This is a genomic window from Streptomyces sp. MP131-18 (assembly GCF_001984575.1).
GTDB lineage: Bacteria > Actinomycetota > Actinomycetes > Streptomycetales > Streptomycetaceae > Streptomyces > Streptomyces johnsoniae.
The window spans coordinates 6,390,094-6,485,814 of sequence record NZ_LZNS01000001.1; the positions used below are offsets into that span (position 1 = coordinate 6,390,094).

At 73.2% G+C, this 95,721-nt stretch carries 90 protein-coding genes, 1 pseudogene and 1 riboswitch; of the genes and pseudogenes, 62 read left to right on the forward strand and 29 right to left on the reverse strand.

Going from position 1 to position 95,721, the window contains the following annotated elements; all coding sequences use genetic code 11:
- The first annotated feature begins 175 nt into the window (after positions 1-175).
- Complete coding sequence (gene trpD / locus STBA_RS28480) at positions 176-1,240, forward strand: anthranilate phosphoribosyltransferase (protein WP_077061928.1); 1,065 nt, start codon at positions 176-178, stop codon at positions 1,238-1,240.
- Between the two features lie 40 nt (positions 1,241-1,280).
- On the opposite strand, the gene STBA_RS28485 is transcribed toward trpD, so the two are convergent.
- A complete protein-coding gene (locus STBA_RS28485) occupies positions 1,281-1,562 on the reverse strand; it encodes an Lrp/AsnC ligand binding domain-containing protein (RefSeq protein ID WP_077061929.1) in 282 nt (93 codons plus the stop codon).
- Between the two features lie 128 nt (positions 1,563-1,690).
- Between STBA_RS28485 and STBA_RS28490 the strand changes: the two genes are divergently transcribed.
- The 4 genes from STBA_RS28490 to STBA_RS28505 all read left to right on the forward strand — a co-directional run bounded on the left by STBA_RS28490 (position 1,691) and on the right by STBA_RS28505 (position 6,869).
- On the forward strand, positions 1,691-3,049 hold the full coding sequence (locus tag STBA_RS28490) for an NYN domain-containing protein (RefSeq protein WP_077061930.1): 1,359 nt from the start codon (positions 1,691-1,693) through the stop codon (positions 3,047-3,049).
- 321 nt (positions 3,050-3,370) lie between these two features.
- Positions 3,371-4,429: an NlpC/P60 family protein gene (locus STBA_RS28495; RefSeq protein ID WP_077061931.1), complete on the forward strand. Its 1,059-nt coding sequence runs from the start codon at positions 3,371-3,373 to the stop codon at positions 4,427-4,429.
- A 229-nt stretch (positions 4,430-4,658) separates the two neighbouring features.
- Complete coding sequence (locus tag STBA_RS28500) at positions 4,659-5,690, forward strand: C40 family peptidase (RefSeq protein ID WP_253195072.1); 1,032 nt, start codon at positions 4,659-4,661, stop codon at positions 5,688-5,690.
- 24 nt (positions 5,691-5,714) lie between these two features.
- Positions 5,715-6,869 (forward strand): glycosyltransferase family 4 protein, encoded by a 1,155-nt coding sequence (locus STBA_RS28505; protein WP_077061933.1) that lies wholly within the window; start codon positions 5,715-5,717, stop codon positions 6,867-6,869.
- Positions 6,870-6,900: 31 nt separating this feature from the next.
- Here STBA_RS28505 and STBA_RS28510 read toward each other — a convergent pair whose 3' ends face one another.
- On the reverse strand, positions 6,901-8,709 hold the full coding sequence (locus tag STBA_RS28510) for an AMP-dependent synthetase/ligase (protein WP_077061934.1): 1,809 nt from the start codon (positions 8,707-8,709) through the stop codon (positions 6,901-6,903).
- 149 nt (positions 8,710-8,858) lie between these two features.
- Here STBA_RS28510 and STBA_RS28515 point away from each other — a divergent pair, with 149 nt between their 5' ends.
- The 5 genes from STBA_RS28515 to STBA_RS28535 all read left to right on the forward strand — a co-directional run bounded on the left by STBA_RS28515 (position 8,859) and on the right by STBA_RS28535 (position 13,063).
- Positions 8,859-9,320, forward strand: coding sequence for an SRPBCC family protein (locus tag STBA_RS28515; RefSeq protein WP_077061935.1), 462 nt, complete (start codon positions 8,859-8,861; stop codon positions 9,318-9,320).
- A gap of 4 nt (positions 9,321-9,324) precedes the next feature.
- Positions 9,325-10,551 (forward strand): ArsA-related P-loop ATPase, encoded by a 1,227-nt coding sequence (locus STBA_RS28520; RefSeq protein ID WP_077061936.1) that lies wholly within the window; start codon positions 9,325-9,327, stop codon positions 10,549-10,551.
- A gap of 35 nt (positions 10,552-10,586) precedes the next feature.
- Entirely contained in the window at positions 10,587-11,129 is a 543-nt protein-coding gene (locus tag STBA_RS28525; RefSeq protein ID WP_079252217.1) for a DUF5304 family protein, read from the forward strand.
- 250 nt (positions 11,130-11,379) lie between these two features.
- Entirely contained in the window at positions 11,380-12,321 is a 942-nt protein-coding gene (locus tag STBA_RS28530; RefSeq protein ID WP_077061937.1) for an ROK family glucokinase, read from the forward strand.
- Positions 12,245-13,063 carry an endonuclease/exonuclease/phosphatase family protein gene (locus STBA_RS28535; protein WP_107485130.1) on the forward strand — a complete coding sequence of 273 codons (819 nt, stop codon included), beginning with the start codon at positions 12,245-12,247 and terminating at the stop codon, positions 13,061-13,063. Before STBA_RS28530 ends, STBA_RS28535 begins: the two co-directional genes overlap by 77 nt.
- Before the next feature lie 49 nt (positions 13,064-13,112).
- Here the strand turns inward: STBA_RS28535 and STBA_RS28540 are convergent, their stop codons facing one another.
- Positions 13,113-13,688 (reverse strand): hypothetical protein, encoded by a 576-nt coding sequence (locus STBA_RS28540; RefSeq protein ID WP_077061938.1) that lies wholly within the window; start codon positions 13,686-13,688, stop codon positions 13,113-13,115.
- Complete coding sequence (locus tag STBA_RS28545) at positions 13,675-14,445, reverse strand: alpha/beta fold hydrolase (RefSeq protein WP_077061939.1); 771 nt, start codon at positions 14,443-14,445, stop codon at positions 13,675-13,677. The genes STBA_RS28540 and STBA_RS28545 overlap by 14 nt, the downstream gene beginning before the upstream one ends.
- A 121-nt stretch (positions 14,446-14,566) precedes the next feature.
- Here STBA_RS28545 and STBA_RS28550 point away from each other — a divergent pair, with 121 nt between their 5' ends.
- Genes STBA_RS28550 through STBA_RS28560 form a run of 3 tightly spaced genes read left to right on the forward strand, consistent with a single transcriptional unit; the run spans position 14,567 to position 17,178 of the window.
- Positions 14,567-15,325 carry a lysophospholipid acyltransferase family protein gene (locus STBA_RS28550; protein ID WP_077061940.1) on the forward strand — a complete coding sequence of 253 codons (759 nt, stop codon included), beginning with the start codon at positions 14,567-14,569 and terminating at the stop codon, positions 15,323-15,325.
- Positions 15,326-15,364: 39 nt separating this feature from the next.
- Positions 15,365-16,522, forward strand: coding sequence for a DUF5931 domain-containing protein (locus tag STBA_RS28555; RefSeq protein WP_077061941.1), 1,158 nt, complete (start codon positions 15,365-15,367; stop codon positions 16,520-16,522).
- The gene (locus STBA_RS28560; protein ID WP_077061942.1) at positions 16,519-17,178 is read left to right on the forward strand and encodes a response regulator transcription factor; all 660 of its coding nucleotides are present in this window, start codon (positions 16,519-16,521) and stop codon (positions 17,176-17,178) included. The genes STBA_RS28555 and STBA_RS28560 overlap by 4 nt, the downstream gene beginning before the upstream one ends.
- A gap of 187 nt (positions 17,179-17,365) precedes the next feature.
- Here STBA_RS28560 and STBA_RS28565 read toward each other — a convergent pair whose 3' ends face one another.
- Both STBA_RS28565 and STBA_RS39565 read right to left on the reverse strand, forming a co-directional pair.
- Positions 17,366-19,312 carry a chorismate-binding protein gene (locus STBA_RS28565; RefSeq protein ID WP_077061943.1) on the reverse strand — a complete coding sequence of 649 codons (1,947 nt, stop codon included), beginning with the start codon at positions 19,310-19,312 and terminating at the stop codon, positions 17,366-17,368.
- A gap of 110 nt (positions 19,313-19,422) precedes the next feature.
- The gene (locus STBA_RS39565; protein WP_107485278.1) at positions 19,423-19,479 is read right to left on the reverse strand and encodes a trp operon leader peptide; all 57 of its coding nucleotides are present in this window, start codon (positions 19,477-19,479) and stop codon (positions 19,423-19,425) included.
- A gap of 87 nt (positions 19,480-19,566) precedes the next feature.
- Between STBA_RS39565 and STBA_RS28570 the strand changes: the two genes are divergently transcribed.
- On the forward strand, positions 19,567-20,916 hold the full coding sequence (locus STBA_RS28570) for a class II 3-deoxy-7-phosphoheptulonate synthase (RefSeq protein WP_077061944.1): 1,350 nt from the start codon (positions 19,567-19,569) through the stop codon (positions 20,914-20,916).
- Between the two features lie 111 nt (positions 20,917-21,027).
- Positions 21,028-21,288, forward strand: a complete 261-nt coding sequence (locus tag STBA_RS28575) for a (2Fe-2S)-binding protein (RefSeq protein ID WP_077063675.1) — start codon at positions 21,028-21,030, stop codon at positions 21,286-21,288.
- Between the two features lie 13 nt (positions 21,289-21,301).
- Here the strand turns inward: STBA_RS28575 and bfr are convergent, their stop codons facing one another.
- Complete coding sequence (bfr, locus tag STBA_RS28580) at positions 21,302-21,784, reverse strand: bacterioferritin (protein ID WP_077061945.1); 483 nt, start codon at positions 21,782-21,784, stop codon at positions 21,302-21,304.
- A 215-nt stretch (positions 21,785-21,999) separates the two neighbouring features.
- On the opposite strand from bfr, the gene STBA_RS28585 reads away from it, so the two are divergent.
- The gene (locus STBA_RS28585; protein WP_077061946.1) at positions 22,000-22,638 is read left to right on the forward strand and encodes a sulfite oxidase-like oxidoreductase; all 639 of its coding nucleotides are present in this window, start codon (positions 22,000-22,002) and stop codon (positions 22,636-22,638) included.
- A 19-nt stretch (positions 22,639-22,657) separates the two neighbouring features.
- On the opposite strand, the gene STBA_RS28590 is transcribed toward STBA_RS28585, so the two are convergent.
- The 7 genes from STBA_RS28590 to thiO all read right to left on the reverse strand — a co-directional run bounded on the left by STBA_RS28590 (position 22,658) and on the right by thiO (position 29,898).
- Positions 22,658-23,122: a DUF4396 domain-containing protein gene (locus tag STBA_RS28590; RefSeq protein ID WP_079252218.1), complete on the reverse strand. Its 465-nt coding sequence runs from the start codon at positions 23,120-23,122 to the stop codon at positions 22,658-22,660.
- 60 nt (positions 23,123-23,182) lie between these two features.
- Positions 23,183-23,989 carry a transglycosylase SLT domain-containing protein gene (locus STBA_RS28595; RefSeq protein WP_253195293.1) on the reverse strand — a complete coding sequence of 269 codons (807 nt, stop codon included), beginning with the start codon at positions 23,987-23,989 and terminating at the stop codon, positions 23,183-23,185.
- A gap of 288 nt (positions 23,990-24,277) precedes the next feature.
- Positions 24,278-26,245, reverse strand: coding sequence for a Stk1 family PASTA domain-containing Ser/Thr kinase (gene pknB / locus STBA_RS28600; RefSeq protein ID WP_077061949.1), 1,968 nt, complete (start codon positions 26,243-26,245; stop codon positions 24,278-24,280).
- Positions 26,246-26,335: 90 nt separating this feature from the next.
- Positions 26,336-27,538 carry a DUF4190 domain-containing protein gene (locus STBA_RS28605; RefSeq protein WP_143659583.1) on the reverse strand — a complete coding sequence of 401 codons (1,203 nt, stop codon included), beginning with the start codon at positions 27,536-27,538 and terminating at the stop codon, positions 26,336-26,338.
- A gap of 90 nt (positions 27,539-27,628) precedes the next feature.
- Positions 27,629-28,462, reverse strand: a complete 834-nt coding sequence (locus STBA_RS28610) for a thiazole synthase (RefSeq protein ID WP_077061951.1) — start codon at positions 28,460-28,462, stop codon at positions 27,629-27,631.
- A 3-nt stretch (positions 28,463-28,465) separates the two neighbouring features.
- Positions 28,466-28,678 (reverse strand): sulfur carrier protein ThiS, encoded by a 213-nt coding sequence (gene thiS / locus STBA_RS28615; protein ID WP_077061952.1) that lies wholly within the window; start codon positions 28,676-28,678, stop codon positions 28,466-28,468.
- Entirely contained in the window at positions 28,675-29,898 is a 1,224-nt protein-coding gene (gene thiO, locus STBA_RS28620) for a glycine oxidase ThiO (RefSeq protein ID WP_077061953.1), read from the reverse strand. The genes thiS and thiO overlap by 4 nt, the downstream gene beginning before the upstream one ends.
- A riboswitch (TPP riboswitch) is annotated at positions 29,891-30,003 on the reverse strand. (Overlaps the previous gene by 8 nt.)
- 276 nt (positions 30,004-30,279) lie before the next feature.
- On the opposite strand from thiO, the gene STBA_RS28625 reads away from it, so the two are divergent.
- The 3 genes and pseudogenes from STBA_RS28625 to STBA_RS28635 form a co-directional block, all read left to right on the forward strand.
- The gene (locus STBA_RS28625; RefSeq protein ID WP_107485279.1) at positions 30,280-31,131 is read left to right on the forward strand and encodes a DUF1996 domain-containing protein; all 852 of its coding nucleotides are present in this window, start codon (positions 30,280-30,282) and stop codon (positions 31,129-31,131) included.
- A gap of 65 nt (positions 31,132-31,196) precedes the next feature.
- Positions 31,197-31,829 (forward strand): DUF305 domain-containing protein, encoded by a 633-nt coding sequence (locus tag STBA_RS28630; RefSeq protein WP_077061955.1) that lies wholly within the window; start codon positions 31,197-31,199, stop codon positions 31,827-31,829.
- A 184-nt stretch (positions 31,830-32,013) separates the two neighbouring features.
- Positions 32,014-33,228 (forward strand): annotated as a pseudogene (locus tag STBA_RS28635) (family 16 glycosylhydrolase); the annotation flags it as partial.
- Between the two features lie 69 nt (positions 33,229-33,297).
- Here STBA_RS28635 and STBA_RS28640 read toward each other — a convergent pair.
- The gene (locus STBA_RS28640) at positions 33,298-34,350 is read right to left on the reverse strand and encodes a LacI family DNA-binding transcriptional regulator (protein ID WP_077061957.1); all 1,053 of its coding nucleotides are present in this window, start codon (positions 34,348-34,350) and stop codon (positions 33,298-33,300) included.
- A gap of 31 nt (positions 34,351-34,381) precedes the next feature.
- Between STBA_RS28640 and STBA_RS28645 the strand changes: the two genes are divergently transcribed.
- The 5 genes from STBA_RS28645 to STBA_RS38070 are packed head-to-tail and all read left to right on the forward strand — an operon-like array spanning position 34,382 to position 38,587.
- Positions 34,382-35,593, forward strand: coding sequence for an FAD-dependent oxidoreductase (locus tag STBA_RS28645; protein ID WP_077061958.1), 1,212 nt, complete (start codon positions 34,382-34,384; stop codon positions 35,591-35,593).
- 32 nt (positions 35,594-35,625) lie between these two features.
- Positions 35,626-35,991, forward strand: a complete 366-nt coding sequence (locus STBA_RS28650; RefSeq protein WP_077061959.1) for an Rv2175c family DNA-binding protein — start codon at positions 35,626-35,628, stop codon at positions 35,989-35,991.
- Positions 35,992-36,039: 48 nt separating this feature from the next.
- Positions 36,040-36,687, forward strand: coding sequence for a thiamine phosphate synthase (thiE, locus tag STBA_RS28655; protein ID WP_077061960.1), 648 nt, complete (start codon positions 36,040-36,042; stop codon positions 36,685-36,687).
- Positions 36,688-36,717: 30 nt separating this feature from the next.
- Entirely contained in the window at positions 36,718-37,644 is a 927-nt protein-coding gene (gene metF / locus STBA_RS28660; protein WP_077061961.1) for a methylenetetrahydrofolate reductase [NAD(P)H], read from the forward strand.
- A gap of 28 nt (positions 37,645-37,672) precedes the next feature.
- On the forward strand, positions 37,673-38,587 hold the full coding sequence (locus STBA_RS38070) for a hypothetical protein (protein WP_077061962.1): 915 nt from the start codon (positions 37,673-37,675) through the stop codon (positions 38,585-38,587).
- 67 nt (positions 38,588-38,654) lie between these two features.
- Here the strand turns inward: STBA_RS38070 and STBA_RS28670 are convergent, their stop codons facing one another.
- A complete protein-coding gene (locus STBA_RS28670; RefSeq protein WP_077061963.1) occupies positions 38,655-40,061 on the reverse strand; it encodes an NAD(P)/FAD-dependent oxidoreductase in 1,407 nt (468 codons plus the stop codon).
- A 196-nt stretch (positions 40,062-40,257) separates the two neighbouring features.
- Complete coding sequence (locus STBA_RS28675) at positions 40,258-40,881, reverse strand: TetR/AcrR family transcriptional regulator (RefSeq protein WP_077061964.1); 624 nt, start codon at positions 40,879-40,881, stop codon at positions 40,258-40,260.
- A gap of 250 nt (positions 40,882-41,131) precedes the next feature.
- Between STBA_RS28675 and STBA_RS28680 the strand changes: the two genes are divergently transcribed.
- The 3 genes from STBA_RS28680 to STBA_RS28690 all read left to right on the forward strand — a co-directional run bounded on the left by STBA_RS28680 (position 41,132) and on the right by STBA_RS28690 (position 43,052).
- Positions 41,132-41,602: an SAV_6107 family HEPN domain-containing protein gene (locus tag STBA_RS28680; protein ID WP_077061965.1), complete on the forward strand. Its 471-nt coding sequence runs from the start codon at positions 41,132-41,134 to the stop codon at positions 41,600-41,602.
- A 43-nt stretch (positions 41,603-41,645) separates the two neighbouring features.
- Positions 41,646-42,443, forward strand: coding sequence for a methyltransferase (locus tag STBA_RS28685; protein WP_077061966.1), 798 nt, complete (start codon positions 41,646-41,648; stop codon positions 42,441-42,443).
- A gap of 204 nt (positions 42,444-42,647) precedes the next feature.
- Entirely contained in the window at positions 42,648-43,052 is a 405-nt protein-coding gene (locus STBA_RS28690) for a DUF3040 domain-containing protein (RefSeq protein ID WP_077061967.1), read from the forward strand.
- A 127-nt stretch (positions 43,053-43,179) separates the two neighbouring features.
- Here the strand turns inward: STBA_RS28690 and STBA_RS28695 are convergent, their stop codons facing one another.
- From STBA_RS28695 to STBA_RS28710, 4 genes are all read right to left on the reverse strand, one after another.
- Positions 43,180-45,546 carry a DUF3488 and transglutaminase-like domain-containing protein gene (locus STBA_RS28695; protein ID WP_077063676.1) on the reverse strand — a complete coding sequence of 789 codons (2,367 nt, stop codon included), beginning with the start codon at positions 45,544-45,546 and terminating at the stop codon, positions 43,180-43,182.
- Positions 45,547-45,593: 47 nt separating this feature from the next.
- Positions 45,594-46,892, reverse strand: coding sequence for a DUF58 domain-containing protein (locus STBA_RS28700; protein WP_077061968.1), 1,299 nt, complete (start codon positions 46,890-46,892; stop codon positions 45,594-45,596).
- Positions 46,892-47,884, reverse strand: a complete 993-nt coding sequence (locus tag STBA_RS28705; RefSeq protein ID WP_077061969.1) for a MoxR family ATPase — start codon at positions 47,882-47,884, stop codon at positions 46,892-46,894. Before STBA_RS28705 ends, STBA_RS28700 begins: the two co-directional genes overlap by 1 nt.
- Positions 47,885-48,014: 130 nt before the next feature.
- On the reverse strand, positions 48,015-48,530 hold the full coding sequence (locus STBA_RS28710) for a carbonic anhydrase (protein ID WP_077061970.1): 516 nt from the start codon (positions 48,528-48,530) through the stop codon (positions 48,015-48,017).
- A gap of 220 nt (positions 48,531-48,750) precedes the next feature.
- On the opposite strand from STBA_RS28710, the gene rsmH reads away from it, so the two are divergent.
- The 16 genes from rsmH to STBA_RS28790 all read left to right on the forward strand — a co-directional run bounded on the left by rsmH (position 48,751) and on the right by STBA_RS28790 (position 66,738).
- Complete coding sequence (gene rsmH, locus STBA_RS28715; RefSeq protein WP_077061971.1) at positions 48,751-49,728, forward strand: 16S rRNA (cytosine(1402)-N(4))-methyltransferase RsmH; 978 nt, start codon at positions 48,751-48,753, stop codon at positions 49,726-49,728.
- Complete coding sequence (locus STBA_RS38435) at positions 49,725-50,402, forward strand: septum formation initiator family protein (RefSeq protein ID WP_077061972.1); 678 nt, start codon at positions 49,725-49,727, stop codon at positions 50,400-50,402. Before rsmH ends, STBA_RS38435 begins: the two co-directional genes overlap by 4 nt.
- The gene (locus tag STBA_RS28725) at positions 50,399-52,270 is read left to right on the forward strand and encodes a penicillin-binding protein 2 (RefSeq protein WP_077061973.1); all 1,872 of its coding nucleotides are present in this window, start codon (positions 50,399-50,401) and stop codon (positions 52,268-52,270) included. The genes STBA_RS38435 and STBA_RS28725 overlap by 4 nt, the downstream gene beginning before the upstream one ends.
- Positions 52,271-52,385: 115 nt before the next feature.
- Entirely contained in the window at positions 52,386-54,026 is a 1,641-nt protein-coding gene (locus STBA_RS28730) for a UDP-N-acetylmuramoyl-L-alanyl-D-glutamate--2,6-diaminopimelate ligase (RefSeq protein WP_253195074.1), read from the forward strand.
- Positions 54,023-55,459, forward strand: coding sequence for a UDP-N-acetylmuramoyl-tripeptide--D-alanyl-D-alanine ligase (gene murF, locus STBA_RS28735; protein ID WP_077061974.1), 1,437 nt, complete (start codon positions 54,023-54,025; stop codon positions 55,457-55,459). Before STBA_RS28730 ends, murF begins: the two co-directional genes overlap by 4 nt.
- Positions 55,456-56,520, forward strand: a complete 1,065-nt coding sequence (gene mraY, locus STBA_RS28740) for a phospho-N-acetylmuramoyl-pentapeptide-transferase (protein ID WP_077061975.1) — start codon at positions 55,456-55,458, stop codon at positions 56,518-56,520. Before murF ends, mraY begins: the two co-directional genes overlap by 4 nt.
- Positions 56,517-57,941, forward strand: coding sequence for a UDP-N-acetylmuramoyl-L-alanine--D-glutamate ligase (murD, locus tag STBA_RS28745; protein WP_077061976.1), 1,425 nt, complete (start codon positions 56,517-56,519; stop codon positions 57,939-57,941). Before mraY ends, murD begins: the two co-directional genes overlap by 4 nt.
- 38 nt (positions 57,942-57,979) lie before the next feature.
- Positions 57,980-59,356, forward strand: coding sequence for a putative lipid II flippase FtsW (ftsW, locus tag STBA_RS28750; protein ID WP_077061977.1), 1,377 nt, complete (start codon positions 57,980-57,982; stop codon positions 59,354-59,356).
- A gap of 6 nt (positions 59,357-59,362) precedes the next feature.
- Positions 59,363-60,454, forward strand: coding sequence for an undecaprenyldiphospho-muramoylpentapeptide beta-N-acetylglucosaminyltransferase (gene murG, locus STBA_RS28755; protein ID WP_077061978.1), 1,092 nt, complete (start codon positions 59,363-59,365; stop codon positions 60,452-60,454).
- Between the two features lie 25 nt (positions 60,455-60,479).
- Positions 60,480-61,301 carry an FtsQ-type POTRA domain-containing protein gene (locus STBA_RS28760; protein ID WP_077061979.1) on the forward strand — a complete coding sequence of 274 codons (822 nt, stop codon included), beginning with the start codon at positions 60,480-60,482 and terminating at the stop codon, positions 61,299-61,301.
- A 284-nt stretch (positions 61,302-61,585) separates the two neighbouring features.
- On the forward strand, positions 61,586-62,836 hold the full coding sequence (gene ftsZ / locus STBA_RS28765) for a cell division protein FtsZ (protein ID WP_077061980.1): 1,251 nt from the start codon (positions 61,586-61,588) through the stop codon (positions 62,834-62,836).
- Positions 62,833-63,567, forward strand: a complete 735-nt coding sequence (gene pgeF / locus STBA_RS28770; protein WP_077061981.1) for a peptidoglycan editing factor PgeF — start codon at positions 62,833-62,835, stop codon at positions 63,565-63,567. The genes ftsZ and pgeF overlap by 4 nt, the downstream gene beginning before the upstream one ends.
- On the forward strand, positions 63,564-64,313 hold the full coding sequence (locus tag STBA_RS28775) for a YggS family pyridoxal phosphate-dependent enzyme (RefSeq protein WP_077061982.1): 750 nt from the start codon (positions 63,564-63,566) through the stop codon (positions 64,311-64,313). The genes pgeF and STBA_RS28775 overlap by 4 nt, the downstream gene beginning before the upstream one ends.
- Positions 64,314-64,437: 124 nt before the next feature.
- Positions 64,438-65,061, forward strand: coding sequence for a cell division protein SepF (gene sepF / locus STBA_RS28780; RefSeq protein WP_077061983.1), 624 nt, complete (start codon positions 64,438-64,440; stop codon positions 65,059-65,061).
- 74 nt (positions 65,062-65,135) lie between these two features.
- Entirely contained in the window at positions 65,136-65,420 is a 285-nt protein-coding gene (locus tag STBA_RS28785; RefSeq protein ID WP_077061984.1) for a YggT family protein, read from the forward strand.
- A 49-nt stretch (positions 65,421-65,469) separates the two neighbouring features.
- On the forward strand, positions 65,470-66,738 hold the full coding sequence (locus tag STBA_RS28790; protein WP_077061985.1) for a DivIVA domain-containing protein: 1,269 nt from the start codon (positions 65,470-65,472) through the stop codon (positions 66,736-66,738).
- A 114-nt stretch (positions 66,739-66,852) separates the two neighbouring features.
- On the opposite strand, the gene ileS is transcribed toward STBA_RS28790, so the two are convergent.
- On the reverse strand, positions 66,853-69,993 hold the full coding sequence (ileS, locus tag STBA_RS28795; protein WP_077061986.1) for an isoleucine--tRNA ligase: 3,141 nt from the start codon (positions 69,991-69,993) through the stop codon (positions 66,853-66,855).
- Between the two features lie 280 nt (positions 69,994-70,273).
- On the opposite strand from ileS, the gene STBA_RS28800 reads away from it, so the two are divergent.
- From STBA_RS28800 to STBA_RS28810, 3 genes are read left to right on the forward strand one after another with little or no spacing between them, the layout of a single operon-like run.
- Complete coding sequence (locus STBA_RS28800; RefSeq protein ID WP_253195076.1) at positions 70,274-70,972, forward strand: TraR/DksA C4-type zinc finger protein; 699 nt, start codon at positions 70,274-70,276, stop codon at positions 70,970-70,972.
- Positions 70,973-71,014: 42 nt separating this feature from the next.
- Positions 71,015-71,623 (forward strand): signal peptidase II, encoded by a 609-nt coding sequence (gene lspA, locus STBA_RS28805; protein WP_077061987.1) that lies wholly within the window; start codon positions 71,015-71,017, stop codon positions 71,621-71,623.
- Positions 71,624-71,647: 24 nt separating this feature from the next.
- Positions 71,648-72,589 (forward strand): RluA family pseudouridine synthase, encoded by a 942-nt coding sequence (locus STBA_RS28810; protein WP_077061988.1) that lies wholly within the window; start codon positions 71,648-71,650, stop codon positions 72,587-72,589.
- Positions 72,590-72,600: 11 nt separating this feature from the next.
- On the opposite strand, the gene STBA_RS28815 is transcribed toward STBA_RS28810, so the two are convergent.
- Complete coding sequence (locus STBA_RS28815) at positions 72,601-73,662, reverse strand: mechanosensitive ion channel domain-containing protein (RefSeq protein ID WP_077061989.1); 1,062 nt, start codon at positions 73,660-73,662, stop codon at positions 72,601-72,603.
- Between the two features lie 141 nt (positions 73,663-73,803).
- On the opposite strand from STBA_RS28815, the gene STBA_RS28820 reads away from it, so the two are divergent.
- A complete protein-coding gene (locus STBA_RS28820; protein WP_077061990.1) occupies positions 73,804-74,373 on the forward strand; it encodes a dienelactone hydrolase family protein in 570 nt (189 codons plus the stop codon).
- Between the two features lie 35 nt (positions 74,374-74,408).
- Here the strand turns inward: STBA_RS28820 and STBA_RS28825 are convergent, their stop codons facing one another.
- The 3 genes from STBA_RS28825 to STBA_RS28835 form a co-directional block, all read right to left on the reverse strand.
- Positions 74,409-75,896 (reverse strand): serine/threonine-protein kinase, encoded by a 1,488-nt coding sequence (locus STBA_RS28825; protein WP_107485131.1) that lies wholly within the window; start codon positions 75,894-75,896, stop codon positions 74,409-74,411.
- 107 nt (positions 75,897-76,003) lie between these two features.
- Positions 76,004-76,840, reverse strand: coding sequence for a thioredoxin domain-containing protein (locus STBA_RS28830; RefSeq protein ID WP_077061991.1), 837 nt, complete (start codon positions 76,838-76,840; stop codon positions 76,004-76,006).
- 82 nt (positions 76,841-76,922) lie between these two features.
- Positions 76,923-77,600 (reverse strand): hypothetical protein, encoded by a 678-nt coding sequence (locus STBA_RS28835; RefSeq protein WP_077061992.1) that lies wholly within the window; start codon positions 77,598-77,600, stop codon positions 76,923-76,925.
- Between the two features lie 259 nt (positions 77,601-77,859).
- On the opposite strand from STBA_RS28835, the gene dnaE reads away from it, so the two are divergent.
- Positions 77,860-81,399, forward strand: a complete 3,540-nt coding sequence (gene dnaE, locus STBA_RS28840; RefSeq protein ID WP_077061993.1) for a DNA polymerase III subunit alpha — start codon at positions 77,860-77,862, stop codon at positions 81,397-81,399.
- Positions 81,400-81,501: 102 nt separating this feature from the next.
- Positions 81,502-81,747 (forward strand): hypothetical protein, encoded by a 246-nt coding sequence (locus STBA_RS28845; RefSeq protein WP_077061994.1) that lies wholly within the window; start codon positions 81,502-81,504, stop codon positions 81,745-81,747.
- An 81-nt stretch (positions 81,748-81,828) separates the two neighbouring features.
- On the opposite strand, the gene STBA_RS39345 is transcribed toward STBA_RS28845, so the two are convergent.
- Positions 81,829-81,954, reverse strand: coding sequence for a hypothetical protein (locus tag STBA_RS39345; RefSeq protein WP_290443929.1), 126 nt, complete (start codon positions 81,952-81,954; stop codon positions 81,829-81,831).
- Between the two features lie 200 nt (positions 81,955-82,154).
- On the opposite strand from STBA_RS39345, the gene STBA_RS28850 reads away from it, so the two are divergent.
- The 4 genes from STBA_RS28850 to STBA_RS28865 all read left to right on the forward strand — a co-directional run bounded on the left by STBA_RS28850 (position 82,155) and on the right by STBA_RS28865 (position 86,101).
- Positions 82,155-83,372, forward strand: coding sequence for an NYN domain-containing protein (locus STBA_RS28850; protein WP_077061995.1), 1,218 nt, complete (start codon positions 82,155-82,157; stop codon positions 83,370-83,372).
- A gap of 179 nt (positions 83,373-83,551) precedes the next feature.
- The gene (locus tag STBA_RS28855) at positions 83,552-84,526 is read left to right on the forward strand and encodes an ABC transporter ATP-binding protein (RefSeq protein WP_077063678.1); all 975 of its coding nucleotides are present in this window, start codon (positions 83,552-83,554) and stop codon (positions 84,524-84,526) included.
- A complete protein-coding gene (locus STBA_RS28860) occupies positions 84,523-85,308 on the forward strand; it encodes an ABC transporter permease (protein ID WP_077061996.1) in 786 nt (261 codons plus the stop codon). The genes STBA_RS28855 and STBA_RS28860 overlap by 4 nt, the downstream gene beginning before the upstream one ends.
- Positions 85,309-85,387: 79 nt before the next feature.
- A complete protein-coding gene (locus STBA_RS28865; RefSeq protein WP_077061997.1) occupies positions 85,388-86,101 on the forward strand; it encodes an ABC transporter permease in 714 nt (237 codons plus the stop codon).
- An 88-nt stretch (positions 86,102-86,189) separates the two neighbouring features.
- Here STBA_RS28865 and ybaK read toward each other — a convergent pair whose 3' ends face one another.
- Positions 86,190-86,687 carry a Cys-tRNA(Pro) deacylase gene (gene ybaK, locus STBA_RS28870; protein WP_077061998.1) on the reverse strand — a complete coding sequence of 166 codons (498 nt, stop codon included), beginning with the start codon at positions 86,685-86,687 and terminating at the stop codon, positions 86,190-86,192.
- 15 nt (positions 86,688-86,702) lie between these two features.
- Positions 86,703-87,470, reverse strand: coding sequence for an LON peptidase substrate-binding domain-containing protein (locus tag STBA_RS28875; RefSeq protein ID WP_077061999.1), 768 nt, complete (start codon positions 87,468-87,470; stop codon positions 86,703-86,705).
- A 91-nt stretch (positions 87,471-87,561) separates the two neighbouring features.
- On the opposite strand from STBA_RS28875, the gene hisD reads away from it, so the two are divergent.
- The 9 genes from hisD to STBA_RS38440 all read left to right on the forward strand — a co-directional run bounded on the left by hisD (position 87,562) and on the right by STBA_RS38440 (position 95,680).
- The gene (gene hisD / locus STBA_RS28880) at positions 87,562-88,899 is read left to right on the forward strand and encodes a histidinol dehydrogenase (protein ID WP_077062000.1); all 1,338 of its coding nucleotides are present in this window, start codon (positions 87,562-87,564) and stop codon (positions 88,897-88,899) included.
- A complete protein-coding gene (locus STBA_RS28885; RefSeq protein WP_077062001.1) occupies positions 88,896-90,014 on the forward strand; it encodes a histidinol-phosphate transaminase in 1,119 nt (372 codons plus the stop codon). Before hisD ends, STBA_RS28885 begins: the two co-directional genes overlap by 4 nt.
- Positions 90,011-90,601, forward strand: a complete 591-nt coding sequence (gene hisB, locus STBA_RS28890; RefSeq protein WP_077062002.1) for an imidazoleglycerol-phosphate dehydratase HisB — start codon at positions 90,011-90,013, stop codon at positions 90,599-90,601. Before STBA_RS28885 ends, hisB begins: the two co-directional genes overlap by 4 nt.
- Positions 90,602-90,614: 13 nt before the next feature.
- A complete protein-coding gene (locus STBA_RS38080; protein WP_171987811.1) occupies positions 90,615-90,773 on the forward strand; it encodes a hypothetical protein in 159 nt (52 codons plus the stop codon).
- A gap of 2 nt (positions 90,774-90,775) precedes the next feature.
- Positions 90,776-91,414, forward strand: a complete 639-nt coding sequence (gene hisH / locus STBA_RS28895; protein WP_077062003.1) for an imidazole glycerol phosphate synthase subunit HisH — start codon at positions 90,776-90,778, stop codon at positions 91,412-91,414.
- Entirely contained in the window at positions 91,414-92,133 is a 720-nt protein-coding gene (gene priA, locus STBA_RS28900) for a bifunctional 1-(5-phosphoribosyl)-5-((5-phosphoribosylamino)methylideneamino)imidazole-4-carboxamide isomerase/phosphoribosylanthranilate isomerase PriA (RefSeq protein ID WP_077062004.1), read from the forward strand. The genes hisH and priA overlap by 1 nt, the downstream gene beginning before the upstream one ends.
- Positions 92,130-92,519 (forward strand): Rid family hydrolase, encoded by a 390-nt coding sequence (locus STBA_RS28905; protein WP_077062005.1) that lies wholly within the window; start codon positions 92,130-92,132, stop codon positions 92,517-92,519. The genes priA and STBA_RS28905 overlap by 4 nt, the downstream gene beginning before the upstream one ends.
- Positions 92,516-93,307, forward strand: a complete 792-nt coding sequence (gene hisF, locus STBA_RS28910) for an imidazole glycerol phosphate synthase subunit HisF (RefSeq protein WP_077062006.1) — start codon at positions 92,516-92,518, stop codon at positions 93,305-93,307. The genes STBA_RS28905 and hisF overlap by 4 nt, the downstream gene beginning before the upstream one ends.
- Before the next feature lie 366 nt (positions 93,308-93,673).
- The gene (locus STBA_RS38440) at positions 93,674-95,680 is read left to right on the forward strand and encodes a right-handed parallel beta-helix repeat-containing protein (protein ID WP_216355984.1); all 2,007 of its coding nucleotides are present in this window, start codon (positions 93,674-93,676) and stop codon (positions 95,678-95,680) included.
- Positions 95,681-95,721: the final 41 nt, after the last annotated feature.

Consider the following 95,721-nt stretch of genomic DNA (forward strand, 5'->3'; position numbering starts at 1 on the left):
CCCCTTCGCGCGCCCTCCCGCGCCACCGTCCGCGCCTGTCGCGGGCGTCCGCAGTGCGGGCATGCTGTCCGGGGCGCGTTCCTTCGCCGCTAGGGTGTGTCCGCATGCTTCCCGGCCGACCGGCACGGCCTTGCGCCCTGCCCGACCACCAGCCGACTCGCCAGGAGTGATTCCCATGAGCGTCGTGACCCCCGCCGGAGGCTCCCCCGCGGCGGCTCGCACCTGGCCCGACGTGCTGAGCACGCTGATCGCCGGACGGGACCTCACCACGGACGAGGCAGCCTGGGCCATGGACCGCATCATGAGCGGCGAGGCCACCGACGTGCAGATCGCCGGCTTCGCGGTGGCCCTGCGGGCCAAGGGTGAGACGGTGGACGAGGTTTCCGGCCTGGTGCGGACCATGTACGAGCACGCCAACCTCATCGAGGTCCCAGGACCCACGGTCGACATCGTCGGCACCGGCGGCGACCGGGCCAGAACGGTCAACATCTCGACGATGTCCGCGATCGTCGTCGCCGGCACGGGGGCCACGGTCGTCAAGCACGGCAACCGCGCGGCCTCGAGCGCGAGCGGCGCCTCCGACGTGCTGGGCGAGCTGGGCGTCAGCCTGGACCTGACGCCGCAGCGGGTCGCCGAGGTCGCCGTGGAGGCCGGCATCACCTTCTGTTTCGCGGTGAAGTTCCACCCGGCGCTGCGCCACGTCGCGTCGGCCAGGAGGGAGCTGGGCGTCCCCACCCCGTTCAACTTCCTGGGCCCGCTGACCAACCCGGCCCGCGTCGCCGCCCAGGCGACCGGCGTCGCGGACGCCCGGATGGCTCCCATCATGGCGGGCGTCCTGGCCGAACGGGGCGCCTCCGCACTGATCTTCCGCGGCGACGACGGTCTCGACGAGCTGACCATCACCGCCACGTCGACGGTGTGGACCGTCCGGGACGGCAAGGTGCGCGAGCAGTCCTTCGACCCGCGGGACGTCGGGCTCTCCCTGGCGCCGGTGGAGGCGCTGCGCGGCGCCGACGCCGCCTACAACGCGGAGGTCGCCCGCCGCCTTCTCGACGGCGAGGCCGGTCCCGTCCGCGACGCCGTCCTGCTCAACTCGGCGGCGGCGCTGGTCGCCCTCGACCAGCAGGACGCGCCGCTGCCCGACCAGCTCGCGGCGGGCATGGCGCGCGCGGCGGAGTCCATCGACTCGGGCGCTGCCCGCGACGCGCTGGAGCGGTGGGTCACCGCCACCCACCGGTAGGTGCCGCGGCCCGGCCCCCGCCGTCCGCGGGGGCCGCGGGTCAGGAGTCCAGGCCGATGGCGAACGCGGCCTCCAGATCGTGCCGCGAGTAGGTACGGAACGCGACGTGCGTTTCGGTCGACTCCACGCCCGGCACCTTGCTGATACGGCCGGGAATGACTTCCGCGAGGTCGTCGTGGTCGCGTACCCGGACCATGGCGATAAGGTCGTGCGGGCCGGTCACCGAGTAGACCTCGCTGACCCCTTCCATCGCCGCGATCTGCTCCGCGACCTCCGGGACGCGGTCCACACTGGTCTTGATGAGCACGATCGAAGTGATCACGGCTGGGCCTTTCCCTGTGCGGCGGACGCGGTACGCAGGGCTCACCTTAGCCCGGCACGTGGGCCGCGACGGCTACCAGGCCGTAGGGTGACAGTCGATAACGGCAGGGGCGACGGACGGTGTGTGCGGTGGTGGAACCCACGGACGGTGAGGAGGCGGCGGGGCGGCCGGAGCCGGCCGAGACCCTCGACCGCCCCCTGCCAGATCGGGTCCGTCACCGGGTCATCGTGCTCGCCGGGGACACGTTCTCCGGGCTGACCATGAGCGAATTGCCCGCCGCGCTCCGGCAGTACGCGCGGTTCACCCCCTCCCGACGGGTGAAATTCGGCGGCAGTGCCATGGCCGCGGCCCTGGAGAGCGACACCGTCTTCCGGCAGCGCGTGGCGGCGCGGCTGCGCACCGCGGAGCCGGTGCTCGCCGAGGCCGTCGAACGCGGCGCCCCGCCGCCCGCGGCCGACCCCGTCGACGTGGCCGCCGCCGCGTTCGTGCTGCGGCCCCAGGGCTGGGCCAAGCTGGTCGCCGCCGCCGGCGAGGAGGCGCAGCGCGCGCAGGCCGAGCGGGAGGAGCGCGAACGGGAGCGGGAGCTGACGCGGCTGCACGAGGAGCTGGCGCAGGCGCGTTCCGCCGCCCGCGCCGAGGGCGAACGGCTGCGCGCCGAGCTGGACGCGGCCCGCAAGGAGACCGACGCGGTGCACCGCAAACTGCGCAGCGCCCTCGCCGACGTGCGGCGCGGCGAGGCCGCGCTTCGCAAGCTGCGGGCCGAGTTCGAGGAGGAGCGGGCCGAGGCGGCGGGGGCGCGGGCGTCCGTGGAGGCCGACGCGCGGCGGCTGCGCGCGCGGCTCGCGGAGGCGGAGGCGGCGCTGGAGACGAGCCGCAGGTCGGTGCGGGAGGGCCGCGGCATCGAGGACATGCGGCTGCGCCTGCTGCTGGACACGGTGCTGGACGCCGCCCAGGGAATTCGGCGTGAACTCGCCTTGCCGCCCACCGAACTGAAACCCGCGCAGACCGTTGACGCGGTGGAGCCCGGCGGGATGACGCCGCAGGACATCGCGCAGCGGGCCCTCGCGGAGGACGACCCGGCCCTGCTCGACCAACTCCTGGCGCTGCCCCAGGCCCACCTGGTCGTGGACGGCTACAACGTGACGAAGACCGGCTATCCCACGATGCCGCTGGAGAAGCAGCGGCTGCGCCTGATGCGCGGTCTCGCGGTGCTCGCGGCACAGACCGGCGCGGAGATGACCTGCGTCTTCGACGGGGCCGAGCTGGCCGCCCCGGTGCTGCTGACGCCGCCGCGGGGTGTGCGGGTGCTGTTCAGCAAGCCGCGGCAGACCGCGGACGAGCTGATCCGGCGGCTGGTGCGCGCGGAACCGCCGGGCCGGCCCGTGGTGGTGGTCTCCGCGGACCGCGAGGTAGCCGACGGAGTCGCCAGGGCAGGCGCCCGCCCCGTCGCCTCCGCGCTGCTGCTGCGGCGGCTCTCCCGCACGTAGGGCGGTTGGCCCGCCCTTGGCGCTGCTTGTCCCTTCTCAGGTCTTTGCCGCTCCTTCGTTCCATGTCGTGCCGGTTGCGACGGTCTCGTCCGCCACCGTGCGTGTGCCGTCGCTCGCCGCTCGTGTGAGGTAAGTAAAAAATGCCCGCGGGGATTTGAAGGAACGAATACGACCTCGCTAGGGTCGGGCCTCGAACCTCCGCGCGGTAGACCATCCATCCGGGATGTCCGCGGGGGAACCGCCGAATCCGTGGCAGTTGCGCGGAGCCGGGGCCACGCCCCCACTCCCGGCAGGCGGCTGAGGAAGAAGGAGCTCGCCCCAGTGGCGTCCCACCGTCGTCCCAAGCAGCCGAGCCGGGCCCGTGTCACCATCTTCGGCGCGACCGCGGCCGCCGCCACCGTCGCCATTTCGACGCAGACGGCCCAGGCCGACCCCGCGCAGTCCATCGAAGAGGTTCAGGAAGAGGTCGACCGGCTGTACCAGGAGGCGGAAGCCGCCACCGAGGAGTACAACGGCGCCAAGGAGCGGGAGGAAGAGCTCCAGTCCGAGGTCGAGGACCTCCAGGACTCCACCGCCCGCGGCCAGGAGGAGCTGAACGAGCTGCGCGGCACGCTCGGTTCCGTCGCCTCGGCCCAGTACCGCAACGGCGGCCTCGACCCGTCGGTGCAGCTGTTCCTGTCCTCCGACCCCGATGCCTACCTCGACCAGGCGTCGACGCTCGACCAGGTCAGCGGCAAGCAGGCGGAGACGCTCCGCCTCATCGAGGACCGGCAGCGCACCCTCGACCAGCAGCGCCAGGAGGCCACCGACCGGCTGGCCGAGCTGGAGGACCTGCGCGTCGAGCTGGGCGACCAGAAGGAGACGATCCAGGGCAAGCTCAGCGAAGCCCAGTCACTCCTCAACCAGCTGACCGACGAAGAGCGGCAGCGCATCGCCGACGAGGAGGCCGCGGCAGCGGCCGCGGCGGCGGACCGGGCCAGCCGCGACGGCGAATCCCGCGGCGATCTCGGCGGTTCCGGGGGGACCGGCACCTCTTACGGCCACGCCGCGCTCGACGCCGCGGCCGGCAAGATCGGCGCCCCCTACGTGTGGGGGGCCACGGGCCCCAGTTCCTTCGACTGCTCCGGCCTGACCTCCTGGGCGTTCAGCCAGGCCGGCGTCTCCCTGCCGCGCACCTCCCAGGCGCAGGCCGGCATGGGCCCCGCGCTGGGCATGAGCGAACTCGCCCCCGGCGACCTGGTGTTCTTCTACAGCGACCTGCACCACGTGGGCATCTACGCCGGGAACGGCCAGATCATCCACGCCCCGCGGCCCGGTTCGAGCGTCGAGTACCTGTCGATCAACGCGATGCCGTTCCAGTACGGCGTGCGCGTCGGCTGACGCGGCGCGCCCCGCCTGGTCCATCCAGGTGATTCCGGGGTTCAAGTGCGCCGTCGCGCCCCCTGCATGACCTGCGGTTGCGTCTCCTGACGGGGGCCGCGCGGGCGGTGGTCATCCGTCAACTCCCACTGCCGCGCGGCTACATTCTGCTCCGCTCAGGTCCCCACCGAAGGGAGCGCGGCCCGCAGTGGTTTCCCATCGACTCAACCGCCATGCCTGTTCGAGACGGGTGGCACGGGCAACCGTGCTGTCCGCGGCCGCCACCGCGGCGGCCGTCATCAGCGCCGTCCCCGTGCTCGCCGAGCCCGGCGCGCCGCCCGCGGACAGCGCGGGCGCGGCCCGCGAGGTGGACCGCCTGTTCGCCGACGCGGAGCGCGCCGTCGAGGCGTACAACGGAACGGCGGAGCGGGTCGAGACGCTGCGTACCTCGTTCGAGCGCCAGCAGGACCGTGTCTCCCGCGGCCAGGAGGCCGTCAACGACGCGCGGCGCGCTCTCGGTTCCGCCGCCGCGGCCGAGTACCGGGCCGGCGGGTTCGAGCCGACGCTGGTGCTGATGCTCTCCGGCAGCCCTGAGACCTACCTCGACCACGCCGCCGTCCTGGACCGGCTCGGCGACCGGCGGGTCGCCGGGCTGCGCGAGCTGCTCGCCGCGCAGCGGGTGCTGGACCAGCACCGGCAGGAGGCGGAGGAACAGCTCTCGGAACTCACCGAGGAACAGGCGAGCCTGGCCCGCCACAAGCGCGCCGTGCAGTCCCGGCTCGCCACCGCGCGGCGCCAGTACGAGCGCCTGAGCGACCAGGAACGCCACGACAGGGAGCGCGCCGACCGCGCCGCGGAGCGCGCGGCCCCGCCGACGGCGGAGCACGGCAAGCGCGCGCGTGCGGGCGCGCTTCCGCGCGCCGGCGCCCCCGTGTCCGGGCGCGCGGCCGCGGCGGTGGCCGCCGCCCGTGGGGCCGTCGGCCTGCCGTACGGCTGGGGGCAGGCGGGCCCCGACGCGTTCGACTGCTCCGGGCTGATCCAGTGGGCGTGGGCCCGCGCCGGGGTGGCCCTGCCGCGCACCTCCCAGGCCCAGGCCGGCGCCGGCCGCCGGGTCGCGCTGTCCGACGCGCAGCCGGGCGACATCGTCGTCTACCGCGAGGACGCGAGCCACGTCGCGATGTACGTGGGCGGCGGGCAAATGGTGCACGCCCCCTACCCCGGCGCGCAGGTCAGGTACGAGGCGGTGGACGTCATGCCGGTCTCCTCGGTCGTCCGCCCCTGAACGGGCTCGGTATCGTCTCGTCTGATGCGTAAGACGTTGATCGTGACGAACGACTTCCCGCCGCGGCCCGGGGGGATTCAGGCGTTCCTGCACAGCATGGCGCTGCGGCTCGACCCGCAGCAGCTGGTGGTCTATGCCTCCACCTGGGGGCGCGGCGGTGAAGAGGCCAGGGCCGTCGCCGAGTTCGACGCCGAGCAGCCGTTCCCCGTGGTGCGCGACCACGCCACCATGCTGCTGCCGACCCGGCGGGCCACCCGCCGCGCCACCGCGCTGCTGCGCGCGCACGGCTGCACCGCGGTGTGGTTCGGGGCTGCGGCGCCGCTCGGCATGATGGCGCCCGCCCTGCGGGCCGCGGGCGCGGAGCGGCTGGTGGCCACCACCCATGGCCACGAGGCGGGCTGGGCACAACTGCCGGGTGCCCGCACGCTGCTGCGCCGGATCGGCGCCTCCACCGACACCCTGACCTACCTCGGCGAGTACACGCGCAGCCGCATCGCGGGCGCGGTCTCCGCGGACGCCGCCGCGCGGATGGTGCAACTGCCGCCGGGCGTCGACGAGAAGACGTTCCACCCCGGCTCCGGCGGCGACGCCGTGCGCGCCCGGCTCGGCCTCACCGACCGGCCGGTCGTGGTCTGCGTGTCCCGACTGGTGCCGCGCAAGGGCCAGGACACCCTGATCCGTGCCCTGCCGCGCATCCTCGCCGCGCAGCCGGAGACGGTGCTGCTGATCGTCGGCGGCGGCCCGTACCGCGCGGACCTGGAGAAGCTGGCGGCGCGGCTCGGCGTGACGGCGTCGGTCCTGTTCACCGGGGCGGTGCCCTGGGAGGAGCTGCCCGCCCACTTCGGGGCGGGCGACGTGTTCGCCATGCCGTGCCGCACCCGGCGCGGCGGACTGGACGTCGAAGGGCTCGGCATCGTCTACCTGGAAGCGTCCGCGACCGGACTGCCGGTCGTCGCGGGGGACTCGGGCGGTGCCCCCGACGCCGTGCTGGACGGCGAGACCGGGTGGGTCGTGCGCGGCGGCGGCGACGCCGCGCCCGCGGAGACCGCGGAGCGTGTGCTCACCCTCCTGGGCGACGCCGAACTGCGCCGCCGCATGGGCGAGCGGGGCCGCGCCTGGATCGAGGAACGCTGGCGCTGGGACCTGCTGGTCGACCGGCTCAGGGACCTGCTCGCCTGACCGCGGGCCCCGCTCCTTTGAAGACGGACCCCTAACCGCGGGTGTACAGGGCGTCGATGTCGGCGGCGAAGTCCCGGGCCACGACGTGCCGCTTCAGCTTCAGCGAGGGCGTCAGGTGGCCCGACTCCTCGGTGAACTGGCCGGGCAGCACCTGGAACGCGCGGACCGACTCGGCGCGCGAGACCGCCGCGTTGCCCTGGTCGACCGCCTCCTGAACGGCAGCGAGCAGGCCGGGATGGGCCAGCAGCTCGGCGCGGGGCAGCTCGTCCAGGCCCTGCTCGGCCGCCCACCGCGGCAGGAACGCGTCGTCCAGCGTGATCAGCGCGGCGACGAACGGGCGGCCCTCGCCGACCACGATGCACTCGGCGACCAGCTCGTGCGCCCGCACCCGGTCCTCGATCACGGCGGGCGCCACGTTCTTCCCGCCGGCCGTCACCAGGATCTCCTTCTTCCGCCCGGTGATGGTCAGATAACCGTCTTCGTCCAGGGAGCCCAGGTCCCCGGTGCGGAACCAGCCGTCCGCCATCGCCTCGGCGGCGGCGCCCTCGGCGTTCCAGTACCGCGTGAACAGGTGCTCGCCGCGCACCAGTACCTCGCCGTCCCCTTCGATGCGCACGGCGGAGCCGGGCAGCGGGCGGCCGACGGTGCCGATCCGCGGCGCGTCCCACGGGTTGAACGCGGTCGGCGCGCAGGTCTCGGTCAGCCCGTACCCCTCCAGGACCGTGAAGCCGATGCCGCGGTAGAAGTGCCCCAGCCGCTCGCCCAGCGCCGCGCCGCCGGAGATCGCGTGCGTCGCGCGCCCGCCGAGCGCCGCGCGCAGCCGCCGGTACACGAGCCGGTCGAACAGCCGGTGCCGCAGGCGCAGCCCCAGCGGCGGGCCGGACGCCGTGTCCTGCGCCCTGCTGTGGGCGATGGCCACCTCGGCGGCCCGGTCGAAGATCCGGCCCTTGCCGCCCTCGCGGGCCTTGGCCCGCGCCGAGTTGTACACCTTCTCGAAGACCCGCGGCACGCCAAGGACGATCGTGGGCCGGAACGAGGCCAGGTCGTCGGTCAGGGCGCTGACGTCCCCGACGTGGCCGAGCCTGATCGGGGCGAGCGCCGAGGCCACCTGGACCATGCGCGCGAAGACGTGGGCCAGCGGCAGGAAGAGCAGCACCGAACTCTCGCCGGTGCGGAACAGCGGCCCGAGCGCGGCCACCACGTTCCCGCAGTCCGCGAGGAACGCCCGGTGGGTCAGCACGCAGCCCTTCGGCCGTCCCGTGGTGCCCGAGGTGTAGATCACGGTGGCCGGGGAATCCGGGGTCAGGGTCGCCGTCGCGGCGTCCAGCTCCCCGTCGGTGACGTCCGCGCCGGCCGTGGTCAGCCGGCCGACCGCGCCTTCGCCCCCGGCGGGCTCGATGCACCACAGGTGGGCCAGCTCCGGCAGTTCGCCGCGCACCGCCTCCACGGTGTTCCGGTGCTCCGCGGTCTCCACGACGACGGCGACCGCGCCGGAGTCCTTGAGGTTCCACGCGACCTGTTCCGGCGAGCTGGTCTCGTACACCGGGACGGTGACCGCGCCCACCGACCAGATCGCGAAGTCGAACAGGGACCACTCGTATCGGGTACGCGACATCAGGCCGACCCGCTCGCCCGGGGCGATCCCGGCCCGGAGCAGACCCTTGGCGACCGCCCGCACCTCGGCGAGGAACCGGGTCGCGGTCACGTCCGCCCAGCCGCCGTCCGTCCTGCGGGAGTACACCGCGACGTCCGGGTGCCGCCCGGCGTTCGCCGTGAGCAGCCCGGGAAGATGACCGTCCGCGGGCACCTCATACCGGGCCGGAAGGCTGAACTCCTGCACCGCTGCTCCTCATCTGTCACGTTCTCCGTCACGTTCCACGGCCCTTCGGGCAGCCTACTGCCCGGCTCCCGTGGCGGTGCGGCGGCCTTCTCGCGGTAGCCTTCCCACGGACGGACGCCAGTGGGAGATCAGCGCGAGGAGCCACGGCCATGGCCGAACACACCAGGTCGAGCATCACCATCGAAGCCACCCCGGCCGATGTCATGGCGGTGATCGCCGACTTCGGCCGCTACCCGGAGTGGACGGGCGAGGTGAAGGAGGCCGAGGTGCTCGGCACCGACACCGAGGGCAGGGCCGAGCAGGTCAGGCTGCTCCTCGACGCCGGCGCGATCAAGGACGAGCACACGCTGGCCTACACCTGGCAGGGGCAGCAGGAGGTGAGCTGGTCCCTGGTGAAGTCCCGCATGCTGCGCGCCCTCGACGGCTCCTACCGGCTGGTGCCGGCCCCCGACGGCCGGCACACCGAGGTCACCTATCAGCTGACCGTCGACGTCAAGATCCCGATGCTGGGCACCATCAAGCGCAAGGCCGAGAAGGTCATCATCGACCGCGCCCTGGACGGACTGAAGAAGCGCGTCGAGAGCATCCCGGGCGACGGCGTCCGGGCCTGACCCGGTGAGCGGCCCGCGGACCCTGTTCGTCACCGGCCCCGGCGGGGACGGCGCCACCACGGTCGCCGCCGCCACCGCGCTGGCCGCGGCCCGCGCCGGAACGGACACCCTGCTGCTCAGCCCTGCACCCGAAGACCGCCTCGCCGCACTGCTCGGCACCGCGCCACCGCCCCGGGGAGGGCCGGACGGGCCGGCGCGCGTCGCGCCTGGGCTGACCGCCGCCCGCATCGACCGGGCCGCCGCGTTCCGCGCGGGAGTGCTGGCCGCGCAGCGGCGCGTCAGGCCTGCGCTCGACCTGGTGGGCGCGGCCGTGCTCGACGACGACGAGCTGACCGAGCTGCCGGGCTCGGGCGAGGCCGCGGTCCTGGGCGCGCTGCACGCCGCGCACACCGCCGCTGACCCGCCGCGGCTGATCGTTCTCGACCTGCCAGGTGCCGTCGACGCCGTGCGGCTGCTCGCGCTGCCCGGTCAGCTGCGCCGTTACCTGCGCCGCCTGCTGCCGCAGGAACGGCGCACCGCCCGCGCCCTGCACCCCCTGCTGGCGCAGCTGGCCGGGGTGCCGCTGCCGGCCGCCGCCCTGCTCGGCGCCGCGGAGGGCTGGGACGCGGGGCTCGCCGCCCTTGAGGCGCTGATTGCGGGGCCGGACACCGCGGCCCGCCTGGTCCTCGACCCGACGGAACGCTCCGCCGCCGAACTGCGCGCCGCACGGGCCGGTCTCGCGCTGCACGGCATCGCGGTGGAGTCGGTCGTCGCCAACCGGCTGGTGCCCGCCGCGCCCGCGGACGCGTGGGCGGCGCGGCTCGCGGCGCGGCAGGAGTCGGTGCTCACCGCGTTCGTCCGTGCCGCCCGGCTGCCCGAGCCGCACCGCCTGCCGCACCTGGGCGCCGAGCCGGGCCCAGCCGGCCTCGCGGCGCTGCCGCTGCCGCCGCCGGGTCCGCCGCTGCGGGCCGAGCCGCGGCTCACCGACCGGCGGGACGCGGACGGGCTGCTGGTGTGGCGGCTGCCGCTGCCCGGCGCGGACCGCGGAGGGCTCGGTCTGGTCCGCCGGGGTGATGAACTGATCGTCACCGTGGGCCCGTTCCGCCGCGCCCTGCCGCTGCCCGCGGTCCTGCGCCGGTGCACCGTCGCGGGCGCGGCGCTGGCGGACGACGGCGCGCTGGCCGTCCGTTTCGCGCCTGATCCGGGCCGTTGGCCGGACGCGGGCTCCGACGGTTCCGGCGGCCCGGGGTAGTCTCGAAGGGCAGGCTCATGTCCGAGGAGGCCGCGATGAGCAACACCGGCGAGCACCCCGCAGAAGACGCCGCGGGGCCCGAGCGCCCCCGGGTGCCGGGGAGTTCCGGGTCCGCGGGACCCGAGCCGGACCCGGACGCCTGGGCCGCCGCCTGCGAGGAGGACCTCGCCGCGGAGCGCGACCGGCGCCGCAGGGAGTACGGCGAGCCGACCGGCGACGCAGCGGACGAGCTGCGCAAGCTCGCCGACGCGGTCGCCGAGCGCCTCGGCCACCTCGGCGCGGCACTCGGCAGCGGGCTCGGCCCGGCCGCGGGCCTCGCCGCGGGACCGCTCGCGGAGCGGGCCAGGGCCGCCTTCGAGCCGGTGATCGAGCGTAACGCGGAAGTGATCCAGCACCTCGCCGGTGCGGGCCAGGAGCTGCTCGCCGCCTACCGCGCCGCGGTGCTCGGCCAGGAGCAGCGCTGGTCGCGCCCGCAGGAGACGGCCGATCCCCCCGACCGCCCGGCGAAGCGGGAGAACGGTGAGAATCCGGACGACCCCGAAGCTCCGCCCGGATCGCAGCGCATCGACCTGGACTGAAGCGGGGGAGTGACGTACGCCTCCCTCCGGTACCGTGGTCAGCGGCGGGGATCGATCCACTACCTGACATCACTTGAGGGACCAGTCACTCCACCCCCCTTCGGCGCGAGGGGGTTTTCACCCGGCCGCCGTGGCGACCACGGCGGTTCGGCCCTGTCCTGTGCCCGGGAGGTGCACGGACCGGGGGCCACGGCGCGGCCCTGCCGCGCGCGGGCGGATCGGGGTGCGCGGTCCATGCGAAGGAGATCTGATGGGACTGACCATCGGCGTCGATATCGGCGGCACGAAGATCGCGGCCGGCGTGGTCGACGAAGACGGCACCATCCTCGACACGTGTCAGGTGGCGACCCCACCCTCTCCCGAAGGCGTCGTCGAGGCCATCGCCGATGCCATCAAGACCGTGGGCAAGGGCACCTCGGCCGAGGCCGTCGGCATCGGCGCGGCCGGTTACGTCGACGACAAGCGGGCCACCGTCCTCTTCGCGCCGAACATCGCCTGGCGGCACGAGACGCTGAAGGACAAGATCGAGCAGCGCGTCAGCCTGTCCGTCGTCGTGGAGAACGACGCCAACGCCGCGGCCTGGGGCGAGTACCGCTTCGGCGCCGGCACCGGGCACGACGACGTCGTGTGCATCACGCTCGGCACCGGCCTGGGCGGCGGCATCATCATCGGCGGGCGGCTGCACCGCGGCAGGTTCGGCGTGGCCGGCGAGTTCGGGCACCTGCGCGTCGTTCCCGACGGCCTGCTGTGCGGCTGCGGCAGCCAGGGCTGCTGGGAGCAGTACGCCTCGGGCCGGGCCCTGGTGCGGTACGCAAGGCAGCGGGCCACGGCCACCCCGGAGGCCGCCGAGGCGCTGCTCGCCGAGGGCGACGGCACTCCCGAGGGCATCGAGGGCCGGCACGTCAGCGCCGCCGCCCGGCAGGGCGACCCGGTCGCCATCGACTCCTTCCGCGAGCTGGCCCGCTGGGCCGGGGCCGGGCTGGCCGACCTGGCCTCCCTGTTCGACCCCTCCGCGTTCATCGTCGGCGGCGGCGTCTCGGACGAGGGGGACCTCGTGCTCGACCCGATCCGCAAGTCGTTCCGCCGCTGGCTCGTCGGCAGCAGGTACCGGCCGCATGCCCAGGTACTTGCCGCGCAGCTGGGCGGCCGGGCGGGTCTGGTGGGTGCGGCCGACCTCGCCCGCCAGGGTTAGCGGGGGCCGGGCGGCGGTGCCGGCGGAGCTGCGGCTGCTCAGCTACAACGTCCGTTCCCTGCGCGACGACCGGGCGGCGCTCGGCCGCGTGATCCGCGGCTGCGCCCCCGACGTGGTGTGCGTCCAGGAGGCCCCCCGCTTCTTCGGCTGGCGCGCGAGCGCCGCGCGCCTCGCGCGGGAGACGGGCCTGCTGTACGTGACGGGCGGGGCGCCGTCCTGCGGCACGATGATCCTGGCCGCGCCGCGCCTCTCCGTCGCGTACGCGGAGGACGTCACGTGGCCGCGCACGCCGGGACTGCACCGCCGTGGCCTGGCCACCGCGGTGCTGCGCCTGGCCACCGGCGCGCGCCTGACGGTGGTCAGCTGCCACCTGAGCCTGGACCCGGCCGAACGGTACCGGCAGGGCGGGCTGCTGCTGGGACGGCTGGCCGAGCTCCGCGCGCGGGGCGGCCAGGCGGCGGTGGTGGCGGGGGATCTGAACGACCTGCCGGGCGGGCGCACGTTCCGGCTGCTCGCCGGGGCGCTCACGGACGCGTGGCGGCAGGCGCCCGAGGGCGGCGGGGACACGTTCCCCTCGGCGGGCCGGGACCGCCGCATCGACGCCGTGCTGTGCACGCCCGCCGTGGAGGTCCTCGGCTGCGGCGTGCCGCGGCGGCTGCCGGGGGTAGGCCCCGGCGACCTGGCCGCCGCGACGGACCACCTGCCGCTCCTCGCCAGGCTCCGCCTGCCCGGCATGCCCTGAACGGCTCCCCCCGAGCGACGCCGGAACCGGCGCCGCTCGCGGGGCCGGTCTACACGACCGCGCCGTTGCCCGGGTCCGTCCAGTCGTCGTCGTGGCCGTCGCGCATGCGGGAGACCAGCGTGGCGAAGCCGCCGAGGAACCCGCCGATGCCCAGGGTGACGACCCACCAGCTCATCTCGCGCTGGAGCAGCATCGTTCCGATGAGCAGCAACGGGCCGCCGAGCACGGCGAGCCAGGCCAGCTTGGTGGAGAGGTCGGTCTCCGGCAGCGGCGGCGGCTCCGGTGGCACGAAGTGGTCATCCTCCTCGTCCTCCGCCGCGTCCCAGTCCCGTGGGCCGGCGGCGGGCACCTCCACGGGCCCTTCCACGGGCCCCTCGGTGGTCCCCTCGGCCGTCCCTTCAGCCGTCCCCTCCGCCACCGGCTCGGCCGGTGGCTCGGCGACGTGAACGCGGTCGGTGCCGTCCCCGGCGTCGAACCGGTCGCTCTCCACCGGGGGTGAGGCCAGTGGCCAGACGCCCGGCGGGTCCTTGGGCTCCTCGCCGTAGCCGGCGACGATCTCGGCCCACGCGGCTTCCTCGTCGATCGGGTCGCGGCCGTCGCCGCGCTCCTGGTCACGTTCCGTCACGGGCAGTCTTCCTTGTCGCGAGCCTGCTGATGAAGGCGTCCGTCTCTTGAAAGATACGCTCCGCGTCGCGGTCGAGGGTGGCCACATGAAAGCTGAATTCGAGCACATGCTCGGTGACGTCCGTGGAGGAGACGGCGGCCCGCACCACGGCCGAGTCGCCGACCGGCACGACGTGGTCGACCCGGCTGCGCAGCAGCAGCAACGGCTGTGTGACCTGCGGCAGTTCCTCCCTGACGCGGGAGAACAGGGACCGCACCGAGTGGGCCGCGTGCAGCGGCACCCGGTCGTACCCGGTCTCCAGGACCCCCTCCTTCGCGATGTCCGAGATCAGCCCCCTGGTGCTGGGCACCAGGTGCCGCAGCACCGGCAGCGCGTAGCCCTGGAGCCGCGGAAATGTGACCGCGGGATTGACCACCACGACGCCGCTGACGGCCGGACCGCGGCGGGCGGCGAGGCGCAGCGCCAGCGCGCCGCCCATCGACAGGCCGCACACGAAGACGTGCTCGCACCGTTCCGTCAGCTGCCGCAGCTCGCGGTCGACGGCCGCGTACCAGTCCTGCCAGCCGGTGCGTTGGAGATCCTGCCAGCGGGTGCCGTGGCCCGGCAGCAGCGGAAGGGACACGGTCAGCCCCCGGGCCGCCAGGTGCTCCGCCCACGGCCGCAGGGACTGCGGGGAGCCGGTGAACCCGTGACACAGCAGCACGCCTGTTGCCGAGCCGTCGTGCGTGAAGGGCTCGGCCCCGGGAAGAAGCAGCATCGGCTCGACTCCGTTCCTCTTCTCGGAAACGGCTGCCACCCTACGCGGGCGCTTCTGGGTGCGCCATGCGCGGCCGTTGCCCAGTAGGGTCGGGCCAGACAAAGACAGGAAGGCGGCCGGGGTGCTGTACGGGGCGATGAAGGTGTCCGTGGGGGCGGGGCTGAAACTGGCCTTCCGGCCCTGGGTGGAGGGCAAGGAGCACGTGCCCGCCGAAGGGCCCGCCATTCTGGCGAGCAACCACCTGTCGTTTTCCGACTCGTTCTTCCTGCCGGCCGTGCTCGACCGCAAGGTCACGTTCATCGCGAAGGCCGAGTACTTCACCTCACCCGGGATCAAGGGCCGGCTGACCGCCGCGTTCTTCAGGGGGGTCGGCCAGCTTCCCGTGGACCGTTCGGGTGCCAGAGGGGCCGGCGAGGCGGCCATAAGCAGCGGGATCGCGGTGCTGGAGCGCGGCGAGCTGTTCGGGATCTACCCGGAGGGCACGCGTTCGCCGGACGGGCGTCTCTACCGCGGCAGGCCGGGCGGCCTGGCCCGGGTCGCGCTGGCCACCGGGGCGCCGGTGCTGCCGGTCGCGATGATCGACACGGAGAAGATCCAGCCGCCGGGGAAGGTCGTGCCGAAACTCATGCGCCCCGGCATCAGGATCGGCGAGCCGCTGGACTTCTCGCGGTACCAGGGGATGGAGGGCGACCGCTTCATCCTGCGGTCGCTCACCGACGAGGTGATGTACGCCATCATGAAGCTCTCCGGCCAGGAGTACGTCGACGTCTACGCCACCGCCGCCAAGCGGCAGTTGGCCGAGGAGAAGCAGCAGGACAAGGCGCAGGAGAAGCAGGACAAGGCCAAGGACAAGGCCCAGGACAAGGCCGGGGACGACTGACCGCGGGCGGGCCCGTGGCACGGGGAACGGGGGAGGCACATGGCCGGGGAACCGGCGTCGATAACCGTGGAACAGCCGATGTGGCGGGCCCTGTCCGCGTACCGGCTGCTGGCCGCGGGCTACGCCTGGGTCCTGTTCCTGCTCGCGTACGGGGACTACGCCCGGCCGTGGGTGGGCGTCGGCTACCTGGGCGTGCTGATGCTGTGGACGGCCGTGACGTTCCGCGCCGTCTCCTCGGCCGAACGCTGCCGGCCCGCCTTCCTCGCGGCCGACGTGGTGCTCGGGGTGACGGGCATTCTGCTGAGCCCGGCCGCCGACCCGCCCGACGTGGTGGGGCCGACTCTCCCCTCGATCTGGGTCGCCGGCTCCGTGCTCGCCGTGTCGCTGAAGGGCGGCTGGCGCCTCGGCCTGGCCGCCGCCGTGGTGGTCGGGGCCGCCAACCTCGTCGAGGACGGCGAGCTCTCCGGCGTCACCCTCCAGAACGCGGTGCTGGTGTGCGTCGCGGCCATCACCATCGGCTACGTCGTGGAGGTCGCCAGGGCCAGCGAGCGGACCCTCGCGAAAGCGGTGCGCATCGAGGCCGCCACCAGGGAACGGGAGCGGCTGGCCCGCGACATCCACGACAGCGTGCTCCAGGTGCTGGCGATGGTGCAGCGGCGCGGCACGGCCATCGGCGGCGAGGCCGCGGAGCTGGGCCGGCTCGCGGGCGAGCAGGAACGGGCGCTGCGGGCGCTGGTCAGCGCCGACCCCACGCCGGCCGGCGGCCCGGCCGAGGCGGATCTGCGGATGCTGCTGACGGGCGCGGCCGGTTCGGGCGAGCGCGTCACCTACGCGGGCCCCGGCGAGCCGGTGCTGCTGCCCGCACCGGCCGCGAGCGAGCTGGCCGCGGCGGTCGCCGCGGCGCTGGACAACGTGCGCAGGCACGCGGGCGGCGCGGCGAGCGCGTGGATCCTGCTGGAGGACGAGCCGGACGAGGTGCTGGTGACGGTGCGCGACGACGGCCGGGGCATCCCCGAGGGGCGGCTGGCCGCCGCGGAGGCGGAGGGCCGCCTCGGCGCGGCCCTCTCGATCCGCGGGCGCCTGCGGGACCTGGGCGGCAGCGCGGAGTGGGTGTCCCTGCCGGGGCAGGGCACCGAGGTCGAACTGCGGCTGCCGAAAACCGGCGGCGGATACGGCGGAAAGGACAACGGGGCATGAGCGAACGGCCGTTGACCGTGATGGTCGTCGACGACCACCCGATGTGGCGGGACGCGGTGGCCCGCGACCTCGGCGAGGCGGGCTGCGAAGTGGTGGCCACCGCGGGCGACGGTCCGCAGGCGGTGCGCAGGGCGCGGGCCGTCCGGCCGGACGTGCTGGTCCTGGACCTGAACCTGCCGGGTCTGCCGGGCGCCGAGGTGTGCCGCCAGCTGGCCGGGAACATCCACGTGCTCGTGCTCTCGGCGAGCGGCGAGCAGGAGGACGTGCTGGAGGCGGTGAAGGCGGGCGCCACCGGCTACCTGGTGAAGTCGGCGAGCGCGGCCGAGCTGGTCGACGCGGTCCGGCGGACGGCCGTCGGGGACGCGGTGTTCACACCGGGGCTCGCGGGTCTGGTGCTCGGCGAGTTCCGGCGGCTGGCCACCGCGTCCGCCCCCGACGCGGGTGGTGCCGCGGACGTGCCGCGCCTCACCGAGCGCGAGACGGAGGTGCTGCGGCTGGTGGCGAAGGGACTGACGTACCGCCAGATCGCGGACCGGCTCGTGATCTCGCACCGCACGGTGCAGAACCACGTACAGAACACGCTGGGCAAGCTCCAGCTCCACAACCGCGCCGAACTGGTGCGCTACGCCATCGAAAGCGGCCTCGACGCCGGCTGAACCCGCCTCCCGGCACGGCCTCGGCGCCGGGCCGCCGGGCCCGGGTGGTCGGTACCGTGCTCGGGCGCTCGCGGTTGCCGGGGCTGGGGCGGTCACCGGGGTGGGGCACGGCCCCGACGCCGGCTGAACCCGCGTGGGGCCGGATCGCCCGCACGCGGGCGGGCGGGCGATCCGGTGGGGGCTCGGGCTACGTTCCGGCGGGTGTCTGTGGTGCGGAGGGCACCGGGCGCAGCAGACGGGCGACGATCGCGGGGCCGTTCAGCGTGAGCACCGACTCCGGGTGGAACTGCACGCTCGCGAAGCCGGGCCCGCGCAGCGCGTGCACCTCGCCCGTTCTCCCGTCGCGGCCGACCGCGACTCCGCGCCGCGCCAGCCGCGTGGCCGCGGCGTCGTCGCAGCGCGCCGCGTAGGAGTTGTAGAAGCCGACGGTCTCCTCGCGCCCGAAGAGGTCGATCCGCTCCTGTGCGCCCTGGTGCGGCCGGTCCTTGCGCACCACCGGCAGGCCGAGTTCGGCGGCGATCAGCTCGTGCCCCAGGCACAGGCCGGCCACCGGGTGCGGATGGCCGCCGAGCAGCGCGGCCGTCAGCCCGCGCAGCAGCCGCATCTTCGGATCGCCCGCGTCGTTCGGGTCGCCGGGCCCCGGGCCGAGCACGACCGGGCCCGGGTGGCGCAGCGCCAGGTCGTGCGCGCCCGGCGCGTCGAAGCGCACCACGTCGACCCGGGCGCCGGTGGAGCGCAGCAGGTGGGCGAGCATCGACGTGAACGTGTCCTCGCCGTCGATCACCAGCACGTCGTCGGCATTCCCGCCGTCCGCGCCGTCCCCGCCGCCCGCGGGCGGCTCCTGCATCCGCAGCCAGAACGGCGCGAGCCCGGCCCGCCGCCCGGCGAGCGCGGCCCGCACCCGCGGGGAGGCGCCCGGCCGCGGGCCGCGCGCCGCGGGCGGCGGGGCGGCCGGTCGCACGCCGAGGGCGGCCAGCACGCCGGCCGCCTTGGCGTGCGTCTCGGCGACCTCGTCCGCCGGGTCCGAGCCGCGGACCAGCGTCGCGCCGACGGGGACGCGCAGGGTGCCGTGGGAGGCGTCGATGTCCGCGGTGCGGATGAGGATGGGGGAGTCGAGGGTCTGCCCGCCCGACGCGTCGCGTCCGAGCAGCGCCAGCGCGCCCGCGTAGTAGCCGCGCCCGCCGCGTTCGTGGCGGCGGATGACGCGGCAGGCGTTCTCCACCGGGCTGCCGGTGACGGTGGCCGCGAACATCGTTTCGCGCAGCACCTCCCGCACGTCGAGCGAGGTGCGGCCGCGCAGTTCGAACTCGGTGTGCGCCAGGTGGGCCATCTCGCGCAGCCGCGGGCCGACGACGTGACCGCCGCGGTCGCCGACGGTGCACATCATCTTCAGTTCCTCGTCGACGACCATGGACAGTTCCTCCCGCTCCTTGCGGTCGTCGAGGAACGCGAGGAGCCCGTCGAGGTCGGGGCCGCCGGGCGGGTAGCGGTAGGTGCCGGAGATCGGGTTCATCACGACCGTGCCGCCGGTCATCCGCACGTGGACCTCGGGGCTCGCGCCCACCAGCACGCGCCGCCCGGTGTGGACGACGAACGTCCAGTACGCCCCGCGTTCGGCGAGCAGCAGCCGACGGAAGAGCGCCAGCGCGTCGCGCGCGCCGAAGCCGTCGATCCGGCCGGTGAAGGTGCGCCGGATGACGAAGTTGGCCCCCTGGCCCGCGCCGATCTCCTCGGTCAGGACGTCGGCGACGGTACGCGCGTACGCGGCGTCGGAGACGTCGAAGCCGCCCTCGCGGACGGTGACGGGGTGTGCGGGCAGCGCGGCGAGCGCGTCGTCCAGCGGGAGGCGGGCGGTGTGCTCGGGCAGCAGCACGGCGAGCGGCGTGCCGTCGTCGGTGGCCTCGAAGCCGCGTTCGGCGATCTGCCGGAACGGGACGAGCGCCAGCGCGCCCCCCTCGGGCACCGGGAGGTCCGCGAGCCGGGCGGCTTCGGTCACCGGCCCGGTCATGACCTCGACCACACTGTCGTCGTGGCCGGGCGTGCGGCGGCGCAGCAGGGCGAATGGGGTGTTCCCCGCGACGAGCGAGGAGAGCAGGGCCCCGGCGGCTGCCGGTGCTGTCGTGAAATCTGTCACGGGAACGGGTCCCCTTCAGGGAATCGGGGAGGGGCGGCCCGTACACGCGCCGAAGGCCGCCCCTCGGGCGGCCTTCGCGTCGGACGATGCGAGTTGTGGGGAACGCGCAGTCAGGTGGCCGCCGGATGAGCGGGCCACCACCAGGTGCGGCTGGCATGCGCGAACATGCGGGCACTATACGCGAAGCCTGGACCAGCGTCTCACTCCGTGATCAGGGGCGGAATGCGGTGGACCCGACCCCGTAATCTGGAACGGTGACCGTGAACGCTGACAGCAGCACCTCCATCGCCACCTCATGGCGGGACCTGCCCGCGGCGCAGCAGCCCGATTACCCGGATCTCGAAGCTCTGCGCGCTGTGACCACGGATCTGGAAACCTATCCGCCACTCGTCTTCGCCGGCGAGTGCGACCAGTTGCGTGCCCAGGTGGGCGCGGTGGCCAGGGGCGAGGCGTTCCTGCTCCAGGGCGGGGACTGCGCCGAGGCGTTCGACCAGGTCGGTGCCGACCAGATCCGCGCCAAGCTGAAGACACTGCTCCAGATGAGCGCGGTGCTCACCTACGCCGCGGCGGTGCCCGTGGTCAAGGTGGGGCGGATCGCGGGGCAGTACTCCAAGCCGCGGTCGAAGCCGACGGAGACCAGGGACGGCGTGACGCTGCCCACCTACCGCGGCGATTCGGTCAACGGCGCGGAGTTCACGGCCGAGGCACGGATGCCCGACCCGGAGCGGCTGCGGAAGATGTACCACGCGAGCGCCTCCACGCTGAACCTGGTGCGTGGCTTCACCACCGGCGGTTACGCGGACCTGCGGCAGGTGCACGCGTGGAACCAGGACTTCGTGCGCACCTCGGCCTCGGGGCAGCGGTACGAGGCGCTGGCGCGGGAGATCGACAACGCGCTGAACTTCATGAAGGCGTGCGGCGCCGACCCGGCCGAGTTCCACTCGGTGGAGTTCTACGCCTCGCACGAGGCGCTGCTGCTCGACTACGAGGCGGCGCTGACGCGCACGGACTCCCGCAGCGGGAAGCTGTACGACGTCTCGGGCCACATGGTGTGGATCGGCGAGCGGACCCGGCAGCTGGACGGCGCGCACATCGCGTTCGCCGCCGGTATCCGCAATCCGATCGGCGTCAAGCTCGGTCCGACGACGACGCCCGAGGAGGCGCTGGCCCTCATCGAGCGGCTGGACCCGGAGCGCGAGCCGGGGCGGCTGACGTTCATCACGCGGATGGGCGCGGACAAGATCCGTGACCGGCTGCCGACGCTGGTGGAGAAGGTCACCGCGTCGGGCGCCCAGGTGGCCTGGGTGTGCGACCCGATGCACGGCAACACCTTCGAGGCGGCCTCCGGGCACAAGACCCGGCGGTTCGACGACGTGCTGGACGAGGTCAAGGGCTTCTTCGAGGTGCACAAGGGCCTGGGCACGCACCCGGGCGGCATCCACGTGGAGCTGACCGGCGACGACGTGACGGAGTGCGTCGGCGGCGGCGACGAGATCTTCGTCGACGATCTGCACCAGCGGTACGAGACGGCCTGCGACCCCAGGCTGAACCGGAGCCAGTCGCTTGACCTGGCGTTCCTGGTGGCGGAGATGTACCGGGCCTGACCCGGCAGTGGTGCCCCGGGGTGGCCCGAGCCACATCCCGGGGCACTGTTGCGTCGTCACGGTGGGCGGGTAAGGTGAGCCTTACCTCAGTAAGCCACCGGAGGGGTGACCGTGTTCGTCTGCTCGTGCTTCGGCATCACGGAGCAGCAGGTGCGTGACCACGCCGCGGCCGGTGCGTGCACCCCGCGGCAGATCGCCTCCGCCTCCAAGGCCGGAACGGATTGCGGCTCGTGCGTGCGGCGCATCCAGGGCCTGCTGGGCCGCGGTGGATGCCCGCGCCGGGAGACCGTCGCCACGACGGTGCCGGCGGCGCCCGCGGTGTCCGCCGTATCCGCGGTGCCGTCCGCGGGGGTGGCGGCCCCGCTGCCGTGACCTCCGGCGGCTCTCAGGCGCTGCTCGGCTGCTCGATCTGCTGCGCGATGTAGAGCGCCTCGCCCAGCTTGTCGATCAGCTCAAGCTGCGTGTCGAGGTAGTCGATGTGGTGCTCCTCGTCCTTGAGGATCGACTCGAAGATCTTCGCCGAGGTGATGTCGCTCTTGGCGCGCATCACCTCCACACCGCGGCGCAGCCGGTCGATCGCCTCGACCTCGATCTGCCGGTCCGCCTGGAACATCTCGGTGACCGTCTGCCCGACCCGCACGTGGAACAGCCGCTGGTAGTTCGGCAGCCCTTCGAGGAAGAGGATGCGGTCGGTCAGCACCTCGGCGTGCCGCATCTCGTCGAACGACTCGGCGCGGGTGTAGGCGGCGAGCCTGGTCCAGCCGAAGTTCTCCTGCATCTTGGCGTGCAGGAAGTACTGGTTGATGGCGGTCAGCTCGGCGGTCAGCTGCTCGTTGAGGAACTCGATGACCTCGGGGTCGCCCTGCATGACGGCGCGCTCCTTCTGTCGGCTTCTGTCGGCTTCTGTCGGCTGCGTGGATCGTCATTCGTTGCTGCTGCCCGCGCATCGTGGCACCGCCGCGGCGATCCGTCCAGTAAGCGAAGGCTTACCGAATTTGCCGGATTCTCCGCCGTTTTCCGAGGTCACAGGGGTGCCGGGGTGGCGGTGCAAGCGCCGGGAGCGGGTCTGTCACCATGGAGGGCATGGGTCAGCCGGACAGCCGCGGGGGACAGGCGCCGCAGCACGGCGCGGACCGGCTCCCGCCGGGGCAGCGGCCCCAGCGCGGGTGGCCCGTGACGCACTACGGCCCGGTGCCGCGTTTCCGGCCCGAGCGCTGGGAGTTCCGTGTCTTCGGCGCGACGGCCGACGGCGGCAAGCGCTGCTGGACGCACGAGGAGTTCTCGGCGCTGCCGTACGAGACGGTGGTGGCCGACCTGCACTGCGTCACGAAGTTCAGCATGCAGGACGCCGAATGGGGCGGCGTGTCGGCGGGCACGTTCCTCGCCCTCGCTCCGCCCGCGCCCGAGGTGACGCATGTGATGGTGTGGGCCGAGTACGGCTACAGCGCCAATCTGCGGCTCGCGGACTTCGCGACCCCGCGCACGGTCTTCGCCACCCACCGCGACGGCGAGCTGCTGACGGCGGAGCACGGCTTTCCGGTGCGCCTGATGGTGCCGCACCTGTACGCGTGGAAGGGCCCCAAGTGGGTCCGCGGCGTCGAGTACATGACGGCCGACCGGCGCGGCTTCTGGGAGGAGCGCGGGTACCACAACATCGGCGACCCCTGGCGGGAGCAGCGCTACTCCTACCAGGAGGAGCCGGGCGACGGCCCGGAGCTGTAGGCCGCTTCCCGCGTACTCCTCAGTGCAGCCGGTGGACCACGGCGTGGCCCCGGCCGCGTGCGATGAGGATGCGGTTGACCGGCGTGGTGACGAGGAACGCCACCGCGAACGCCGCCGCCAGCGTCCACCAGAACAGCCCCTCGGACAGATGCGCCTCCATCGCGCCCGGGGTGAGCGCGATCACGCCGTTGTCGACCAGCTCCATCACGGTGATGGAGACCGTGTCCGCGGCGAGGGCCGTCCTGACCGCGGTGCGCAGCGGCAGCCCCGCGTGCAGCACGGCGTACAGGGTGAAGCTGTAGCCGAAGAGGAACGCCAGCACGATCGCGAGCAGCATGGTCGGAGCGGTATGCCAGGTCAGGGCGGTGCCGATGACCATGCCGAGCACCTCGCCCACCGCGCAGCCGGTCAGGCAGTGCAGGGTGGCGCGCGCGGCGGTGCCCCAGGAGGCGGCCCCGGCCGGGTGCCGACGGTGCTCCCGCATGGTGATGCCCCTTCAGGTGCGGGCGTGGCCGCCTTCGAGGATTGCGGAAGCGATGGTACGTCAGTAGGGGCCGTTGACGTTGTCGATCGAGCCGTAACGGTCGGCCGCATAGTTGGCCGCCGCGGTCAGATTTGCCACCGGATCGTAGAGGTCGTACGGCGTGCCCTCGACGTGATACGCGTCGAACGTCGGCTGGATCACCTGCAACAGCCCTATGGAAGGCGTGCCGTTGATGGCATTGATGTCCCAGAGATTGATGGCATTGGGGTCACCGCTCGATTCGCGCATGATATTGCGGTGCAGTCCCTCGTAAGTGCCGGGAATTCCGTTCGCCGCCATGATGTCGAGCGCCTCGCGAATCCAGCCGTCGAGGTCGTCGGTGTAGACGGGCTCGGGGGCGGGTTCGGGCTCGGGCTCGGGCGCCGGGGCCTCGGCGGCGGGCTCGGCGGCCGGGGCCGCGGCCTCCTGCCGCTCGGCGGCGCGGCTCGCGGCCTCCTCCGCGGCGCGTTCCTCCGCGGCCAGGCGTTCGGCCTCGGCGCGCTCCGCGCGCTCGGCGGCCTGCTGCTCCGCCACCTCGGCGGCGCCTTCGGCCACGGCCTGCTGCCCGGCCACGGCTTGGGCGAGTACGGAGTCGGCGACCGGGTCGAGATCGGCGCGCGGTGCCTCCCGCGCCTGTTCCACGGGGGCGGGCCCGGCGGGCCGGCCCTGCCCCGGAACGTCGGCGGACTTCACGTCCCAGCCAGCGGTGCCGGCGGCGGACACCGGCTCGGAGTCGGCGGTGGGGACGACGGTGAGGGCGAGCGCGGCCGCCCCCGCGGTCGCGAGCGCGGCGGTGGCGGTCTTCCGCAATCGGGTCGTGCGGAGCATGGGGATGCGGCGATGAGCGGGCATTTCAGGGGACCTCGTGTTCCTCGCGGATTGCGAGGGCCCTTCGTAGCAGCACCCAAAAAGTCGGCGCAATCACCACGGGTACTAAGCCGGATAGTGCGCGGGAAGGCCGGGAACAGGCCCGGAACAAGCCGGGAAAAAGAAATGAGCCCGGTCAGCGGCTCACTACGAATGCACTACGTACTTTCGTATGTGACGCACGCCCTATGACCGGGCTCACACTTTTCCTGTGCTGTCGAGATGTTTCGCTCAGGCAAAGAAGCGGGCTCAGCGGACCCAGATCGTGATCGTCGAGCCGCGCGGCGCACTGTCCCCGCTGTGCACGGACTGGTTGAACACCGTGCCGGTGAAGAAGACGCGGTTCACGTCCACTTCGAAGCCCTCGTCCTCCAGCGTCTCGCGGGCCTCGCCCTCGCTCATGCCCCGCACGTCCGGCACCTCGATCATCTCAGGACCCTTGGAGATGGTCAGCTGTACCGTGTCGCCCTCGCCGGTGCTCTCCCCGGCCGTGGGCGACTGCTCGGCGACCGTGCCGGACTCCTCCTCGGAGAAGACGCGCTCCTCCTCGACATCCACCTCGAAGCCCTGCGAGGTCAACTCCTCGATGGCCGAGCCCTCCGGCAGGCCGGTCACGTCCGGCACGAAGACCTCCCGGCCCTTGCTGACCGCGAGGCCGACCGCCGAATCGGGCCTGCGCTGCTCGCCCGCCGCCGGGTCCGTCTCGATCACGGAGCCGCGCGGGACCTCCTCGGAGTAGCGCCACGTCTCCTCGCCGGGCGTGAGACCCGCGTCCCGCAGCTCCGCCTGGGCCTCCTCCAGCGGCAGCCCGCGCACGTTGGGCACCTCGGCGACCGCGGGACCCGTCGAGACGGTGATGGTGACCGTCGAGTTCTTCCGCACGCGCTCGCCGCGTTCCGGGTCGGTCCGCAGCACGAGGCCGCGTTCCACCGACTCCGAGGTGTCCTCCTCGACATCCACCTTCAGGCCCGCGTCCCGCAGCACCTCGGTGGCCTCCGCCTGCTCCAGGCCGTACACCCCCGGGGTGTGCATGAACTGGCCCGAGTTGATGTACCAGACGCCCAGGCCGCCGGCCAGCACCACGAGCACCGCGGCGATCAGCGCGAGCACCCGCCGGCTCGGCAGCCGCCGCCCGCCGGGCGCGGCACCCGGCGGGTGGGGCGGCGGCGGCAGCGGCACGTCGATGCGGGAGGTGGCGTCGGCGCCGTCCGGACCGGCCGCCGGCACACCGGCCGGCCGCGGCACCACCCGGGTCCTGTCGTCGGGTCCGACCGCTCCGCTCTCCTCCGCCGCGGCCTGCGCGGCTGCCCGCGCGGCCCCGGCCGCCCGGGCCTCGACGGCCGCGGGCGGCTCGGCGTCCAGTTGCTCGTCGGTCAGCGCGGCGCGCGCCGCCCGCACCAGCGAGAGCACCCCGGCGGCATCCGCGGGCCGCTCTCCCGGTTCGCGGGCCGCCACCCCGGCCACCAGCCGGTCCAGCGCCGCGGGCAGCCCCGGCACCGCCTTCGACGGCGGGGGAACGTCCTCGTTCACACGCGCGTACAGCAGCCGCGCCGCGGAGTCCCCGGCGTGGGGCCGCGCGCCGGTCAGCATCTCGTACAGCAGCACGCCGCAGGCGAAGACGTCGGTGCGGGCGTCGACCGTGCCGCCCTCGATCTGCTCGGGGGCCAGGTAGGAGACCGTTCCCAGCAGCGAGCCCGTCGTGGCGGAGGTCTGGTTGTCCACGCCGCGCACCAGGCCGAAGTCGGCGATCTTCACCCGGCCGTCGTCACCTATGAGCACGTTCTCCGGCTTGATGTCGCGGTGCACCAGGCCGCCGCGGTGGGCGGCGGCGAGGCCGGCGAGCATCGGTTCCAGGATGTCCAGCACCGCGCGCGGGCGCAGCGCCCCCCGGTCGCGCAGTACGTCGCGCAGCGTGCAGCCCGCGACGTACTCCATCGCGAGATAGACGTACGACCGGTCCGTGCCCTGGTCGAGGACCCCCACGACGTTCGGGTGGTCCAGCCGTGCCACCGACTTGGCCTCGCGGATGAACCGCTCGACGAACGCCGCGTCCTCGGCCAGCGAAGGGTGCATCACCTTGAGTGCGAGCACTCGGTCGAGGCGGGTGTCCACGCCGCGGTAGACCGTTGCCATGCCGCCCACGGCGATTCGCTCCTCGACGCGGTAACGACCGTCGAGAACGGAACCGAGCAGCGGATCATGAAGGGTGCTGTCCACGGCGATCGAGTCTACGAGCTGAAACGGAGCGCCCGTCCGCCGACGGCCGTCCCGCAGCAGGACTGAAGCCGAACGGTGACGGAAGGTCCGTCAGCCGCCGACCGGCAGGCCCAGGATTCCGCGGATCTCGATTTCGCTGTCGATTCCCATGGCGTCGTAGCCGGCCTCGACGTGCCGGGCGAACGCGCTCTCGTCCCCGGCCCCCGCCGCGTCGTTCCAGTGCGCCAGGCTGGTCAGCCTGGCCTCGGCCAGCTCGGCGACCAGCGGCTCGATCTCCCGCGGCCAGCTCTCCGCGGTCAGCGTGCCGGCCTCCTGTCCGACCGAGTCCGCCATCCGGCCGGCCCACTCCCGGCGGGCGTCGAGGCCCTCCTCGGGCAGCGGCTCGCCCCAGATCGCCACTTCGAGCGGCGTCGTGACCTCCAGGTACCTGAGCTGGTCGGCGTCCATCGCGGCCGCGTCGCCGCGCAGCGTCCCGGTCAGCGCACCGCCGCCCGACTGCCCGAAGAAGCAGACGATCTCGCGGTCGCCCAGCTGCCAGGTCGCGGCGCCCGGATAGTAGTAGTACAGCTGCACGTCGAGCGGCAGCGCCCAGGAGTCCAGCACGTAGCCCTGGACGTGCGCGCCGCACTCGCGGTTGGCCACCGCGAACAGTTCGTCGTCGCCGGGGAAGGCACCGTGGCCCTCGACCTGGACGGCGGCGAACGCCTCCGCCTCGTGCGGCCCTTCGCACGGCAGCCGGGTGACGGTCAGCTCCTCGGCGCCCTCATCGAACGTGCCGAGCCCGGCGCCGGAGTCGAAGCAGTCGCCCACCGCGATGTCGAAGACGCTGAGGTCCGTGCCCTCGCGGCCCTGGCCGTCCTCCTGCTCGCCGCCCGGCGCCCGGACGTCGCCTGGCTGCGCGTGGGCGGACGCGTCGCCGCCGCGCCCCGCGTCGTGGTCCTCGCTGGTCACCACGGCCGGGATGACGACGGCGAGCGTGAGGATCGCCGTCGAGGCGATGGCCACCGCCGCCACGGCGAGCCCCTTGCCGCGCTCGGCCCTGCGGTCAAGACCGGCCAGCGCGAGGATGCCGAGCACGAGCCCGGCCGGGAAGAACACCACCGCGGCGATCAGCGAGCCGACCGCGAGCCCGCTGTAGCGCAGCTCCGGCGGCGGGGCCGGCGCCGGAGGCACCGGCGCCAGCGCGCCCGCGACCGGGACCGGCCCTGGCATCGGCGGGGGCGCCGCGGGCATCGGTGGCAGCTGCGGCGCGGGTGGCGGGGCCCCGCCGTGCGGCGGCTGCGGTGTGGTCACGGTCCCCCCAGGAGCTGGTGCCGGTCGGCTGCGTCGTTCCCGTCATTCCCCGTTGCGGCGCCGCCCCCCGAGCGACAGCGGGATCGTATATCAGTGCGAGAACGCGGGCCGTTCGGGATCGAACGCCGCGAGCCCCGCCACCGGCGAGGACGCCTCCGCGAAGTGCCGCCGCGGAATCCGGCCCGCGAGCCGCGCCAGCCGGCCCGCTGCCACCGCGTGCCGCATCGCGTGCGCCATCCGCACCGGTTGGCGCGCCCTGGTCACCGCGGAGGCGAGCATCACCCCGGCGCAGCCCAGCTCCATCGCCAGCGCGGCATCGGACGCCGTGCCCGCCCCCGCGTCCAGGATGACCGGCACCCCGGCCCGCTCGGTGATCAGCTCGAAGTTGTGCGGGTTGCGGATGCCGAGGCCGGAGCCGATGGGGGAGCCGAGTGGCATCACCGCGGCGCAGCCCGCGTCCTCAAGACGCCGGGCCAGCACCGGATCGTCGTTCGTGTACGGCAGGACCGTGAAGCCGTCGTCGACGAGAATCTCGGCCGCGTCCAGCGTGGCCACCGGGTCGGGCAGCAGCGTCCGCTCGTCCGCGATCACCTCCAGCTTCACCAGGTCGGTCCCCAGCGCCTCCCGCGCCAGCCGCGCCGTCAGCACCGCCTCGCCCGCGGTGTAACAGCCCGCCGTGTTCGGCAGCGGCCGGATGCCCAGCTCGTCGAGCACCGAGAGCACCGAGCCCTGCACCGCCGGGTCGAGCCGGCGCATCGCGACCGTCGTCAGCTCCGTGCCCGAGGCGGCCAGCGCGTCGTTCAGCACCGTCAGGCTCGGCGCCCCGCCGGTGCCCATGATCAGCCGCGACGTCAGCCGCAGCCCGCCGAGCACCAGCGCGTCGTCGTCAAGGGCCCCGGAGGACCCGTCGGTTGTTCCGGACATGGGTCAGCCTCCCTGAACGGCGGTCAGTACCTCGACGCGGTCGCCCTCGGCCAGCGTGGTGCCGGACCACCGGCTGCGCGGAATCACCGTTTCGTTCACCGCGGCGGCGATGCCCGAGGGGGCCGAGGACAGCCCGGCCACGAGATCGGCAAGCGACGTGCCCGCGGCCACCTCGCGACGCTCGCCGTTGATCCGGACGGCCAGCAGGTCGCTCATGCCGCCACCCCCCGGCCCCCGGCGAACCGCTGTGCGCTGAACGGGCGTGCGTAATCCGGCAGTTCGCCGGTGACCAGCGCATCGGCCAGCGCCTCGCCCGTGACCGGCGCCAGCAGCACCCCGTTCCGGTGGTGGCCGGTCGCCAGGTGCAGACCCGGCAGCGCGGTCGGCCCGAGCAGCGGCGCGTTGTCCGGCGTGGCGGGCCGCAGCCCGGCCCTGGTCTCCGTCAGCGGCAGCTCCGTCAGCCCGGGCACCAGCTCGTGCGCGTCCCGCAGCAGCTCGTACACGCCGCCCGCGGTCACCGTGGTGTCCAGGCCGCGCTCCTCGGAGGTCGCGCCGATCACCAGCTCCCCGCTGAGCCGCGGCACCAGGTAGACGTGGCCGCCGCGCACCACCGCGCGCACCGTGCGCGAAAGGAACGGCGGCCCGGCGTCCGGCATGCGCAGCCGCAGGACCTGCCCCTTCACCGGCCGCACCGGCACCGCCACCTCGGGCGGCAGCCCGGCCGGCTCGCCGCTGCGGCAGCCGCCGGCCAGCACCGCCTGCCCGGCCGCCAGCGCCGTTCCGTCCGTGAGCACCACCCCGGTGGCGCGCCCCGCGCGAACGGTCACCTCCCGCGCCCAGCCGCGGTGGAAGACCACCCCGGCCCGTTCGCAGGCGGTCAGGAGCGCGGCCGTCAGCAGCCGCGGATCGGTCTGGTGGTCGCCGTCCACGCGCAGGCCCCCGCGCACGCCCGGCGCGAGCATCGGCTCCAGCTTCCTGCACTCACGCCCCGTCAGCCACTGCACATCCAGGCCGCAGCGCTGCTGGAGCAGGTGCAACTCCCGCAGCTGCGCGCGGTCGTCGGCGTCGAGCGCCACCGAGAGGGTGCCGCAGGCCCGGTAGCCGATACCCGTTCCCGCGGCCTCGGCCAGCTCGTCGGCGAACCGCGGATAGCGCGCCGCGGAGGTCAGGTTGAGGTCGAGCAGCGCCTCCTCGCCGTGGTGCAGCTCGGTGACCGCCGCGAGCATGCCCGCCGCGACCTGCGCGGCGCCGCCGCCGGGCGACGGGTCGACGACCGCGGTGCGCAGCCCGCGCCCGGCGGCCCGCCAGGCGGTCACCAGGCCGATGACGCCGCCGCCGACGACGACCGCGTCGAACGCGGCCCGGCGGCCTGCCGGACCGGCCGCGGACCGTACCCCCGGCCGGTGCGTGTGTGCGTGCGATGTGCGCGAATCCAACGCGCCTCCTCCCTTCGCCGGCATGACCCGGATCAGGTGCATACGGTCGGAGGCCGATCGAGCCTCCCTCTCAGCCCGGTGCGCCGGGCTCCCGCGGGTGCCTTTCCACCGGCCAGCCTAGTACGGCGCCGGGACGGCGGGCAGCGCGGGCTCGAGAGAGCGCTCTCTCGCCTATATGCCCGAACGGCGCCGCGCGGCGGAAATCAGTTCCGGGAACGTGCGGGACTCCTTGACGCCCCTCGCGGCCACTTCTAAGTTCCCGGTTCAGAGAGCGCTCTCTGGAAGCCCCCCACTCGTGAAGGAGAGCATGTGAAACGTCCACCTGCGCACGATGCTCCGCCGGGCCGCCGCGGCTGGCCGCGCCGCGCCCTCTTCAGCGCCCTGGCCGCCGTGTCCCTGGTCGCCTCCCTGATCACCTCCACGGCCGCCACGGCCACGGCCACGGCCACGGAGGAGGCCGACGCCGGAACCCGGGCGGTCCGGGTCGCCGAGTTCGTCGCCGAGTGCGAGTTCAGCCACCGCGCCCCGGACGACCCGATCGTCTTCCCCGGACTGCCCGGTGCCTCGCACTCGCACAGCTTCTTCGGCAGCACGGTCACGGACGCCTACACCAACCTCGGCGACCTGCTCGCCGGGGACAGCACCTGCGAGCCATCCGTCGACCTGTCCTCGTACTGGGTGCCGACCCTGTTCGTCGACGGCGAGCCGGTCGAGCCGCAGAGCGCCACGTTCTACTACCTCGGCGAGGGCGTGAACCAGGACGTCGTCGGGCAGATCCAGCCGTTCCCGCAGGGGCTCAAGCTCGTGGCGGGCAACGCGCTGGCGTCCGGGCCCGAGGAATCCTCGGCCCGCTGGTCCTGCCTGCACGCGGGACACGTCAACCCCTCCAAGGACTTCGTCAACTGCCCGTCCGGCACGGCGCTGGAGTCGTACCTCGACTTCCCGCAGTGCTGGAACGGCCGGGACCTGGAGTCCTCCGACTTCACCAGCCACATGGCGTACCCGGTCGCGGGCGAGTGCCCCGCCACCCACCCGGTCGCGGTGCCCAAGCTCAGGCAGGTGCTGCGCTACCCGGTCAGCGGCGATCCGTCCGGATTCGAGCTGGCATCCGGGCCCGGATACACCATGCACGGCGACTTCTTCAACGCCTGGCCCGAGGACGAACTCGAGCGGCGGGTGCGGGACTGCATCAATCCCGTCATCAAGTGCGGCACGGACGGCGTTCCTTCGTAGCCGGCCGTACCCACGTGCCGGCCCGCGACCGCGGGCCGGCACCGGACGAGAGGGATGGGATTCCGATGACACTCACCCCGGCCGCGCGGGCCGCCGCGGCGCTGCTCGCGGGCCTCCTCCTGGCCGGCTGCGGCGGTTCGGACGGCGGCCCCGAGGAGGACGCGGGCGCCGGCACCGGTCCGGCAGCGGCGACGGACACCGGCGGCACGGCTGGGGCGACCGAGGCGGCCGGCGAGCCGGCCGCGGCCGGTGACCTCAGCCCCACGGACCTCGCCTGGGCGCAGCTGATGATCCCGATGAACGACCAGCTGCTGCCCCTGCTCGACGAGGTGACGCGGCGCGGCTCCGCCCCCGAACTCAGGGAGTTCGCCGAGGAACTCGCCGCGGGCCACGAGACCGAACTGACCGGCCTGCACGCCCTGCTCCGCGACGCCGGCGTGACCTACACCAACGTGCACGAGGGCCACAGCATGCCCGGCATGGTCACCGACGAGGAACTGGCGGCCCTCGAAGGCACCCGGGACGAGGACTTCGACCGGGAGGCCATGGCCCTCGTCGCGGAACACCTGGAGCAGTCGGCACGCGTGTCCCGTTCCGAACGGGACGCCGGCTCGGCCGAAGCCGCGACGGCACTCGCCGCGGACCTCGACGAGGCGCGCACCGGCCAGTTGGCCGAGCTGGAACGGCTCGGCGGCTGACCCCGCGCACCCCGCCCGGCGGCCCCGCCGCCGCACCCCCCACCAAGGAAAGGACCAGGACGAGATCATGCATGCCAAGAAACCGAGGAGGCGCCTGCCGCGCGTCGCGGCCGCGGCGGTGGCCGCAACGGCGACGCTCCTCGGCCTCATCGCCACGGCCGGACCCTCCTCGGCCGCGGCCGACGAGGTGCTGCTGTCCTACAACAAGCCGGCGCAGGCGTCGACGTCACAGAACGACGGCAGCTGCTGGGAGTGCACCCCGGACAAGGCGCTCGACAACGACCCGGCGAGCCGCTGGGCCACCTCCCCCGAGGGCGGCTGGGTGGACCCGGGCTGGTTCTACGTCGACCTGGGCGCCACCGCCGACATCAGCCGCGTCGTCCTCCAGTGGGACCCGGCCTACGCCGTCAACTACCAGATCCAGGTCTCCGACGACGCCCAGAACTGGGAGACCGTCCACGAGAACACCGACGGCCCCGGTTACCGCGAGGACATCGCCGTCACCGGGACCGGCCGCTACGTGCGGATGTACGGCACCGAGCGGTCGAACGGCTACGGGTACTCGCTGTGGGAGTTCCAGGTGTACGGCACCGGCGGCTCCCCCGAGACCCCGCCGCCGCTGCCGCCCGACCCGTCCGACCCGCCGGAGCTGGTGTGGAGCGACGAGTTCGACGGCCCGGCGGGCGCCACCCCGGACCCGGCCAAGTGGAGCGCTGACCCGGGCAACGGCCGCAACAACGAACTCCAGATGTACACCGACAACGAGAACACCACGATGGACGGCAACGGCAGTCTGGTGATCGAATCGCGCCGCGAGGAGACGCCCGGGTCCGCGTGCCCGCCCGACCCGCTGAGCGGTAGCACCACCTGCCAGTACACCTCGGGCCGCATCAACACCTACGGCAAGTTCGACTTCACCTACGGGCGGGTCGAGGCCCGCATCCAGGTGGCCAGCACCCGCGGGATGTGGCCGGCGTTCTGGATGCTCGGCTCCGACTTCTACTCCGAGGGCAGGCCTTGGCCCTACACCGGTGAGATCGACATCATGGAGCACGTGGGCCACGAGCCCAACACCGTGCACTCCACGCTGCACGCCCCGGCCTACAACGGCGCGGGCGGCCACGGCAACTCCTACGAGCTGCCCGAGCCGGCCTCCGCCGACTTCCACGTCTACGCCGTGGAGTGGGACAGCCAGGGCATGGTGTTCACCGTGGACGACCAGGTCGTCCACACCGTCGACCGCGCGGAGCTGGAGAGGACGGTCGGGCCCTGGGTCTTCGACCACGACTTCTTCATCATCCTGAACACCGCGGTGGGCGGCGACTGGCCGGGGCCGCCCGACGGCTCCACGGTCTTCCCGCAGCAGATGCGCGTGGACTACGTCCGCGTCTATCAGTGAGCCGGCCGGCCGCCGGCGCCCGACCTTCCCCGGGCGCCGGCGGCTCGCCACGTCCCCTGACAGGCGCGCTCACGCGCTCTGCCGCACCACGAGCGCGGAGGGGAACACCACGGAGGGCAGCGGCCGTTCCCCCGTGTCGATCTGCCGCAGCAGCAGCCGCGCCATCTCCGCCGCCATCTCCTCCACCGGCTGACGCACCGTCGTCAGCGGCGGATCGCAGGCCAGCGCCGAGCTGCTGTCGTCGAAGCCGACCACCGCCACATCGTCGGGCACCCGCCTGCCGTGCCGGTGCAGCGCCGCCACCGCGCCCAGCGCCATCAGGTCCGACGCGACGAACACGGCGTCCAGGTCCGGGCACCGGTCGAGCAGCCGCTTCATCCCCAGCGCGCCGCTCGCCTGGGTGAAATCGCCCTCCGCCCAAAGCACTTCGGGCAGTCCGTGCTCGGCCATCGCCGCGCGGAAGCCGGCGAGCCGCTCCTGGGCGACCGTCATGTCCTGCGGCCCGGCGATCGCGCCCACCCGCCGCCGCCCCGTCGCCGCCAGGTGCTCCGCGGCCAGCAGCGCCCCGGCCCGCTGGTCCGCGTCGACGTAGGTGATGGCCGTCGGCGCCGCCGGCCGGCCCGCGAGCACCGCGGGCAGCGCGGTCGAGGCCAGCAGCCGCGGCAGCGGATCGGCCGCGTGCGAGGAGATCAGCACCACCCCGTCCACGTGCCCCTGCCGGAGATAGCCGAGCAGCTGCGTGCGCGACGCCTCGTCGTCCGCCAGCATCAGCATCACCTGCACGCCGCGCGGGCGCGCCACTTCGAGCAGCCCGGTCACCACGCGCCCGAAGTAGGGGTCGGAGAACATCCGCCCGACGAACGGCCCCGACACGTCCCGCTGCTCGCGCTCCGACACCACGAGCGCCACCGAGTCGGTGCGCCGGGTCACCAGGGAACGCGCCGCCCGGTTCGGCACGTAACGGGTGCGGGCGATCGCCTCCTCGACCAGCTTGCGCAGGCGCGGGTCGACGGTCGACTCGCCGTTGATCACCCGGGAGACGGTGGCGCGCGACACCCCGGCGGCGCGGGCCACGTGCTCCAGCGTGACGGGCCTGGACGGCGAGGGCGGCTCCGTGGTCACCCCGCATTTATACCCTCGTAGGCTGGAGCCCGTGACTGATGAGCGTGCCGTGATCGTCGGTGCGGGGCTGGCCGGCGCGTGGACGGCCGCCCGGCTGAGGGAGCAGGGCTTCGAAGGACGGGTCACCCTGCTCGGCGCCGAGCCCCACCCGCCCTACGACAGACCGCCGCTGTCCAAGGAAGTGCTCCTGGGCACGGGCGACGCCGCGGACACCGCACTGGACATCGACTTCGCCGCCCTCGGCATCGACCTGCTGCCGGGCCGCGCCGCGACCGGGCTGCGGCCCGCCGCGCGGCTGCTCGACACCGACACCGGGCCGCTGCCGTACGACCACCTCGTGCTGGCCACCGGTGCCGAGCCGGTCACGCTGCCCGGCACCGCCGGGCAGCCGAACGTCTCCGTGCTGCGCACCCTGGACGACGCCCGCCGCCTGAAGCGGGTCCTCGACGCCCGCCGCAGCGTGGTGGCGGTCGGCGCGGGCTGGATCGGCGCCGAGACCGCCACCGCGGCCCGCGCCGCCGGCTGCCGCGTCACCGTCGTCGAGGCGGCGCACCAGCCGCTGCCCGGCGCGCTGCCCGCCGCGTTCGCGGAGCCCATGCGGCGGTGGTACGCCGAGGCGGGCGCCGAGCTGCGCACCGGGCACGCGGTCACCGCGGTCCGCGACGGCGAGGTGGAGCTGGCCGACGGCACGGTCATCGGCGCGGACGCCGTTCTCGTCGGCATCGGCTCGCGGCCCGCCACCGGCTGGCTGGCCGGGTCAGGGATCGGCCTGGCGCCCGACGGCTCCGTCCGTGCGGACGAACGGCTGCGCACCGACGCACCGGGCGTGTACGCGGTGGGGGACTGCGCGTCCTACCCCTCCGCCAGGTACGGCAGGCGGCTGCTGGTCCACCACTGGGACAACGCGCTGACCGGCCCCGCCACCGTCGCCGCCGGCATCCTCGGCCGGGTGGAGGTCCACGACCCGGTGCCCTACTTCTGGTCCGAGCAGTTCGGCCGCCGCGTGCAGTTCGCGGGCCGGCACGCCGAGGGCGACCTGCCGGTGCGGCGCGGCGACCCGGCCGCGGGGGACGCCGCCTGGTCGGTGTGCTGGCTGCGGGCGGACGGCACGCCCACCGCGCTGCTGACCGTCGACAAGCCGCGCGACCTCATGCAGGGGCGCCGCCTGCTCCAGCGGGCCGTGCCCCTCGACCCCGCGCTCGTCGCCGACCCGTCCGTACCACTCAAGGCCACCGCCCGCTGACGACTGTCGGTGCGAGATGGCAGGCTGGAGGGGTGACCGAGATTGATGCGAAGACCGACGCTCTCGTCCCCGCCTGGCTCACCCTCCCCGACATCGCAGACGAGCTGGAGGTGGAGGTGACGCGTGTCCGCCAGCTGGTCAAGGAAGGCCAGCTGATCGCGGTGCGCAGGGGGGAGGGCCGCATCCTCCAGGTGCCCGCCGCCTTCATCGGCGAGGGAAAGATCGTCCGTGGCCTGGTCGGGACCCTGACCCTGCTGCGGGACGACGGCTTCACCGACGAGGAGATGCTGGAGTGGCTGTTCACACCGGACGACAGCCTCCCCGGCACGCCCGCCCAGGCCCTGCGCGAGAATCGGGGCACGGAGGTGAAGCGCCGTGCCCAGGCGCTCGCCGTGTGAGCTGACCACCGCGTGAGACTGACCACCGTCACGACCCGAGGGGGACCCATGCGGCTCGCCGATGCCCGGCTCTATCTGTGCACCGACGCCAGGAGGCGGGAGGGCGATCTGCCGGCCTTCCTCGACGCCGTGCTGGCCGGCGGCGTCGACATCGTGCAGCTGCGGGACAAGGGCATGGAGGCGGCCGAGGAGCTGGAGCACCTGGCCGTCTTCGCCGACGCCTGCCGGCGGCACGGGAAGCTCCTCGCCGTCAACGACCGGGCCGATGTCGCGCACGCCGCCGGTTCCCACGTGCTCCACCTCGGCCAGGGCGATCTGCCCGTCGCCGCCGCCCGGGCCATCCTGGGCGGCGGCGTCGCCGTCGGCCGCTCCACCCACAGCGAGAGCCAGGTGGACGCGGCCCTGGCCGACCCCGCGGTGGACTACTTCTGCACCGGCCCGTGCTGGCCCACCCCGACCAAGCCGGGCCGGGCCGCCCCCGGCCTGCCGCTGGTGCGGTACGCCGCGTCGGTGGCCGGTGACCGTCCGTGGTTCGCCATCGGCGGCATCGACGCGGGCAATCTGGCGGAGGTCATGGCCGCGGGCGCGCGCCGCGTGGTGGTTGTCAGGGCCCTCACGCAGGCGGCCGATCCGGGCGCGGCGGCGGCGGAGCTGGCCGGCCGGCTGCGGGCGTCCGCGGGCCGGACGGACGGGTGATCCGTTCCGCGCCGTGGGTAACCTGCACTCATGGCTTCTGGGATCGCCAGCAGGATGACCGGACGGGCGCAGACCGTGCGCGAGCTGCTCGCCGCCGGTGAGCGCTCGTTCTCCTTCGAGTTCAGCCCGCCGAAGACCGAGAAGGGCGAGCGCACCCTGTGGAACGCGATCCGCAGGGTCGAGGCGGTGGCGCCCACGTTCGTCTCGGTCACCTACGGCGCGGGCGGCTCCTCCCGGGAGCGCACCGTGCGGGCCACCGAGCGGATCGCCACCGACACCACGCTGACCCCGGTCGCGCACCTCACCGCCGTCAACCACTCCGTCGCCGAGCTGCGCAACATCGTGGGCCAGTACGCGGGCGCCGGCATCCGCAACATGCTGGCGCTGCGCGGCGATCCGCCGGGCGATCCGATGGGGGAGTGGACCAGACATCCGGAAGGCGTCGGCTACGCCGCCGAGCTGGTCGCGCTCATCAAGGAGGCGGGCGACTTCTGCGTCGGGGTCGCCGCGTTCCCCGAGATGCACCCGCGGTCGGTGGACTGGGAGACCGACATCAGGCATTTCGTCAACAAGTGCCGCGCCGGAGCCGACTTCGCCATCACGCAGATGTTCTTCTACCCCGAGGATTACCTGCGGCTGCGCGACCGGGTCGCCGCCGCGGGCTGCGAGACCCCCATCATCCCGGAGATCATGCCGATCACGAACGTACGGCAGATCGAGCGGTTCACGCAGCTCAGCAATGCGGCGTTCCCACCGGAGTTGGAAAGGCGCATCCACGCGGTCAAAGACGACCCGATGGCTGTACGCTCGGTCGGGATTGACTTCGCCACGGAGCTTTGTGCGAGGCTGATGGACGAGGACATTCCCGGACTCCACTTCATCACGCTGAACACGTCGACCCACTCCACGGCGACGCTGGATGTCTACCGGAACCTGGGTCTGGACCAACGGACTTAGGGCCGGATCTGCGCAGAGAGGGGCGTACATGGGCTGGACGGTCCTCTACCTCGCCTTTGGCGTCGTGGCCCTGTGGCTGCTAGGTGAGGTTCTGCTCCAGTACAAGGCCCGGCTGCGCTGGCGGCTGGTGGCCTTCAGCGGCTTCCTCGGCGTCGTGATCGGGGTCCTGCTGCCCTCGGTGCCCGTCATCGCGCTCGGCGCGGTGGCCTTCGCGACGGGGCAGACGTTCGTCACGCTCTCCTTCCGCCGCGGCTTCTCCACCGGCTGGGCGCTCGGCGGCAAGCCGGGCACCAGCAAGCGGCGCCGGGCGGGCGGCGGCGGCTCGGTGCAGCCGATGCCGCCGGTACCGGACGCGTCGGCCGCCCCGCCCGACGAGGGGCCCGCCACCGCGGAGTTCGCCGCGGCCCGCCCCGGCGCCGAGGACTATCCGGACGCGTCGGACTACGGGGACGGCATACCTCCCGAGCCCGCGGGGCAGCCGCAGCCCGCCGCCGACTACGCGGACTCCTACGCGCCGGGCGGGTACCAGGAGCCGTACCCCGGGGCGCAGGACACCGGCGAGAGCTACACCTACGCCGGGCAGTACGCCGCCGAGCCCGCCGGCTGGGGGTCCCCGGCGGAGAGCTGGCGCGGCGGCCCGTCCTACCCCGGCACCGACCAGCAGGAGGCGCAGCCGTACGCCCAGGACTACCCGGCCCAGCAGACCGGTTACGGCGACGAGCAGGGCACGGCCGCCTGGCCGGCGGCCGGCGGCGGCGACCCGTACTACCAGGAGACGCCGCCCGGCGGGCTGTGGGTGCCGCAGCAGCGCGAGCCGTCCGTGGCCGCGCCCGAGCCCGGCTACGGCTACCCGCAGGAGCCGCAGCAGGACCCGTCCCCCGGGCGGGACGGCTACGACTCCTCGGGCCAGGGCTACTACTTCACCGACGATCAGCGTTACTGACCCCTCCACCCGGCGCGCGACGGCCGCGGAGCGGCCGAGCCGCGGCCCCAGGGCCTGGGCCTGGGATCTAGGACGAGCCGCGCCAGTCGGGGCCCTCGGTGATCAGGCCCGCGGCCAGTGCCCCCGACATTCCGGCGTTGGCCAGGCCGCCGCCCGGGTGGGCCAGCGCCCCGGCCCGGTAGGCGCCGGGCAGGCGGCCCGTGGTGGCCGCCGCCAGGTGGGCGCCGCCGCCGCCCGCGAACGCCGGGGGCGGCACCACCCCGCCCGGTACGCCGGTCTGCCGTTCGATGTCGAGCGGGGTGCGCGCCTCGTGCCACAACGCGCGCTCCCGCAGCGCGAGGCCCGCCGCGTCGGCGGCGGACAGCAGCCGTTCCGCCCACCGCGCGGCCACGGCGGGCGCGGACCAGTCGGGCCCGTCGGTGCCCGTGGGCACCCGCGCCGACAGCACGGCAGTCTCGTGCTCCGCGTCGGGGCGCAGCGCGGGGTCGTCCGGGCGCAGTACCGAGACGGTCAGGCCGTCCGCGTGGGCCAGCGTGCGGTGCGGGGTGCCCGCGGGCCGAGCGCCGCGCAGCGCCAGCAGCAGCGTGAACCGGCTGCTGCCCGAGGGCGGTGCCCCGACGCCCGCGGCGCTCCAGACGACCGAGTCGGCCGGGAGCCTGCGGCCGTCGGCCAGTTCCACGCCCGCCGCGCGGCCGTCGCGGGACAGCAGCCGGGCCGCGGCCGTACCGAACGCGAACTCCACGCCGCGGTCCAGGCACCGCCGGTGGACGGCGTCCGCGAGGGCCCGCATCCCGCCCGCCGGATACCAGGTGCCGAAGGTCTGCTCGATATAGGCCAGGACGGCCGCGCTCGGCGGCACGCGCTCCGGATCGCAGCCGTAGTCCTGCACCAGGCCGGTCAGCAGCGCGGCGAGCCGCGGGTCGCGCAACTCCTGTGCGGCCAGCGCCGCGAGCGTGGCCGGGCGGCGGCGCAGCACGCCGCGCCTCGCCGGATACGGGTCGCCCTCCCCGGTCAGCCGCGCGGACACGGGCGTCGTCAGCGGCTCCTCCATCAGGGGGCGGCGCGTCGCCTCCCACGTCTCCCGCGCCCGCCCGAGCAGCTCGGCCCAGCGCGCCCCGGCGCCGCCGCCGAACGCCGCGTCCAGGGCCTGTCTGACCCCGCCGAGGCCCGCCGGGAGCCGCACCGCGGTGCCGTCCGTGAACCGGTGCTCCACGGCCGGGTCGACCCGGGCGAGGTCCACGCACCCGGCGAGCTCCACCCGGCCGGTCTTGATGAACAAGTCCCGCCAGACGGCGGGGAAGTACAGCAGCCCGGGCCCGGTGTCGAAGGCGAACCCGTCACGTTCCGCGCGGCCGACCGCGCCGCCGTGGGTGCCGGAGCGCTCCAGCACCGTCACCCGGTGGCCCGCCCTGGCCAGCCGGGCCGCAACCGCCATGGCGCCCATGCCGGCGCCGACCACCACGATCCGGGACATGGGCCAGCACCCTACCCGGCCTGAGTACCCGGGTGAGTAGGCGCCTGAGTACGAGCGCCGATGGGAGGGGAGGTGCGGCCGCGGGAAGGTTGTTCCTGGCAGGCCCCGGGGGGACCGCACCGCCGGCACGGGGCGGCGGAGCGGGCGGGGCCCTGCCGTCCCGGGGGTGGGAGCCTCGCCGGGGGTGCGCGGGCCGCTAGGGCCTGTCGCCTCCGGCGAGACGGCCCCGCAGCAGCAGGGACAGCGAGGCGTGCACCTCGTCCAGCGGCCGGCCCGGGTGGAAGGTCTGCCAGTCCAGGGCGCCGGCCACGACCGTGCCGATGAGGGCCCCGGAGATCAGCCCGACGTCCAGACCCCCGTCGAACTCCCCGGTCTTCATGCCCCGTACGAGCACCTCCTCGACCACTTCCGCCACCTGCCCGCGCAGTTCGACGAGCGTCGCGTGCCAGGCGCGGTTGGGCCGCCACAGTTCCGCGACGAGCAGCCGCGCCAGGTCCGGGTGCGCGGCGATGAAGACCAGGCCCGCCCTGGCGACCTCGTCCAGCGCGTCGGCCGCGCCGCCGCCCCGGGCGAACGCCGCCCGCGCCGCGTGTTCCAGGGACGTGGTCAACGGGCGGACGCCGTGCCGCAGTAACTCCTCGAAAAGCTCGGTCTTGCTGCCGAAGTTGTAGTACACCGTGCCTTTTGCCACGCCGGCCCGTTCGGCGATCTGGTCCACGGTGGTGGAGGAGAAGCCCTGTTCCGCGATGAGCGCCACCGCGGCCTCGTAGAGCCGCTGCCGGGTCGCGCCGCGTCGGGTGCCCGTGCCCGTCCTAGTCATGGGGCGATTCTCTACCTCCCCCCTCGACGGCTTGCCGGAGGGATTGTCAGTGCCGTGCGTCACCATGTGCACAGGTACGCATACCGCGCAGAAGCAGCGCACGGAACGCATGGCACGCACCGAGCAAAACGTATGGATCGACGGGCCGCACCGCCGCGGCCCACGAGGCCGAGGACCACCGCACGACGCAACCGGACCCCGGCGGACCCACCGCCGACCGACGTGAGTGACGACTGACTGGAGGCTCGTCATGACCGGACTCCCGACCGATGTGCACCCCGTGCCGCGCCGGGCGCCCGCGCCGCCGGCCGCCCTCGGCCTGCTCGCGCAGGCATCGCGCGGCCTGGACGAGGCGGCGGCGCTGACGGACCCCGGCGAGTCCTACGTCGCCGCCCACCTCGCCGCCCTGCGCGCGGCGGCGGCCGTGCTCGCGGTCCGGGGCCGCCCCGAGACCACCTCGCGCGGCCGGCGCCGCATCCGCAGCGTGTGGGAGGTGCTGCCGGAGATAGCCCCCGAGCTGGCCGAGTGGAGCCTGCTCTTCGCCGCGAGCGCCGACCGGCGGGCCCGGATAGAGGCGGGGATCAGGGATGTCGCCGGCCCGGAGGACGCGGCGGACCTGCGCCGTGCCGCCGGCTTCTTCCTGCGCCTGGTGGAGGACCGTCTGCTGCGGCAGCCGGTGCTCCGGGCGGAGGGGGACCGGGGCGGACCCGCCGCGAAGTAGGGTGGTGACGCCCCCGCCACAGCGCACCGAGGAGCCATCTGCCATGCCGTCAGAGTCGAGGGCCCGGGCCGCGGCGGCCCCGTTGCCGGGACCGCACGCCGCGCTGCGGGCCGGGGTGGTGTGGGAGGTGCTGCGCGCCGCGCTGGTGCGGCGCGCGGAGGCGGCCGGGCGGCAGGCGCTCGACGTTCTCGACACCGGTGGCGGCAGCGGCAGTTTCGCGGTCCCGGTCGCGGGCCTCGGCCACCGGGTGACGGTCGTGGACCCGAGCCCGGACGCGCTGTTCGCGCTGGAGCGCCGGGCCGCGGAGGAGGGGGTGGCCGATCGGGTGACCGGCGTCCAGGGCGATACGCACGACCTCCTCGACGTCGCCGGACGCGAGCGGTACGACCTGGTGTTGTGCCACGGCGTACTGGAGCACGTGGATGATCCCGCCGCGGCGCTGCGCGCCGTGGCCGGGGCGCTGCGGCCGGCCGGCGGCACGGTGAGCCTGCTGGTGGCGGGCGCGGGTGGCGCGGTGCTGTCCCGGGCGCTGGCCGGGCGGTTCACGGAGGCCAGACAGGTGCTCGCGGACCCGGCCGGGCGCTGGGGCGAGGGTGATCCGGTGCCGCACCGGTTCACCGTCGGGCGTCTGACGGCGTTGGTGGGGGCCGCGGGCCTGGTCCCGGGGGAGGTGCAGGGCGTCGGTATCTTCGCGGATCTGGTGCCGGGCTCCCTGATGGATGCCGAGCCGGCGGCGTTGCAGGCCCTGACCAGCCTGGAGGCGGAGGCCGCCGCGCTGCCCGCGTTCCAGGCCATCGCGGGCCGGCTGCACCTGCTCGCCGGACTCCCGGGGGACCAGTAGTCCCGTTCCTCGTATCATCGGGAGGAAGCCCTCCGGCATGATCCGGGTCAGGCGAGGGAATGAGTTTTCCACCCCCGCAGGGTCCGGCGCCCGGGTGTGGTGGGCGAAATTGGCGTACAGGGGTGGGTTTCACAGGGAGACTTCCCTGCCTATCCTTGAAGAGTCGGATCGGGTCGCACCGCGACCGACGAGTAGGAGGACCCCGTGCCGCTCTCGGACCACGAGCAGCGCATGCTCGAGCAAATGGAGCGAGCGCTGTACGCCGAAGATCCCAAATTCGCGACAGCGCTTGAGGGGACCGAGCTGCGCACCTTCACGCGCAAGCGGGTCTACCAGGCCATTGCCGGCTTCCTGGTCGGTATCGGCCTGCTCATGGGGGGCATGGTCACCCAGTTCATCGCGCTGAGCGTGGTGGGCTTCCTCGTCATGCTCGGCTGCGCCGTCGTGGCGGTGACGGGCTGGCGCAGGGCACCGGCACAGGGCCAGGGGCAGCAGCGGAGTGCGGGTTCTTCCCGCGGCCGCCAGCCCCGCGCCCAGAAGCAGCGCCGCTCCATGATGAACCGCATCGAGGACCGCTGGCAGCGGCGCCGCGACGAGCGGGACGACTAAGGCGACTAAGGCTTCGGACGTTTTTCCGAGACATTCGAGAATCGGCTTACCGCCACGAGGGCCCCCGGAATCACCGGGGGCCCTCGCCGTTCCCGCGGCCGGCTCGGGCCGCCGTGTACTCCTACCGTCACGTACGGCGGGTGGCCAGCCGGGCCAGCCGCGCCCGCAGCCGCTGCCCGGCCGCGGTCCTGCGCTCGGCCGCCAGGTGCATCACCCGCATGGCGGAACGCGGCAGCAGCAGCGCCCGCAGCCGCGCCCAGCGCCCCGACCCGGCGCGCAGCGCTCCGGCCGCCGCCTGCACGTCGTGGGCCAGGCTCCGCCGCGGCAGCGACGTGCGCGGCGCGTACAGCTCCTCCTCGACGGCCGAGGCCACCCGGCGCACGGCCGCGGCCGACTCGTCCGCCAGCTCGGCCACCCGCACGACCCGTTCCGCCGCCTGCCGCGGCGTCTCCCAGGGCTGCGGCTCTATCCCGTAGTCCCAGGCCGTGTCGTTCAGCTCGCGCCAGGCGGCGAGCGTCCCGGCCTCCGCCGTCAGCCGCCGGGACCTGGCCCGCGAGCGCCACAGCAGCGGCCCCGCGAGCGCCAGCGCCACCAGCAGCCCGCCGCCGGTCCACAGCAGCGGCCAGACGGGGAATCCGGCCTCGTCCTCGTCGCTCTCCGGCAGCCGCGGCGGCTCCCCGCAGCCCTCCTCGCCCGGCGTGCAGGTCTCCGGCGCCTCGGAGGGCGTGTTCGGCTCCGGCTGTGTCGGCGTGGGCTCCGACGCCTCCGGCCGTTCGGTCGGGTCCGGCTCGGGGCGCTCCAGCTCCGGCCTGGTGTACTCCGGCGCGTTGCCCTGCCCCGGGGTCGGCTCGAAGCGGACCCAGCCCACGCCCTCGAAGTACAGCTCGGGCCAGGCGTGGGCGTTGTGGGTGCCGACCTGGAAGGAGCCGTCGGCCTGCCGGGTGCCCGGCGTGAAGCCGACAACGACCTGCGCGGGGATGTCGAGCGTGCGGGCCATCGTCGCCATGGTGAAGGCGAAGTGGACGCAGAATCCTTCACGCCGGGACAGGAAGTTGACGATGGCGTCGGCGTCGCTGCCCGCGTCGACCGAGGTGTCGTAGCGGAAGCCGCCCTCCTGCGTGAACCAGTTCTGCAGCGCGACGGCCCGCTCGTAGTCGTTGCCCGCCTCCCGTGTCACCTCGGCCGCCGTGGACCCGACCGCAGGGGGGAGGTCCTCCGGGAGCCGGGTGAAGTACGTGGCCCAGTCCTGCGGGGGCGCCGGGGCGTTCGCCAGCTGCTCCGCCGTCGGCTCCACCAGCAGGTGTCCCACGTCGTACGTCGCGCCCCTGGTGGTCAGGTCGTTGTCGTCCGAGGCCAGCGTCTGCGAGCCGCGGTCGAACAGCCAGCCCTGCCCGGTCTCGATCCACTGCGCCGGATACGGAACGGGCAGCGAGGACTGCGCGTACGAGTCCGACGCCTCGATGGTGGTGACCACTTCCGTCCTCGGCACGTCCGGCGCCAGCCCCGGCACCGGCCACGGCGTCTCGGGCAGCCGGTTCTCGATCCAGCCAGCGGAAGTCCACTCCTCGCCGTCGAACGTGTCCAGCGCGACCAGCCGCAGGTACATGTCCGAGGCGGCGGGGCTGTTCGTGACGTAGGTGAGGACCTCCTGGTTCTGCGGCCGGTTCAGCTGGTCCTGGAGGGAGACCACCGGGTTGACCGCGGTGAGCTGCCCGCGGCCGCCGCCGCCGGAGCCGCCGCTCCCGTCCAGGTCGAGGAGGCCCTCGCCGAGCGAGGGCAGCAGTGCGGGCGCCAGCACCGCGATGCCCAGCGTCAGCGCACCGATGCGGCGCCCCGCCCGCGCCCGCGGTCCGGCGGCCAGCGCCCGGTCGTGCGGCGTCATCGCCCGGCCGTGCCCGGGGCCGGACAGGAAGCGGCCCCAGCGGCCCAGCCGTTCGCGCCCCTCCGCGAGCAGCAGCACCAGATAGCCGGCCGCGGCCGCGAGGAAGTACGGCCAGCCGCCGTCCTCCTGGGCGACCCCAGCGGCCACCGAGTACAGGGCGAGCAGCGGGAGTCCGGCTGCGGCGGCGCTGCGCATCGGTACGGCCAGCAGGTCCACGAGCAGCCCGATGAGCAGGACACCGCCGAAGATCATCAGGCGGATTCCGTCGGTCGCAGGCGCCGGTGCCACGTAACGGCCGATGTCGTCGGCGCCGGCCGTGAGCAGCCGCCCGAACTCGTCGAACGCCGTCGGCCCCGGCAGCAGCCCGCCGACCGCGTGATCCCGCGCGCTGACGATCGTCAGCATCACCAGCGAGGCCAGCACCTGAACGGCGAAGACCCCGGCGACGGGCATGCCACGGCCGCGCAGCAGGGCCCCGATGCCGGTCTGCACGGCCAGCAGGACCGCCACCTGCACCAGCCAGTCCGTCCCGTCGATCAGCGGCAGCAGCGCGCCGGCCGCGGCCAGCGTCGCCAGCCACGCGGCGACCGCCATCCGTATGGTGCCGTCCATCCGGCCGTTCATCCGCCCGTCCACCTCATCCGGCTCAATCCGGTCGTTCAGTACGGCCCTCGGCCCGCGGCCGACAGCTCCAGGGCGGCCTGCTGCCACAGCCGGCCCAGCGGCACCCCCGGAGGGTGCGCCAGCGCGGTCCAGCCCGCACCCAGGAGGCCGCGCAGCCGGTCCGCCTCGAAGGCCGGGTCCAACTGGCCGGCCGCGACGAAGGCCACCGCGGCGTTCGCGCGCTGCCGCAGCGCGCCGAGCGCCGCCGCCTCCCGCCGGCCCACCGTGCCGGTGAACGCGATCAGCAGCCCGCCCTCCCCGCCCCGCACCGCGCTCGCGGCGTCCGTGAAGTCCTGGCCGGGCGAGTGGTCGACCACCGCGAGCGCGTCCATGATCAGTCCGGTCGTCTCCGCCGCGTCGGCGCCCTGACCACCGGGCCCCGGCAGCAGCAGCCCGGTGTCCGTCACCAGCCGCACCTCGTAGCCCTGGCCCGCCAGGTGCGACACCACCGAGGCCGCGCCCGAGACCGCGCGTTCGAACGGGGAATCCGGGCCGCCGCCGACATACCCGCCGCGCCTGGTGTCCAGCAGCACGGTGCAGCGCGCCCGCAGCGGCTGCTCCTCGCGCCGCACCATCAGCGCGCCGCGGTGCGCGGTCGACCGCCAGTGCACGCGCCGCAGATCGTCGCCGTGCCGGTAGTCGCGGGGAATGATGTCGTCGTCGCCCGCCACCGCGATCGTGCGCTGCGAACCCTCGCCGTGCCCCTTGCTGTCACCACCCAGACGTATCGGCGGCAGCGCCTCGATCCGCGGCAGGACCGTCATCACGTCGTACGCGTTGAACGACCGGCTCAGCTCCACCATCCCGAACGGGTCCGCCAGCCGCAGCTGGAGCGGCCCCAGCGGATAGCTCCCGCGCTGGTCGGAACGCACCCGGTAGGTGACCTCCCGGCGCCCGCCCGGCTCGATGCGGTCCAGCACGAACCGCGGCCGCGGGCCCAGCACGTACGGCACCCGGTCCTGGAGGAGCAGCAGCCCGCTGGGGATGCGCGCCACATTCTCCACGCGCAGGTGGACCCGCGCCTCGGACCCGGCCGGCACCCGGGCCGGCGTCAGCCGCCGCGCCGCGGCGACCCGGCTGCGGGTGCGGTGCAGCACCAGCACGCACAGCACCGGCAGCGCGGCCAGCAGCATGCCCACCCGCAGCAGGTCGGGCTGTCCGAGCACGTAGGCGCACACCGCGGCGGCGGCGCCCGCGGCCAGGAACGACCGGCCCCGGGTGGTCAGCCCGCTGAACGCCGCCCGCAGCGGGCCGCGGTCGTCCTCGCCGCCCGGCGTGGGACCGGCCGCCGCCATCAAGCGCCCCGCAGACGCTGCGCCGCGTACGGGTCGGGCACCGACGTGCGGCGCAGGATCTCGGCGACGAACTGCTCGGTGGTGTGCCGGTTCAGCTGGGCCTGCGCGCTGGGCAGCAGCCGGTGGGCGAGGACGGGCACCGCGAGCTGCTGGATGTCGTCCGGCAGCACGAAGCCGCGCCCGGCCAGCGCCGCGGCGGCCTTCGCCGCGCGCACCAGGTGCAGCGTGGCGCGCGGCGAGGCCCCGAGCCGCAGCTCCGGGTGGGTGCGCGTGGCGGCGGTCACGTCCACGGCGTAGCGCCGCACCGAGTCCGACACGTGGATCTCGCGCACCGCCTCGATCAGCTTGACGATGTCGTGCGCGTGGGCCGCGGGCTGGAGCGACTCCAGCGGCGAGAAGCCGCCGTGCGCCTGGAGCATCCGCAGCTCCGCGTCGGGGCTCGGGTACCCGACGGACACCCGCGCCATGAACCGGTCCCGCTGTGCCTCCGGCAACGGGTAGGTCCCCTCCATCTCCACCGGGTTCTGCGTGGCGATCACCATGAACGGGTTGGGCAGCTCGTACGTGCGGCCATCGGCCGAAACCTGCCGCTCCTCCATGGCCTCGAGCAGCGCCGACTGCGTCTTGGGCGAGGCGCGGTTGATCTCGTCGCCGATGACGATCTGGGCGAACACCGCGCCCGGCTTGAACTCGAACTCCTTGCGCTCCTGGTCGTAAATGCTGATCCCGGTGATGTCGGAAGGCAGCAGATCCGGCGTGAACTGGATGCGCTGCACCGAGCAGTCGACGGACCTCGCCAGGGCCTTCGCCAGCATCGTCTTTCCCACGCCGGGAACGTCCTCGAGCAGCAGGTGCCCCCCGGCCAGCAGAACTGTCAGCGAGAGCCGCACGACCTCCGGCTTGCCCTCGATCACGCTCTCCACCGCGCGGCGCACCTGCTCCGCGGTGGCGCTCAGATCGGTGAGCTTGGACTGCTCCTCATAGGTCGTCACCCGGCCCTCCTCGGCCCCTCATCCCATGCCCGGTCCGACGTGTGGCACGGGCTGCACAGATAACCGGGACACCGAATCCGCCCCGGACGGTTGCTCCCCCCGAGCATTCTTCACACCCGGGGGACGCACGTCACGGGGCCGGGGAGTCCGCCAGGTGGATCTCACGGAGCAGACCGGTCGTTACATCGAACACAAAGCCGCGTACGTCCTCAGTGTGCGGGAGGAAAGGCGAGGTGCGCACGCGGGCCATGGACTGCCGCACATCCTGGTCCAGATCCGTGAACGACTCGACCGCCCAGTTCGGTTTCTGGCCGACTTCGAGTTCCAGCTCGTGCCGGAAGTTCTCGGTGAGACCGAGCAGCCCGCAGCCCGTGTGGTGTATCAGGACGACCGTCCTCGTGCCAAGCTGGCGCTGACTGATCGTCAGGGAGCGGATGACGTCGTCGGTCACCACGCCTCCCGCATTGCGTATGGTGTGGCAGTCGCCCAGGGAGAGTCCGAGGGCCGCGTGCAGGTCGAGCCTCGCGTCCATGCACGCCACCACGGCAACCTTGCGTACCGGCCTGGCGTCCATTCCCGGGTCGGTGAATCCGCCGGCGTAGCGCTTGTTGGCCTCGATGAGCTGGTCAGTGACCGCGTCCGTCATATCTGCGACGTTAATACGACCCCTGTGCGCCCGTCTCGCCGAGTTGGGTGATGCGGGTCACAGCAAAGCGGCGGGCTGCCGCGTTAGCCCGAAACGCCGCACCCGACGAACCTCAGTGATTGACCGCGGAAACAGGTGGGCTAGTGTGACGCGCACTGGGAGGCGTGCACCAGGCCGCCGTCTTCGCCCGTCACCTGTCTCACCTCCCCCCGGAAGGCACATGACGACCAGCAACGACCGGCCGCCGGAAGTCCGGCACCGCCCCGTGATGCTCCAGCGCTGCCTGGACGTGCTGGGCCCGGCGCTGCGCGGGCCGGAGCCGGTCGTGGTCGACTGCACCCTCGGCCTCGGCGGGCACGGCGAGGCGCTGCTCGCCGCCTTCCCCTCGGCCCGCCTGATCGGGCTCGACCGCGACCCGGAGGCGCTGCGGCTGGCGGGGGAGCGCCTGGCCCCGCACGGCGACCGGGCCACGCTGGTGCACGCGGTCTACGACGAACTCCCGTCCGTGCTCACGGACCTCGGTCTCACCCGCGTGGCCGCCGTGCTGTTCGACCTGGGCGTCTCCTCGATGCAGCTGGACGAGTCCGGCCGCGGATTTGCCTATGCCAGGGACGCCCCCCTCGATATGCGGATGGACCAGACCACCGGGCCGAGCGCCGCCGACGTCCTCAACACCTACGCGCCGGGCGAGCTGGTCCGGGTGCTGCGGACCTATGGAGAGGAACGGTTCGCCCGCCGCATCGTCGCAGCGGTCGTCGCCGAACGTGCCCGGCAGCCCATCACCTCCAGCGCCCGCCTGGTCGCCCTGATCCGCGAAGCCCTGCCGCAGGCGGCCATGCGGACCGGCGGCAACCCTGCCAAGCGCACGTTCCAGGCCCTGCGCATCGAGGTCAACGGCGAACTCGCCGTCCTCGGGCGTGCCCTGCCCGCCGCCGTCGCCGCCCTTGCGGTCGGCGGGCGCATCGCCGTCCTCTCCTACCACTCCCTGGAGGACCGGCTCGTCAAGCGCACCCTGGCCGAGGGCGCGGCGAACACCGCGCCGCCCGGCCTGCCGGTCGTGCCCGAGGAGTACCAGCCGCGCCTGCGGCTGCTGACCCGCGGCGCGGAAGTGCCGGACGAGCAGGAGGTCGCCGACAACAAGCGCGCCGCCCCCGCCCGGCTGCGCGCGGCGGAGCGCATCCGGGAGGCCGTCACATGAGCCGCTCGCAGCGTCCCCCCGCGGCCGGCGCGCCCGGCCGCCTGGCCCGGCTGACCGGCCTGGGCCCCGCCCGCGGCTCCTCGGCCGCCCGCACCCCGTTCGTGCTGCTGGTCGTCGTGCTCCTCGGCGCCGGGATGCTCGGCCTGCTGTTCCTCAACGCCTCACTGAACCAGGGCTCCTTCGAGCTGAGTGAGCTGCGCCGCGAGCAGAAGGAGCTGACCGACCAGCAACAGCAGCTCCAGGCCGAGGTCGACGGCTACTCCGCCCCCGACGCGCTCGCGGAACGCGCCCGCGAACTCGGCCTCGTGCCCGGCGGCCCGCCCGCGTTCATCGACCCCGACGGCTCGGTGCTCGGCGACGCCGAGCCCGCGCCCGCGCCCAGCCCCGAGGCCGAGGAGACCGAGGACGGGGGCACCGAGATCCCCGAGGGGCCCGTCGCCCCCCAGTCGGGCCCCGCGGACGGCCCCGCGCCCACGCCGGAGCCTGCGCTCACGCCGGAGGAGCCCGGCGCTCCCTCCGGCACGGGCGCCCCCCAGGCGCCGGGCGCGTACGTCGCCCCCGAGCCGGGGCACGCGCCGGAGCCCACGCCCGCGCCCACCGCTCCGGCGGACGGCACCGACGAGCCCGTGACGCCGCCCGCGCCGCCCGCGCCTGGCCCAGGGGAGATCCCATGAGCAGCCAGAAGCCCCCGAGCCCCCGGCGCCCCAAGCCCGACGGCGGCCCGCTGCGCCTGGGCAGCCCCCGGCCCCGCCTGCGTCTGGTCGGCCTCGCCCTGACTCTGGTCATGCTGGCCTTCGGTATCCGCCTGCTCCAGGTCCAGGCCGTCGGCGCCGACTCGTACACCGAGCAGGCGGCCCTCAACCGTTACGTCACCGTCGAACTGTCTGCCGAGCGCGGCGACATCACCGACCGCAACGGCCAGGCGCTCGCCACCACCGTCGACGCCTACGACATCACCGCCGACCCCCTCCTCTTCAGCGAGGCGGAGTCCGGTATCCCCGACGCCCCCGAACGGGCCGCCGCCCTTCTCGCACCCATCCTCGGCCGCGACGAGGCGGAGCTGGCCGCGCTCCTGGACGACCCCGAGTCCCGTTACGCCCTGCTCGCCCGCCAGCAGACCCCGCAGACCTGGCGGCAGATCCAGGACGTCCGCGCCAACCTGGCCGAGCAGGCCGCCAAGGGCACGGGGCAGCAGGTGCTCTCCGGTGTCTTCGCCGTGGAGAACCCCAAGCGCAGCTACCCCAACGACGAGCTGGCCGCCTCCGTCCTCGGCTTCGTCAACGCCGAGGGGCAGGGCGGCGGCGGCCTTGAGGCGCAGCTTGAGGAGCAACTGCGCGGCGAGGACGGCGAGATCAGGTACGCCCAGTCCGGCGGGCGGCGCGTGCCGACGGCGGGCGAGGAGGAGCAGCCGGCCGTCCCCGGCCTCGACATCGAGCTGACCCTGGACCGCGACGTGCAGTGGGCCGCCCAGAACGCCATCGCCGAGCAGGTCGAGGCGTCCGAGGCCGACAGCGGCTACGTCGTCGTGCAGGACACCGTCACCGGCGAGATCCTGGCCCTGGCGAGCGCCCCCGGCTACGACCCCAACGACATCGCCTCCGCCGACGCCTCCGGCCTCGGCAACCCGGCGCTCGAAGACGCCTACGAGCTGGGCTCCACCAGCAAGGTCATCACCATGGCCGCCGTCCTGGAGGAGCAGGCCGCCACCACGGGCACCCACGTGACCGTGCCCAACCGGCTGCCGCGCGCCGACCGCAGCTTCGCCGACCACGTGAACCACGAGACGCTGTACCTGACCCTCGCGGGCGTCCTGGCCCACTCCAGCAACATCGGCACCATCCTCGCCGCCGAGGAGCTGGGCGACACCCAGGCCGAGGCCAACGAGATCCTGCACTCCTACCTCGGTGCCTTCGGCTTCGGCCGGCCCACCGGGCTCGGCTTCCCCGGCGAGACCGCCGGTATCCTGGCCGACCCGGAGGACTGGAACTCCAGCCAGCAGTACACGATCCCCTTCGGCCAGGGCCTGTCCGTCAACGCCGTCCAGGCCGCCTCCGTCTACTCCACCATCGCGAACGGCGGGGAACGCGTCACCCCCAGCCTGGTCCGCGGCGCCACCGGGGCCGACGGCCAGTACGAGCCGGCGCCCGCGCCGGAGCGCGAACGGGTGGTGAGCGAGGAGACGGCCGAGGACGTCACCCGCATGCTGGAGACCGTCGTCGTCGACGAGGAGGGCACCGGCAGCGCCGCCCGTATCCCCGGCTACCGCGTCGCGGGCAAGACCGGGACCTCCAACCGGGTGGACCCGGAGACCGGCGTCTACGACGGCTACACCTCGTCCTTCGCCGGCTTCGCCCCCGCCGACGAGCCCCGCCTCACCGTGTACTGCGCCGTCCAGAACCCCACCGAGGGCGCCTATACCGGCAGCGAGGTCTGCGGGCCGGTGTTCAACGAGGTCATGCGCTTCTCGCTGGCCGCCCTGGAGATCCCCCCGACGGGCGAGGAGTTCGCCGGGCTCCCGGTCACGTTCGACCCCGACGCATGACGGTCCCGACGCACCCCGACGCACGAGGAAAGCGGAGCATCAGCACGTGAGAACCATCACCGACGGGTCGGCCTCGTTTCGCTCCACCCCCGCCGCGCCCGGTACGCTCACCGCCGTGCCACACGCTGATCACTCCCGCCCGGCGCCCCGCCCGCGGCACGTGAGCCCCGTGCCCCTGGCGACGCTGGCCGAGCTGCTCGGCACCGCGGTCCCCGAGGGCGAACACCCGGTCACCGGCATCACCCACGACTCGCGCGCCGTCCAGCCGGGCGACATCTACGCGGCCCTGCCGGGAGCCAGGTTCCACGGCGCCGACTTCGCCGTCCAGGCGGCCGGTCTCGGCGCCGTCGCCGTCCTCACCGACCCCTCGGGCACCGAACGCGCCGCCGCCACGGGGCTGCCCGTGCTGACGGTGCCAGACGTCCGCGCCCGCATGGGCGCGGCGGCCGTCGCGATCTACGGCGACCCCGGCCGCGACCTGCTCCAGATCGGCGTCACCGGCACCTCGGGCAAGACGACCACCGCCTACCTCATCGAGGGCGGCCTGCGCCACGCCGCCAAGGACGGCGAGGAGACCGGGCTGATCGGCACGGTCGAGACCCGCATCGCCGGGGAGCGCATCAAGTCCGAACGCACCACCCCGGAGGCCACCGAGCTCCAGGCCCTCTTCGCGGTCATGCGCGAACGCGGGGTGCGGTCCGTCGCCATGGAGGTCTCCAGCCACGCCCTGGCCCTCGGCCGGGTCGACGGCTGCGTGTTCGACGTGGCGGTCTTCACCAACCTGAGCCCGGAACACCTCGACTTCCACCCGGACATGGAGGACTACTTCCGGACGAAGGCGCAGCTGTTCACGCCGGCGCGGGCCGGGGCGGGCGTGGTCAACATCGACGACGAGTACGGCAGGCGGCTGGCCGCCGAGGCCGGCGTCCCCGTCACCACCTTCTCCGCGGAGGGCCATCCGGACGCCGACTGGCGCGCCGCGGACGTCGAGATCGGGCCGCTCGGCTCCACCTTCACCGCACTCGGCCCCGGCGGCACCCGCTTCCGCGCCGCGGCCCCCCTGCCGGGGCCGTTCAACGTGTCCAACGCGCTGGCCGCGATCACCGCCCTGGCCGTGGCGGGCCTCGACCCGCGGACCGCCGCGGAGGGCATCGCCGCCGTGCCCGGCGTCCCCGGCCGCCTGGAGCGCGTCGACGCGGGCCAGCCCTACCTCGCCGTCGTCGACTACGCACACAAGCCCGACGCCGTCGAATCCGTGCTGTACGCCCTGCGCAAGGTCACCAGGGGCCGCGTGCACGCCGTGCTCGGCTGCGGCGGCGACCGGGACCCGCACAAGCGGCCGCGCATGGGCGCCGCCCTGGCCCGGCTCGCGGACACCGCGGTGCTCACCTCCGACAACCCGCGTTCGGAGGACCCCCTGGCCATCCTGGCCGCCATGCTCGCCGGCGCGGCCGAGGTGCCCGCGCACGAACGCGGCACCGTGCTCGTCGAGGAGGACAGGGCCGCCGCCATCGCCGCCGCGGTGGCCCGCGCCGAGGCGGGCGACACCGTCCTCGTGGCCGGCAAGGGCCACGAGCTGGGTCAGGACATCGCCGGAGTCATCCGGCCCTTCGACGACAGGGACGAGCTGCGCGCGGCCATCGGGCGCTGCCCGTTCTCCCCGACGGCAGCGCATGCCCCCACCGCTAACTGCGCTGTGTCCCCCACTGCCCCACCCGATCAAGACCCCGACGCCAGGCGAGGCCCGTTGCAGTGATCCCCCTTTCCGTTGCTGAGCTCATCACGGTCGTGCGGGGAGAGCCGCACGACATACCGGAGTCGCCACCCCGCATCACCGGGCCCGTGGTCATCGACTCCAGGCTGGCAGAGCCCGGCTCCCTCTTCGCCGCACTGCCCGGTGCACGCGTCGACGGACACGACTACGCCGCCACGGCCGTCGCCGCGGGCGCCGCCGTCGTGCTGGCGACGCGCCCGGTGGGCGCCCCCGCGGTCGTCGTCGACGACGTGACCGCCGCCCTCGGCGCGCTCGCGCGGCACACCGTGCGCAGTCTCGGCGCCACGGTCGTGGCGCTCACCGGCTCGGCCGGCAAGACGAGCACCAAGGACCTCATCGCCCAGCTGCTCCAGCGGGCCGGACCCACCGTCTGGCCCGCTGGCTCGTTCAACAACGAGATCGGCCTGCCGCTGACGGCGCTGCGCGCCGCGGAGGACACCCGCTACCTGGTCCTCGAAATGGGCGCGCGGGGCATCGGCCACATCCGCTACCTGACCTCGCTGACGCCGCCGCGCATCGGCGCCGTGCTGAACGTCGGCACCGCGCACATCGGCGAGTTCGGCGACAGGGAGACCATCGCGGAGGCCAAGGGCGAGCTGGTCGAGGCCCTGCCGCCGGCCGACGAGGGCGGCGTGGCGGTGCTGAACGCCGACGACCCGCTGGTGCGCGCCATGGCGGCCCGCACCCGCGCCCGCGTCGTCCTCTTCGGCGAGTCCGAGGAGGCCGCGGTCCGCGCGGAGCGGATTCGGCTGACGCCCGAAGGACGGCCCGCGTTCAGTCTGAGCACCCCCACCGGGTGCGCCGACGTGACCATGCGGCTGTACGGTGAGCACCACGTGTCGAACGCGCTTGCCGCTGCGGCTGTTGCGCATGAGGTAGGCATGTCCGCGGAGGCGATCGCCGAAACACTGACCGCCGCGGACCCGCTCTCGAAGTGGCGGATGGAGGTCACCGAGCGAGCGGACGGCGTGACCATCGTCAACGACGCCTACAACGCCAACCCGGATTCCATGAGGGCCGCCCTGCGGGCACTCGCCGCCATGGGCGAGTCCACCAGGGCGAAGGGGGGGCGCACGTGGGCGGTGCTCGGTCAGATGGCGGAGCTGGGTGACGATGCGTTCGCCGAACACGACGCGGTCGGGCGGCTCGCCGTCCGGCTCAACGTCAGCAGGCTCGTGTCCGTGGGCGGCCAGGAGGCCGCCTGGCTGGACATGGGCGCCAAGAACGAGGGTTCGTGGGGTGAGGAGTCGGTGCACGTGTCCGACGCTGGGGCAGCGGTACGGCTGCTGCGCGATGAGCTGCGGCCGGGAGACGTCGTGCTGGTCAAGGCGTCCAGGTCGGTCGGCCTGGAGGACGTGGCCCTCCGATTGACGGGCGACGCCGACGGCGCCGATGGCGAGGTCGCCGCCCGATGAGGCAGATCCTCTTCTCCGGTGCGATCGGACTCTTCCTGACCCTGGTCGGCACCCCCCTCCTGATCAAGTTGCTGGCCCGCAAGGGATACGGCCAGTACATCCGCGACGACGGTCCCCGCGACCATGCCAGCAAGCGGGGCACGCCCACGATGGGCGGCATCGCGTTCATCCTGGCGACGCTCATCGCCTATGCGGTCACCAAGATCGTGACCAGCGAACAGCCCAGCATTTCGGGCCTGCTGGTGCTTTTCCTGATGGCCGGCATGGGCCTGGTCGGCTTCCTGGACGACTACATCAAGATCGTGCGGCGCCGCAGCCTCGGTCTGCGCGCCGGCGCCAAGATGCTCGGCCAGTTCATCGTCGGCGTCACGTTCGCGATCCTCTCGCTCAACTTCGCGGACGCCCGCGAACTGACGCCCGCCTCGACGCACCTGTCGTTCACCCAGGACTTCAGCTGGTCCATCGGGCCCGTGCTGTTCGTACTGTGGGCGCTGTTCATGATCCTGGCGATGTCCAACGGCGTGAACCTGACTGACGGTCTGGACGGCCTGGCCACCGGCGCCTCCGTCATGGTCTTCGGCGCCTACGTCTTCATCGGCGTGTGGCAGTACGGCCAGACCTGCGCCGACGAACTCACCGCGGGCGCGTCCTGCTACGAGGTGCGCGATCCGCTCGACGGGGCGGTGGTGGCCGCCGCGCTGATGGGCGCCCTCTTCGGCTTCCTGTGGTGGAACACCTCGCCGGCCAAGATCTTCATGGGCGACACCGGCTCGCTCGCCCTCGGCGGCGCGCTGGCCGGCCTGGCCATCGTCTCGCGCACCGAACTGCTCATGGCGGTCCTCGGCGGCCTGTTCGTCCTGATCACCATGTCCGTGGTCATCCAGGTCGGCTCGTTCCGCCTCACCGGACGGCGCGTGTTCAAAATGGCGCCGCTCCAGCACCACTTCGAGCTGAAGGGGTGGAGCGAAGTCCTGGTCGTGGTCAGATTCTGGATCATCCAGGGCATGTGCGTGATCGTCGGTATCGGCATCTTCTACGGCACCTGGGTGGCGGACTGGTGAGCACCTTCGCGGGGCAGCACGTGACCGTGGCGGGCCTGGGCGTGAGCGGCATCAGCACCGCGCGCGCCCTGGCCCGGCTCGGCGCCCACGTCACCGTCGTCGACGGCGGCTCGGGGGAGCGGCAGCAGGCGCACGCCGCCGAGCTGGCCGGGGACGGCGTCGACGTCAGACTCGGCGACGGAACGATCCTCCCTGCCCGCACCGAACTCGTCGTCACCTCGCCCGGCTGGCGGCCGGACCACCCGCTGTTCGCCGCCGCCGACGCGGCGGGCGTCGAGGTCGTGGGCGACGTCGAGGTCGCGTGGCGGCTGCGCGGTGCCGCCGGGCCGCCCTGGCTGGCCGTCACCGGCACCAACGGGAAGACCACCACCGTGCGCATGCTCGCCGCCATCCTCTCGGCGGCGGGCCTGCGCACCGCGGCGGTCGGCAATATCGGCACCCCGCTGATCGACGAGGTTTCGGCCGAGCCGCCCCACGACGTGCTCGCCGTCGAGCTGTCCAGCTACCAGCTGCACTGGGCGCCCTCGCTGCGCCCGCATTCGGCGGCGGTGCTGAACCTGGCGCCCGACCACCTGGACTGGCACGGGTCGATGGAGTCCTACGCCGCCGACAAGGGCCGGATCTACCAGGGCAACGAGGTCGCCTGCGTCTACAACGTGGCCGATCCCGCGACCGAGACGCTGGTCCGCAAGGCCGACGTGACGGAGGGCTGCCGGGCGGTCGGCTTCACGCTCGGCCCGCCCGCGGTCTCCCAACTCGGCGTCGTGGACGGCATCCTGGTCGACCGGGCCTTCGTGGAGAACCGGCAGACCCAGGCGCAGGAGCTGGCCGGGGTCGCGGACGTCGACCCGCCCGCCCCGCACAACATCGCCAACGCGCTGGCCGCCGCCGCCCTGGCCCGCGCCTACGGCGTCGCTGCGCACGCGGTGCGCGACGGGCTGCGGAACTTCCGTCCCGATGCGCACCGCATCCAGCACGCGGGCGACGTGGCGGGCGTGCGGTACGTGGACGACTCCAAGGCGACGAACACCCACGCCGCCGAGGCGTCCCTCGCCGCTTACCCGTCCGTGGTGTGGATCGCGGGCGGCCTCGCGAAGGGCGCCACGTTCGACGACCTGGTGCGCGGCGCCGCGCCGCGGCTGCGCGGGGCCGTTCTCATCGGCGCCGACCGGCAGCTCATCGCCGAGGCACTGGCGCGACACGCCCCGGATGTGCCGGTGGTCGACCTCGCCCGGACGGACACTGGGGCGATGGCGGAGGCCGTCCGCGAGGCGGCCCGGCTGGCCCGGGCGGGGGACACCGTCCTGATGGCGCCGGCGTGCGCCTCGATGGATATGTTCACCAACTACAACGAGCGCGGTGACGCGTTCGCCGCCGCCGTTCGCGACCTGGCCGACGGCCGGGCAGGAAACGAGCAGTAGCCCGCGGACCGCAGGCGCGGGACGAAGGAGGGGCCAGGATGAGGGCTGACCACCGCGCGCCGCGACAGCCTTCGCCCGCGGGCCGGGCGCGCGAAACCCCGCGTGCCCGGCCCGCGCGCCCGCGCGTACCCCGCGGGCGCCCGGCGCCGCGCGCCACGGCTCCGCGCCCGCGCACGCGCAGGCCCCGCGCGCCGCGGTTCGTCGTCCGTCTGCGCCGTGCGTGGGACCGGCCGCTGACGGCCTACTACATCGTCATGGGCACCGGCCTGCTGATCACGCTCCTCGGGCTCGTGATGGTCTTCTCCGCCTCCCAGATCCAGGCGCTGCGCTACGACCTGCCCGCCACGTTCTACTTCAGGAAGCAGCTGCTCGCGGCGGTGCTCGGCACCGTGCTGCTGTTCCTCGCCTCCCGGGTCTCCGTCCGCTTCCTGCGCGCGCTCACGTACCCGTTCCTCGTCTGCTCCGCGGTCCTGCTCGTCGCCGTCCAGGTGCCGGGCATCGGCGTCGAGGTCAACGGCAGCACCAACTGGATCGCGGTCGGGGGATCGTTCCAGCTCCAGCCGAGCGAGTTCGCGAAGCTGGCGCTGGTGCTGTGGGGCGCCGACCTGCTCGCGCGCAAGGGCGACAAGCGGCTGCTGACGCAGTGGCGGCACCTCCTGGTCCCGCTGGTCCCCGGGGCGCTCCTGGTGTGCGGCCTGGTGATGGTCGGCGGTGACATGGGCACCGTGATGATCCTGGCGGCCATCCTCTTCGCGCTGCTGTGGCTGGCCGGGGCGCCCACCCGGCTCTTCGCCGGGGTGCTGGTCACCTCGGCGGCGCTCGGCGCGCTGTTCATCGCGACCGCCCCGCACCGCATGGACCGGCTGGCCTGCATGGGCGCCACCGATCCGGGCGAGGGCGACCGCTGCTGGCAGGCGGTGCACGGGATTTACGCCCTTGCCTCGGGCGGGTGGTTCGGCTCGGGACTGGGGGCAAGCGTCGAAAAATGGGGTGAACTCCCGGAGCCCCACACGGACTTCATCTTCGCCATCACGGGCGAGGAGCTTGGTCTTGCGGGGACGCTGTCGGTCCTCGCCCTCTTCGCGGCTCTAGGCTATGCGGGTATCCGCGTGGCCGGACGCACGGAGGACCCCTTCGTGAGGTATGCCGCGGGAGGGGTAACGGCCTGGCTCATGGTCCAGACCGTCATCAACATCGGTGCGGTGCTGGGCCTGCTGCCCATCGCCGGGGTGCCCCTGCCGCTGTTCTCCTACGGAGGCTCCGCCCTGCTGCCCACCATGTTTGCCATCGGGCTGCTGATCGCCTTCGCGCGCAGCGATCCGGCGGCCAGGGCCGCCCTGGCCATGCGGGGACCTGGGCTCAAGTGGAAGACGATGAGACGGCGCGGCAAGTCGGCGCCGTCCGGAGAGCGGTGAAATTCGGTGCATGTTGTCCTCGCCGGCGGGGGGACCGCCGGCCACATCGAGCCCGCGCTCGCCCTCGCGGACGCGCTGCGCAGGCAGGACCCGACCGTGGGCATCACGGCCCTCGGCACGGAACGTGGCCTGGAAACCCGACTGGTGCCCGAGCGCGGTTACGACCTCGGGCTGATTCCGGCGGTGCCGCTGCCGCGCAAGCCGACGCCGGAGCTGATCACGGTGCCGGGCCGGCTGCGCGGCACCATCAAGGCCACCGAGGAGATCATCGAGCGCACCAAGGCGGACTGCGTGATCGGCTTCGGCGGCTACGTCGCGCTCCCCGGCTACCTCGCCGCGAAGCGCCAGCGGGTGCCGATCGTGGTGCACGAGGCCAACGCCCGCCCGGGGCTCGCCAATCGGATCGGCGCCCGTTACACACGCTTCGTCGCCGTCTCCACGCCGGACAGCAAACTGCGCCACGCCAGGTACCTGGGTATCCCGCTGCGCCGGGCCATCGCGACCCTGGACCGGGCCGCGCGGCGCCAGGAGGCCCGCGCGTTCTTCGGGCTCGACGCCAATCTGCCGACCCTGCTGGTCTCCGGCGGCTCGCAGGGCGCGCGGCGGCTGAACGAGGTCATCGCCGCCGTCGTCCCGCAGCTCCAGCGCTCCGGGGTCCAGGTGCTGCACGCGGTCGGCCCCAAGAACGAACTGCCGCAGGTCGACACGATGCCCGGTATGCCGCCTTACATCCCGCTATCGTATGTGGATCGAATGGACCTCGCGTACGCGGCCGCGGACATGATGCTCTGCCGCGCGGGCGCGATGACCGTCGCCGAACTGTCCGCCGTCGGGCTGCCCGCCGCCTACGTTCCGCTGCCGATCGGCAACGGCGAACAGCGGCTGAACGCCCAGCCGCTGGTCAAGGCCGGCGGCGGACTGCTGATCGACGACGCCGAGCTGACGCCGGAGTGGGTCAGGAGCGCCGTGCTGCCGGTGCTGACCGACCCCGGCCGGCTGCTGGCGATGTCCCGCGCCGCCGCCGAGTTCGGCCGCAGGGACGCCGACGAGCTGCTGGTCGGCATGGTGCACGAGGCGATCGCTGCGCGCAGGGCGTAGCGCGACCTGGGGAGTTGACACGAGCGTGGCCGGAGCGACGACCGCGGAACGGGACGGCAGCCGCCGTCGGCCGGACTCCGGCCCGCGCCCGCGTCCGCCCGAGCGGCGCTCGTCGCTCGCGCGCCTCCGGCCGCGCCGTCCCCGGCCGCGCACGATCGTCGTGCTGGTGCTCGCCGTCCTGCTCGGCGGCTTCGGCACCTGGGCCCTGTACGGCTCGGACTGGCTGCGCATCGAGCGCGTGTCCGTCCACTGGTCGGGCGGACAGCACCGGCTGACGGAGGAACAGGTCCTGCGGGCCGCCGCCGTGCCGGAGGGCTCCCCGATGGCATCGCTCGACAAGGGGGCGGTGCGCGCGCGGCTCCTGGAGCGGCTGCCGCGGCTTGCCTCGGCGGAGGTGGTCAGGGGCTGGCCGCACGGCGTCACGCTGAAGCTGACGGAGCGCAGGGCCGAGGTCCTGATGCCCGAGGACGGTGGTTTCACGGAGGTCGACGAGGACGGAGTGCCGTTCGGCAGGACCGAGGAGGCGGACGCGGGGGTACCGTTGCTCGAACTGGAACTGGAAGAGAGCGCGAGTCTCCGCCGATTCGGCGAGGACCGCATTCGCCAGGAGGCGGTCTCCGTGGCCGCCGCCCTGCCGGAAGCGCTGCGCGGGAGCACGCGGGTCATCCGCGTCACCTCCTTCGACTCCATCACCCTGGAGTTGTCGGGCGACCGTGTGGTGCGGTGGGGGAGCGCGGAGGAGTCGGCGGCGAAGGCCGACGCACTGGAGGCGGTGATGAACGCGGCAGAAGACGCCACGTACTTCGACGTCAGCGCGCCCAGTGCCCCGGCCGCTTCCGGAGGTTGACGGCCCGGTCGGCCCGGTGCCGGACGAGCACCCAGGTTGACGGGGACCGAGCGCGATCACATAGGGTGAAAAGAAAAACAGGAGGTTCGGCGTGTTCGTTGAACGCGTACCACTTGTCGACTTAGTGTCCGTTCCGAGGAATCCAAGGAACGGCAAGCACAGGTAACCCTAAACTTGAGCGTTAGGGTTCGGGGTGGCTTATCCAACCGCCCCATCGGCATCAGTCGGCGCACTGCGGCTCACGCGGAGCGGCGACACGTAAATCGAGGCGAGAGGCCTTCGACGTGGCAGCACCGCAGAACTACCTCGCAGTCATCAAGGTCGTCGGTATCGGCGGCGGTGGCGTCAACGCCATCAACCGGATGATCGAGGTCGGTCTCAAGGGCGTCGAGTTCATCGCGATCAACACCGATGCGCAGGCGCTGCTGATGAGCGACGCCGACGTCAAGCTGGACGTCGGCCGGGAGCTCACCCGAGGGCTTGGCGCGGGCGCCAACCCCGACGTGGGTCGCAAGGCTGCCGAGGATCACCGCGAGGAGATCGAGGAGGTCCTCAAGGGGGCCGACATGGTTTTCGTCACCGCGGGCGAGGGCGGCGGCACCGGCACGGGCGGTGCCCCGGTCGTGGCGAACATCGCGCGTTCCCTCGGGGCCCTGACCATCGGCGTGGTGACCCGGCCGTTCACCTTCGAGGGCCGCCGCAGGGCAAACCAGGCGGAGGACGGCATCGCGCAGCTCCGTGACGAGGTCGACACCCTCATCGTCATCCCGAACGACCGGCTGCTGTCCATCTCGGACCGCCAGGTCAGCGTGCTGGACGCCTTCAAGTCCGCCGACCAGGTGCTGCTGTCCGGTGTCCAGGGCATCACCGACCTCATCACCACCCCAGGCCTGATCAACCTCGACTTCGCCGACGTCAAGTCCGTGATGTCGGAAGCCGGTTCCGCCCTCATGGGTATCGGCTCCGCGCGTGGGGACGACCGCGCGGTCGCCGCCGCGGAAATGGCGATCTCCTCCCCTCTTCTCGAAGCGTCCATCGACGGCGCCCGCGGAGTCCTGCTGTCCATCTCCGGCGGTTCCGACCTCGGTCTGTTCGAGATCAACGAGGCCGCGCAGCTCGTGAGCGAGGCCGCCCACCCCGAGGCCAACATCATCTTCGGTGCCGTCATCGACGACGCGCTCGGCGACGAGGTACGGGTCACCGTGATCGCCGCCGGGTTCGACGGCGGTCAGCCGCCTTCCCGCAGCAGGGACAAGGCACTCGGCGGGTACGGCACCAAGGAGGAGCAGTCCGCCGTCGGCCAGGACAGGCCGGCGATGGACCCCGAGCCGGAGCGCCCCTCGTTCGGCGGCCTCGGCACCCTGCCGCCGCGCGACACCGGCGCCGTTCCGGAGCGCGAGAGCGCCCCGCCCGTTCCGGAGCCTTCGGCCGACCAGTCGCGCGAGCCGGTCAAGGGCACGCCCCAGGTTCCTTCCGCCCGGCCGTACGACGGTGGTCAGGTCGAGGAGCTCGATGTGCCCGACTTCTTGAAGTGATAGCGCAGCAGAGCACGGACGACGGCGCCCGCTTCGCCTTCACCGACCGGTGGGGCGGGGCGAGCGCCGTTCCGTACGGAACCCTCAATCTCGGCGGCGCGGTCGGCGACGATCCGGCGGCCGTTGCGCAGAACCGGGAGCTGGCCGCGAAGGCCCTCGGGCTCGACCCGGCGGACGTCCGCTGGATGAACCAGGTGCACGGCAGGAGCGTGGCGGTGGCCGACGGCCCGTGGCCGGGCGGCGAGCCGCCGGAGGCCGATGGCGTGGTCACCGCGCGGAGGGGGCTCGCGCTCGCGGTGCTCACCGCCGACTGCACTCCCGTGCTTCTCGCCGATCCGGTGGCCGGAGTCGCCGGCGCCGCGCACGCCGGGCGGCCGGGGCTGCTGGCCGGGGTGGTGCCCGCGACGGTCGAGGCGATGTGCGCGCTCGGCGCGGAGCCGGCCAGGATCACCGCCCGCACCGGACCCGCCGTGTGCGGGCAGTGTTATGAAGTGCCGGAGGACATGCGGCAGGAGGCGGAACGCCTGGTGCCCGGCAGTGCGGGCACGACGCGGTGGGGGACCCCGGCCGTCGACATTCCCGCCGGGGTGCGGCGGCAGCTGGCCGGCTGCGGGGTCCGCGACATCAGGCTCTCCACGGTCTGCACCCTCGAATCGGATGCCCATTTCTCCTACCGGCGGGACCGGCTCACGGGCCGGCAGGCCAGTTATGTCTGGGTGGCCGCATCGTGAGTGCATGGGACGAGCCCGGTACGCCGGGCTCCCGCGAGGCCGAACTCGCCGCCAATCTCGCCCGGGTGGAGGAGCGCATCACCCGCGCATGTGACGCGGCGGGGCGCGCGCGGACGGACGTGACTCTGATCGTCGTCACCAAGACGTACCCGGCCGAGGACGTCAGGCGGCTCGCCGCGCTCGGCGTGCGGGACGTTGCGGAGAACCGGGACCAGGAGGCCGCGGCCAAGGCGGCGGCGTGCGCGGACCTCGCGCTGAACTGGCACTTCGTGGGACAGCTGCAAACAAACAAGGCGCGTTCTGTCGCCAAGTACGCGCAATGTGTGCATTCCGTGGACAGGGTGCGGCTGGCTCGTGCGCTCTCCGCGGCGGTTGTGAGTCTGGAACGTGCGCCCCTGGATTGCCTCGTGCAGGTTGCACTGGAAAAGGCGTCGGGGCAGGGCGGTGACCGGGGAGGTGTGGCGCCGGACGCGGTCGGGGAGTTGGCGGCGGCACTCGACGAGGCGCCGGGACTCCGATTGGCGGGGCTCATGACGGTTGCTCCGCTCACGGGCGCGTACGCAGGGGCGCCCGCCGCGGCGTTCGAGCGGTTGCAGGAAATCTCAAGGCGACTGCGCTCGGTCCATCCGGCTGCGAACATGGTCTCGGCAGGCATGAGCGCGGACTTGGAGGAGGCGATCGCCGCGGGAGCGACACACGTACGCGTCGGGAGCGCGGTGCTCGGCGTCCGCCCCGCCCTCGGGTAACGTCGCCAAACGAGGGGCTACAGCCGAAAATATGGTCAATCCCGATTCGGTCGGGGGCAGGTTACGTGGATGCGCGGCCCGGGCAGATCGGAGCCGATCCACCACAGAGCGGAGGACGCAGTCGATGGCTGGCGCGATGCGCAAGATGGCGGTCTACCTCGGCCTCGTGGAGGACGACGGGTACGACCGCCCGGGGTATGGCCCCGACGACGAATTCGAGCCGGAGCCGGAGCCGGATCGGGGCCGGCGTCAGCAGGCGCACGAGCCGCCGGCGCGGGAGCGGACCGAGGAGCCGGTGCGGGTCGTGCACCCGCCGGCGCAGCGGGAGACGGAGCCAACCCCCGCTCCACTCCTGACCGAAAGCAGACGGCCCGGGAGGATCGCTCCCGTGTCTTCCATCACACCCGAACGACAGAACGTGGAGAAGAGCGCGCCGGTGATCATGCCCAAGGTCGTGTCAGAGCGGGAGCCGTACCGGATCACCACGCTCCACCCGAGGACGTACAACGAGGCCCGTACCATCGGGGAACACTTCCGCGAGGGCACCCCGGTGATCATGAATCTGACGGAGATGGATGACACAGATGCAAAGCGACTTGTCGACTTTGCCGCTGGTCTCGTCTTCGGTCTCCATGGCAGCATCGAGCGCGTGACGCAGAAGGTGTTCCTGCTGTCGCCTGCTAACGTCGATGTAACGGCGGAGGACAAGGCCCGGATCGCCGAGGGCGGGTTCTTCAACCAGAGCTGACGACAGGACACCGGAAGGTCACGTTCCGGCCGAGCGGCCGGGACACTCGGACAAGGGGAGAGGGACAGGCAGGAATGGGCATCGTTCAACAGGTGATCCTGGTTGCCTTGTACTGTCTGCTCGGCTTGCTGCTCTTCCGATTGGTGATGGACTACGTGTTCATGTTCGCCCGCTCCTGGAGCCCCGGCAAGGCGATGGTTGTTGCCCTGGAGGCCACCTACACTGTCACCGATCCGCCACTGAAGGCGCTGCGGAAGGTCATCCCGCCGCTGCGCTTCGGGGGTGTGGCGCTTGATCTGTCCTTCTTCGTACTCATGATCATCGTCTACATCCTGATCAACGTCGTGGCCAGGCTGTGAACGAGTACGGTCTTGCCGATATGCCGACGAATTACGTTGAGGTGAAGAGATGCCGCTGACCCCCGAGGACGTGCGGAACAAGCAGTTCACAACCGTCCGTCTGCGAGAAGGCTATGACGAGGACGAGGTCGATGCCTTCCTCGACGAGGTCGAGGCAGAGCTGACCCGGCTGCTCAGGGAGAACGAGGACCTGCGCGCGAAGCTGGCCGCGGCCACCAGGGCTGCCGCGCAGAACCAGCAGAACATGCGGAAGCCCGAGCCGCAGGACCGGCCGGGTGGCCCCATGTCGGCCATATCAGGTCCGGGCCCCCAGCAGCATCAGCAGCAGCAGCAGCATCAGCAGCAGCCGATGGGCGGCCCTCCGCAACTTCCCGCCGGACCCGGTGGTCCTGGCGGCCCCGGTGGCCCTGGCGGTCCCGGTGGCCCCGGCGGCCCGCAGGGTCACCCCGGTGGCCCGGGCCCCATGGGCCACGGCGGCCCCGGCGGACCGATGGGTCCTGGTGGTCCCGGCGGTCCCGGTGGCCCCGGCGGCCCGCAGGGTCACCCCGGCGCTCCGGTGCCGATGGGCACCCACGGCGGTCAGGGCCTCGGGCCCGGCCTCGGCGGCCCCGGTCTCGGTGGCCCCGGCGGCCCGCAGCAGATGCCGCAGCCCGCGGGCGGCAACGAGAGCGCGGCCCGCGTGCTTTCGCTCGCGCAGCAGACCGCGGACCAGGCGATCGCGGAGGCCCGTTCGGAGGCCAACAAGATCGTGGGTGAGGCGCGCAGCCGCGCCGAGGGCCTGGAGCGGGACGCCCGCGCCAAGGCCGACGCGCTGGAGCGGGACGCGCAGGAGAAGCACCGCGTGGCGATGGGCTCCCTGGAGTCCGCGCGCGCCACGCTGGAGCGCAAGGTCGAGGACCTGCGCGGCTTCGAGCGCGAGTACCGCACGCGTCTGAAGTCGTACCTGGAGAGCCAGCTCCGCCAGTTGGAGAGCCAGTCCGACGACTCGCTCGCGCCGCCGCGTTCGCCCGCCGCCGCCTCCCTGCCGCCCTCCCCGGCTCCCTCGCTCGCCTCGGCGGGCGCGCCGACCGGCCCCGGGGCCGGCATGGGCGGGCACGGCTCGCTCGGCGGCAACCAGTCGATGGGCGGGCACGGCTCGCACGGCGGCCACGGCGGTGGCCACGGCGGCCCCGGTGGCCCGCCCTCGTACGGCGGCCAGCAGCAGATGTCGCCGGCGATGACCCAGCCGATGGCGCCGGTGCGGCCGCAGGGGCCGCAGCCGATGCAGCAGGCGCCTTCGCCGATGCGCGGCTTCCTCATCGACGAGGACGACAACTGACGGGCCCGGGCGTCGACTGACGTCCGAGACCACCGGCATATCGCAGCGGGCCGGCCGGGACCTCAAGGTCCCGGCCGGCCCGTTCGCGCGCGGCCTGCTTCGGCAGGGCAGGGCCTAAGCCCGGCGTAGCCGGAAGGTGGCGCCCAGGGGGGTGTCGCCGAACGGCTCGCCGAGTGTGTCGTCGCCCGTTCCCTCGGCGAAGTCGGTCGCCAGCACCTCGCCGGCGATCAGCGCTTGGTGGTCGACGAGCGCGCGTTCGCTCTCGGGGTCGGTGGCCTGCCAGCGCACAACGATGCGGTCGGCCACTTCGAGGCCGCTGTTCTTCCTGGCGTCCTGGATCAGCCGGATCACCTCGCGGGCGAGCCCGGCGCGGCGCAACTCCGGCGTGATCTCCAGGTCGAGCGCCACCGTCGCACCCGGGTCCGAGGCCACCGACCAGCCCTCGCGGGGCGTTTCGGTGATGATGACCTCCTCGGCCGACAGCGGCACCAGCTCGCCGTTCACCTCGACCGCGGCCGTGCCCGCGCGCAGCGCGGCCGACAGCTCGGCGGCGTCCGCCTCCGCGATGGCGCGGGCGACCGGCTGCGTCTGCTTGCCGAAACGGCGGCCCAGCGCCCGGAAGTTGCCCTTGGCCGAGGTGTCGACCAGCGAGCCGCCCATCTCGGACAGCGCCGCGAGCGAGGCCACGTTCAGCTCGTCGGCGATCTGCTCCCGCAGGTCGTCGCCCAGCAGCTCGAAGCCCTGCGCGGCAACCAGCGCGCGGGACAGCGGCTGGCGCGTCTTCACGCCGGACTCGGCGCGCGTGGCCCGGCCCAGCTCGACGAGCCGCCGCGCCAGCAGCATGTCCCTGGAGAGGTCCGGGTCGACCAGGCCGGGATCGGCCGCGGGCCAGGAGGCCAGGTGCACCGAGTCGGGCGCGCCCGGCGTCACCGGCACGATCAGGTCCTGCCAGACCCGTTCTGTGATGAACGGGACCAGCGGGGCCATCAGCCGGGTGACCGTCTCCAGCACCTCGTGCAGCGTGCGCAGCGCGGCCGGGTCGCCCTGCCAGAAACGGCGGCGGGAACGGCGGACGTACCAGTTGGACAGGTCGTCGACGAACGTGGAGATCAGCTTGCCGGCGCGCTGGGTGTCGAAGTCGTCCATGGCCTTGGTGACCATGTCGACCAGCGCGTTCAGCTCGCTGAGCAGCCAGCGGTCGAGCAGCGGCCGGTCGGCCGGCGGCGGATCGGCCTCGCCCGGGGACCAGCCGGTGGTGCGCGCGTACAGCGCCTGGAAGGCGACCGTGTTCCAGTAGGTGAGGAGCGTCTTGCGGACGACCTCCTGGATGGTGCCGTGCCCCACCCGGCGCGCCGCCCAGGGCGAGCCGCCGGCCGCCATGAACCAGCGCACGGCGTCCGCGCCGTGCCGCTCCATCAGCGGGATGGGCTCCAGGATGTTGCCCAGGTGCTTGGACATCTTCCTGCCGTCCTCGGCGAGGATGTGGCCCAGGCAGACCACCGACTCGTACGAGGAGCGGTCGAAGACGAGGGTGCCGATCGCCATGAGTGTGTAGAACCAGCCGCGGGTCTGGTCGATGGCCTCGCAGATGTACTGGGCCGGGTAGTGGCGCTCGAACTCCTCGCGGTTGCGGTACGGATACCCCCACTGCGCGAACGGCATCGAGCCCGAGTCGTACCAGGCGTCGATGACCTCGGGGACCCGCCGGGCACTCCGCGCGCAGCCGTCCGTGGTGCACGCGAACGTGACCTCGTCGATGAACGGCCGGTGCGGGTCGAGCCCGGACTGGTCGGCGCCGGTCAGCTCGCTCAGCTCGGCCAGCGAACCGACGCAGGTCAGGTGGCCGTCGTCGCAGCGCCAGATGGGCAGCGGCGTGCCCCAGTAGCGGTTGCGGGACAGTGCCCAGTCCACATTGTTGGTCAGCCAGTCGCCGAACCGGCCGTGCTTGACCGAGTCCGGGTACCAGGCGGTCTTCTCGTTCTCCCGCAGCAGGGCGTCCTTGACCTGGGTGGTGCGGATGTACCAGGCCGGCTGTGCGTAGTACAGCAGCGGGGTGTGGCAGCGCCAGCAGTGCGGGTAGCTGTGCTCGTAGGCGAGGTGGCGGAACAGCAGCCCCCGTTCGCGCAGGTCGGCGACCAGCGCCTCGTCGGCCTTCTTGAAGAACTGGCCGCCCACCAGCGGCAGGGCCTCCTCGAAGGTGCCGTCCGCGCGCACCGGGCGCACCACGGGCAGCCCGTACCTGCGGCAGGTCAGCAGGTCGTCCTCGCCGAACGCGGGCGCCTGGTGCACCAGGCCGGTGCCGTCCTCGGTGGTGACGTAGTCGGCGGTCACCACGAAGTGCGCCTCTGCGCCGCCGAAGTCGACCAGCTCGAACGGGCGGCGGTAGGCCCAGCGTTCCATCTCGGCGCCGGTGAACGTCTGCCCGGTCTCGCGCCACTCCTCGCCGAGCGCCGCGGCGAGCAGCGGCCGCGCGACCACGAGACGGCGCGCGCCGTCGGTGGCGACGGCGTAGGTGACGTCGGGGTGCACGGCGACGGCGGTGTTGGACACCAGCGTCCAGGGGGTGGTGGTCCACACCAGCAGATCCGCCTCGCCCGCGAGCGGGCCGGAGAGCAGCGGCAGCCGGACGTACACCGAGGGGTCGACGACCGTCTCGTAGCCCTGCGCCAGCTCGTGGTCGGAAAGACCGGTCTCGCAGCGCGGGCACCAGGGCGCCACGCGGTGGTCCTGGACCAGCAGGCCCTTGCCGAAGATCTCCTTCAGCGACCACCACACCGACTCGACATAGGCGGGGTCCATGGTGCGGTACGCGGCGTCCAGGTCCACCCAGTAGCCCATGCGCCGGGTCAGCTCGGCGAACGCGTCGGTGTGGCGGGTCACGGACTCGCGGCACCTGGCGTTGAACTCGGCGATCCCGTACGCCTCGATGTCCTGCTTGCCGGTGAAGCCCAGCTCCTTCTCCACCGCCAGCTCCACGGGCAGGCCGTGGCAGTCCCAGCCGGCCTTGCGCGTGACGTGGAAGCCGCGCATCGTCCGGTAGCGGGGGAAGACGTCCTTGAACACCCGCGCCTCGATGTGGTGCGCGCCGGGCATCCCGTTCGCCGTGGGCGGCCCCTCGTAGAACACCCATTCCGGGCGTCCCTCCGACTGCGCGAGGCTGCGGGTGAACGTCTTGTTCTCCTGCCACAGGTCGAGCACGCCGTGCTCCAGGGCGGGCAGGTCGACCTGGGCTGGTACGGGGCGGTATTGCGTCATCGGATCGTCCTCCGGCGGACACACATGGCGTTCTCCGTCGGAGGGACGAGAGCGCGCTCCCGCGGTACCACCCTCCTTGGCCGGGTGCGCCGACCGTCGGCCGTGCCCCTGCCCCCTCATTGGGCCGCGGTGCCGGGTCTACTCGCTCGCGGTGAGCTTTCTGCCGGCGGCTCAGGGGTGATCTTCACGTCGCGCACGCCCCCGGGCTCACACCGTCCCCGGGTCGCTCGCGGCTGCGGACGACGCTACTCGTCCCCATCGCTGCCTTCCGCTTCGACCAGTGTACGGGCCGCCGCGGAGCGGTGGTGACCGGTTATCCGGCCGCCGGGCGGGGCACAACGCAGGGAGACCGGCGCGCCCCCGTTGCCGCGCCTCCCCAGTCGATTTATCGTTCCGGTCACGATTCGCGAGCAAGATCACACTATGTGAAGGGGCCGCCGCCATGGTGGCAGCGAAGAAGTCGGCCAGGAAGACGTCGCAGGACGGGCAGACAGGAGCCAAGAAGGTGGCAGCGAAGAAGAGCACCGCGGACGAGCCGTCCACCCCTGTTTCGACCGCCCGCACGGCGGCCCCGGCCGACCCCGGTGACCTGGCCGTCCGCACCGGCGAGGACCCGTGGACCGCGGAGGAGGCCGAGGAGGCCAGGGACGCGCTGACGGCCGAGGCCGACCGGCTGCGTGCCGAGATCACCGCCTCCGAGGAGGCCCTGACCGGGCTCATGCGCGACTCGGGCGACGGCGCCGGGGACGACCAGGCCGACACCGGCACCAAGAACGTGACCCGCGAGCACGAGATGGCCCTGGCCTCCAACGCGCGCGAGATGCTGTACCAGACGGAGCGCGCGCTCCAGCGGCTCGAAGCCGGCACCTACGGCCTGTGCGAGAACTGCGGGCAGCCGATCGGCAAGGCGCGGATGCAGGTCTTCCCGCGGGCCACGCTGTGTGTGGACTGCAAGCAGAAGCAGGAACGGCGGTTCTGACGGATTTCCGGTGATCGCACTGGCGTGGCGTACCCTCATCACGTGAGCGAGGCGGAGAGGACCATCGAGACACCTGACGACCCCGAGAAGGCGGCCGGGGCGGCCGGGGCGGCGGGGACCGGCGAGCCGGCGCGGGTGGCCGACGAGGACGGGACCGCGGACCGCGGGCCGCGGCGGGTCATGGTGCTGGCCGGGGTCGCCGCGTTCGCCTATGCGCTGGACCTCATCACCAAGATCATGACGGTGGAGTGGCTGGAGAACGAGCCGCCCGTCGAGGTCTTCGGCGAATGGCTCCAGTTCAGGGCCGTGCGCAACGGCGGAGCGGCGTTCGGTATCGGCGAGGCGCTGACCGTCGTCTTCACCTGCATCGCCGCCGCCGTCATCGTCGTGATCATCCGGCTGGCCAGGAAGCTGTACAGCACGCCGTGGGCCATCGCCCTCGGGCTGCTGCTCGGCGGCGCCCTCGGCAACCTCACCGACCGGCTGCTGCGCGCGCCCGGCGCGCTGGAGGGTCACGTGGTGGACTTCATCGCGCCGAAGCACTTCGCGGTGTTCAACCTTGCGGACTCCGCGATCGTGTGCGGCGGCATCCTGATCGTTCTGCTCTCCTTCCGCGGCCTCGATCCCGACGGCACCGTGCACCGGGACTGACCGGCCGTCCGGCATACTCGTCGGGTGAACACCCTTCCCGAGACCCGCGCACTGCCCGTACCGGAGGGACTTGAGGGGGAGCGTGTCGACGCCGCCCTCGCCCGTATGCTCGGCTTTTCCCGCACCAAGGCCGCGGAGCTGGCCGCCGCGGGCAAGGTCAGGCTCGACGGCGCGGAGGTGGGCAAGTCGGAGCGGGTCACCGGTGGTTCGTGGATCGAGGTGGAGATGCCGCCGCCCCCGACCCCGGTGCGGGTCGTGGCGGAGCCCGTCGAGGGCATGGAGATCGTCCACGACGACCAGGACCTCGTCGTCGTCGACAAGCCGGTCGGCGTCGCCGCGCACCCGAGCCCCGGCTGGAGCGGGCGCACCGTCATCGGCGGCCTCGCCGCCGCCGGCTTCCGCGTCGCCACCTCGGGCGCCGCCGAGCGTCAGGGCATCGTCCACCGCCTCGACGTCGGCACCTCGGGGCTGATGGTCGTGGCCAAGTCCGAGACGGCGTACTCGCGGCTGAAGCAGCAGTTCCGCGACCGGACCGTCGACAAGCACTACCACACCCTCGTGCAGGGCCACCCCGACCCGCTCAGCGGCACCATCGACGCCCCGGTCGGGCGGCATCCGCAGGCCGACTACAAGTGGGCGGTCACCGCCGACGGCAAGCCCGCCGTCACCCACTACGACCTGATCGAGGCGTTCCGCGGCAGCAGCCTCCTGGACGTCAAGCTGGAGACCGGCCGCACCCACCAGATCCGGGTGCACATGGCCGCGCACCGGCACCCCTGCGTCGGCGACCTCACCTACGGGGCCGACCCGACGCTGGCCAAGCGACTGGGCCTGACCAGGCAGTGGCTGCACGCGGTGCGGCTGGGGTTCGCGCACCCGGCGGACGGGCAGTGGGCCGAATTCTCCTCCGGCTACCCGGCCGACCTGGACTCCGCGCTGGAGACGCTGCGCGCGGAGAGCGCGTAGGGGGCGGCCCCTCAGGTCTCCGCGCCGGGCGCCGCCGGGGGGAGCGCGGCGGGTGAGGTGGCGACGCGGGGCAGCGCGTAGGGGTGCTTCTCACGCAGCCACGTGATCAGCTCCTCGCGGACCGCGCAGCGCAGCGTCCAGACGTCGTCCGCGTTCCTGGCGGACATCGCGGCGCGCACCTCGATCGTCGTCGGGGTGGTGTCGGTGACGACCAGGCTCCACTGGCGGCCGTCCCAGTCCTTGCGGCCAAGCAGGTACTCCTGGAGCCGCTTGCGCAGGTCGGTGATCGGGGCCGAGTGGTCGAGGTGCAGGAAGATCGTGCCGGTGATCTCGTGCCCGCCGCGGGACCAGTTCTCGTACGGCTTGCTGTTGAAGTAGGACACCGGCATGGTCAGCCGCCGGTCGTCCCAGATCCGCACGGTGAGGAACGCCAGCGATATCTCCTCGACGGTGCCCCACTCGCCGTCGACCACGACGGTGTCGCCGATGCGTACCGAGTCGCCGAACGCGACCTGGAGGCCGGCGAACAGGTTGCTCAGCATGGACTGGGCGGCGACACCGGCGATGATGCCGATGACGCCGGCGGAGGCCAGCATCGAGGCGCCGAGGGCGCGCAGCCCGGGGAACAGCAGCAGGATGGCCACGGCCGTGGCGACGACCGCCAGGATGCTGGTCACCACGCGGCGGATCATCGCCAGCTGCGTCCTGAACTGCCGCACCCGGGCCAGATCGGTGGTGCGGGCCGCGTAGGTGGCCAGCGAGTTCTCCGCGACGGCGTTCGCCGCCCTTATCGTCAGCCAGGCCGCGGAGAAGATGGTGACCGTCGCGAGGAGGCTCTGGATGATGTCGTCCCGCTTCAGCTCCAGATCGAACGCGTCGTACGCGATCTGCACGGCGGCCGAGGCGAGCAGCACCTGCAACGGCAGCTGGCAGCGCCGCATGAGGCCCCACACCCTGGTGTCCGGGTGGCGCCGGTCCGCCGCGCGCAGGGCGCGGTCGATCAGCCAGCCGATGACCAGCGTGAGCGCGATGGTGCCGCCGATGACCAGGAGTGGTCGCAGCACGTCGTCCATGGGATCTCTCAGCTCCTTGGTTGCCTGCTTCCGACCGCAAGGTTAGCCAGCCGGGCTGGCAGGATGGGCGGCCGAGAACCCCTCGAACCCCGCAAACCCCTGCGTATTACCGGAAGGTCAGTCGAGACCGTGAGTCATGTCATGCTTCTGCACTCCGCGTACGGGCTGCGGCCCGCCGTGCTCGCCGCCGCGGACCGGCTCCGGGCGGCCGGGCACCAGGTGCTCACCCCCGACCTCTACGACGGGCGGACCACCGGGACCGTCGAGGAGGGAATGGCCGTCAAGGACGAGATCGGCACCGAGGAGCTGCTGCGGCGGGCCGTCGCCGCCGCCGCGCCGCACTCGGACGCCGGCCTGGTGTACGCGGGCTTCTCGCTGGGCGCCTCCCTCGCCCAGACCGTCGCGCTCGGCGACGCAAGGGCCGCCGGGCTGCTGCTGTTCCACGGCACGGGGGACGTTGCGGACGACGCCTCGGCGGACGGGCTGCCGGTGCAGCTGCACGTGGCCGACCCCGACCCGTTCGAGCCCCACGACTGGCTGAACGCGTGGTACCTGCGGATGCGGCGGGCCGGGACGGACGTGGAGGTGTTCCGGTACCAGGGCGCCGGCCACGTGTACACCGACCCGGAGCTCGCTGACTGGGACGAAGAGGCCGCCGAACGCACCTGGCGGACGGCGCTCGGCTTCCTCGCCTCGTTCGGCGAGGGCTAGGGCCAGGGCTTGGAGGCGAAGGCCAGGGCCGCGGCTCAGTCCTCCTCGCAGCGCCCGCTGCCGCCGTCCATGGGGTGGCAGATCAGATCGGCGTCGCCGGGGGAGTCGCTGAGGTAGCGGCCCACGCAGGCGTTGCCGTCGGTCAGGCCGTGTTCGGCGCAGAACTCCACCGCATCGGTGCCGTCCTCGAAGTCGTCGGAGACGTAGATCACCCAGTAGCCGGGGTTCAGCGAGGCGTAGTCGTCGCTGAGCAGGACGTCGGCCTCGGGCACCGAGGCACGGATCGCGGCCAGCCGCTGGTCGCGGACCTCGGTGCCGGTGGCGACCGGCTCGGAGAACAGCTGGGCGATCCACGTACCGGGGTCGAGGTCGCCCGGCGCGGGGTCGGTCTCGCGTGGCGGCTCTGCGGTGGGCTCCTCGCTCGCTTCCCCGGTGGGGTCCCCGGTGGGATCCTCGGACGGCGGTGGCTCGGCGGTGTCCGAGGGCGTGGGTGTGGGGCCGTCGGAGCCGTTGGCCTCGGTGCCGCCGCCCGGCAGCACGAGCGCGGCGGTGATGCCGCCGGCCAGCAGCACCGCGCCCGCGGCGATGCCGGCGACCAGCGCGGAACGGGAGCGGCCGCGCGCCGGCGGGACCGCGTTCGTCCCGGTCGGCGCATACGCCCACGCCGCCTGTGGGGTCTGGGGGGTCGGCGGCGGGGCCTGGGCCTGGGCCAGCATCGCGTCGAGCCGGGCGGCGTCCGGGCGGGCGGCTGGGTCCTTGACGAGCAGGATTCTGAGCACGTCCCCGAGCGGCCCCGACCTGACCGGCGGTGGCACCGGGTCCTCCAGCACCGCGGACAGGGTGGCCAGGGTGGTCCCGCGGCGCAGGGGGCTGTAGCCCTCGGTGAGGACGTACAGCATGACGCCCAGGGACCACAGGTCGGCCGCGGGGTGGTCGGGGGCGCCGCGGATACGTTCCGGCGCGATGTACTCGGGGGAGCCGACGATGCCGCCGGTGACGGTCAGCGAGGTGGAGCCGGCGACCGCGGCGATCCCGAAGTCGGTCAGCACCGCGGAGGAGCCGCCGTCGCGCAGCAGCACGTTCGCCGGTTTGACGTCGCGGTGGTGGATTCCGGCGGCGTGCGCGGCGCGCAGTCCGGCGAGCACGTCGCGGCCCAGGCGGATGGCCTCGGCGGGCGGCAGCGGCCCGCGGCGCGCCAGGGCTTCCAGGCTGTTGCCCGGCAGCAGCTCCATGACCAGCCAGGGATGCGGCTCGATGTCGACGATGTGGTAGATCCGCACCACGTTCGGGTGGTCGATGCGGGCGAGGGCGCGCGCCTCGCGCAGCACGCGCTCCCGCAGGGTGCGTTCCGCGTCAGGGCCCGAACGGGCCATCTGATCGGCGGGCCGCACCTCCTTGAGGGCGACCTCGCGGTGCAGCGCGAGGTCGCGGGCCCGCCACACGGTACCCATGCCGCCGGCCCCGAGCCGCGCGAGCAACTCGAAGCGGTCGTCGATGATCTGTCCCGGCTGCGCCCCTGCCACGGCCACAGCCTACGGAACGAGCGGCGGGCGGACGCGGCCGGAGCCGCGTCCGCCCGGCCCTTGTGGCAGCTTCGTTACCCGGTCGTGCCCCGGGCACGGCGTCCGTCTCAGGGCTGGACGCTGTTCGCCTCGATGACCGCGGCGAAGTCCTCGGGCGTCTTGGGAACGTCCACGACCTCGTCGTTGTACTTCAGCGTCGGGGTGCCGGACACGTCGGGCGCGGCGTCGAACTTGTCGGACATCTGGAGGGCCCAGACGGCGAACGCGCTGTCGGTGACCGCGGATTCGAAGTCCGCGTTGCCCTCCAGCTCGGGAACCTCCTGGGCTATCTCGATCAGCCGCTCGTCGTCGGCGAACGCGTCGGACGACTCGGCGGGGTGGAACTCCTCGGAGTAGAGGGCCGCCTGGAGGTCCAGGAACGCCGAGGGGCTTACGTCGAGGGCGGCGCCGAGTGCGTTCAGGGCGTTCTTGGAGCCGGAGCCGCCGAGCCGGTCGTCGAGGAAGGAGCCGAAGACGTACTCGACGGCGAAGGTGCCGTCGTCGATGCCCGCGCGGACGCTGTCGCCGATGTTCTGCTCGAAGTTGGCGCAGGCGGGACAGCGCGGGTCCTCGAAAAGGGTGAGGGTGTTGGCCGCGTCATCCTCGCCGATGCGGATGGTCAGGCCGTCCTCGCCCGAGGTGTTGGCCGGGGCGTCGGCGGCGAACTCGCCTGACCCGCCGTCCTCGATCTGTGTGCGGACGGCGCCCCAGTCGGTGTTGTCCGCGTCGTCGCCCATGTTGGCGACGGCCACGCCGATGCCGCCGGCGACGGCCAGGAGGGCCAGGGCCGAGCCGCCGACGATTGCCTGGCGGCGCACCTTTTCACGCCTGGCCTGGCGTTCGCGCTCGGCGCGCAGCCGTTCGCGGGCCTCGCGTTTGGCCACGGAGGTGTTGCGCTTGCTCATGAGGGATCTCCGTCGAGAAGTGTCGGTGGTCCCGGGCGCGGCGGGCGGCCGGGACGGGTGGCTGCCGGTGCGGGGCGCTCGCTCAGTGGGCGAGCGCCGCGCCGGGCGGGCCCCGACGGAGGACGGAGTGGGCCAGGGGCGGCGCGGCCGGCGCGGCGGGAGCGGTCCGGGGGCGGCGCGGCAGCCGCGGGGGCTCGGCCGCGGGCACGTTGCGGAACGTGACGGCGAGCAGCAGCGGCCGGAAGCCGGCCGCGACGGCGGCGTGCAGGAGCCGGGCCAGGGCCCGTTCGCCGCAGCGCAGCCAGCCGGCCGCGGCCAGGCCGGCGCAGACGTGCGCGGCCAGCAGCACCCAGGGCCCGGCCGGATCGGACGCGTCCAGCGGCCCGCGGCCGGCGGCAGCGAGGTTGACGAGCGGGGTGCCGACCTCGCCGGCGCAGAGCAGGTCGACGCCGAGCAGCCGCAGTGGCCCGGTGACCGGACCGCCGCCGGGGCCGTAGCAGGTGGACTGTCCCGCGGTGAAGAGGGTGTCGGCCGCCAGGTGCAGGGGGACGAGCAGCGCGGCGATGGTGCCGAAGCCGCGTTCCCCGCCGCCGAACAGCAGCCAGGCGCACGCGAAAACCGCGGCGCCGACGACGGCGACGGCCGGTGCGGGCAGGGGCGCGCCGGACAGCAGGACGTGGGCACCGGCGGAGAGCGTGACGCACAGCGCGGCGAACATCGCCGCGCGGGCCGCACGCATGCCGGGAGCCGATATACCCATCGAGCCCGAGTGTGCCACGACCCGCGGTGCGGGGGCACGGGCGGTGCCGGGTGACGTTTCCCCGCCGGCTGTTCCCCGGGTGGGCGGCGTGCGTTCCGGGGCCGGGAGCGGGGCACCGTCCTGACCTTGGGCATTGCCGTGATCATGGCTCTGACCTGCGGAAACGCCGAGGAATTGCGATCGCGTGCGCGGGGCCGGTGCGGCTGGTGCGGATGTAGGGTTCAGGGTGATCCAAGCCCCTGCTGCGGAAGGCCGTGGAGTGACGAAGCCCTTCACACACCTGCATGTGCACACCCAGTACTCGCTGCTCGACGGAGCGGCGCGGCTTGCGGACATGTTCAAGGCGTGCCGGGAGATGGGCATGTCACACATCGCCATCACCGACCACGGGAACCTGCACGGCGCCTACGACTTCTTCCAGCAGGCGCGGGCCGCGGAGATCACGCCGATCATCGGCATCGAGGCGTACGTGGCGCCGGAGTCGCGGCGGCACAAGCGGCGGGTGCAGTGGGGGCAGCCGCATCAGAAGCGGGACGACGTTTCCGGCTCCGGCGGTTACACGCACAAGACGATCTGGGCGTACAACAGGACGGGGCTGCACAACCTGTTCCGGCTCTCCTCCGACGCTTACACCGAGGGCTTCTTCGTCAAGTGGCCCCGCATGGACCGGGAGACCATCGCGCAGCACGCGGAGGGCCTGATCGCGTCCACCGGCTGCCCTTCCGGCGAGGTGCAGACGCGGCTGCGGCTCGGCCAGCCCGAGGAGGCGCTGAAGGCGGCGGGGGAGTACCGGGAGATCTTCGGCAAGGACCGGTACTTCCTCGAACTGATGGACCACGGTCTCGAAATCGAGACCCGGGTCAGGGACGGGCTGCTGGAGATCGGCCGCAAGCTGGGCATCCCGCCGCTGGTGACGAACGACTCGCACTACACGCACGCCCACGAATCGGCCGCGCACGACGCGCTGCTGTGCGTGCAGACCGGGAAAAACCTGTCGGACCCCGATCGCTTCCGCTTCGACGGCTCGGGGTACTACCTGAAGTCGCCGGAGGAGATGTACGCCATCGACTCCTCCGATGCCTGGCAGCAGGGCTGCGCCAACACCCGCCTGGTGGCCGAGCAGGTCGAGACCAGCGGCTGGTTCGAGCCGCGGGACCTGATGCCGCGCTTCGACGTGCCCGAGGGGTACACGGAGGTCTCCTGGTTCCAGGCGGAGGTGGCCCGCGGCATGGCCCGCCGCTACCCGGGCGGGGTGCCGGAGTCGCGGCAGCGGCAGGCCGAGTACGAGATGGGCGTCATCATCCAGATGGGGTTCCCCGGCTACTTCCTCGTGGTCGCGGACTTCATCATGTGGGCCAAGCAGCAGGGCATCGCGGTCGGCCCGGGGCGCGGTTCCGCGGCCGGTTCGATCGTGTCGTACGCGCTGGGCATCACCGACCTCGACCCGATCGACCACGGTCTGATCTTCGAGCGCTTCCTCAACCCGGAGCGCGTCTCCATGCCGGACGTCGACATCGACTTCGACGAGCGCAGGCGCGGCGAGGTGATCCGTTACGTCACCGAGAAGTACGGCGCCGACAAGGTGTCGATGATCGGCACCTACGGCACGATCAAGGCGAAGGCGGCCATCAAGGACGCCTCGCGCGTGCTGGGTTACCCCTACGCGATGGGTGACCGCATCACGAAGGCGATGCCCGCGGACGTGCTCGGCAAGGGCATTCCGCTGTCCGGCATCACGGACAAGGACCACCCGCGGTTCAGCGAGGCCGCCGAGGTCCGCGGCATGTACGAGAACGAGCCGGACGTGCGGAAGGTCATCGACACCGCGCGTGGCCTGGAGGGGCTGGTCCGGCAGATGGGCATGCACGCCGCGGGCGTGATCATGTCCAGCGAGCGGCTGGTCGACCACGTGCCGCTGTTCGCGCCGAAGAACGACGGTGTGGTCGTCACGCAGTGGGACTATCCGACGTGTGAGGCGCTCGGCCTGCTGAAGATGGACTTCCTGGGCCTGCGGAATCTCACGATCATGGATGACGCGGTCAAGCTGATCAAGAAGAACAAGAACGTCAACATCGAGCTGCTGAATCTGACGCTCGACGACCCGAAGACGTTCGAGTTGCTGGGGCGCGGGGACACGCTGGGCGTCTTCCAGTTCGACGGCGGGCCCATGCGGTCGCTGCTGCGGATGATGAAGCCGACCGACTTCGAGGACATCTCCGCCGTCGGCGCCCTGTACCGGCCGGGCCCCATGGGCATGAACTCGCACATCAACTACGCCCTGCGCAAGAACGGCCAGCAGGAGATCACGCCGATCCACAAGGAGCTGGAAGAGCCGCTGAAGGAGGTCCTCGACGTCACCTACGGCCTGATCGTGTATCAGGAGCAGGTGCAGAAGGCGGCGCAGGTGCTGGCCGGGTACAGCCTCGGACAAGCGGACCTGCTCCGCCGGGCCATGGGCAAGAAGAAGAAGGAGATCCTGGACAAGGAGTTCCTCCCGTTCCAGAAGGGCATGCGGGAGCGCAACTACTCCGACGAGGCCATCCAGGCCGTGTGGGACGTGCTGGTGCCGTTCTCCGGCTACGCGTTCAACAAGGCGCACTCGTCGGCATATGGCCTTGTCACCTACTGGACGGCATATCTCAAGGCCAATTACCCGGCCGAGTACATGGCCGCGCTGCTCACCTCCGTGCGGGACGACAAGGACAAGTCGGCCGTCTATCTGAACGAGTGCCGGCGCATGGGGATCAAGGTGCTGCCGCCCGACGTGAACGAGTCGGAGGCTTTCTTCACCCCGCGCGGAGACGAGACGATCGTTTTCGGTCTCACCGCGGTTCGCAACGTGGGGCAGAATGTTGTCGATTCGATCGTGGCCACGAGGAAGGCGAAGGGGAAGTACAGCTCGTTCCCCGATTTCCTGGACAAGGTCGAGGCGGTGGTCTGCAACAAGCGCACCATCGAGTCGCTGATCAAGGCCGGCGGATTCGACAGTCTGAAGCACACCCGCAAGGGCCTGACCGCGCATTTCGAGCCGATGATCGACAACGTCGTGCAGGTCAAGCGCAAGGAGGCCGAGGGACAGTTCGATCTCTTCGGAGGCATGGACGACGACGCCGGCAGCGAAGGACCCGGCTTCGGCATGGACGTCGTCTTCACCGAGGAGGAGTGGGAGAAGGCGTATCTCCTCGCGCAGGAACGGGAGATGCTCGGCCTGTACGTGTCCGACCACCCGCTGTTCGGCATCGAGCACGTGCTCGACGACAAGGCGGACGCGGCCATCTCGGCACTGACCGGAGGCGACTACAGCGACGGCGCGATCGTCACCATCGGCGGCATCATCTCCGGCCTCCAGCGCAAGATGACCAAGCAGGGCAACCCCTGGGCCATCGCCACCGTCGAGGACCTGGCGGGCTCCATCGACTGCATGTTCTTCCCCGCCACCTACCAACTGGTCTCCACGCAACTCGTCGAGGACACGGTGGTGTTCGTCAAGGGCCGCCTCGACAAGCGCGAGGACGTCCCGCGGCTGGTCGCCATGGAGCTGATGGTGCCCGACCTGTCGGAGGCGTCCGCCGATTCCCCCGTGACCATCACCATTCCCACCCTGAAGGTCACCCCGCCGCTGGTGGAGCGGCTCGGGGAGGTGCTCGGCCAGCACCGCGGGCCGACCGAGGTGCGGGTGAAGCTCCAGGGCGCGCGGACCACGACCGTGCTGCGCCTGGACCGGCACCGGGTGCAGGCCGATCCCGCGCTCTTCGGCGACCTCAAGGCACTGCTCGGGCCCGCCTGCTTGGCCGGGTGATGCCGCAAGTTGGCGCGATGATGGAAGCTGCTTTACCGAAACGGGTAATTCCGAGGTCTACCTTCGAAAGGGAGGATTTCGCCACTCGAGGGGTGGGCCGTCATGGAGACCCGGATGATCGAAAAGGCAGTATTCCTGTTGCGCCAGGTGCACAGTTCCCGGCAGGAGGCCGTGCACGCGCTGGCCGTGTATTTCCCCGGCGCGGCATTCGAGGACAGGCTGCGCTGCGTCCACGAAGCCTGGGACATCGCCCGCCGCGGCGAAGAGCCCGCGCAATCCGTCGTGTCCCAGGTGTCCGACGCGCGGTATTTCGCGGCGGCACACGAACGGCACGCCTTCACCGACTGAAAGGTGCCCGCCGGACCGGCTCCGGCGCCACGGGGCGCACTTCCCGCGACGGGGTGTGCGCCCCGCGGCGCCGGAGCCGCGTCAGTTGTGGCCGAAGCGCCGCTCGCGTTTCCTGGTCTTCTGCTGCTCGTCAGGAACCTCGGCGCGGCTCTGCTCGGCCGGACGCTGCTGCTCCGACCGGCGGTTGCGGTTCTTGTTCCTGGCCATGATCGCCTCCTGGGTGAATCATCCTCCGGGCGCGGAACGCCGACCGCCACCAGATTCGCACGGCGCAACATAGTTCGCATTCCGGGCGGCGAGGGTCGTCGATTCGCCACGCCGAAGATCGAGTTGGCACAGATAACGGCGGCGTGGTCGGGCAGACTCAAGAAAACGGTACGGGAACGTCGGGAGAAAGAAGGTGCAACGTGGACCGCTGCGTCGTCCTGGTGGACGCGGGCTATCTGCTTGGCGCCGCCGCCAGCCTTCTCGCCGGAGAACCTGCCCGGCCCCGCATCACCGTGGACCACGCGGCCCTCATCCAGGGCCTGCGGGAGCGCGCCGAGGCGGACACCGGCCGGCCGCTCCTGCGGATCTACTGGTTCGACGGCGCGCCCGACCGCGTGCCCCAGCCGGAGCACCGGCGGCTGCGCGTCATGCCGCGCGTCACCGTGCGCCTGGGCGCGCTCACCAGAAGTGACGGGCGGTGGGCGCAGAAAGGCGTCGACGCGGCCATGCACGCCGAACTGACCGAGCTGGCCCGCAACCGCGCCTGCGCCGACATCGTCCTCGTCACGGGCGACGGCGACCTGCTGCCGGGCCTGATGTCGGCCAAGGAGCACGGCGTTGCCGTGCACCTCTGGGCCGTCCAGGCCGCCGACGGCGACTACAACCAGTCCGAGGACCTGGTGGCAGAGGCCGACGAACGCCGCGTCCTCGACCGGGCCTGGATCACCCGCGCCGTGCGCGTCAGCGACACGGCCGTCCCCGGCACCCCGCACGGCGTTCCGCGTTCCGAGATCGCCGCCATCCTCGCCGCCCCGCTGCCGGAGACCGGCGCGCCCGCGGGACAGCCCGCCGGGCGGGAGCCGGCGGTCGCCGTGAAGAACGGCGCCCCGCAGACCGGGGAGCCCCCCTGCCCGCCCCCGCACCGCGACGCCACCGGCCCCGCGGTCAAGGGCGTTCCGACGCCCAAGGATCTCGCCTCGCTCGGCCGTCCCGTCCCGCCCCCGGCCACCGCCACGCTGCGCTGGTCCTCCGACCGCGGCTGGGTGGACCGCGGCACCCCGGAGGAACCGCCGGAGGTCGCCGGGCTGCCGATGCTCTCCCAGCTCACCACCGCGGAACAGCGGTGGGCCGACCGCGAGGAGGACATCACGGCCGTCAGCGGCGACCCGTTCGAGGTCGGCCAGGTCTTCGCCCGCCGCTGGGCCGAACGCCTCTCCGCCCCGGTCCACTTGCAGCAGCTCTCCGGCGAGTACCCGCGCATCCCGCACCGCATCGACGGTGAACTGCTGCGCTACGCGGCCCGCTTCGGGCTGCTCGCGCACAAGGACGATCAGATCGACGAGCAGGACCGGTACGCGATCCGCGCGGGCTTCTGGCGCGAGGTCGACGGGCGCACCGGCGCCGAACGGGCCTCCTGAGGGCGCGGGCCCCCGGCGGGCGGCGACTTGACCGAAACGTGCCCCGGTGTCCGGCGGGTGCGGGCCGCCACGTAGGCTCCTCCATCGTGGCCTCATCCATCGCACGGGCCGGCTCCCATCCCACGGCGGAGCGGCGCGCGCCGGGCAGTACGGCGACCGCCGCCCGGCCCGCCTTCGCCGTGCGCGGCCTGACCAAGACCTACCCGGCCGCGCGGGGCCGCGCCGGCCGCGGGCGGAACGCCGAACGGCCCGGGCCCGTGCGCGCCAGCGACGACATCAGCCTGGACGTGGCCCGCGGGGAGATCTTCGGCCTGCTGGGGCCCAACGGAGCGGGAAAGACCACGCTCGTCCGGCAGCTCACCGGCCTGCTGCGGCCCGACGCCGGCCACATCACCCTGCTCGGGCACGACCTGGTGCGCCACCCGCGCCGGGCCGCGCGGCTGCTGGCCTATCTCGGGCAGGAGTCGACCGCGCTCGACGAGCTGACGGTGGCGCTCGCCGCCGAGACCACCGGGCGGCTGCGCGGCCTCGGGCCCGACGCGGCCCGCCGCGAGCGCGACGCCGTCCTCGACGAACTGGGGCTTGCGCCCCTGGCCGGGCAGCCGCTGAAGAAGCTGTCCGGCGGGCAGCGGCGGCTCGCCTGCGTGGCCGCCGCGCTGACCGGCGAACGCCCCGTGCTCGTGCTGGACGAGCCGACGGCCGGCATGGACCCGGTGGCCAGGCGCGCGGTGTGGTCGGCGATCGACAGGCGGCGCACCGGGAACGGCACCACGGTGCTGCTCGTCACCCACAACGTCATCGAGGCGGAAACGGTCCTCGACCGGGTCGCGGTCCTCGACTCAGGGCGTGTCATCGCCTGTGACACACCGGGCGGTCTGAAGGGCATGGTCAGTTCCGAGGTGCGCCTCGACCTGGTCTGGCGCGGTGAACCGCCGCTGGACGAGCCGGAGATCGCCGCCCTGTACGGCGCGGCCACCGTCGCGGGCCGCCGCTGGACGCTGCGGCTGCCGCCGGAGCGGGCCCGTTCGGTCGTGGCCGCCGTCACCCAGGGTCCCGCGTTCGCCGCGCTCGACGACTTCACCCTGGCCACCCCCAGCCTGGAGGACGTCTACCTGGCGCTCGGCGGCCGGGGCGCGGGACTGGAGCGCTCGTGAGCACATCCGCGATCAGCGCCGTGCACCCCCTGGCACCGGGCGCTCGCCTGTGGCCCGCTCTCGGGGCGGTCTACCGGGCGCAGCTCTCGCGCGCCCGCGTGGCGCGGATACCGCTGCTGTTCGTCGCCACCTTCCAGTCCATCGGGATCATGGTCCTGATGCGCGGCGTCGTGGACGGCGGCGGGGGCGAGGAGGCGCGCGCCGTGGTGGCCGGCTCCGCCGTGCTCGTCGTGGCGTTCGTCGCGCTCAACCTGCTGGCCCAGTACTTCGGGCAGCTGCGGTCCGCAGGCGGCCTCGACCACTACGCGACGCTGCCGGTGCCCGCGGCGGCGGTCGCGCTGGGCACGGCCGCCGCGTACGCGTCGTTCACGGTGCCTGGCGTGATCGTCACCGCCGTCACCGGGAGCCTGCTCTACCAGCTGCCGATGGGCGGCCTGTGGGTGATCGCGGCCGTCGTACCGCTGGCCGGTGCCGCGCTCGCCGGGCTCGGCGCCGCGCTCGGGCTGCTGGCGCCGCGTGCCGAGCTGGCCACCCTGTGCGGACAGCTGGGCATGTCCGCGGCGCTGCTGCTCGGGGTGCTGCCCGAGGGGCGGCTGCCGGAGCCGGTGCGCTGGCTGAGGGAGCTGCTGCCGTCCAGCTACGGCGTCGACGCGCTGGCCGCGGCCCTGGCCCCGCGGACCGACTGGGGTTCGGTCGCGGCGAACCTCGCCGTCTGCGCCGCCGTCGGCGCCGCGGCGCTCGCCCTGGCCACGTGGGCGTACCGCAGGGCGGCCCTGCGCTGAGCCGCCCGAAAATACGCTCATACGCCCGAACGGCCGTCCCGCGGGCCGAACAGGTGCCCGCACCTGGCAGGATGACGGGGTGACCGTTCCCCAGCCTGCACCGGATCACCGTCCGGCCGCCGACAATGCCGCCGAGCACACCGCCGGAGGCGAGGGCCACGACCCGTGGGCGGCCAGGGCCGCGGCGCCCGTGCCCGGCCGCGCCGCGGCGGGGACCGCGCCCGACTGGGGCCGCGAGATACGCGACGGCCTGCTCGTCGCCCTGCCGGTCGCCGTCGTCGGCGGGCTGGTGCTCGGCCTGCTGTGGCTGTGGCGCGCGCCGCGCGTTCCGCTCGTCTCCGACGGCCAGGCGGTGCTGCTCGCCAATTCGGAGGGGCAGGCGGCCATGGGCGCCGACGCCACGTTCCTGCTGTTCGGCCTCGCGCTCGGCGTGCCGGTCGGCATCGCGGTCTTCGTGGCGCGCCGCCGCGGCGGCGTGGGCACTGCGATCGGCCTGGCCGCGGGCGCCCTGGCCGGCTCGTGGCTGGCCTGGCGGCTCGGGGTGTGGCTCGGCCCGGCGCAGGACGTCGCCGGACATGCCAGGGAAGTCGGCGCCGGCGTCGAGTTCGACGCCCCACTCAACATCGGGGCCCGCGGCGTGCTGCTCGGCCTGCCGTTCGCCGCCGTCGGCGTCCACCTGCTGTGCATGGCGGCCTGGGGGCCCCGCGAGCCGCAGCAGCAGCCCGCGGAGCTGCCGCACTGGCGCGAACACGGCGCGCCGCCGCCGGACCACGCGCCGGGAGGCACTTCCTGAACGGGCGCGGCACGACCGGCCGCCTGCGGATCGGCGGCGTGCCGAACGGTGCCTTCGCGGCCGGAACGCGCGGCCGGCCCCCGTTCGGTCAGTCCTTCGCGATCAGCGCCGTGCGCGCGCCCGTCAGCGTCACCAGGTCCGCCGGGGACAGCTCGATCTCCAGACCCCGCCGGCCCGCCGAGACGAAAACCGTCTCGTGCCCGGCCGCCGAGGAGTCGATCACCGTCGGCAGCCGCTTGCGCTGCCCGAGCGGCGAGATCCCGCCCCGCACGTAGCCCGTGGTCCGCTCCGCCGCCGCCGGGTCGGCCATCGCCGCCCGCTTCCCGCCGACCGCCGCCGCCAGCGCCTTGAGGCCCAGCGAAGCGGACACCGGCACCACCGCCACCGTCAGCGCCCCGTCCACCTCGGCCACCAGGGTCTTCAGCACCCGCCGCGGGTCGGTGCCCAGTGCCTCGGCCGCCTCCTCGCCATAGGACGCGGCGGCCGGATCGTGCGCGTACGCGTGGACGCGGAAGGCGATGCCCGCCCGCGTCGCGGCCACCGTCGCCGGCGTGCCGCCCGCCGCGGCGCGCTGCTTCCTGCCCACTGCCGTTCCCTCCGCTCAGTTCAGACTCGTCGGACGGGCGGTGTACTCGGCGCCGGGCACGGAGGGCAGCTTGCCGATCAGTGACGTCTCCTGCCGCAAAATACGCAGCTCCTCCGCGAGTCTCGTCGCCGTGTCCTTGGCCTGGAGCAGCCGCTGCTTGTCCGACGTGTACAGCATCGTCGCCGCCGCCACCAGATAGGACACCACCGACGGGTCCTCCGGCAGCTCCTGCCCCGGGGCGAGCGTCCGCTCGTTCGCCCCCGCGAGCACCTTCTGGTAGGCGCGGAACGCCCGCAGCACCCCGGAGGCCAGCGCGCCCGCGCCCTCGCCCGGCTCCTCCGGGAGCGGCTCGACGTCCGCCGTCAGGTACGGCCCCTCGGTGTGCACCGAGACCAGCCGGAACCTGGTCGTCCCGGTGGCCAGCACCTCGTAGCCCTCGGCATCCTCCTCGTCCGCGCCGCCCGCCGCGGACCGCGCCCTGATCGTCGAGGCGTCCGCGATACAGCCCACGCCGTGGAACGACAGCATCGGGTCCTGCGCGAACCCGGCCCCCGCGCCCGCCTCCGGCGGCTCCGAGCCGTCCGGCAGGCCGAGCGCGCTCGGCGCCACCTCGTGGCCGTCCCTGATGGCGACGACACCGAACGGACGTGGCCCCTCGCCCGGAAGTTCGAGCAGGTCCCGCATCATGGCCCGGTATCTGGCCTCGAAAACGTTCAACGGCAGCACCAGCCCGGGAAACAGCACGGTGTTCAGCGGAAAGAGCGGCAGGCGCGTGGTCGTCACGACCGGCCAGCCTATCGGCTGGGCTCCGGGGGAGGGCCCGCATGGTGAAACGCGTCAGCGGTGCCCGTGTGACGTCTGCGAGACTGGACGGGTGCTGACCCGAATCGACCTGCGGAGTTCCCCCGGCCAGGGGGCGATCGACCGCGACCTGCTGCCCCGCGCCGAACTCGACGTCGAGGCCGCCCTGGAGAAGGTGCGGCCCATCTGCGAGGACGTACGCCATCGGGGGACCGCGGCGCTGATCGACTACGCGCAGCGGTTCGAGCAGGTCACCATCGAGCGCACCCGCGTGCCCGCGGAAGCCCTGGAGCGCGCCCTCGCCGAGCTGGACCCGGCCGTCAGGTCCGCCCTGGAGGAGTCCATCCGGCGCGCCCGCCTCGTGCACCGCGAGCAGCGGCGCACCGACACCGCCGTGCGCGTCGTGCCCGGCGGCACCGTCACCGAGCGGTGGGTGCCGGTGGAGCGCGTCGGCCTCTACGTGCCCGGCGGCAAGGCCGCGTACGGCTCCTCCGTCGTCATGAACGTGGTGCCCGCGCAGGAGGCCGGCGTCGGTTCGCTCGTGATCGCCTCGCCACCCCAGCGCGCCCCGGGCAACGAGTGGGGCGAGGGCCTGCCGCACCCCACGATCCTGGCCGCCTGCGCCCTGCTCGGCGTCACCGAGGTCCACGCCGCGGGCGGCGCCCAGGCCGTCGCCATGTTGGCCCACGGCACGGCCGAGTGTGCCCCGGTGAAGCTGGTCACCGGCCCTGGCAACGTGTACGTGACCGCCGCCAAGCGTCTGCTGAAGGGCATCGTCGGCATCGACGCCGAGGCCGGGCCGACCGAGATCGCCGTGCTCGCCGACGCCTCCGCCGACCCCCGGCTGATCGCCGCCGACCTCATCAGCCAGGCCGAGCACGACGTGCTGGCCGCCGCCGTCCTGATCACACCCTCCGCGGAGCTGGCCGACGCGGTCGACGCCGAGCTGGGCCCGCAGGTCGCCGCCGCCAAGCACCACGAACGCATCTCCGAGGCGCTGACCGGCCGGCAGTCCGGGATCGTCCTGGTCCGCGACCTCGACCACGGTCTCGCCGTCAGCGACGCCTATGCCGCGGAGCACCTGGAGATCCACACCGAGGACGCCGCGGCCGTCGCCGCCCGCGTCCGCAACGCCGGCGCCGTGTTCGTCGGGCCGCACGCCCCCGTCTCGCTGGGCGACTACTGCGCGGGCTCCAACCACGTGCTGCCCACCGGCGGCTGCGCCTGCCACTCCTCCGGGCTGTCCGTCCAGTCGTTCCTGCGCGGCATCCACGTCGTCGACTACGACCGGCAGGCGCTGGCCGAGGTCGCCCACCACGTGGTGGCGCTGGCCGAGGCGGAGGACCTGCCCGCCCACGGCACCGCGGTCAAGGTGCGCTTCGAGAGCGGGAAGGCCCGGTCAGGCGCGTGACACGCATCGACGACCTCCCCGTCCGGGACGAGTTGCGCGGCAAGACGCCCTACGGCGCCCCCCAGCTGGACGTTCCGGTGCGGCTCAACACCAACGAGAACCCGTACCCCGCGCCCGAGGATCTGGTGCGCCGCATCGCGGAGCGCGTGGCCGCCGCGGCCCGCGACATGAACCGCTACCCGGACCGGGACGCGGTGCTCCTGCGCACCGAGCTGGCCGCCTACCTCTCCAGGACCGCGGGCCTGGCTCTCGGGCCCGAGCAGGTCTGGGCCGCGAACGGGTCCAACGAGGTGCTCCAGCAGCTCCTCCAGGCGTTCGGCGGCCCCGGGCGCAGCGCGCTCGGCTTCGACCCCACGTACTCGATGCACTCCCTCATCGCCCGCGGCACCGGCACCGGGTGGATCTCGGGGCCGCGCACCGAGGACTTCGGCATCGACCGGGACGCGGCCGTCGCCGCCGTGCACGAGCACCGGCCCGACGTGCTGTTCATCTGCTCGCCGAACAACCCGACGGGCACCGCCGTCGGCCCGGAGACCGTGCTCGCCCTGTACGACGCGGCGCAGCGGGCCGCGCCGGGGCCGCGCGGCGCACTGGTCGTCGTGGACGAGGCGTACGCCGAGTTCAGCCACCACCCCTCGCTGCTCCCGCTGACCGGGGGCCGCCCGCTGCTGGTGATCAGCCGCACCATGTCGAAGGCGTTCGGCGCGGCCGGGCTGCGCCTCGGCTACCTGGCGGCTGACCCGGCCGTGGTGGACGCGGTACAGCTGGTGCGCCTGCCCTACCACCTGTCCACGGTCACGCAGGCCACGGCGCTCGCCGCCCTGGAGTTCACGGATACTCTCTTGAGTTACGTCGAGGAGCTCAAGGCCGAACGGGACCGGCTGGTGACCGAGCTGCGGGCGATCGGCTGCGAGGTCACGGAGTCCGACGCCAACTTCGTGCAGTTCGGCCGGTTCGCCGACGCGGCTGCCGTCTGGCGGCGGCTGCTCGACCACGGCGTGCTCGTCCGGGACAACGGCGTGCCCGGCCGGCTGCGGGTCTCGACCGGGACCCGCGCGGAGAACGACGCGTTCCTCGACGCGATACGTGCAGTGACGAAGGAGATCAGCGAATGACCCGCGTGGGCCGCGTGTCACGCACCACCAAGGAGACGTCGGTGCTCGTCGAGATCGGTCTCGACGGCACCGGGCAGGTCGATGTGTCGACAGGAGTCGGCTTCTTCGACCACATGCTCGACCAGCTGGGCCGGCACGGCCTGTTCGACCTCAGCGTCAAGACCGAGGGCGACCTGCACATCGACAGCCACCACACCATCGAGGACACCGCCCTCGCGTTCGGCGCAGCCTTCCGGCAGGCGCTCGGCGACAAGAGCGGCATCGTCCGTTTCGCCGACGCCTCCGTCCCCCTGGACGAGGCGCTCGCGCAGGTGACCGTGGACCTGTCGGGCCGTCCCTACCTGGTGCACCGCGAGCCGGACAACATGGCGCCGATGATCGGCTCCTACGACACCACGATGACGCGCCACATCCTGGAGTCCTTCGTCGCCCAGGCACAGGTGGCGCTCCACGTTCACGTCCCGTACGGCCGCAATGCGCACCACATCGTGGAGTGCCAGTTCAAGGCCCTGGCCCGCGCCCTGCGCCACGCCAGCGAGATCGACCCCAGGCAGCCGGGCATCCCCTCGACCAAGGGCGCCCTGTGAACGGAGAGACATTGTGAACGGGGTTTCGACGCTGCTCATCGTCGTCGGGCTTTTCCTGGCCGGCGGCGTGTACTCGTTCGCGAAGCAGGGGCTGCCCCGCGGCGTCGTCGTGCTGCTCGCCGTCGCCAGCGGCCTCTGCCTGCTGGCGGGGGTGCTGAGGCTGGAGTGGTAGCCATGAAGAGTGTCGTCGTCTTCGACTACGGGTTCGGCAACGTCCGTTCCGCCGAGCGGGCCGTCGCCAGGGCCGGGGCGCGGGTCGAGATCACCCGGGACCTCGACGCCGCGCTGCGGGCGGACGGGCTGCTGGTGCCGGGCGTCGGCGCGTTCGCCGCCTGTATGAACGGCATTCGCGAGGCGCGCGGCGACTGGGCCGTGCAGCGGCGCCTCGCGGGCGGGCGGCCCGTGCTCGGCATCTGCGTCGGCATGCAGGTCCTCTTCGCCCGCGGCATCGAGCACGACGTGGAGAGCAAGGGCCTGGACGAATGGCCCGGCACCGTCGGGCCGCTGCGCGCGCCCATCGTGCCGCACATGGGCTGGAACACCGTCCGCGCCCCGGCCGGCTCCGCGCTGTTCGCCGGACTGTCCGCCGAGGAGCGGTTCTACTTCGTGCACTCCTACGCCGTGCACGAGTGGGAGCTGCCGCCCGACAGCGGCACCGCGGCCCTGTCCGCCCCCAAGGTCACCTGGGCGACCCACGGCGAGCCGTTCGTCGCCGCCGTGGAGAACGGCCCGCTGTGGGCCACGCAGTTCCACCCGGAAAAGTCGGGCGACGCCGGTGCCCGCCTCATCACCAACTGGATCGAGACTCTTTGATGCTGGAACTGCTTCCCGCCGTCGACGTCCGCGACGGCCAGGCGGTGCGCCTGGTGCACGGCGAGTCCGGAACGGAAACCTCCTACGGCGACCCGCTCGCCGCGGCCCTGGCCTGGCAGCGCGCCGGCGCCCCGTGGCTGCACCTGGTCGACCTGGACGCCGCGTTCGGCACCGGCGACAACCGCGCGAGGATCGCGGAGGTCGTGCAGGCCATGGACATCAAGGTCGAGCTGTCGGGCGGCATCCGCGACGACGACTCGCTGCGCGCCGCGCTCGGCACCGGCTGCACCCGCGTCAACCTGGGGACCGCCGCGCTGGAGTCGCCCGACTGGGTGGCCAAGGTCATCGCGGAGCACGGCGACCGCATCGCCGTGGGCCTCGACGTCCGCGGCACCACGCTGCGCGGGCGCGGCTGGACGCGGGACGGCGGCGACCTGTACGAGACGCTGGAGCGGCTGAACCGCGAGGGCTGCGCGCGGTACGTCGTCACCGACATCAACAAGGACGGCACGCTGAAGGGCCCGAATCTCCAGCTGCTGCGGGACGTGTGCGCCGCCACGGACCGCCCGGTCGTCGCCTCGGGGGGCGTGGCCACCCTTGACGATCTGCGGGCCCTTGCCACCCTGGTACCCGAGGGCGTCGAAGGTGCGATTGTCGGAAAGGCGCTCTACGCCAGGGCGTTCACCCTGGAAGAGGCCTTGGAGGCCGTGGCGGCATGAGTGTGGAGCGGGTGCGGAACGGAAGTCCCTGGCAGGAGACCATCGGTTCCGCACGCGCGGTGGCGGCGGGCGACCTGGTGCTGGTGGCGGGCACGATCCCGGAGGCGGACGGGGCGGCCGCCATTGGTGACCCGTACGAGCAGGCCAAATCGGCGCTGGGCGAGGCAATCGCGGCGCTGGGACCGTTCGGGATCGGCGCCGAATCCGTCGTCCGCACCCGCCTGTACATCAGTCACGCCCGGGACGCGGAGGACGTGGGGCGTGCCCACCGGGAGCTGCTCGGCGCGGTCGGGCCGGTCGTCACGGTCGTGGTGGTGTCCGGGTTCGCCGACTCGCGGGTGCTGGTGGAAGTGGAGCTTGAAGCGTATCGAGGAGCCGCAACGTGACCCTGGCCGTACGAGTGATCCCCTGCCTGGACGTGGACAACGGCCGGGTGGTCAAGGGGGTCAACTTCCAGAACCTGCGGGACGCCGGTGACCCGGTGGAGATGGCGCAGGTTTATGACGCCGAGGGCGCGGACGAGTTGACGTTCCTCGACATCACCGCCTCCTCGGGCAACCGGGAGACGACGTACGACGTGGTGCGCCGGACGGCGGAGCAGGTCTTCATCCCGCTGACCGTCGGCGGCGGCGTCCGCACCGCGGACGACGTCGACCGGCTGCTGCGGGCCGGCGCGGACAAGGTGGGCGTGAACACGGCGGCCATCGCGCGGCCCGAGCTGATCCGGGAGATCGCGGAGCGGTTCGGCCGCCAGGTGCTGGTGCTGTCGGTGGACGCCAGGCGCTGCCCCGAGGGCACCACGACCCCGTCCGGTTTCGAGGTGACCACGCACGGCGGCCGGCGCGGCACGGGCCTGGACGCGGTGGAGTGGGCGCACCGGGCGGCCGGGCTCGGGGCGGGGGAGATACTGCTCAACTCAATGGACGCGGACGGCACGAAGGACGGGTACGACACGGAGATGATCGCGGCGGTCCGCGCCCAGGTGTCGATCCCGGTCATCGCCTCGGGCGGAGCGGGCCGCGGGGAACACTTCGCCCCGGCCGTCGCCGCGGGCGCTGACGCGGTGCTCGCCGCATCGGTCTTCCACTTCGGCGATCTGCGCATCGGCGAGGTCAAGACGGCCCTGCGAACCGCCGGTCACCCGGTCCGCCACCCCCTGCCCGACCCCGCCTGACACGGAGCGCACGACCGATCCGCCGCCGGGGCAGACCGCGGGTCGACAACCGCTTGCTGCATCGTTCTTTCCTTGCTACCCGCCTCCATCGAGGAAGCCGGGCGCGACTCTTGACATGTATGCAGTAAGCGCTTACTTTCCGGGGTGAGGCGCTTGCCCGGGGCTGGGACGACCCCCCGGGCAAGCGATTCCCACGGCACCGGCGGGCACGCCCGCCGGAACCTTCACCAGCCACGAGCCGCACCTTCGGCGTGCGCGTCGACGGACGGCGAGGAAGGGGCAAGCACCGTGCAGCCATCAAGAACGTTATTCAGGAACAGGCCAGGCCCGCTGGGAGCCTGCCTGGCCGCGGCGTCAGTGGCGGCCGTGTCCGCCGCCGTGCTGCCAGGTACGGCCGGCGCCGCGTCCGTCGCCCCCGATGTGGTCGCGCCCGCGGCGGTCGCGGACGGCTTCGCGAGCGTGTCCGCGCTCGGGCAGGACGGCACCACCGGGGGAGCGGGCGGCGAGGTGGTCACCGCCTCGACGACCGAGCAGTTCCTCGACTACATCGCGCGGCCCGAGCCGCTCGTGGTGCAGGTGAGCGGCACCATTCCGCTGCCGACCGGGGACAGCGACGGCATGCACGACGTGGCGTCCGACAAGACCATCGTCGGGCTCGGTGCCGACGCGGCCCTCACCGGCGGTGGGCTGAACATCGGCCTGCCGGTCGACGAATCCGTGACCTCGCCGCCGCCGGACGCGGTGCACAACATCATCATCCGGAATCTGTCGGTATCCGGCGCGACGGACGACCTGATCAACGTCCAGATGTTCTCCCACCACATCTGGATCGACCACAACGACTTCTCGGACGGCGACGACGGCGCCGTCGACGTCAAGCGGGGCTCCGACTACGTCACCGTCTCGTGGAACCACTTCTACGACCACGACAAGACGCTGCTCGTCGGGCACGACGACGACAACGCCGCCCAGGACGCCGGCCGCCTGCGCGTGACGTACCACCACAACTTCTTCGACACCTCGGACCAGCGCAACCCGCGCGTTCGTTTCGCCGAGACGGTCCACGTCTACAACAACTACTACTACGACAACAGTTACGGCGTGGTCTCGGCCATGGACGCGGGTGTGGTGCTGGAGGGCAACTACTTCTACAGCGTCAACAACCCCGGCCGCGTCGACTTCAGCGGCGATCTGGGGCGCATGGTGGAGCGCGACAACATCCTCGTCGACTGCAATCACGAGATCGAGACCCGCGGCTCGGTCGCGGAGCCGGGCGCCTCCTACGATTACGCGCTGGACCCGGCCGCAGACGTTCCCGAGGTGGTCCCGGCCGGCGCCGGTGCCGGGCGGATCGAGGGGGGGGGCGGCATGACGCGCGACGTCTCCCTCACCCGCCGCGGCCTCCTCGCCGGCACGGCCGGCACGGCCGCCGCGCTGGCCCTCGCGGGCCAGGCCCGTTCGGCGCCGCGTGCCGCTCCCCGTTCGGCGCCCGGTGCCGCCGCCACCGCGGACGGCTTCGCCGGGGTGAACGCGCTGGGTCTCGACGGCACGACCGGCGGCATCGCCGGCGAGGTGGTCACCGTGTCGGACGCGGACACGTTCCTCGATTACTGCGACCGCAACGAGCCGTACGTCATCCAGGTGCAGGGCACCATCGCGATCACCAGCAAACAGGGTGTGCGCTCCGACAAGACGATCGTCGGTCTCGGTCCTGACGCCGAGATCACCGGCGGCGGCCTCGACATGTACCGCAGGCAGAACGTGATCATCCGCAATCTGCGCTTCACCGGCGGGGAGGACGACTCCGTCAGCATCCAGCAGGACTCGCACCACATCTGGATCGACCACTGCGAGTTCACGGCCGGAGCCGACGGCCTCATCGACATCGTGCGGGGCGCGGACTACATCACCGTGTCGTGGAACCACTTCCACACGCACAGCAAGACGATGCTGATCGGCCACTCCGACGCCAACGGCGGCCAGGACACGGGCAAGCTGCGGGTCACGTTCCACCACAACTTCTTCGACGGAACGGAGCAGCGGCACCCGCGCGTCCGCTTCGCCGAGCCCGTGCACGTGTTCAACAACTACTACCGCGACAACGCCCTGTACGGCGTCGCCTCGACCGAGGACGCCGGTGTGCTGGTGGAGGGCAACTACTTCGAGAACGTGCCGCACCCCATCTACTCCGGCTACGACGAGAGCGGTCCCGGCCGCGTGGTCGAGCGGGACAACGTGTACGTCGGCTCGGGCACGCCCGAGACGCTGGGCACGGTCGTGGAGCCCAGCACCTACTACGCCTACACCCTGGACGATCCGCAGCGCCTGCCCGAGATCGTGCCCGCGGGCGCGGGTGTCGGCCGCGTCGCCTGACGGCGCCTCCCCCCCCACTCCCCCCACATCCACTTCCTGGA

Bases quoted from the DNA above. Each gene is read 5' to 3' on its own strand.
- STBA_RS28700 (WP_077061968.1), bottom strand. From the start codon at position 46,892: ATGGCGGCGGCCGGTCCCACGCCGGGCGGCGAGGACGACCGCGGCCCG.
- STBA_RS28830 (WP_077061991.1), bottom strand. From the start codon at position 76,840: ATGAGCAAGCGCAACACCTCCGTGGCCAAACGCGAGGCCCGCGAACGG.
- STBA_RS28585 (WP_077061946.1), top strand. From the start codon at position 22,000: ATGGGTCAGCCGGACAGCCGCGGGGGACAGGCGCCGCAGCACGGCGCG.
- STBA_RS38070 (WP_077061962.1), top strand. From the start codon at position 37,673: ATGGGCTGGACGGTCCTCTACCTCGCCTTTGGCGTCGTGGCCCTGTGG.
- STBA_RS28560 (WP_077061942.1), top strand. From the start codon at position 16,519: ATGAGCGAACGGCCGTTGACCGTGATGGTCGTCGACGACCACCCGATG.
- metF (WP_077061961.1), top strand. From the start codon at position 36,718: ATGGCTTCTGGGATCGCCAGCAGGATGACCGGACGGGCGCAGACCGTG.
- STBA_RS28725 (WP_077061973.1), top strand. From the start codon at position 50,399: ATGAGCAGCCAGAAGCCCCCGAGCCCCCGGCGCCCCAAGCCCGACGGC.
- STBA_RS28505 (WP_077061933.1), top strand. From the start codon at position 5,715: ATGCGTAAGACGTTGATCGTGACGAACGACTTCCCGCCGCGGCCCGGG.
- STBA_RS28835 (WP_077061992.1), bottom strand. From the start codon at position 77,600: ATGGGTATATCGGCTCCCGGCATGCGTGCGGCCCGCGCGGCGATGTTC.
- STBA_RS28675 (WP_077061964.1), bottom strand. From the start codon at position 40,881: ATGACTAGGACGGGCACGGGCACCCGACGCGGCGCGACCCGGCAGCGG.
- priA (WP_077062004.1), top strand. From the start codon at position 91,414: ATGCTGGAACTGCTTCCCGCCGTCGACGTCCGCGACGGCCAGGCGGTG.
- STBA_RS28545 (WP_077061939.1), bottom strand. From the start codon at position 14,445: ATGCTGCTTCTTCCCGGGGCCGAGCCCTTCACGCACGACGGCTCGGCA.
- STBA_RS28515 (WP_077061935.1), top strand. From the start codon at position 8,859: ATGGCCGAACACACCAGGTCGAGCATCACCATCGAAGCCACCCCGGCC.
- ileS (WP_077061986.1), bottom strand. From the start codon at position 69,993: ATGACGCAATACCGCCCCGTACCAGCCCAGGTCGACCTGCCCGCCCTG.
- STBA_RS28555 (WP_077061941.1), top strand. From the start codon at position 15,365: ATGGCCGGGGAACCGGCGTCGATAACCGTGGAACAGCCGATGTGGCGG.
- STBA_RS28820 (WP_077061990.1), top strand. From the start codon at position 73,804: ATGCTTCTGCACTCCGCGTACGGGCTGCGGCCCGCCGTGCTCGCCGCC.
- STBA_RS28680 (WP_077061965.1), top strand. From the start codon at position 41,132: ATGACCGGACTCCCGACCGATGTGCACCCCGTGCCGCGCCGGGCGCCC.
- STBA_RS28670 (WP_077061963.1), bottom strand. From the start codon at position 40,061: ATGTCCCGGATCGTGGTGGTCGGCGCCGGCATGGGCGCCATGGCGGTT.
- bfr (WP_077061945.1), bottom strand. From the start codon at position 21,784: ATGCAGGGCGACCCCGAGGTCATCGAGTTCCTCAACGAGCAGCTGACC.
- STBA_RS39345 (WP_290443929.1), bottom strand. From the start codon at position 81,954: ATGGCCAGGAACAAGAACCGCAACCGCCGGTCGGAGCAGCAGCGTCCG.
- STBA_RS28695 (WP_077063676.1), bottom strand. From the start codon at position 45,546: ATGGACGGCACCATACGGATGGCGGTCGCCGCGTGGCTGGCGACGCTG.
- STBA_RS28815 (WP_077061989.1), bottom strand. From the start codon at position 73,662: ATGGACGACGTGCTGCGACCACTCCTGGTCATCGGCGGCACCATCGCG.
- STBA_RS28845 (WP_077061994.1), top strand. From the start codon at position 81,502: ATGGAGACCCGGATGATCGAAAAGGCAGTATTCCTGTTGCGCCAGGTG.
- STBA_RS28595 (WP_253195293.1), bottom strand. From the start codon at position 23,989: ATGCTCCGCACGACCCGATTGCGGAAGACCGCCACCGCCGCGCTCGCG.
- mraY (WP_077061975.1), top strand. From the start codon at position 55,456: ATGAGGCAGATCCTCTTCTCCGGTGCGATCGGACTCTTCCTGACCCTG.
- hisH (WP_077062003.1), top strand. From the start codon at position 90,776: ATGAAGAGTGTCGTCGTCTTCGACTACGGGTTCGGCAACGTCCGTTCC.
- STBA_RS28710 (WP_077061970.1), bottom strand. From the start codon at position 48,530: ATGACGGACGCGGTCACTGACCAGCTCATCGAGGCCAACAAGCGCTAC.
- STBA_RS38435 (WP_077061972.1), top strand. From the start codon at position 49,725: ATGAGCCGCTCGCAGCGTCCCCCCGCGGCCGGCGCGCCCGGCCGCCTG.
- STBA_RS28525 (WP_079252217.1), top strand. From the start codon at position 10,587: ATGAGCAACACCGGCGAGCACCCCGCAGAAGACGCCGCGGGGCCCGAG.
- thiE (WP_077061960.1), top strand. From the start codon at position 36,040: ATGCGGCTCGCCGATGCCCGGCTCTATCTGTGCACCGACGCCAGGAGG.
- rsmH (WP_077061971.1), top strand. From the start codon at position 48,751: ATGACGACCAGCAACGACCGGCCGCCGGAAGTCCGGCACCGCCCCGTG.
- STBA_RS28905 (WP_077062005.1), top strand. From the start codon at position 92,130: ATGAGTGTGGAGCGGGTGCGGAACGGAAGTCCCTGGCAGGAGACCATC.
- hisB (WP_077062002.1), top strand. From the start codon at position 90,011: ATGACCCGCGTGGGCCGCGTGTCACGCACCACCAAGGAGACGTCGGTG.
- STBA_RS28530 (WP_077061937.1), top strand. From the start codon at position 11,380: ATGGGACTGACCATCGGCGTCGATATCGGCGGCACGAAGATCGCGGCC.
- STBA_RS28610 (WP_077061951.1), bottom strand. From the start codon at position 28,462: ATGTCCGGAACAACCGACGGGTCCTCCGGGGCCCTTGACGACGACGCG.
- STBA_RS28590 (WP_079252218.1), bottom strand. From the start codon at position 23,122: ATGCGGGAGCACCGTCGGCACCCGGCCGGGGCCGCCTCCTGGGGCACC.
- sepF (WP_077061983.1), top strand. From the start codon at position 64,438: ATGGCTGGCGCGATGCGCAAGATGGCGGTCTACCTCGGCCTCGTGGAG.
- thiS (WP_077061952.1), bottom strand. From the start codon at position 28,678: ATGAGCGACCTGCTGGCCGTCCGGATCAACGGCGAGCGTCGCGAGGTG.
- STBA_RS28535 (WP_107485130.1), top strand. From the start codon at position 12,245: ATGCCCAGGTACTTGCCGCGCAGCTGGGCGGCCGGGCGGGTCTGGTGG.
- STBA_RS28790 (WP_077061985.1), top strand. From the start codon at position 65,470: ATGCCGCTGACCCCCGAGGACGTGCGGAACAAGCAGTTCACAACCGTC.
- STBA_RS28785 (WP_077061984.1), top strand. From the start codon at position 65,136: ATGGGCATCGTTCAACAGGTGATCCTGGTTGCCTTGTACTGTCTGCTC.
- STBA_RS28685 (WP_077061966.1), top strand. From the start codon at position 41,646: ATGCCGTCAGAGTCGAGGGCCCGGGCCGCGGCGGCCCCGTTGCCGGGA.
- ftsW (WP_077061977.1), top strand. From the start codon at position 57,980: ATGAGGGCTGACCACCGCGCGCCGCGACAGCCTTCGCCCGCGGGCCGG.
- trpD (WP_077061928.1), top strand. From the start codon at position 176: ATGAGCGTCGTGACCCCCGCCGGAGGCTCCCCCGCGGCGGCTCGCACC.
- STBA_RS28630 (WP_077061955.1), top strand. From the start codon at position 31,197: ATGACACTCACCCCGGCCGCGCGGGCCGCCGCGGCGCTGCTCGCGGGC.